This is a genomic window from Microbacterium sp. Root280D1, assembly GCF_001428975.1.
Classification (GTDB): Bacteria; Actinomycetota; Actinomycetes; order Actinomycetales; family Microbacteriaceae; genus Microbacterium.
This window is the reverse complement of record NZ_LMJK01000002.1, coordinates 1,182,251-1,278,833: the sequence shown is the minus strand read 5'-3', so window position 1 is coordinate 1,278,833 and position 96,583 is coordinate 1,182,251. Positions and strand designations below refer to the sequence as shown.

General features: G+C 67.0%; 89 protein-coding genes, 1 tRNA gene and 3 rRNA genes (1 of these 93 only partly in view). 72 read left to right on the top strand and 21 right to left on the bottom strand.

The genetic code is table 11. The features are described from left to right. Positions 1-256: 256 nt before the first annotated feature. The 20 genes from ASE34_RS12405 (at position 257) to ASE34_RS12310 (ending at position 23,517) form a co-directional block, all read left to right on the top strand. Positions 257-1,781: ribosomal RNA gene (locus ASE34_RS12405) — 16S ribosomal RNA — on the top strand. Between the two features lie 406 nt (positions 1,782-2,187). Continuing rightward, positions 2,188-5,292, top strand: a 23S ribosomal RNA gene (locus ASE34_RS12400). A gap of 109 nt (positions 5,293-5,401) precedes the next feature. Further along, positions 5,402-5,519: ribosomal RNA gene (gene rrf, locus ASE34_RS12395) — 5S ribosomal RNA — on the top strand. The 16S, 23S and 5S rRNA genes sit together here, the layout of an rRNA operon. A 1,357-nt stretch (positions 5,520-6,876) precedes the next feature. After that, positions 6,877-7,908, top strand: coding sequence for a hypothetical protein (locus ASE34_RS12385; protein ID WP_235567496.1), 1,032 nt, complete (start codon positions 6,877-6,879; stop codon positions 7,906-7,908). Next, positions 7,908-8,945, top strand: coding sequence for an HAD-IIA family hydrolase (locus ASE34_RS12380; RefSeq protein ID WP_056278997.1), 1,038 nt, complete (start codon positions 7,908-7,910; stop codon positions 8,943-8,945). The genes ASE34_RS12385 and ASE34_RS12380 overlap by 1 nt, the downstream gene beginning before the upstream one ends. A 63-nt stretch (positions 8,946-9,008) precedes the next feature. Then, on the top strand, positions 9,009-9,185 hold the full coding sequence (locus ASE34_RS18025) for a hypothetical protein (RefSeq protein ID WP_171821925.1): 177 nt from the start codon (positions 9,009-9,011) through the stop codon (positions 9,183-9,185). Continuing rightward, on the top strand, positions 9,182-9,979 hold the full coding sequence (locus tag ASE34_RS12375; protein WP_056278996.1) for a TlyA family RNA methyltransferase: 798 nt from the start codon (positions 9,182-9,184) through the stop codon (positions 9,977-9,979). The genes ASE34_RS18025 and ASE34_RS12375 overlap by 4 nt, the downstream gene beginning before the upstream one ends. Then, positions 9,976-10,890 carry an NAD kinase gene (locus ASE34_RS12370; RefSeq protein WP_053096854.1) on the top strand — a complete coding sequence of 305 codons (915 nt, stop codon included), beginning with the start codon at positions 9,976-9,978 and terminating at the stop codon, positions 10,888-10,890. The genes ASE34_RS12375 and ASE34_RS12370 overlap by 4 nt, the downstream gene beginning before the upstream one ends. Further along, entirely contained in the window at positions 10,887-12,578 is a 1,692-nt protein-coding gene (gene recN, locus ASE34_RS12365) for a DNA repair protein RecN (RefSeq protein ID WP_056279129.1), read from the top strand. The genes ASE34_RS12370 and recN overlap by 4 nt, the downstream gene beginning before the upstream one ends. 17 nt (positions 12,579-12,595) lie before the next feature. Then, complete coding sequence (locus tag ASE34_RS12360) at positions 12,596-14,314, top strand: CTP synthase (protein ID WP_053096852.1); 1,719 nt, start codon at positions 12,596-12,598, stop codon at positions 14,312-14,314. Positions 14,315-14,328: 14 nt separating this feature from the next. Next, positions 14,329-14,907 carry an NUDIX domain-containing protein gene (locus ASE34_RS12355; RefSeq protein ID WP_053099170.1) on the top strand — a complete coding sequence of 193 codons (579 nt, stop codon included), beginning with the start codon at positions 14,329-14,331 and terminating at the stop codon, positions 14,905-14,907. A gap of 2 nt (positions 14,908-14,909) precedes the next feature. After that, entirely contained in the window at positions 14,910-15,812 is a 903-nt protein-coding gene (gene xerD / locus ASE34_RS12350) for a site-specific tyrosine recombinase XerD (protein WP_056278995.1), read from the top strand. A 156-nt stretch (positions 15,813-15,968) separates the two neighbouring features. Continuing rightward, positions 15,969-16,802 (top strand): ParA family protein, encoded by an 834-nt coding sequence (locus tag ASE34_RS12345; protein WP_053099169.1) that lies wholly within the window; start codon positions 15,969-15,971, stop codon positions 16,800-16,802. Between the two features lie 58 nt (positions 16,803-16,860). Beyond that, the gene (locus ASE34_RS12340; RefSeq protein ID WP_056279127.1) at positions 16,861-17,679 is read left to right on the top strand and encodes a segregation and condensation protein A; all 819 of its coding nucleotides are present in this window, start codon (positions 16,861-16,863) and stop codon (positions 17,677-17,679) included. Next, complete coding sequence (gene scpB / locus ASE34_RS12335) at positions 17,669-18,283, top strand: SMC-Scp complex subunit ScpB (protein WP_056278994.1); 615 nt, start codon at positions 17,669-17,671, stop codon at positions 18,281-18,283. Before ASE34_RS12340 ends, scpB begins: the two co-directional genes overlap by 11 nt. A 76-nt stretch (positions 18,284-18,359) precedes the next feature. Beyond that, a complete protein-coding gene (locus tag ASE34_RS12330) occupies positions 18,360-19,148 on the top strand; it encodes a pseudouridine synthase (RefSeq protein ID WP_056278993.1) in 789 nt (262 codons plus the stop codon). Further along, positions 19,145-20,290: a prephenate dehydrogenase gene (locus ASE34_RS12325; protein WP_082297845.1), complete on the top strand. Its 1,146-nt coding sequence runs from the start codon at positions 19,145-19,147 to the stop codon at positions 20,288-20,290. Before ASE34_RS12330 ends, ASE34_RS12325 begins: the two co-directional genes overlap by 4 nt. Next, the gene (gene cmk, locus ASE34_RS12320; RefSeq protein ID WP_056278992.1) at positions 20,283-20,957 is read left to right on the top strand and encodes a (d)CMP kinase; all 675 of its coding nucleotides are present in this window, start codon (positions 20,283-20,285) and stop codon (positions 20,955-20,957) included. Before ASE34_RS12325 ends, cmk begins: the two co-directional genes overlap by 8 nt. Next, positions 20,950-22,470, top strand: coding sequence for a ribosome biogenesis GTPase Der (gene der, locus ASE34_RS12315; RefSeq protein ID WP_053096842.1), 1,521 nt, complete (start codon positions 20,950-20,952; stop codon positions 22,468-22,470). The genes cmk and der overlap by 8 nt, the downstream gene beginning before the upstream one ends. Before the next feature lie 108 nt (positions 22,471-22,578). After that, the gene (locus ASE34_RS12310) at positions 22,579-23,517 is read left to right on the top strand and encodes an NUDIX domain-containing protein (protein ID WP_056278991.1); all 939 of its coding nucleotides are present in this window, start codon (positions 22,579-22,581) and stop codon (positions 23,515-23,517) included. A gap of 221 nt (positions 23,518-23,738) precedes the next feature. Here the strand turns inward: ASE34_RS12310 and ASE34_RS12305 are convergent, their stop codons facing one another. Genes ASE34_RS12305 through ASE34_RS12280 form a run of 6 tightly spaced genes read right to left on the bottom strand, consistent with a single transcriptional unit; the run spans position 23,739 to position 27,581 of the window. After that, entirely contained in the window at positions 23,739-25,193 is a 1,455-nt protein-coding gene (locus tag ASE34_RS12305; protein ID WP_056278990.1) for an HNH endonuclease signature motif containing protein, read from the bottom strand. A 38-nt stretch (positions 25,194-25,231) separates the two neighbouring features. After that, entirely contained in the window at positions 25,232-25,618 is a 387-nt protein-coding gene (locus ASE34_RS12300) for an RNA-binding S4 domain-containing protein (protein WP_053096838.1), read from the bottom strand. Next, positions 25,618-26,286, bottom strand: a complete 669-nt coding sequence (locus tag ASE34_RS12295) for a lysoplasmalogenase family protein (protein ID WP_056278989.1) — start codon at positions 26,284-26,286, stop codon at positions 25,618-25,620. The genes ASE34_RS12300 and ASE34_RS12295 overlap by 1 nt, the downstream gene beginning before the upstream one ends. A gap of 40 nt (positions 26,287-26,326) precedes the next feature. After that, on the bottom strand, positions 26,327-26,782 hold the full coding sequence (locus ASE34_RS12290) for a hypothetical protein (protein WP_056278988.1): 456 nt from the start codon (positions 26,780-26,782) through the stop codon (positions 26,327-26,329). 20 nt (positions 26,783-26,802) lie between these two features. Next, entirely contained in the window at positions 26,803-27,000 is a 198-nt protein-coding gene (locus ASE34_RS12285) for a hypothetical protein (protein WP_056278987.1), read from the bottom strand. Next, the gene (locus ASE34_RS12280; protein WP_056278986.1) at positions 26,997-27,581 is read right to left on the bottom strand and encodes a GNAT family N-acetyltransferase; all 585 of its coding nucleotides are present in this window, start codon (positions 27,579-27,581) and stop codon (positions 26,997-26,999) included. Before ASE34_RS12280 ends, ASE34_RS12285 begins: the two co-directional genes overlap by 4 nt. A 118-nt stretch (positions 27,582-27,699) precedes the next feature. Here ASE34_RS12280 and ASE34_RS12275 point away from each other — a divergent pair. The 4 genes from ASE34_RS12275 (at position 27,700) to ASE34_RS18020 (ending at position 29,507) form a co-directional block, all read left to right on the top strand. Continuing rightward, positions 27,700-27,773, top strand: a tRNA-Pro gene (locus tag ASE34_RS12275). Between the two features lie 278 nt (positions 27,774-28,051). After that, positions 28,052-28,345 (top strand): hypothetical protein, encoded by a 294-nt coding sequence (locus ASE34_RS12270; protein WP_056278985.1) that lies wholly within the window; start codon positions 28,052-28,054, stop codon positions 28,343-28,345. Beyond that, the gene (locus ASE34_RS12265) at positions 28,323-28,538 is read left to right on the top strand and encodes a hypothetical protein (RefSeq protein ID WP_056278984.1); all 216 of its coding nucleotides are present in this window, start codon (positions 28,323-28,325) and stop codon (positions 28,536-28,538) included. Before ASE34_RS12270 ends, ASE34_RS12265 begins: the two co-directional genes overlap by 23 nt. A gap of 801 nt (positions 28,539-29,339) precedes the next feature. Further along, positions 29,340-29,507 (top strand): hypothetical protein, encoded by a 168-nt coding sequence (locus tag ASE34_RS18020; protein ID WP_171821924.1) that lies wholly within the window; start codon positions 29,340-29,342, stop codon positions 29,505-29,507. An 80-nt stretch (positions 29,508-29,587) separates the two neighbouring features. Here ASE34_RS18020 and ASE34_RS12260 read toward each other — a convergent pair whose 3' ends face one another. The 3 genes from ASE34_RS12260 to ASE34_RS12250 form a co-directional block, all read right to left on the bottom strand. After that, positions 29,588-29,863: a hypothetical protein gene (locus ASE34_RS12260; protein ID WP_053096828.1), complete on the bottom strand. Its 276-nt coding sequence runs from the start codon at positions 29,861-29,863 to the stop codon at positions 29,588-29,590. 55 nt (positions 29,864-29,918) lie between these two features. Next, positions 29,919-30,203, bottom strand: coding sequence for a hypothetical protein (locus ASE34_RS12255; RefSeq protein WP_230100701.1), 285 nt, complete (start codon positions 30,201-30,203; stop codon positions 29,919-29,921). A gap of 190 nt (positions 30,204-30,393) precedes the next feature. Continuing rightward, positions 30,394-30,834, bottom strand: a complete 441-nt coding sequence (locus ASE34_RS12250; RefSeq protein WP_056278982.1) for an amidohydrolase family protein — start codon at positions 30,832-30,834, stop codon at positions 30,394-30,396. Between ASE34_RS12250 and ASE34_RS12245 the strand changes: the two genes are divergently transcribed. Further along, the gene (locus tag ASE34_RS12245; RefSeq protein ID WP_056278981.1) at positions 30,833-31,153 is read left to right on the top strand and encodes a TetR/AcrR family transcriptional regulator C-terminal domain-containing protein; all 321 of its coding nucleotides are present in this window, start codon (positions 30,833-30,835) and stop codon (positions 31,151-31,153) included. The two genes, ASE34_RS12250 and ASE34_RS12245, sit on opposite strands and share 2 nt — an antisense overlap. A 30-nt stretch (positions 31,154-31,183) precedes the next feature. Here ASE34_RS12245 and ASE34_RS12240 read toward each other — a convergent pair whose 3' ends face one another. After that, positions 31,184-32,047 (bottom strand): DUF72 domain-containing protein, encoded by an 864-nt coding sequence (locus tag ASE34_RS12240; RefSeq protein WP_056278980.1) that lies wholly within the window; start codon positions 32,045-32,047, stop codon positions 31,184-31,186. Positions 32,048-32,471: 424 nt separating this feature from the next. Between ASE34_RS12240 and ASE34_RS12235 the strand changes: the two genes are divergently transcribed. Continuing rightward, on the top strand, positions 32,472-32,861 hold the full coding sequence (locus ASE34_RS12235; protein WP_053096818.1) for a hypothetical protein: 390 nt from the start codon (positions 32,472-32,474) through the stop codon (positions 32,859-32,861). A gap of 5 nt (positions 32,862-32,866) precedes the next feature. Here the strand turns inward: ASE34_RS12235 and ASE34_RS12230 are convergent, their stop codons facing one another. From ASE34_RS12230 to ASE34_RS12220, 3 genes are read right to left on the bottom strand one after another with little or no spacing between them, the layout of a single operon-like run. After that, positions 32,867-36,328 carry an error-prone DNA polymerase gene (locus tag ASE34_RS12230; RefSeq protein WP_056278979.1) on the bottom strand — a complete coding sequence of 1,154 codons (3,462 nt, stop codon included), beginning with the start codon at positions 36,326-36,328 and terminating at the stop codon, positions 32,867-32,869. Beyond that, positions 36,328-37,869, bottom strand: a complete 1,542-nt coding sequence (locus ASE34_RS12225) for a DNA polymerase Y family protein (RefSeq protein ID WP_056278978.1) — start codon at positions 37,867-37,869, stop codon at positions 36,328-36,330. The genes ASE34_RS12230 and ASE34_RS12225 overlap by 1 nt, the downstream gene beginning before the upstream one ends. Beyond that, entirely contained in the window at positions 37,866-38,663 is a 798-nt protein-coding gene (locus tag ASE34_RS12220; RefSeq protein ID WP_056278977.1) for a hypothetical protein, read from the bottom strand. The genes ASE34_RS12225 and ASE34_RS12220 overlap by 4 nt, the downstream gene beginning before the upstream one ends. Before the next feature lie 132 nt (positions 38,664-38,795). On the opposite strand from ASE34_RS12220, the gene ASE34_RS12215 reads away from it, so the two are divergent. The 5 genes from ASE34_RS12215 to ASE34_RS12195 are packed head-to-tail and all read left to right on the top strand — an operon-like array spanning position 38,796 to position 42,079. Beyond that, complete coding sequence (locus ASE34_RS12215; protein ID WP_056278976.1) at positions 38,796-39,266, top strand: prepilin peptidase; 471 nt, start codon at positions 38,796-38,798, stop codon at positions 39,264-39,266. Positions 39,267-39,304: 38 nt separating this feature from the next. Beyond that, positions 39,305-39,517, top strand: a complete 213-nt coding sequence (locus ASE34_RS12210; RefSeq protein ID WP_042538484.1) for a hypothetical protein — start codon at positions 39,305-39,307, stop codon at positions 39,515-39,517. Continuing rightward, entirely contained in the window at positions 39,510-40,154 is a 645-nt protein-coding gene (locus tag ASE34_RS12205) for a CYTH domain-containing protein (RefSeq protein WP_056278975.1), read from the top strand. Before ASE34_RS12210 ends, ASE34_RS12205 begins: the two co-directional genes overlap by 8 nt. 54 nt (positions 40,155-40,208) lie before the next feature. Next, entirely contained in the window at positions 40,209-41,363 is a 1,155-nt protein-coding gene (locus ASE34_RS12200; RefSeq protein ID WP_230100706.1) for a type III polyketide synthase, read from the top strand. Beyond that, positions 41,360-42,079 carry a methyltransferase domain-containing protein gene (locus ASE34_RS12195; RefSeq protein ID WP_056278974.1) on the top strand — a complete coding sequence of 240 codons (720 nt, stop codon included), beginning with the start codon at positions 41,360-41,362 and terminating at the stop codon, positions 42,077-42,079. The genes ASE34_RS12200 and ASE34_RS12195 overlap by 4 nt, the downstream gene beginning before the upstream one ends. A gap of 56 nt (positions 42,080-42,135) precedes the next feature. On the opposite strand, the gene lpdA is transcribed toward ASE34_RS12195, so the two are convergent. Further along, a complete protein-coding gene (gene lpdA, locus ASE34_RS12190) occupies positions 42,136-43,533 on the bottom strand; it encodes a dihydrolipoyl dehydrogenase (RefSeq protein WP_056278973.1) in 1,398 nt (465 codons plus the stop codon). A 9-nt stretch (positions 43,534-43,542) separates the two neighbouring features. Then, complete coding sequence (locus ASE34_RS12185) at positions 43,543-44,202, bottom strand: copper resistance protein CopC (protein ID WP_056278972.1); 660 nt, start codon at positions 44,200-44,202, stop codon at positions 43,543-43,545. A gap of 99 nt (positions 44,203-44,301) precedes the next feature. Here ASE34_RS12185 and ASE34_RS12180 point away from each other — a divergent pair, with 99 nt between their 5' ends. The 3 genes from ASE34_RS12180 (at position 44,302) to ASE34_RS12170 (ending at position 46,118) form a co-directional block, all read left to right on the top strand. Beyond that, positions 44,302-44,787: an FHA domain-containing protein gene (locus ASE34_RS12180; RefSeq protein WP_150115087.1), complete on the top strand. Its 486-nt coding sequence runs from the start codon at positions 44,302-44,304 to the stop codon at positions 44,785-44,787. After that, the gene (locus ASE34_RS12175; protein WP_056278971.1) at positions 44,787-45,473 is read left to right on the top strand and encodes a MerR family transcriptional regulator; all 687 of its coding nucleotides are present in this window, start codon (positions 44,787-44,789) and stop codon (positions 45,471-45,473) included. Before ASE34_RS12180 ends, ASE34_RS12175 begins: the two co-directional genes overlap by 1 nt. A 99-nt stretch (positions 45,474-45,572) precedes the next feature. Then, positions 45,573-46,118, top strand: a complete 546-nt coding sequence (locus ASE34_RS12170) for a MerR family transcriptional regulator (protein ID WP_053096796.1) — start codon at positions 45,573-45,575, stop codon at positions 46,116-46,118. A 93-nt stretch (positions 46,119-46,211) separates the two neighbouring features. Here ASE34_RS12170 and ASE34_RS12165 read toward each other — a convergent pair whose 3' ends face one another. Further along, the gene (locus tag ASE34_RS12165) at positions 46,212-47,024 is read right to left on the bottom strand and encodes a ParA family protein (protein WP_053099164.1); all 813 of its coding nucleotides are present in this window, start codon (positions 47,022-47,024) and stop codon (positions 46,212-46,214) included. A gap of 94 nt (positions 47,025-47,118) precedes the next feature. Between ASE34_RS12165 and ASE34_RS12160 the strand changes: the two genes are divergently transcribed. The 3 genes from ASE34_RS12160 (at position 47,119) to def (ending at position 52,982) form a co-directional block, all read left to right on the top strand. Next, entirely contained in the window at positions 47,119-50,526 is a 3,408-nt protein-coding gene (locus tag ASE34_RS12160; protein ID WP_056278970.1) for a pyruvate carboxylase, read from the top strand. Between the two features lie 66 nt (positions 50,527-50,592). Then, positions 50,593-52,491, top strand: coding sequence for a MinD/ParA family protein (locus ASE34_RS12155; RefSeq protein WP_056278969.1), 1,899 nt, complete (start codon positions 50,593-50,595; stop codon positions 52,489-52,491). Beyond that, positions 52,491-52,982, top strand: coding sequence for a peptide deformylase (gene def / locus ASE34_RS12150; protein WP_056278968.1), 492 nt, complete (start codon positions 52,491-52,493; stop codon positions 52,980-52,982). The genes ASE34_RS12155 and def overlap by 1 nt, the downstream gene beginning before the upstream one ends. Positions 52,983-53,040: 58 nt before the next feature. On the opposite strand, the gene ASE34_RS12145 is transcribed toward def, so the two are convergent. Beyond that, a complete protein-coding gene (locus ASE34_RS12145) occupies positions 53,041-54,873 on the bottom strand; it encodes an AMP-dependent synthetase/ligase (protein WP_056278967.1) in 1,833 nt (610 codons plus the stop codon). Between the two features lie 151 nt (positions 54,874-55,024). Here ASE34_RS12145 and ASE34_RS12140 point away from each other — a divergent pair, with 151 nt between their 5' ends. Beyond that, complete coding sequence (locus tag ASE34_RS12140; protein WP_053099163.1) at positions 55,025-55,723, top strand: lysophospholipid acyltransferase family protein; 699 nt, start codon at positions 55,025-55,027, stop codon at positions 55,721-55,723. Between the two features lie 37 nt (positions 55,724-55,760). Further along, positions 55,761-57,101, top strand: coding sequence for a class II 3-deoxy-7-phosphoheptulonate synthase (locus tag ASE34_RS12135; RefSeq protein WP_056278966.1), 1,341 nt, complete (start codon positions 55,761-55,763; stop codon positions 57,099-57,101). A gap of 123 nt (positions 57,102-57,224) precedes the next feature. Here the strand turns inward: ASE34_RS12135 and pknB are convergent, their stop codons facing one another. Beyond that, entirely contained in the window at positions 57,225-59,171 is a 1,947-nt protein-coding gene (pknB, locus tag ASE34_RS12130) for a Stk1 family PASTA domain-containing Ser/Thr kinase (RefSeq protein WP_056278965.1), read from the bottom strand. Between the two features lie 79 nt (positions 59,172-59,250). Continuing rightward, positions 59,251-60,447, bottom strand: a complete 1,197-nt coding sequence (locus tag ASE34_RS12125; RefSeq protein WP_056278964.1) for a muramidase family protein — start codon at positions 60,445-60,447, stop codon at positions 59,251-59,253. A 215-nt stretch (positions 60,448-60,662) separates the two neighbouring features. Between ASE34_RS12125 and ASE34_RS12120 the strand changes: the two genes are divergently transcribed. Then, a complete protein-coding gene (locus tag ASE34_RS12120; protein WP_332257703.1) occupies positions 60,663-61,007 on the top strand; it encodes an Rv2175c family DNA-binding protein in 345 nt (114 codons plus the stop codon). A gap of 26 nt (positions 61,008-61,033) precedes the next feature. Here ASE34_RS12120 and ASE34_RS12115 read toward each other — a convergent pair whose 3' ends face one another. After that, a complete protein-coding gene (locus tag ASE34_RS12115; protein WP_056278963.1) occupies positions 61,034-62,134 on the bottom strand; it encodes a polyprenyl synthetase family protein in 1,101 nt (366 codons plus the stop codon). Between the two features lie 86 nt (positions 62,135-62,220). Here ASE34_RS12115 and ASE34_RS12110 point away from each other — a divergent pair, with 86 nt between their 5' ends. The 27 genes from ASE34_RS12110 (at position 62,221) to ASE34_RS11980 (ending at position 91,020) form a co-directional block, all read left to right on the top strand. Next, on the top strand, positions 62,221-62,592 hold the full coding sequence (locus tag ASE34_RS12110; protein ID WP_053096778.1) for a DUF3040 domain-containing protein: 372 nt from the start codon (positions 62,221-62,223) through the stop codon (positions 62,590-62,592). A 279-nt stretch (positions 62,593-62,871) separates the two neighbouring features. Next, on the top strand, positions 62,872-63,303 hold the full coding sequence (gene mraZ, locus ASE34_RS12105; protein WP_053096776.1) for a division/cell wall cluster transcriptional repressor MraZ: 432 nt from the start codon (positions 62,872-62,874) through the stop codon (positions 63,301-63,303). A gap of 117 nt (positions 63,304-63,420) precedes the next feature. Beyond that, the gene (gene rsmH, locus ASE34_RS12100) at positions 63,421-64,359 is read left to right on the top strand and encodes a 16S rRNA (cytosine(1402)-N(4))-methyltransferase RsmH (RefSeq protein WP_053096775.1); all 939 of its coding nucleotides are present in this window, start codon (positions 63,421-63,423) and stop codon (positions 64,357-64,359) included. Beyond that, complete coding sequence (locus tag ASE34_RS12095) at positions 64,356-64,931, top strand: hypothetical protein (RefSeq protein WP_053096773.1); 576 nt, start codon at positions 64,356-64,358, stop codon at positions 64,929-64,931. Before rsmH ends, ASE34_RS12095 begins: the two co-directional genes overlap by 4 nt. A 39-nt stretch (positions 64,932-64,970) precedes the next feature. Further along, positions 64,971-66,752 carry a peptidoglycan D,D-transpeptidase FtsI family protein gene (locus tag ASE34_RS12090; protein WP_056278962.1) on the top strand — a complete coding sequence of 594 codons (1,782 nt, stop codon included), beginning with the start codon at positions 64,971-64,973 and terminating at the stop codon, positions 66,750-66,752. A 28-nt stretch (positions 66,753-66,780) separates the two neighbouring features. Further along, positions 66,781-68,193 (top strand): UDP-N-acetylmuramoyl-tripeptide--D-alanyl-D-alanine ligase, encoded by a 1,413-nt coding sequence (locus tag ASE34_RS12085; RefSeq protein ID WP_056278961.1) that lies wholly within the window; start codon positions 66,781-66,783, stop codon positions 68,191-68,193. After that, on the top strand, positions 68,190-69,302 hold the full coding sequence (gene mraY / locus ASE34_RS12080) for a phospho-N-acetylmuramoyl-pentapeptide-transferase (protein ID WP_053096767.1): 1,113 nt from the start codon (positions 68,190-68,192) through the stop codon (positions 69,300-69,302). The genes ASE34_RS12085 and mraY overlap by 4 nt, the downstream gene beginning before the upstream one ends. Further along, positions 69,292-70,830: a UDP-N-acetylmuramoyl-L-alanine--D-glutamate ligase gene (murD, locus tag ASE34_RS12075; protein ID WP_056278960.1), complete on the top strand. Its 1,539-nt coding sequence runs from the start codon at positions 69,292-69,294 to the stop codon at positions 70,828-70,830. The genes mraY and murD overlap by 11 nt, the downstream gene beginning before the upstream one ends. Then, on the top strand, positions 70,799-72,037 hold the full coding sequence (gene ftsW / locus ASE34_RS12070; RefSeq protein ID WP_056278959.1) for a putative lipid II flippase FtsW: 1,239 nt from the start codon (positions 70,799-70,801) through the stop codon (positions 72,035-72,037). The genes murD and ftsW overlap by 32 nt, the downstream gene beginning before the upstream one ends. Then, positions 72,034-73,110, top strand: coding sequence for a UDP-N-acetylglucosamine--N-acetylmuramyl-(pentapeptide) pyrophosphoryl-undecaprenol N-acetylglucosamine transferase (locus ASE34_RS12065; RefSeq protein WP_056278958.1), 1,077 nt, complete (start codon positions 72,034-72,036; stop codon positions 73,108-73,110). Before ftsW ends, ASE34_RS12065 begins: the two co-directional genes overlap by 4 nt. 64 nt (positions 73,111-73,174) lie before the next feature. Then, the gene (gene murC, locus ASE34_RS12060; protein WP_053096759.1) at positions 73,175-74,572 is read left to right on the top strand and encodes a UDP-N-acetylmuramate--L-alanine ligase; all 1,398 of its coding nucleotides are present in this window, start codon (positions 73,175-73,177) and stop codon (positions 74,570-74,572) included. A 3-nt stretch (positions 74,573-74,575) separates the two neighbouring features. After that, positions 74,576-75,523, top strand: a complete 948-nt coding sequence (locus ASE34_RS12055; RefSeq protein ID WP_056278957.1) for an FtsQ-type POTRA domain-containing protein — start codon at positions 74,576-74,578, stop codon at positions 75,521-75,523. A gap of 175 nt (positions 75,524-75,698) precedes the next feature. Then, complete coding sequence (gene ftsZ, locus ASE34_RS12050) at positions 75,699-76,850, top strand: cell division protein FtsZ (protein ID WP_056278956.1); 1,152 nt, start codon at positions 75,699-75,701, stop codon at positions 76,848-76,850. Next, positions 76,847-77,551: a YggS family pyridoxal phosphate-dependent enzyme gene (locus ASE34_RS12045; RefSeq protein WP_056278955.1), complete on the top strand. Its 705-nt coding sequence runs from the start codon at positions 76,847-76,849 to the stop codon at positions 77,549-77,551. The genes ftsZ and ASE34_RS12045 overlap by 4 nt, the downstream gene beginning before the upstream one ends. Positions 77,552-77,594: 43 nt before the next feature. Then, positions 77,595-78,059, top strand: a complete 465-nt coding sequence (locus tag ASE34_RS12040) for a cell division protein SepF (RefSeq protein ID WP_053096751.1) — start codon at positions 77,595-77,597, stop codon at positions 78,057-78,059. A 3-nt stretch (positions 78,060-78,062) separates the two neighbouring features. After that, positions 78,063-78,362 carry a YggT family protein gene (locus ASE34_RS12035; protein ID WP_053096749.1) on the top strand — a complete coding sequence of 100 codons (300 nt, stop codon included), beginning with the start codon at positions 78,063-78,065 and terminating at the stop codon, positions 78,360-78,362. Positions 78,363-78,514: 152 nt separating this feature from the next. Then, positions 78,515-79,123, top strand: coding sequence for a DivIVA domain-containing protein (locus ASE34_RS12030; RefSeq protein WP_053096747.1), 609 nt, complete (start codon positions 78,515-78,517; stop codon positions 79,121-79,123). Between the two features lie 51 nt (positions 79,124-79,174). Continuing rightward, positions 79,175-79,765, top strand: a complete 591-nt coding sequence (gene lspA, locus ASE34_RS12025) for a signal peptidase II (protein WP_072592313.1) — start codon at positions 79,175-79,177, stop codon at positions 79,763-79,765. Positions 79,766-79,767: 2 nt separating this feature from the next. Next, positions 79,768-80,688, top strand: coding sequence for an RluA family pseudouridine synthase (locus ASE34_RS12020; protein WP_053096743.1), 921 nt, complete (start codon positions 79,768-79,770; stop codon positions 80,686-80,688). Positions 80,689-80,730: 42 nt separating this feature from the next. Then, positions 80,731-81,330, top strand: a complete 600-nt coding sequence (locus ASE34_RS12015) for a GNAT family N-acetyltransferase (RefSeq protein WP_056278954.1) — start codon at positions 80,731-80,733, stop codon at positions 81,328-81,330. Then, positions 81,221-82,018 (top strand): sigma-70 family RNA polymerase sigma factor, encoded by a 798-nt coding sequence (locus ASE34_RS12010; protein ID WP_321163939.1) that lies wholly within the window; start codon positions 81,221-81,223, stop codon positions 82,016-82,018. Before ASE34_RS12015 ends, ASE34_RS12010 begins: the two co-directional genes overlap by 110 nt. Beyond that, positions 81,934-83,055 carry a hypothetical protein gene (locus ASE34_RS12005; RefSeq protein WP_082586609.1) on the top strand — a complete coding sequence of 374 codons (1,122 nt, stop codon included), beginning with the start codon at positions 81,934-81,936 and terminating at the stop codon, positions 83,053-83,055. The genes ASE34_RS12010 and ASE34_RS12005 overlap by 85 nt, the downstream gene beginning before the upstream one ends. A 69-nt stretch (positions 83,056-83,124) precedes the next feature. Further along, on the top strand, positions 83,125-86,643 hold the full coding sequence (gene dnaE, locus ASE34_RS12000) for a DNA polymerase III subunit alpha (RefSeq protein ID WP_053096735.1): 3,519 nt from the start codon (positions 83,125-83,127) through the stop codon (positions 86,641-86,643). 113 nt (positions 86,644-86,756) lie between these two features. Next, the gene (locus ASE34_RS11995; protein ID WP_235567493.1) at positions 86,757-88,199 is read left to right on the top strand and encodes a hypothetical protein; all 1,443 of its coding nucleotides are present in this window, start codon (positions 86,757-86,759) and stop codon (positions 88,197-88,199) included. Continuing rightward, positions 88,199-89,506: a histidinol dehydrogenase gene (gene hisD / locus ASE34_RS11990; RefSeq protein WP_053099161.1), complete on the top strand. Its 1,308-nt coding sequence runs from the start codon at positions 88,199-88,201 to the stop codon at positions 89,504-89,506. The genes ASE34_RS11995 and hisD overlap by 1 nt, the downstream gene beginning before the upstream one ends. A 10-nt stretch (positions 89,507-89,516) precedes the next feature. Continuing rightward, positions 89,517-89,987, top strand: coding sequence for a transcriptional regulator NrdR (nrdR, locus tag ASE34_RS11985; protein ID WP_053096729.1), 471 nt, complete (start codon positions 89,517-89,519; stop codon positions 89,985-89,987). Between the two features lie 10 nt (positions 89,988-89,997). Next, entirely contained in the window at positions 89,998-91,020 is a 1,023-nt protein-coding gene (locus tag ASE34_RS11980; RefSeq protein ID WP_056278951.1) for a quinone-dependent dihydroorotate dehydrogenase, read from the top strand. Between the two features lie 75 nt (positions 91,021-91,095). On the opposite strand, the gene ASE34_RS11975 is transcribed toward ASE34_RS11980, so the two are convergent. Next, positions 91,096-91,683, bottom strand: a complete 588-nt coding sequence (locus ASE34_RS11975; RefSeq protein WP_053096724.1) for a DUF3043 domain-containing protein — start codon at positions 91,681-91,683, stop codon at positions 91,096-91,098. Between the two features lie 46 nt (positions 91,684-91,729). Here ASE34_RS11975 and ASE34_RS11970 point away from each other — a divergent pair, with 46 nt between their 5' ends. From ASE34_RS11970 to ASE34_RS11950, 5 genes are all read left to right on the top strand, one after another. After that, positions 91,730-93,151, top strand: a complete 1,422-nt coding sequence (locus ASE34_RS11970) for a dipeptidase (RefSeq protein WP_056278950.1) — start codon at positions 91,730-91,732, stop codon at positions 93,149-93,151. A 71-nt stretch (positions 93,152-93,222) separates the two neighbouring features. Continuing rightward, complete coding sequence (gene erpA, locus ASE34_RS11965) at positions 93,223-93,588, top strand: iron-sulfur cluster insertion protein ErpA (protein WP_053096720.1); 366 nt, start codon at positions 93,223-93,225, stop codon at positions 93,586-93,588. A gap of 96 nt (positions 93,589-93,684) precedes the next feature. Next, on the top strand, positions 93,685-94,584 hold the full coding sequence (gene coxB / locus ASE34_RS11960; RefSeq protein WP_053096718.1) for a cytochrome c oxidase subunit II: 900 nt from the start codon (positions 93,685-93,687) through the stop codon (positions 94,582-94,584). A 3-nt stretch (positions 94,585-94,587) separates the two neighbouring features. Further along, positions 94,588-96,321: a cytochrome c oxidase subunit I gene (ctaD, locus tag ASE34_RS11955; protein ID WP_053096716.1), complete on the top strand. Its 1,734-nt coding sequence runs from the start codon at positions 94,588-94,590 to the stop codon at positions 96,319-96,321. A 3-nt stretch (positions 96,322-96,324) separates the two neighbouring features. Beyond that, positions 96,325-96,583: the 5' portion of a cytochrome c oxidase subunit 4 gene (locus ASE34_RS11950; RefSeq protein WP_053096714.1), read on the top strand. 176 nt of this gene lie beyond the right edge of the window; the window shows 259 of its 435 coding nt (coding positions 1-259); the start codon lies at positions 96,325-96,327; the stop codon falls past the right edge of the window.

Sequence of the window (96,583 nt, the reverse complement as noted above, 5' to 3'; positions counted from 1 at the left end):
TAAGATAGAGAAGTTGCCCTTCGGGCCTGGTTGTGATGACTGGGTCGTGGGAGCATCCGATCCTTGAGAACTCAACAGCGTGCACTTGTCAAATGCCAAATAACCTCGATTCAGCTTCGGCTGGATGAGATTCCTTTGGATCAAAGACCAACCTCYTTGTGGGGTTGGCAACGGATAAAGTCAGCAATGATTTGTCTCTTTGGTCAGCATCAAACTCGCTGCGTCACCGTTTTCCCGGTGTCGTATGCATTTCTTTTTTACGGAGAGTTTGATCCTGGCTCAGGATGAACGCTGGCGGCGTGCTTAACACATGCAAGTCGAACGGTGAACACGGAGCTTGCTCTGTGGGATCAGTGGCGAACGGGTGAGTAACACGTGAGCAACCTGCCCCTGACTCTGGGATAAGCGCTGGAAACGGCGTCTAATACTGGATACGAGTAGCGACCGCATGGTCAGTTACTGGAAAGATTTATTGGTTGGGGATGGGCTCGCGGCCTATCAGCTTGTTGGTGAGGTAATGGCTCACCAAGGCGTCGACGGGTAGCCGGCCTGAGAGGGTGACCGGCCACACTGGGACTGAGACACGGCCCAGACTCCTACGGGAGGCAGCAGTGGGGAATATTGCACAATGGGCGCAAGCCTGATGCAGCAACGCCGCGTGAGGGATGACGGCCTTCGGGTTGTAAACCTCTTTTAGCAGGGAAGAAGCGAAAGTGACGGTACCTGCAGAAAAAGCGCCGGCTAACTACGTGCCAGCAGCCGCGGTAATACGTAGGGCGCAAGCGTTATCCGGAATTATTGGGCGTAAAGAGCTCGTAGGCGGTTTGTCGCGTCTGCTGTGAAATCCGGAGGCTCAACCTCCGGCCTGCAGTGGGTACGGGCAGACTAGAGTGCGGTAGGGGAGATTGGAATTCCTGGTGTAGCGGTGGAATGCGCAGATATCAGGAGGAACACCGATGGCGAAGGCAGATCTCTGGGCCGTAACTGACGCTGAGGAGCGAAAGGGTGGGGAGCAAACAGGCTTAGATACCCTGGTAGTCCACCCCGTAAACGTTGGGAACTAGTTGTGGGGTCCATTCCACGGATTCCGTGACGCAGCTAACGCATTAAGTTCCCCGCCTGGGGAGTACGGCCGCAAGGCTAAAACTCAAAGGAATTGACGGGGACCCGCACAAGCGGCGGAGCATGCGGATTAATTCGATGCAACGCGAAGAACCTTACCAAGGCTTGACATATACGAGAACGGGCCAGAAATGGTCAACTCTTTGGACACTCGTAAACAGGTGGTGCATGGTTGTCGTCAGCTCGTGTCGTGAGATGTTGGGTTAAGTCCCGCAACGAGCGCAACCCTCGTTCTATGTTGCCAGCACGTAATGGTGGGAACTCATGGGATACTGCCGGGGTCAACTCGGAGGAAGGTGGGGATGACGTCAAATCATCATGCCCCTTATGTCTTGGGCTTCACGCATGCTACAATGGCCGGTACAAAGGGCTGCAATACCGCGAGGTGGAGCGAATCCCAAAAAGCCGGTCCCAGTTCGGATTGAGGTCTGCAACTCGACCTCATGAAGTCGGAGTCGCTAGTAATCGCAGATCAGCAACGCTGCGGTGAATACGTTCCCGGGTCTTGTACACACCGCCCGTCAAGTCATGAAAGTCGGTAACACCTGAAGCCGGTGGCCTAACCCTTGTGGAGGGAGCCGTCGAAGGTGGGATCGGTAATTAGGACTAAGTCGTAACAAGGTAGCCGTACCGGAAGGTGCGGCTGGATCACCTCCTTTCTAAGGAGCATCTGACTCTTCGGAGTCCAGAACCCAGATCGAAGACGTTCGTTCTTCGCTGGGAGCTCATGGGTGGAACATTTGACATGGTGCGAAGGAAGAAGCTCTCGCTTAGTACACCGCTTGCGGTGGGAACGGGGAGGGTTTCGGATGTCGCACCTGCACGCTGTTGGGTCCTGAGGGACCGGATGCGATCTTCGGATCGTTTCTGTACCTCTGGGCCTCTTGTTGTTTCCCCTGTGGGGGTGGCGAGAAGGGGTACCGCCCGTACTTTGAGAACTACACAGTGGACGCGAGCATCTTGCAGCCGGCTTCGGTCGGTTGCACAAGATGATCTTAAAGATCATTAGTCAATTTCATGCCAGGCCTTCGTGCCTGGTGTCGATTCTGATTCAAACTCATGTGATTTCAAGTCTTTAAGAGCAAACGGTGGATGCCTTGGCATCTGGAGCCGAAGAAGGACGTAGCAATCTGCGATAAGCCTCGGGGAACTGATAAGCAAGTTTTGATCCGAGGGTGTCCGAATGGGGAAACCCCGCTGGGCGGCGTGCCGACCTAGTGACTCCCGCCTGAATATATAGGGCGGGTAGAGGGAACGTGGGGAAGTGAAACATCTCAGTACCCACAGGAAGAGAAAGCAACCGCGATTCCGTTAGTAGTGGCGAGCGAAACCGGAACAGGCTAAACCTAGCGTGTGTGATAGCCGGCAGGCGTTGCACGTTGGGGGTTGTGGGACTTTTCAGTCATCTCTGCCGAGATGGCGGCGTTACACGATGGTATAGACGAACGGTCTTGAAAGGCCGGTCATAGAGGGTGCCAACCCCGTAGTCGAAATGCCAACCGTGGCGCGAAGAGTATCCCAAGTAGCACGGGGCCCGTGAAATCCCGTGTGAATCTGTCAGGACCACCTGATAAGCCTAAATACTCCCAGATGACCGATAGCGGACAAGTACCGTGAGGGAAAGGTGAAAAGTACCCCGGGAGGGGAGTGAAATAGTACCTGAAACCGTTTGCTTACAAACCGTTGGAGCAGCCTTAGTAGCTGTGACAGCGTGCCTTTTGAAGAATGAGCCTGCGAGTTAGCGATATGTGGCGAGGTTAACCCGTTGAGGGGTAGCCGTAGCGAAAGCGAGTCTGAATAGGGCGATTCAGTCGCATGTCCTAGACCCGAAGCGAAGTGATCTATCCATGGCCAGGTTGAAGCGACGGTAAGACGTCGTGGAGGACCGAACCCACTTAGGTTGAAAACTGAGGGGATGAGCTGTGGATAGGGGTGAAAGGCCAATCAAACTTCGTGATAGCTGGTTCTCTCCGAAATGCATTTAGGTGCAGCGTTGCGTGTTTCTTGCCGGAGGTAGAGCTACTGGATGGCCGATGGGCCCTACAAGGTTACTGACGTCAGCCAAACTCCGAATGCCGGTAAGTGAGAGCGCAGCAGTGAGACTGTGGGGGATAAGCTTCATAGTCGAGAGGGAAACAACCCAGACCACCAACTAAGGTCCCAAAGCGCGTGCTAAGTGGGAAAGGATGTGGAGTTGCCTTGACAACCAGGAGGTTGGCTTAGAAGCAGCCACCCTTGAAAGAGTGCGTAATAGCTCACTGGTCAAGTGATTCCGCGCCGACAATGTAACGGGGCTCAAGCACGCCACCGAAGTTGTGGCATTGACATTATTGGTAGGCCTTCGTGGTCCAGCCGTGTYGATGGGTAGGAGAGCGTCGTGTGGCCAGCGAAGCGGCGGTGTAAACCAGCCGTGGAGGCTACACGAGTGAGAATGCAGGCATGAGTAGCGAAAGACGTGTGAGAAACACGTCCTCCGAAAGACCAAGGGTTCCAGGGTCAAGCTAATCTTCCCTGGGTAAGTCGGGACCTAAGGCGAGGCCGACAGGCGTAGTCGATGGACAACGGGTTGATATTCCCGTACCGGCGAAGAACCGCCCAAGCTAATCCAGTAGTGCTAAGTGTCTGAATCCCAGTGACTGATCCCTTCGGGGTGACGCGTTGGGCCTAGCGCACGACCCCATTCTGGTGCGGTTAGCGTATTAACAGGTGTGACGCAGGAAGGTAGTCCAAGCCAGGCGATGGTTGTCCTGGTGCAAGTGCGTAGGCCGAGAGATAGGCAAATCCGTCTCTCACATAGGCTGAGACACGATGCGGATAAAAAGTGGATGATCCTATGCTGCCAAGAAAAGCATCGACGCGAGGTTCTAGCCGCCCGTACCCCAAACCGACTCAGGTGGTCAGGTAGAGAATACCAAGGAGATCGAGAGAATCGTGGTTAAGGAACTCGGCAAAATGCCCCCGTAACTTCGGGAGAAGGGGGGCCTTCGACGTATTAGGACTTGCTCCGAAAGCGTTTGGAGGCCGCAGAGACTAGTGGGTAGCGACTGTTTACTAAAAACACAGGTCCGTGCCAAGTCGCAAGACGATGTATACGGACTGACGCCTGCCCGGTGCTGGAAGGTTAAGAGGACCGGTTAGCCGCAAGGCGAAGCTGAGAATTTAAGCCCCAGTAAACGGCGGTGGTAACTATAACCATCCTAAGGTAGCGAAATTCCTTGTCGGGTAAGTTCCGACCTGCACGAATGGCGTAACGACTTCCCAACTGTCTCAACCGCGAACTCGGCGAAATTGCATTACGAGTAAAGATGCTCGTTACGCGCAGCAGGACGGAAAGACCCCGTGACCTTTACTACAGCTTGGTATTGGTGTTCGGTGTGGCTTGTGTAGGATAGGTGGGAGACTGTGAAGCATGGACGCCAGTTCATGTGGAGTCATTGTTGAAATACCACTCTGGTCACTCTGGATATCTAACTTCGAACCGTAATCCGGTTCAGGGACAGTGCCTGGTGGGTAGTTTAACTGGGGCGGTTGCCTCCCAAAAAGTAACGGAGGCGCCCAAAGGTTCCCTCAACCTGGTTGGCAATCAGGTGTCGAGTGTAAGTGCACAAGGGAGCTTGACTGTGAGACTGACAGGTCGAGCAGGGACGAAAGTCGGGACTAGTGATCCGGCAGTGGCTTGTGGAAGCGCTGTCGCTCAACGGATAAAAGGTACCTCGGGGATAACAGGCTGATCTTGCCCAAGAGTCCATATCGACGGCATGGTTTGGCACCTCGATGTCGGCTCGTCGCATCCTGGGGCTGGAGTAGGTCCCAAGGGTTGGGCTGTTCGCCCATTAAAGCGGTACGCGAGCTGGGTTTAGAACGTCGTGAGACAGTTCGGTCCCTATCCGCTGCGCGCGTAGGAAATTTGAGAGGATCTGACCCTAGTACGAGAGGACCGGGTTGGACGAACCTCTGGTGTGTCAGTTGTTCCGCCAGGAGCACCGCTGATTAGCTACGTTCGGGATGGATAACCGCTGAAAGCATCTAAGCGGGAAGCCGGCCTCAAGATGAGATTTCCATACCTTCGGGTGAGAGGCTCCCAGCCAGACTACTGGGTTGATAGGCCAGATGTGGAAGTGCAGTAATGCATGCAGCTGACTGGTACTAATAAGCCGATGACTTGATAACACACCGTTTGTTGGTGCTACGCGTCCACTGAGTGGTTCTCGATGTACGGTCGAGAACCCTACAGACAACAATGATTTGTCTATAGGTTTGATTGAAACATCAATAGTGTTTCGGCGGCCATAGCGTGAGGGAAACGCCCGGTTTACATTCCGAACCCGGAAGCTAAGCCTCACAGCGCCGATGGTACTGCAGGGGGGACCCTGTGGGAGAGTAGGACACCGCCGGACTTCTTTTACCCCGGTTTACATTCCGAACCCGGAAGCTAAGCCTCACAGCGCCGATGGTACTGCAGGGGGGACCCTGTGGGAGAGTAGGACACCGCCGGACTTCTTTTAAGCAAATGGCCACCCATCGTTGGGTGGCCATTTTGCGTTAACAACATCTAGAACAGGGAGCATCATGCCGGAAGAGGAAGAGCGCCGTCCGCGTCGCAACAACGACCAGGGATCGCGCAGTAACCGACCTTCCGGAGGACGCTCGGAACAGAATCGCAGCAGCGGTCCGCGTCGCGACGACGCACCCCGCCGCGAGGGCGGTTACAGTCGTGACGGAGGAGCCCCCCGTTCTGGTGGGTACAACCGCGATGGTGGTGCCCCCCGTTCTGGTGGGTACAACCGCGATAACCGTGATGGTGGCGCTTCTCGTTCGGGCGGCTACAACCGCGACAACCGTGATGGTGGCGCTCCCCGTTCGGGCGGCTATARCCGCGATGGTGGTGCTCCGCGCACTGGCGGTTACAACCGCGATGGTGGTGCCCCGCGCACTGGCGGTTACAACCGCGACGGTGGGGCTCCCCGTTCGGGTGGGTACAACCGTGACAGCCGTGATGGTGGTGCTCCGCGTTCTGGTGGGTACAACCGCGACAATCGCGATGGTGGTGCTCCTCGCACTGGTGGGTACAACCGTGACAGCCGTGACGGTGGTGCTCCTCGCACTGGTGGGTACAACCGTGACAGCCGTGACGGTGGCGCTCCGCGTTCGGGCGGTTACAACCGTGACAGCCGTGACGGTGGCGCTCCTCGTACGGGCGGTTACAACCGTGACAGCCGTGACGGTGGCGCACCTCGTACCGGTGGCTACAACCGTGAAGGTGGCGCACCTCGTACCGGTGGCTACAACCGTGAAGGTGGCGCACCTCGTACCGGTGGCTACAACCGTGACGGTGGCGCACCTCGTACCGGTGGCTACAACCGTGAAGGTGGCGCACCTCGTACCGGTGGCTACAACCGTGACGGTGGTGCTCCCCGTACCGGTGGGTACAACCGCGACAACCGTGATGGTGGCGCTCCGCGTTCGGGCGGTTACAACCGTGACAGTCGCGACGGTGGCGCACCTCGTACCGGTGGCTACAACCGTGAAGGTGGCGCTCCCCGTACCGGTGGGTACAACCGCGACAGTCGCGACGGTGGCGCCCCCCGTACCGGCGGCTACAACCGCGACAACCGTGACGGTGGCGCACCGCGCTCGGGCGGCTACAACCGCGACAACCGCGATGGCGGGCCCCGCACGGGTGGCTACAACCGCGATGACCGCGCGCCGCGGCAGGACCGCGACTCGTCGCGCTCGTACCCGCAGCGTGGGGGAGTGGACCGTGAGCGTCCGGTGCAGGCATCGGGCGATCGTCCTCGCTTCAACGACCCGCACATCCCCGATGACGTCACGGCCCGTGACCTACACACGTCGGCGCGCAATGAGCTGAAGACCCTGAGCAAGGAGAACGCCGACCTCGTCGCTCGTCACCTCGCGATGGCGTCGCGTCTCATCGACGAGGATCCCGCTCTCGCTCATGAGCACGCTCTCGCAGCATCCCGCCGTGCCGGCCGCATCGCGATCGTCCGCGAGACCCTCGGGATCACCGCCTATGCGACCGAGGACTTCGCTCTTGCGCTGCGTGAGCTGCGCACGTACCGCCGCATCTCCGGCAAGGACGATCAGATCGCCCTGATGGTCGACAGCGAGCGGGGCATCGGCCGCCCCGACCGTGCGCTCGAGACCGGTCGCGCTGTCGACCGGACCGCTCTGACCACGCCCGTCCGTGTCTCGCTGGCGATCGCCATGTCGGGTGCACGTCTGGATCAGGGCGACCTCGAACTCGCGCTCGGCGAACTCGAGATCCCTGAGCTCGACCCCGACCGCGCATTCGAGTGGAGCCCCGCGCTCTTCGCTGCGCGCGCCGCCGTGCTCGAGGACCTGGGGCGCACCGACGAGGCAGAGTTCTGGGCGCATCGCGCCGAGGTCGCTGCGGAAGCGCTGGGCGTCGACGAAGCCGGTGATGAGGAGATCATCATCGAAGACGGTCTCATCGAAGGTGACTTCGATGACGACCATGCTGAAGACGGCCGGTCCGATTCTGAGTCCGACGATTCTGAGTCCGACGACTCGGAGTCCGACGATTCCGGGTCAGACGATTCTGAGTCCGAACTGGAGCCCGCCGAGTCCGACGAGACCATCGCGGCTGCAGGTGCTGAAGAGGCGGACACCGAGTCCGATATCGAGCCGGAACCGTCGATCGACGATGAGGTACGTGAGCTTCTCGGCGAGGACGAGGACGAGGACGGCGACCTCGCCGACATCGACGCGAAGCGCACAGCATCCGAGCCCTCTGAGGAGGCGTAGTGGGGCTGTTCTCCAAGAAGTCCGCACTGCGCACGCCGCTCGACGGCGTCGACGCCGTGCTCGCTGACCTGGATGGCGTCGTCTATGCGGGCCCTGGCGCGCTGCCCTACGCGGTGGAGAGCCTCAACGCGGCCGGTGAGACCGCGAGACTCGGTTACATCACGAACAACGCGTCGCGCACCGACGCGTCGGTCGCCGAGCACCTCAGCAGCCTGGGTCTCGACGTCGCCCCGGCTGATGTCATCACCAGCCCGCAGGCCGCCATGCGGCTGCTCGCCGGGATCGTGCCCCCTCCGGCGACGTTGCTGATCGTCGGGGGAGCCGGGCTCGTGGACGAGGCCGAGAAGGCCGGTTACACGGTGACTCGCAGTGCTGAGGATGCTCCGGATGCGGTCGTGCAGGGCTTCGCCCCTGAGGTCGCCTGGACGGACCTCGCAGAAGCGGCATTCGCCCTGAAGCTCCCCGAAGATGAGGGCGGCATCCCGTGGATCGCCACCAACACCGACTGGACGATCCCGCGCGAACGCGGCGTCGCCCCGGGCAACGGGACGCTCGTGTCCGCCGTGCACACGGCGATCGGTCGGCTCGCGACAGTGGCAGGCAAACCGGAGACTCCGATCTTCGAGGAGGCCACGTCGCGCTTCGGCGCGACGAAGCCGCTGTTCATCGGCGACCGTCTCGACACCGACATTCTCGGGGCGGTGAGGGCGGGTATCGACTCCGCGCTGGTGCTCACGGGCATCGACCGGCCGAAGCATGTGCTCGCGGCACCGGAAGGATCCCGTCCGACGTACATCCTGAGCGATCTGCGGGAACTGCACCAGCCGTACCCGGAGCTCACGTCCAAGGACGGCGTCTATTCGGTCAACGGCGCGTCTGTCCGCGTCAGCGGTGCGGATGTCGAGATCATCGCCGAGGGCGAGGCGCAGATCGATCTGCTGCGCGCCGGGGCAGCCGCGATCTGGGCTTCCGGGACACCGGTGTTCGTGCTTCGCGTCCCTGAGCGCCTCTACGACGACCCCTTCCACCGGCCCTGACGGGCAGCCGGGCCCTCGCCGTGGCTCCGACGACGTGTCGGCCCTGCCGCGTACAGTAGAAGCGTGAGCGAAGAGACGACGAACGCACCGACCGATGGTCTGTGGAGTCGCCTGCGCCTGATCGAGGGGCAGCCTCTCGCTGCCAGAGCAGACGCCTACTCCGGGCTGCATGACGAGCTGTCCCGCCGCCTCGACAGCGGCGCGAGACTCGATCAGCGCGATGCGCCGGGCGCCCGATGACGCGACTCGACGCTGCCCTCGCCGCGCGAGGACTCGCCCGCTCACGCACCCACGCCGCAACCCTGATCGCTGACGGTCTGGTGAGCATCGACGGCCGACCGGTCGTGAAGGCGTCGACGCCTGTCAGCGATGAGGCCGAGATCTCCGTCGCGGGTGCCGACCACTATGTCGGTCGCGGCGCGCACAAGCTGGTCGCCGCGCTCGACGGCTTCGGCATCTCTGCCGAAGGGCGCCTGGCGCTCGACATGGGTGCCTCCACCGGTGGCTTCACCCAGGTGCTGCGTGAGCGCGGAGCGCGTCGTGTGCTGGCCGTCGACGTCGGACACGATCAGATGGCCGCTGCCGTCGCGTCCGATCCCGGTGTGGTGCGCGTCGAGGGGTACAACGTCCGATACATGACCCCAGAGAACCTGAGGGAGGTGACCGGGGAGGACGCAGCCCCCGACCTCATCGTGGGCGACCTCTCGTTCATCTCGCTCGAGCATGTCCTGCCGGCCGTCGCGAGCGTGGCAGCGGCGGGATCCGACATCGTGCTGCTGGTCAAACCCCAGTTCGAGGTCGGTCGAACGGCCGTGCGCGGGGGACTGGTGACAGACCCCGCCACGCGCGCCGACGCCGTCGCGCGGACGGCCTGGAGCGCTTGGGACGCGGGGCTCGGCATGCTCGGCATCCTGTCCTCCCCGATTCTCGGGACCCACGGGAACACGGAATACCTTCTGCACCTCGCACCGGGCCGCGGCAGTGATCCGTCAGAATGGTCGGACCGCATCAACGAACTGACAGGGAGACGATGAACGAGCGCAACATCCTGGTCGTCGCCCATGCCGGCAGGGAAGACACGGTCGAAGCGGCCCTCCGCGTGGTCGATGCGCTGCGTGGCGCGGGGGCGCGCCCCGTGCTCGCCGCCGACGACAGCCTCGACCTGCGTGCCGTCGATGCCCGCTTCGCGGATGTCGACGTGCTCGGCGAGACGGTGCAGCAGGAGCAGCTCGAGCTCGCGATCGTCCTGGGCGGCGACGGCACGATCCTGCGAGCCGCCGAGCTGGTGCGCGGCTGCGCGGCTCCCGTGCTCGGGATCAACATGGGCCACGTCGGATTCCTCGCGGAGATCGACCGCGATGACATGGATGCCGCCATGCGCCGCGTCATCGACCGCGACTACGAGGTCGAAGAGCGTCTCGCGCTGTCGGTCCGGGTCAAGGACGTCGACGGCGAGGTGGTCTACGAGACGTTCGCCCTCAACGAGGCGACTGTCGAGAAGGCGAGTCGGGAGCGCATGATCGAGGTCGTGCTCGAGATCGACGGACGCCCCCTCTCGAGCTTCGGATGCGACGGAATGGTCGTGTCCACTCCGACCGGGTCCACGGCCTACAACTTCTCCGCGGGCGGTCCGGTCATCTGGCCGAGCGTCGAAGCCATCGCGGTGGTGCCGCTCTCGGCGCACGCGCTCTTCGCCAAGCCGCTGGTGGTCAGCCCCGATGCCGCCGTGGCCATCGAGATGCTCGAAGGCACGTCCGGCGCCGGCATCCTCTGGTGCGACGGGCGACGATCCCACGACCTGCCGCCGGGGGCCCGAGTCGTCGTGCGGCGATCATCGCGCCCCGTGCGCCTCGCGCGTCTGCACCCGACCGCGTTCACCGATCGTCTGGTGCGCAAGTTCCAGTTGCCGGTCGCGGGATGGCGCGGGCAGGGGGCAGCGTCATGATCGAGGAGATGCGGATGCAGGGACTCGGCGTGATCGCCGACGCCGTGCTGCCTCTCGGGCCTGGATTCACCGCGATCACAGGTGAGACCGGTGCAGGCAAGACGATGGTCGTGACCGGCCTCGGGCTGCTGCTCGGTCAGCGCGCCGATTCCGGAGCGGTGCGTGCCGGTGCCACCCAGGCCTCGGTCGCGGGTGTGTGGATCGTCCCCGAGACCGGCGACGTCGCGGACATCGTGGCAGACGCCGGGGGCGAGCTGGAACCCGCCGGTTCCGGTGCCGCAGAGCTGTACGTCTCACGCACGCTGAGCGCCGAGGGACGCAGCCGTGCGAGCGTCGGAGGACGCGCGGCGCCGGCGGGTGTGCTATCGGCCCTGGCCGAGGAGCTGGTCGTCGTGCACGGTCAGTCCGAGCAGCTCAGGCTGCGCTCTGCCGCTGCGCAGCGCGATGCGCTCGATCGCTTCGGAGGAGCGCCGATCGCCCGGGCGCTCGACGCCTACGCATCGTCGTTCACCCGGTGGCGCGAACTGGATTCCGAAATCGCGGACATCACCGAGAACCGTGATCGCCGAGCCGACGAGGCCTCCCGGCTTCGGGAGGCACTTGCTCTCATCGAGGCTGCCGCCCCCGAACCGGGCGAGGACGTCGAGCTGTCGGCACGGGCCGAGCGCCTGGCGAACGCCGAGGAGCTGCGCCTCGCGGCCTCGCTCGCCCACGGCGCGCTCTCGAACGAAGAGGGCGAGCCCGACGCATCCGCGTTGATCGCCGAGGCGCGTCGCGCGCTCGAACGGGTCTCCGACGCCGCGCTCACCGAGATATCCGCAGGCCTCGCCGACATCGGCTACCGGATCGCCGACATCGCCGGACAGCTCTCCGCCTACCTCGCCGATCTCGACGAATCGGGACCGCACGAGCTCGCGGCGGTGGAAGAGCGGCGCGCGGCACTGAGCACGCTCATCCGTGCGCACGGTTCGCTGGACGAGGCTCTCGAGCTGTGGCAGACCGGATCGACCCGGCTCGCCGAACTCGAAGACGACGGCGAGCGGCTCGCACGCCTCGAGGCCGAACGGGACGCCGCTCGTGCAGAGCTGGATTCCCGGGCCGAGGCACTGACCGCGGAGCGCACCGCAGCCGCAGCACGACTGGGCGTCGCCGTGAGCGATGAGCTGCACGAGCTCGCCATGCCGGACGCGACTCTCGAGGTCGCGGTCACGCCCGGGGCGGAGAGCGCTCACGGCCGCGACGACGTCGCCATCCTGCTCGCGCCCCACCCCGGTGCCGAACCTCGATCCGTCTCGAAGGGGGCATCCGGCGGTGAGCTGTCGCGCGTGATGCTCGCCATCGAGGTCGTGATCGCCGGCACCGACCCCGTGCCGACCTTCGTCTTCGACGAGGTCGATGCCGGCATCGGCGGTGCGGCGGCGATCGAGGTCGGCCGACGACTCGCCCGACTCGCAGAGAAGTCGCAGGTGATCGCCGTGACTCATCTGGCTCAGGTCGCCGCGTTCGCCAACAACCACCTGTCCGTCGTGAAATCCCACGACGGAGCAGTCACCGCATCGAGTGTCCGCCGTCTCGAAGGCCAGGAGCGCGAGGCCGAGATGGCCCGACTGCTGTCCGGATTGACCGATTCGGATGCCGCGATCACCCACGCCCGAGAACTTCTCAGCCTCGGCGCCCTCACCTCCTGATAGGATCGAAGCCCGTGATGAACTCTTCTTCTGCGGGGCCCAAGAACGACACGACCAAGCACATCTTTGTGACGGGTGGTGTCGTTTCGTCTTTGGGTAAGGGGCTCACTGCCGCAAGCCTCGGCAACCTCCTCACCGCACGCGGACTCCGCGTCGTGATGCAGAAGCTCGACCCGTATCTCAACGTCGATCCGGGCACGATGAACCCGTTCCAGCACGGTGAGGTCTTCGTCACGGATGACGGTGCCGAGACCGACCTCGACATCGGCCACTACGAGCGCTTCCTCGACATCAACCTGTCGCAGGCGGCGAACGTCACGACCGGTCAGATCTACTCGCAGGTCATCGCCCGCGAGCGTCGCGGCGAGTACCTCGGCGACACCGTGCAGGTCATCCCGCACATCACCGATGAGATCAAGCGCCGCATGCGTCTGCAGGCGACCGAGGATCCTCGCCCCGACGTGATCATCACCGAGGTCGGCGGAACGGTCGGCGACATCGAGTCGCAGCCGTTCCTCGAGGCCGCTCGTCAGCTGCGTCACGAGCTCGGACGCGACAGCGTGTTCTTCGTGCACGTCTCGCTGGTTCCGTTCATGGGCGCATCCGGTGAGCAGAAGACGAAGCCGACCCAGCACTCGGTGGCGGCCCTCCGTCAGGTCGGCATCCAGCCCGATGCCCTCGTGCTCCGCAGCGACCGGCCTGTGAGCGAGAGCAACCGCAACAAGATCGCACTCATGTGCGACGTCGACGCCGAGGGCGTCATCAACACGGTCGATCTGCCGAGCATCTACGACATCCCCTCGACGCTCAACGACCAGGGGCTCGACTCGTACATCGTGCGCCGCCTCGGACTCGACCAGAAGGCTGCCGATGAGGTGGACTGGTCGCGCTGGAGCAAGGTCCTCCACGCCGTGCACAACCCGAAGCACGAGGTCACCATCGGCCTGGTCGGCAAGTACATCGACCTGCCGGACGCCTACCTCTCGGTGACCGAAGCGCTGAAGGCCGGCGGTTTCGCACAGGAGACCAAGGTCAACATCCGCTGGATCCCGTCGGACCGCTGCGAGACCCCCGAGGGCGCCCGCGAGCAGCTCGCCGCACTCGACGGCATCTGCGTTCCCGGTGGCTTCGGCATCCGTGGGATCGAGGGCAAGCTCGGTGCGCTGAAGTTCGCGCGCGAGCAGGGAATTCCGACCCTCGGCCTCTGCCTCGGCCTCCAGTGCATGGTCATCGAATACGCCCGTGATGTCGCCGGCATCGAGGGCGCGTCGTCGAGCGAGTTCGACCCCGAGACGACCGAGCCGGTCATCGCCACGATGGCGGAGCAGATCGAGATCCTCGACGGTGGAGACCTGGGTGGCACGATGCGGCTCGGCCTCTACAAGGCGGCGCTGGCGGAGGGCTCCCTGGCGAGCGAGCTGTACGGCGGCCCCGAGGCGTCGGAGCGTCACCGCCACCGCTACGAGGTCAACAACGCCTACCGTGCGCGTCTCTCCGAGGCCGGTCTGGTCTTCTCGGGTCTCAACCCCGAGCTCGACCTGGTCGAGTACGTCGAGCTCCCGCGGGACGTCCACCCGTACTACATCGCCACCCAGGCGCACCCGGAGCTCCGCTCGCGCCCGACCGACCCGCACCCGCTGTTCCGTGGCCTGGTCGGGGCTGCGATCGAGCGTCACCGCTCGAGCGAGCTCTTCGACGTCGAGGCCGATGCCGAGTTCGGCGAAGCAGTCGCCTGAGCGTGGCGAAGCCCATGTCTGAGTTCGATGAGCTGAGAGACGAGCCCTTCCAGCCGGAGGTTCTGCAGAGCGACCTCGTCTACGAGGGTGCCGTCTGGAATGTGCGCGACGACCGTGTGCGTTACGGCGACGGGGAGATCCGCCGTCAGTATGTCGCGCACACCGGCGCCGTAGCGATCCTCGCGCTCGATGACCAGGGTCGCGTACTGCTGATCCAGCAGTACCGGCACCCGATCCGTCACCGCGACTGGGAGCTGCCGGCAGGTCTGCTCGACATGCCGGGGGAGGAGCCCCTCGCGGCAGCTCAGCGCGAGCTGGCGGAGGAGGCCGATCTCGTCGCCGCGCACTGGGAGCCGCTCGTATCGTCGTGGACGACCCCGGGTGGCAACGACGAGGTCATCCACGTCTTCCTCGCGAGTGGTGTGTCGACGGCGAACGAAGCGCACGCGCGCGTGGACGAAGAGGCTGACATCCGCGTGGAGTGGGTGCCGCTCGATGCCGCGGTCGCCGCGGTGCTCGATGGGCGGATGCGCAACGGCATCCTCAGCATCGGCGTCCTCGCGGCCGCCCAGAGGCTGCGCGACCGGAGCTGAGCATGCAGCTCGACCGAGCGTTGGACACGTATCTGCGCCACGTCACGATCGAGCGCGGCCTCAGCGAGCACACCATCTCGGCGTATCGACGCGACCTCGACACGTATCTGGAGTGGCTCGTGTCCGAGGGGGTGACGGACACCGCTGAGATCAGCGCTGCGGTCGTCGGACGCTTCATCGCCGATCGCTCCGGGGCCGATCCGGCTCCTGCGGCGACGAGCCTCGCCCGTCTGCAGTCGTCGGTGCGCGGATGGCACCGGTTCCTGGCGCGTGAAGGGATCGAACCGGATGACCCGAGCGGCCGTCTCCGTCCGCCCAAGGCCCCGCGGCGTCTGCCGAAGGCCCTGACGATCGACCAGGTCGAGAGCCTCCTCGGCGCCCCCAGCGCGGAGGATCCGCTGGGCATCCGTGACCGGGCCCTGCTCGAGCTGCTCTACGCGACCGGCGCTCGTGTGTCGGAGGCCGTCGGGCTCGACGTCGACGACCTCGCTCATGGCGATGTCCTGCGCCTCCGCGGCAAGGGGTCGAAGGAACGTATCGTGCCGATCGGCTCGTTCGCCCGCGCAGCGGTGGACGCGTACCTCACCCGGGTCCGTCCCGGGCTCGCAGTGAAGGGTCGGGCGTCGGCGCGGCTGTTCCTCGGCGCGCGCGGTGCGCCCCTGTCGCGCCAGAGCGCCTGGCTGGTCATCCGCGCGGCCGCGGAGAACGCGCACATCACCGCCGAGGTCTCACCGCACACGCTGCGGCACTCGTTCGCCACGCACCTGCTGCAGGGCGGCGCAGACGTGCGCGTCGTGCAGGAGCTGCTCGGACACGCCTCGGTCGCGACGACCCAGATCTACACGCACGTGTCTGTCGACACGCTGCGCGACATCTACGCGACGTCGCACCCTCGCGCCCGGTGAGCCGAGCTGCGGCCAAAACGCGGGATCGCCGCGGGCGAGGCGTGGAACCCTCCGGGCGATCGGTAGACTCGATCAAGCACGAAACGAGCAGGAGAATCGGTGGCTGAGAACGCGGCGAAGTCCAGGGCGAAGACGTCGAAGACCGACGACACCCCCATGGGACCCACCGGGCGTCCCTATCACGGCTTCGCGACCCCTGCTCCGCTCGCCTCGCATGGTCCCGCCCGCATCATCGCCCTCTGCAATCAGAAGGGCGGCGTCGGCAAGACGACGACCTCGATCAACCTCGCTGCGGCTCTCGCCGAATATGGCCGGAAGGTCCTCGCGGTCGACTTCGACCCGCAGGGCGCACTGTCGGCAGGTCTCGGCATTCAGACGCACGATGTGCCCACGATCTACGATCTGCTGCTCGACACCAAGCGCGACGCACATGATGCGATCGTGCACTCGGGTGTGGAGGGCCTCGACGTCATGCCGGCGAACATCGACCTGTCGGCCGCTGAGGTGCACCTCGTGAACGAGGTCGCCCGCGAGACGATCCTCGCCCGTGTCCTCCGCCAGGTCGCGGGGGAGTACGACGTCATCCTCATCGACTGCCAGCCCTCGCTCGGTCTGCTGACGGTCAACGCGCTGACCGCCGCTCACGGCGTCATCATCCCGCTCGAGTGCGAGTTCTTCGCGCTTCGCGGTGTGGCGCTGCTGATCGAGACGATCGACAAGGTGCGCGACCGGCTGAACCCGTCGATCACCATGGACGGCCTCCTCGCCACCATGTACGACCCGCGCACCCTGCACTCGCGTGAGGTTCTCGAGCGTGTGGTCGAGGCGTTCGGGGACGACGTCCTGGAGACCGTGATCGGTCGAACCGTCAAGTTCCCCGATGCATCGGTGTCCGGTGTGCCGATCACCGAGTTCGCTCCGGAGCACGCTGCCGCGCAGGCGTACCTGCGACTGGCGCGGGAGCTGGTCGCCCGTGGCGCTGTCGCCTGAGCTCGAGCCGCCAGACACCCCGGCTCAGTCCGTCTCGCCCGTTCAGTCCGTCGCGGACATCGGCTCAGACATCGCTGACACCGCACCGCCGGCGGATGCCGGGTTCCGCGTCTCACTGTCGAACTTCGACGGCCCGTTCGACCTTCTGCTGAACCTCATCTCGAAGCACGAGATGGACATCACCGAGGTGTCGCTGAGCGCCGTCACGAACGAGTTCATCGCATACCTCAAGGAGCTCGACGACGACGAGGAGCTCGATCAGGCGTCCGAGTTCCTGGTGGTCGCAGCGACGCTGCTCGACATGAAGGTGGCGGGACTGCTGCCTCAGGGCGAGCTGGTGGATGCCGAAGCCGTCGCTCTCCTCGAAGCACGTGACCTCCTCTTCGCGCGACTCCTGCAGTACCGCGCCTTCAAAGAGGTCTCGGCGTGGTTCGCCCGATGCCTGCAGCGCGAGGACCGTCGGCACGTGCGTGCTGTCCGGCTGGATGAGAAGCACAGGCGAAAGACCCCCGAGCTCGTGTGGTCGCTCAGCGCGGATGACTTCGCCGCGCTCGCGCTCCTCGCGTTCGCGCCGAAGGAGATCCCGCATGTCGGCCTCGATCACCTGCACGCTCCGCTCGTCAGCATCCGCGAACAGGCCGCGATCGTGGTCACTCTGCTGCGCGCGGCGGAGTCCGTGAGCTTCCGCGAGCTGGTCGCAGGTGTGAGCGAGCCCGGGATCGTGGTCGCGCGGTTCATCTCCGTGCTGGAGCTCTACCGGCACGCCGCACTCTCCTTCGAGCAACTGGAACCGCTCGGCGAGCTCACGCTGCGCTGGGCAGCCGACTCCTGGTCGGACGAGACACTGGCATCCCTGGGAGCCGACTATGACCGATGACACCGTTGACGCAGCGACCGGAGCCGTGACCGAGCCGGCCGTGCGTGACACGCCCCTCTCCGAGCGCATCGAGGCGATCCTGCTGATCATCGACGAGCCGATCGGACTCGTCGCTCTCGCCGCTGCCGTCGGATCACCGGTCGCGGCCGTCCGACAGACGATCGAGACGCTGGTCGACGATTACGACGGCAAGGGTCACGGACCGCGACGGGGTTTCGAGCTGCGTGAGGTCGGCGGGGGGTGGCGCCTGTACGTCCGGGAGGATCACGACGACGTCGTCGCGGAGTTCGTCGGGGGACAAGCGCCGGCGCGACTCTCGCAGGCGGCGCTCGAGACGCTCGCGGTGATCGCCTACAAGCAGCCCGTCACGCGCAGCCAGGTGGCGTCGATCCGCGCGGTGAACGTCGACTCCGTCGTGCGGACGCTCCTCGCACGAGGTCTCATCACCGAGCTGTTCGCGGACTCCGAGACCGGCGCCATCAACTACGGCACGACCGACGCTCTGCTGCAGCACCTGGGCATCAACTCGCTCGACGAGCTGCCCCCCATCTCTCCTCTGCTCGACGACGGCGCGGACGGCTTCGACGAAGGGACCATCCGATGATCTCGGTCGTCCTGACGGCAGCGACCGGCCGCGACGGCGCGACGCGCAGAATCAGTTTCAACGAAGGGACCATCCGATGAGCGGCTTCGAGACACCAGAGGGCATCCGCCTGCAGAAGGTGCTGTCGGCGGCGGGCGTGGCCTCGCGACGCGTGATCGAGCAGTACATCGTCGAAGGGCGCATCCGTGTCAACGGCGTGACCGTCACCGAGCTCGGCCGTCGCGTCGACCCCGAGACCGATCTCATCGATGTGGACGGCACCGCTGTTCAGCTCGATGTGTCGAAGCGCTATGTGATGCTGAACAAGCCCACCGGGGTCGTCAGCAGCATGCGGGACGAGAACGATCGCCCGGATCTGCGCCGGTTCACCGAGGACTACGAGGAGCGGCTCTACAACGTCGGGCGGCTCGACGCGGAGACCAGCGGGCTGCTCGTGCTGACCAACGACGGAGACCTCGCTCACGTGCTCGCTCACCCGTCGTTCGGGGTGACCAAGGTCTACATCGCCAAGGTCGAAGGCGAAGTGACCGCGCAGACGATCTCGAAGCTCACCCGGGGCATCGAGCTCGACGACGGTCCGATCGCGGCAGACAAGGCGAGGCTGCTCGACACCTCTCGCGGGTCGAGTCTCGTCGAGCTGACACTGCACTCCGGGCGCAATCGCATCGTCCGACGGATGCTGGCAGCGGTCGGCCACCCGGTGACCGAACTCGTGCGCCGCCAGTTCGGCCCGCTGCACCTGGGAACCCTCCCGGTTGGGAAGACGCGCGAACTGACTAAAATCGAACTCGGCGCACTCTTGACTCTGTCGCGCCGTGATTCCGGTGTCGCCGAGGCGCCAGGCGAGCAACAGGAGAACGAGTGACCGATACGACGAGTGCGCCCACGGGGGCTCGGAGTTCTGTCGCGCCACGAATCGCGGCCAGACTCTCGGGAACCGTTCGCGTCGTCGGCGCCGGGCTGCTCGGCGCGAGCATCGGACATGCCCTTCGTGCGAAGGGTGTCGACGTGGTGCTCGCCGACACCTCGCCCGCCCAGCTGCGTCTCGCGATCGACTACGGGGCGGGCCGCTCGGCCGCCGAGGACGATTCGCCGGTGCTGATCGTGGTCGCCGTGCCGCCGGATGTCACCGCGGATGTCATCGAGTCGGAGCTGAGTCGTTTCCCTCACGCTGTCGTCACCGACGTGGCGAGTGTCAAGCTCGAGCCCCTGCACAGCCTGCAGCACCGTGGCGTCGACCTCACCCGCTACATCGGCTCGCACCCCCTCGCCGGACGCGAGCGCGGCGGAGCGATCTCTGCGCGCGCCGACCTCTTCGTGGGCCGCCCCTGGGTGGTGTGCCGGGATGCCGACACGACCGCCACCGATCTCGCGCTCGTCGAAGCGCTCGCCCTCGATGTCGGAGCGATGCCGCTCGAGATGACTCCCGAGGAGCACGACCGCTCGGTCGCTCTCACCTCCCACGTTCCTCAGGTCGTCGCGAGCCTGCTCGCCGGCCGTCTCGCCACCGCCGACGAGGGTGCGCTGCGCCTCTCCGGCCAGGGCGTCCGCGACACGACGCGTATCGCGGCATCCGCACCCGAACTCTGGGTGCAGATCCTCGGAGCGAACGCCGGGCCCGTGGTCGAGATCCTCGACGCTCTGGCATCCGATCTCCGCGAAGTGTCGGACGCTCTGCGCGCGCCCGAGGCCCCCGGGGCTCGGCGTGTGGTCGCCGAGACGATCCGGCAGGGCAACGACGGCGTCGAACGTCTTCCCGGAAAGCATGGGCAGAACCAGCGATTCGAGTCCCTGGTCGTGATGGTCGACGACACCGCCGGCCAGCTCGGTCGACTGTTCGGCGAACTCGGAGAGCTCGGCGTCAACGTCGAGGACCTCCGTCTCGAGCACTCGCCGGGCGCGCAGTTCGGCCTGGCCGAGATCAGCGTCGACCCTGCTGCGCTGCACGGGGCGATCACCGGACTTCAGGAACGCGGCTGGCGGATTGCAGGTACGACCAATGACTGATTTCATCGCGATCGACGGGCCCGCCGGCTCCGGCAAGTCCAGCGTGTCCAAGGCGGTCGCTCGGGCTCTGGGCTTCGGCTACCTCGACACCGGCTCCGCGTACCGCGCTCTCGCCTGGCATGTGCTGGATCGAGGCACCGACACGGCGGATGCCGCGGCGGTGCTCGACGCCGTCTCCGACTTCCCTGTGCGCCTCGGCCTCGACCCCGACGATCGCACCGTGCTCGTCGGAGAGGTCGACGTCACGGACGCGATCCGCGAACCATCGGTCTCGAGCGCGGTGAGCGGCGTCGCCCGTGTGCCCGAGGTGCGGGACCGGGTCAATCGTCTCTTCCGCACCCTCGTCGCCGAGGCGCCGTACCCGGCGGTCGTCGTCGAGGGGCGGGACATCACCACCGTGGTGGCTCCCGACGCCCCGGTGCGCATCCTCCTCACGGCTGCGCCCGAGGTGCGCGCCGCACGACGTGCCGGCGAGCTCGCCGGCGAGAACGCCGAGGCCGTCGCGGCCGCACTGCACAAGCGCGACGCATCAGACAGCGCCGTCGTCGACTTCCTGAACGCCGCAGACGGCGTCGAGGTCGTCGATTCGACGGAGCTCGATTTCACACAGACCATCGACGCCGTCCTCGCGGTGATCGAACGAATCCGAGGAGTACACCATGGCTGACGACGAATACGAAGGCGGCCCCGACCAGCTCGCCGAGAAGATGGAGTCGCTCGACGAGCAGCTCGCCGAGGCGCGCGCCGAGACCCTGCGCGCCGGCCTCGCCGACTACGACCTGGACGATGAAGATGCCGCCCTTCTCGCCGGCATCACGATGGGTGAGGACGGGATCCAATTCTTCCCGGCCCTGCCGGTCGTCGCGATCGTCGGTCGACCGAACGTCGGCAAGTCGGCTCTCGTCAACCGCATCCTCGGCCGTCGTGAGGCAGTCGTCGAGGACACCCCCGGCGTGACCCGCGACCGCGTGACGTACAAGGCCGAGTGGGCCGACCGTCGCTTCTCGCTCGTCGACACGGGCGGCTGGGAGCCCGACGCCCGCGGCATCGACCGCTCGGTCGCCGCGCAGGCGGAGGTCGCGATCGACCTCGCCGACATCGTGCTGTTCGTCGTCGACGCCATGGTCGGCGCCACGTCGACCGATGAGCACGTCGTGAAGCTGCTGCGCAAGAGCGGCAAGCCGGTCTTCCTCGTCGCCAACAAGATCGACGACGCTCGTCAGGAGCCTGAGGCTGCGGCTCTCTGGAACCTCGGCCTCGGCGAGCCCTACCCGGTGTCGGCGATCCACGGTCGTGGCGTCGCCGATCTGCTCGACCAGCTGCTGAAGAAGCTGCCGGATGTCTCCGCGGTCGCGAAGGCCGAGATCGGCGGGCCGCGGCGCGTCGCGATCCTCGGTCGCCCGAACGTCGGCAAGTCCTCGCTGCTCAACAAGGCGGCCGGCGAAGAGCGCGTGGTCGTGAACGACCTCGCGGGAACCACCCGTGACCCGGTCGATGAGATTGTCGAGCTCGGTGGCAAGCTCTGGCGCCTCGTCGACACCGCCGGCATCCGCCGCCGGGTGCACATGGCGCAGGGTGCTGACTTCTACGCGTCGCTGCGCACGTCCGCTGCTCTCGAGAAGGCGGAGGTCGCGGTCGTCGTCCTCGATGTGTCCGAGACGATCAGCGAGCAGGACGTCCGCATCATCGATCTCGTGCTCGAGTCGGGCCGCTCTCTCGTGCTGGCATTCAACAAGTGGGATCGTCTGAACGATGACGACCTCGAGAACGCCGATCGACGTCGGTACCTCGAGCGTGAGATCGAGCAGGACCTGGCGCACGTCGCCTGGGCGCCCCGAGTGAACATCTCGGCCAAGACCGGTCGTCACCTCGACAAGCTCGTGCCGGCGCTCGAGACGGCGTTGGAGAACTGGGACCGTCGCATCCCGACGGGCAAGTTCAACGCCTTCCTCGCAGAGCTCGTCGCCGAGCACCCGCACCCGCTGCGTGGCGGAAAGCAGCCGCGCATCCTGTTCGGCACGCAGGCATCGACGCGTCCGCCGACGTTCGTGCTGTTCACGACGGGATTCCTCGACCCGGGCTACCGCCGCTTCATTCAGCGTCGTCTGCGCGAGCTCTACGAATTCGACGGAACTCCGATCGTCATCAACATGAGGGTCCGCGAGAAGCGCCAGCGCTGATCGCACCCGATTCGACAGCTGTGCCCGCGCGATTCCGCGCGGGCACAGCTGTTCCCGCGTATGACCCCGGCGGATGCCGACAGCCGGATGCTGTGACAGGCTGAAGGGGTGACTGTCGTACCTCCCGCCGCAGGTGAACCCCGCCGCCCAGATGGGCCGCGAAACCCGGGCGACGCCTGGGTGATCGCCCCCTCGGGGGAGAAGTACTGGGGGCGCTTCGGCGCGGCTGGACTGCTCGCCGTCGATCCGGAACGCGGGATCCTTCTTCAGCACCGGGTGTCCTGGTCGCACTTCGGTGGGACATGGGGGTTGCCTGGCGGCGCCATGCACGAGGGCGAGAGCGCGATCGTGGGCGCAGTGCGCGAGGCGCAGGAAGAGGCCGGGGTTCCGGATGCGGCCGTGCGACCCCGGTTCACCAGCGTGCTCGATCTGGACGTGTGGTCGTACACGACCGTCATCGCCGATGTGGTGCGTCCGTTCGACCCCGTGATCAGTGACCCCGAGAGCGTGGCTCTCGAGTGGGTGCCCGTCGATGAGGTGGACGCACGGCCGTTGCACCCCGGTTTCGGTAGCGCCTGGCCCGCTCTGCGCACCCTGCTCGATGTGCGCCTGTCGCTCGTCGTCGACGCCGCCAACGTGGTCGGCTCTGTGCCGAACGGATGGTGGAGAGATCGTGCCGGTGCGACGGCTCGTCTTGCCTCGCGCCTCGACGGACTCGCTGTGCCCGCGGCCGACCTCGGGGTCGGGGGAGCGACCTGGTTCCCGGAGATCGCTCTCGTCGTCGAGGGACAGGCGCGCGGGATCGTGACTCCGTCGTCGGACGCCGATGCGGAGGTGCCCGAGCTGCTTCCCGCAGGTGGCGTCTCGATCGTCCGCGCCGACGGGGGCGGAGACGATGCGATTGTGGCTGAGGTGGAGCGTCGGACGCATGCTGGGCAGCATGTCGTGGTCGTCTCGAGCGACCGCGAGCTGCAGAAACGCGTCGACGCAGCGGGCGCGGCGCAAGTGCGCTCGGCGGGCTGGCTGTTGAGCGTGCTCCCGCAATAGTCGGGGCCGCTTTCGTCTCAGTGCGTGCTCCGCTCCGTCTCAGCGCGCGCTCCGCTTCGTCTTGGCTGTGCGCCCCCTCGTCCGACGATGGCTGCGCTCAGCCTGAGGGGCGTTGCGCTCAGCGTGACGCGTGCTGCGCTCAGCGTGAGGATGCTGCGCTCAGCGTGACGTGTGATGCGCTCAGCGTGAGGGTGCCGCACTCAGCGTGACGTGTGCTGCGCTCAGACGAACATCACTCTTCGTCGCGGTGGGTCGACATACTCGCGGCCGAGCGGACTCGTCCACGTGAGCGACCCGTCAGAGGTCTGGCGCGCCGTCCACCGATGCCGCTCATGGATGTCCGGATGCTTGAGCGAGTGGTGCGTCGTGCAGAAGTGGCTGAGATTGTCGACGCGCGTGCGTCCACCACGGGCGTGGTCGTGGTTGTGGTCGATCTCGCAACGATGCACCGGCATCCTGCATCCGGGAAACCTGCAGTGCTGATCGCGCGCTCTGAGGAACCGCCGCATCTGCTCTGTCGGGGAGTAGGAGTCGGTCTCCGTGACCAGTCCCTGCGCGTCGAGGAACAGACGCGCCCACCCGGTGCGATGTCCTGCGAGTCCCCGCGCGACGTCGGGATCGAGCGGCCCGTGTCCGTCGAGTTCAGCGGGACGATCGTCCTCCCCGGCGAGAGTGCTTGCAGCGACGGTGACCTGGATGCGGGCGGAGATGTTCTCCAGCCCTGTGCCTGTCGCTTCGCTCGGATCGGCAGTGAGGAGCAGGTCAGCCAGCACATCGGCGCGCATCTGGTCGAATGTGCGAGCGTCGCCGGAGAGGTGCTCGATGTCAGGGCTCGAGGGGTCGGCCATCGGGTCGATCAGTCCGGCAAGCGGGTCGGTGACGAACGTGCCGTCGGCGGCGATCACCGCTGTGTCGAAGTAGGACTCGTATCGGGGATCATCGGGCGAGAGGTCGTCGAGGTAGAGCGAGCCCTCCGGTTCGTCCAGCGGCTCGAGGATAGGCTCCTGCTCGTTGCGGGTGCGAGTGATGTGCCGGGCCATCTGCGTGAGTCGATCGGAGATCGCCACCGCGACCCACTCGGGCAGGATCGCCGTGAGGGCAGCAAGCCCGTCGCCGACGGACTTGACGGTGACACACCGTTCCGCGGCCGCTCGGCGATGCTGCTCGACGACGGTCTCGCCGACGAGAGCTGCCGCCACCTGACGTGCATGGGTCTTCGTTCTCGGTGCCGTGTCGTTCTCAGCGACCACCAGAACGGCAGCCTCGTAGACGCTCATCGTCTCGGCGTCCACCCGCCCATCGCGGATGGCGTCGTCGACGATCTCGCTCGCTCGCACGATCTCACGGACATGACGCACGCCGATCGACCCGACAGAGAAGGCGGCCTGCACGGCCGGGAGCGTGCGCGTCAGAGTGCGTGCATCGGTGAAGGCGTACTCGACCGAACCTTTCGGGATGTGACCGGCCGCGGAGTACTCTGCGACCATCGAGCGGTAGATCGCCTCGCGATGGTGCGGGCTCTCCGAGACGTCGCTGTCGTGCATGCCGATCCGCTCGACCAGCAGCGCGTAGGACTCGGCCTCGAGCGCAGCGATCTGGCGGCGCGTGGCGACCCATTCGTCGAGCAGGCGGCAGCGCTCCTCGAGATCGAGGTCGAAGTCGGTACGCCGGGTCATAGGTCCACATTAGAACCTATGTTCGACCGCATCCAGGCTCAACCCTGGAATATGCCGTCATCCTCGTATCCTCGCCCGCGCAGCTTGTCGATGTCGCGACGCTCGCGTTTCGTGGGTCGCCCCGCCCCCCGATCACGCAGTCCGAGAGCCGCCTGCGGTTCGCGCTCCGGTGTGCGATCCTCATACGCCAGCGCAGCGAGAGGGGCACCGACGCGCTTGACGAGCAGCTGACGCACGATGAGAATCCGATCGAATCCGGCGATCCGGATGCGCAGTTCGTCGCCGACGCGGATGTGCTGAGCAGCCTTCACTTTGTCGCCGTTCACGCGCACATGCCCCGCACGGCATGCAGTGGTGGCGGCCGAGCGCGTCTTGTAGACGCGGATCGCCCAGAGCCAGCTGTCGACCCGTGCTGCATCCGCCATCAGATGTCTCGCTTTCTCAGTGCGATCAGGGTGCCGGCGATGATCAGACCCTGCCCGAGCGTGTAGGTGGCCATGATGGCGGGGCTGCTCCAGTCCGGCAGGGAACCGGGCAGGAAGAGCCGAAGAGCCAAGAGAGTGTCACTGGCGAGAAAGAAGGCGCCGCCGATCGACACGAGCGCAGAGCATCGAGTGGCGGCGGCCGCTGTGCTCGCGAGGACGAGACCGTAGACAGCCACCGCGATCAGCAGCCCGCCGGCGTGCGGACCGATGAACACCAGCATCACCACCCACCAAGCGGCGTAGACGAGCGCCCACCACGGCATCCGCCGCGCGGCGAGATGGCGCATGAAGAGCGCGATGTATGCCAGATGCGCGATGCCGAAGAACAGGAGCATCAGAGGCACTTCTGGCGCCGCCGGGAAGAACACCCCTGCGCTGTCGCCGAGCCACGAGAACAGGAGTGCCGCGATGGTCAACGCCAGCGCCGAGCGTTCCGCGGCGCGACCCACTGACACGAACACGGGCACGGCGAGCAAGGGCATGAGCAGGAGCTTCGTCGGCCCGGCTGCGGGGCTGCCGACGCTCAGCAGCGCCACGTGAGCCGCCGATGCCGCCGCATAGGGCAGAAAGGCCCAGAGAAGCGGGTCGGACGGACGGCGTCGCTGCATCTCACCATCGTAGGGCGGGATCGAACGCGCTCAGCCTCGCTCAGGATTCGACCGTCACCTGGGTGATCTGACCGTCGGCACCGAGGTGCACGGCGGGCCAGTAGCCCTCGGGGAAGTGCTGGCCGCAGGTGTCGATGAAATGGAGCACGACCGTGCCATCGGACGAGGCTTCGAGCGTCTCGAGGGTGAGGTCGGTCGCCGCGTCGTCGAGCTCGTGCTGCTCCGGGGCCGCATTGCTGAAGGCGGCGACGACTGCATCCGTCGCCAGTCGTCGTAGGACGCCGAGGGCGGCTATGGTCTGATGCACATGGGGGAGCAGTGCGGCAGCCTCACCGGCATCGGTGCCCTCGATCATGAGATCGAGAGGGGCGGCGGCGACGACCGTGCCGCCTGCATACCAGTCATGGGTCAGTACCGTTCCGTCGGACAGCTCGGTCGTGGCGCGCGTGAGGGTGCCCAGTTCGGGATCTTCGATGGTCGGGTTCTCGTCGCTCATGTCACCACGCTAGCGCTCGCTCACGGCCCGAGAGTCGAGCCGCGGGACTCGAGGTGCTCGCGCAGGATGCGAATGGCCTTCGGCCCGACTCCGTGGATGGCGAGCAGCGCCGCCTCGGACGCGTCGTCGAACCGGTCGAGACGTGTGAACCCGTGGAGCGCGAGCCCTCGTCGTGCGACCTTGCCCATGGACGCCGGTAGGTCCGTCTCTTCGTTCATGACGACAGATCCAGTGCGACCAGGGTTCGGCCGGGCTTCATCTCCGCGCGTTCTTCGAATCCCGCCGCCAGGAACGTGGTGAGCGTGCCGTGGAACAGATCATTGGTGCGCTTCTTCTCGCCACGGGTGTCGACGGGGTACCCCTCGACCAGTCTGGCGCCGGAGCGTCGAGCGAGATCGACGGCGGTGCGCAGCAGCTCGAGGGTGATGCCCGAGCCGCGGTGTTCGCGACGGACCACGAAACACGTCACAGCCCATACCGACTCGTCATCCAAGGGTTCGGTCGATGCCGCCGCGATCATGCGCGTGCGTGGCACCCGCTGCTGCAGAGTTCGCGGCCCGATCCTGATCCACCCCGCGGCCTCGCCGTCGATGTATGCGATCAGACCAGGCGGAGGGCCCGCCTGGATCTCATCGCGCAACATCTCTGTGCGTTGCGGCGTGGTCGTCTCATTCCACTCCTTGTTGCTCAGCATCGGCCAGATGCACTGGCAGCTGGCACCGTCGCCGCCGCCCGTCAGCGCATGCCGAACGTCATCCCATCGGGCGCTGGTCGCCACCTCGGTCGTGATCGTCACCATGGATGCGACCGTACGCCGGGGCTCCGACACCCCGCAACGCCCGGCGCTCACCCGGTTCGCGGAGATCCGTCGAGTGGGGCTAAGATAGGGGAGTTGCCTGCGCGAGAGTGCAGAACAACGGGCTGTGGCGCAGCTTGGTAGCGCACTTGACTGGGGGTCAAGGGGTCGCAGGTTCAAATCCTGTCAGCCCGACCGAGAAAGGCCCGGAAACTCGCAAGAGTCTCCGGGCCTTCTGCATGTCCGGGACAGTCCGAGGGCAGCAGGCATAAGGCCGTCACGCTGGGCGGCGTCGAGTGTGCCAGACACGCCCTCATCACGGAGGGTGGCGACGGCCTGCCGGGTCTGCGCCTTGGCTTAGGCCCGGCAGGCCCTCGGTCGAACATCGAGACCGAAGCCGTCCATGGAGTGAGTGGCGGTGCTGACACGGAGGTACAGCACGGCGTTCATCGCGATTCCGGCATACTGAGCACATGAACATCGCTGACCCTCACGGGCCCATGAGTCCGTACGGCAAGGTCGGCTCGATCGTGAATGTCGTCATGTCCGCAGTATTCGGCGGGATCGCCGTCGTGGTGGGCATCGTTATCGGTGAGCCAATGCCGTTCGTCGGGGGGCTCGGCTTCTGGGCGATGTGTGCCTTCGCCTTCGTGCCGATCATGCGTCGCGCGATCAAGTACGAGCGCGAGACGAACGCGCGCCGCGCTGGCGCGATAGCCTCCCCGCATGAGGACATACCCAACCGTGGAGATCGCACTCTGGACTGAGGACGCGATCGTGCTGATGGACTGGCTGGAGACGGTCGACTTCGACGAAGTTCCGTCAGAGCACAAGGCAGTCGAGCAGGCGCTGACGGACCTCGCGTCGCGGCTGGAGGAAGTTGTCCCGTATGAGTCGCCCATGACGCCCGAACGAGTCGCGACTGCGCAAGAGGCTGTCAGTCGGGGCATGGGCAGGTGACCAGAAGTGACGAATGTCGACGCGGGGGAGGCGGTCTCTCCGTTAACTGATGATTCCGGGCCTGCCGCCAATTCCGTAGAACTGGCGGTGACCGGAAGAATCGGCGTCGTCCGCCATGAACAGGAGACGCTCGATGCTGATGCCGAGTTCCCGGCGACGGCGGACCCGGTCGATTTTGTCTGCACTCATTCGCGCTGCCGATTGTGGGGCTCGCTCATCGTGGACCGGAATCCGGCGGCGTCAAGACTCCACGCACGACGAAGCGGCCACAGTCATCTGGGCGGGCAGTACGGTGCCCCGACCGGTTCTGGGGTACCTATCGGGACACCTAGCCGGCTTCGCTGGGGAACTCCACCGGCTCGGGGCCGCGTCTGTGTGGCCACGGCCAACGTAACCCCAATGCAGCGCTGTATCTAGTGGTTGCGGATGCGCCTCAGTCCGATCCTGTGAACGGCGATCGGCGGATCTCCGTTCATGCTCAGCGGCATCGAGATCCCGAGGCCCAGCCGCGTTTCGTGCAGAAGAGCGTACGCCCGCGCGCCGTCGTCCACCACGCCATGTGACGTGGCTCCTATCGGGCGTATCCTTCGCTCGAGAGCCTGCCCCGACCACGGTCTGGGGACCCCGGCGGGGCCGCTCCGGTCGAGGGACTCTTCCTTCACATGATCACTCGTGATCCGGAGAGAGAGTCCCTCCGCTGTGCGATCCGTCGTCCTTCCGTCCGATTCCTCCTCACGTCAACCCCCTCCTCGTGTGCGTGGTCGACCGCATACCGTCGCCTCAACCGACAGAGGAGATGCAATGAGCGATCTGCAGAACACGCACGGAACTCCCGGTGGCGACGAAGAGGCGGACACCGCCTCGGGCGGTGCGCCCGACGAGTCGTCGTCGAAGAGCACCGACGAGATCATCGAGGACGAGACCACCGACGAAGACGGTGCGCCCCTCGAGAACCCGTCCGGCGGCTGACCCCGACGACGTCCACACGGAGAAGACCCCCACCGGCGCTGAGTCCTGTGGGGGTCTTCGTCGTCGGCGGGTCGCTGCACCTAGGCCGTGCGCACCGTCAGCATGCGCCACCCCTCGGGCACCTTCGCCTCGAGCGACGCCATGTCGTCGGCCTCGATCTCGCGCACGCCGTCGACACGGGTGAACGTGCCCGTCGCCTCCATCTTCGCTTCGCCCTTCAGCATCCGCACGGGCGCCGACGTCAGATAGAAGCCCGGCTTGCGGTGCTGTTCGAGCTCGACGAGCACCTCGGCCAGCGTCGTGCCGATGACATCTGCAGTGCTGGTCTCGATGGGACGAATCAGAGCGATGAGCATCAGGCCAGCCTATGGCGCGGCCCTTGGGATTCGACGTACCGCTCCGCGCAGCGCATCAACTGACCGTCGTCGCGAGCGGAGGAAGGTGCGGGATCGTGACCGGCGACGTCGATCGGCTCGGCGGGTTGTGGAACCGCTGCAGGTCGCTGAGCACCTCTTCCGCCGACATGTACGAGCTCGCCAGCGGAAGGTTGCGCAGCCAGAGCACATCGACCTCGACGGCGTCGACCTGATAGATGCAGGCGACAGTCTGGCGCGCATCGTGCGCCTCGTATCTGTGGTCGACGATCAGCCACTCGGTCTCCGTGACCCTTCGGAGCTCGAACCTCGGATCGGGCATCGCGGACATCTCAACACTCCAATCAGTCGTTGTCACCATCGGCTGACAGAGGGAGCGCTCCGCGCCCGGGCGGGAAGACACCACCGCCTGGTCGACGGGCGCCCTCTGCCCGCCAGAGTTCACCAGAATTATAAGAACTCACCGGTATATCGCTCAAGTGAGCCGTGAGGGATGCGGCGGACAGCGCGCCTCAGGCTTCGTGCGCGGTCTTCCCGGCGATCACGGTGCGCAGGACTCGCGCTGTGAGCAGCGACGCGCTGCCCTCCGAGAACGGATCGACGTCGAGCACGGCGAAGTCTGCGACCTGGCCCACCGCGATCCGGCCCCGCCAGTCGCCATCGCCGATCGAGACCGCAGCGTCACGAGTCGCATGCACGACCGCGCGTTCGAGGGGAAGAGCGAACTGCGGATGCACCGCCGGCACATCCGGGTCGAGAGCGGACGCCCGCGTTGTGGCGACGTACATATTCGCGAGCGCCGCGTGCGGTGCGGTGGGGGCGTCGGTCGAGAAGGCGAGCAGCGCACCGGCATCCTCATACTCGGGCCACGCGAAGGCCCGATCCGCACGATCGTCGCCCAGCTGTGCTGCCCAGTTGGCGAAGATGGCGGGGTCGGCGTGGACCGGCTGCATGGAGGCCGTCACGCCGATCGGCAAGACGATCACTCATCCGGCGGTCATCGCCGCCTACGACGACCTGGCGACCGCTCTCGTCGACGGCGGTTTCCCCGAGGACGAGGTGCTCACGGTGATCGCGATCATCGACGCGTTCGCGATCGGTTTCGGCCTCGATCTGGCATCGCCGGACGAGGTCTGGGAGCCCGGGGAGGGGACGCGGACGCTCGGGCGCGTGATGGAGGGCGCCGAGCGCGGGACAGCCCGCGCGGATCGGACCTTCGAACTCGGCGTCGGTTTGCTGGTCGATTCGCTCCGTGCTCGCCTCACCCGATGACCCGGGAGCCGGTGGAGCGGCGGTGACTGCTCAGGATCCGGTGCGTGCGGCGACGAGCGCCTGGAGCGCTGCCGCATCGTGCGGTGCGTGCCCGCGCGCGTCGTTGTCGAAGTAGACGTACACGTCGCGCGGTCGGCCGTCGCCGGCGCCCGTGCCGTCCGACCAGGCGCAGAGCAGGTCGGCCCATTCGTCGAGCTCGGCGGCGGTGTAGGCGCTGTGATAGAGCATCTGTGCGCCATGAAGCCGGACATAGATGACCTCGCTCGTCAGGGCGTCGAAACGTGGCCATCTGCCGGCGGTGTCGGCGATGACGAGCGAAGCGCCGTGGTGACTGAGGATGCGCAGTGCCTCAGGATCGTCGAATGTCTGCGACCTCGGCTCGATCGCGTAACGGATCGGCTGGTCGCTCTCGAGCTCCGTCCAGGCTCGTCCGTCGAGACGCGAGTCGTGCGTCATCGCCAGCTTCTGAGCATCGCCCGTCGTGCGGGGGAGTGAATCGAGGAATCGTTCCAGGACCCCGGCGTCGAACTTCTCACGCTCCGGCAGCTGCCAGAGGATCGGTCCGAGTTGGGTTCCGAGGGCGAGGATGCCGGAGGCGAAGAAGTTGGCGAGTGCCTGTTCCGTGTCGCGGAGCCGCAGCATGTGCGTCACATAGCGGGATCCCTTGATGGCGAAGCTGAAGTCGTCAGGCACCTCGCTGCGCCAGCGACGGTAGCTATCCGGGCGTTGCAGCGAGTAGAACGATCCGTTGAGCTCGACGGTGGGGAAGTGCTGTCCGATGTGATCGAGCTCCCGGCGTTGAGGCAGACCCCGGGGATAGAAGTCACCGCGCCAGCTGGCGTACCGCCAGCCCGACACGCCTATCCTCACCTGCGCAGCGCGTGCGGCGGTCATCGACTAATCCTCCTCCGCTGCCGCCGTGATTCGGGCGGCGTGAGGCGACGATAGGTGCGATGCCGCAGATGGGGAGCGGGGTTGACGCCCGTGGGCCACGTTGGTCGCGACGTGCTCTCTCGCTCGGCTGTACGTGAAGGCGAGGATCGCGCGTGGTGCGAGGACTGGTTGCCCTCTCGAGTCGTCCAACCCCATTTGGATCACTCGAGAGGGCTCACCGTCCTTCCCGGACGGTAGGGGAGGCGGCGAAGATTTTCGCTGCTCTCTCGACTGATATCCCCAGATGTTCAGCCGGTAGCCCCCGCTACTCCTTGCAGAATATCGCTTAATAGCTCTGTCCGCCATTTGGGGGACAAAGAAATCTACGAATGTTTCTTCCAAGACTGGGGCTTGCCGCGGGAACGTGCACTCATAGAGTGGGTTCATGGACAGAAAGCTCGTGCTGAACGCGCACCTCGCCATCGCCCACGGGCACCGCGTCGAGGTGACGGAGCGCATCGACGAGCTGACCGGAGAGTCGCTGATCCTGTCGGTCAGAGACCTCGACACGGGCATCCGGTATCGCCGCGTCGAAGAGCCGCGGGGTGAGTTCCTCCGGTGGCTCGGCCGTGTCGTCGACTGTACCGTGACCATCGGCGGCCACTCCTCGCAGACGACACTCACCGTCGACGCCGATCGCGACGGATCAGGGGCGACGAGCGCCAGGGCTGCTCTGAACGGGGCGGATGCGGCGGTCGACGCCGCGAAGGCTGAAGCCGATCGCTGGGGCGGCGGAGACCGCGTCCCCGAGCCTGAGCCCGAACGCTTCTGGTGAGCCGGTCACCGGAAGTCCCTCGAACGATGCGTCACCCCCGTTCGGAGATCTTCGAACGCGTCGGCGAGGACGTTCACGACGCCCTCCGCTGAACGCTCGAGGATGCCGCGGATGATCAGCGCAGGAGAATCGCGCGCCACCCGGTGGTAACGACCCCACACCCCAGTCGAGCAGATGACGTTGACGAGACCGGTCTCATCCTCGAGGTTGAGGAAGGTGACACCGGCTGCGGTCGCCGGACGTTGACGGTGGGTCACAAGACCGGCGACCTCGATGCGTCGCCCCGTCTCGTGGCTCTGCAGATCTGCTGAGGTGAGCACGCCCCGTTCGCGCAGGAGCCCGCGGAAATGCGCCATCGGATGGTCGTCGGTCGAGACGCCGGTCGCCCAGAGATCTGCGGAGAGCCGCTCATAGCTGGACTGATCGCTGAACAGCGGCGGTTGCACGGCGATCGTCGTGCCGGGAAGGAACCGGGATCGGTTTTCAGCGGCTGCCCCGGACAGCCAGATCGCCTCTCTGCGCCGGAGGCCGAGGCACTCGAACGCGCCGGCGGTCGCCAGGGACTCCAGCTGCGCAGCGGTGGCATCCGTGCGCCTCACCAGATCGTTCAGATCGCGGAAAGGTCCGGCTGCCTCGCGCTCGGCGACGATCTTCTCCGCCAGTTGAGTGCCGATGCCGCGCACACCGCTGAGACCCATGCGCACCGCATAGGCGCCATCTCGACGGTGTGCCGCCGATTCGTCCGGAGAGGAGCGATCGAAGCGCGGCACCCGGGGCTGCAGAGGGTCGCTGCAGGTGTCCCGCCCCGTCGGCATCCGCAGCGGTGAGCCCTCGAGGGGTTCGAGAGTCTCGGTGGCCCCCGAGGCGTGCAGATCGGGTCGACGCACCTCGACCCCGTGTCGTCGTGCATCCGCGGTGAGTGTCGACGCGGAGTAGAAGCCCATCGGCTGCGACCGGAGGAGCCCCGCGAGGAACGCCGCGGGATAGTGCAGCTTGAGCCAGGAGCTCGCATAGACCAGGAGCGCGAAGGACAACGAGTGGGACTCTGCGAATCCGAAGTTCGCGAAGGCCTGGATCTGCGCGTAGATGCGATCCGACTGCTCGGCGGAGAGTCCGCGTCTGGTCATCCCCGCGTAGAGCTTGTCTCGCACCTTGTCGATCTTCTCGAGCCCGCGCTTGGACCCCATCGCGCGTCTGAGCAGATCGGCCTCGTCGGCGGTGCAGTCGCCGATGGCCGTCGCCATCTGGATCAGCTGCTCCTGGAAGATTGGGATGCCCAGTGTCCGCTCGAGGATCGGCTTGAGGTCATCGTGCGGATACGGGATCTCGAGCACCACGGGCTCTTCGCCACGGGCGGCTCTGGCGAGATTCTCCTCGTCGAGCGCATCCTTCGCCATCTTGCGGCGGACGAAGGGATGCACGGCCCCGCCCTGGATGGGCCCGGGGCGGATCAGCGCGATCTGGATGGCGAGGTCGTAGAAGGCCCGAGGCTGCAGGCGGGGGAGAAGGCCGATCTGCGCACGGGATTCGACCTGGAACACCCCGATCGAGTCGGCGCGGCAGAGCATGTCGAAGACGGCCGGCTCTTCTTTCGGAAGGGTCTCGAGCGTCCACCGCTCACCCGTGGCGTCGTGGATCAGGTCGAAGCAGTGCTGGAGCGCAGCCAGCATCCCGAGCCCGAGGAGATCGAACTTCACCAGCCCCATCCAGGCCGCGTCGTCTTTGTCCCACTGGATCACCGTGCGGTTCTCCATGCGTGCATGCTCGACGGGAACGACCTCGCCGACAGGACGCGCGGTGAGCACCATGCCGCCGGAGTGGATGCCGAGATGCCGGGGAGCCTTCAGCAGTTCGCCCGCGTAGTCGAGCACGTTCGCCGGGATGTCGTGCTCGTCGGCCACCTCGAGTCCGGCGCTCCACCCATCGACCTGCCGGGACCAGGCATCCTGCTGTCCCGGAGAGTAGCCGAGAGCTCTCGCCATGTCGCGCACCGCGTTCTTCGGACGGTACTGGATGACGTTCGCCACCTGTGCCGCACGTTCGCGTCCGTACTCGCGGTACACCCACTGGATGATCTCCTCGCGGCGATCGGAGTCGAAATCGACATCGATGTCCGGTTCTTCCTGTCGGGTCGTCGCGAGGAAGCGCTCGAAGGGCAGACGGTAGAGGATCGGGTCGACGGCGGTGATGCCGAGCAGATAGCAGACGGCGCTCGCCGCGGCCGAGCCGCGCCCCTGGCACAGGATGCCGCGACGGCGCGCTTCGGCGACGATGCCGTGCACGATGAGGAAGTAGCCGGGGAAGTCCTTCTCCTCGATCACATCGAGCTCGCGTCCGATCCTGCGACGGCCGTCGGCATCCAGGCGCGGATACTTCGTCGGCACGGCCTCCCACACCAGGTGGCGCAGCCAGCTCATCGGCGTGTGTCCGTCAGGGACCTCCTGCTTCGGGAGGGCAGGTCGTGCACGGCGGAGGGAGAAGGCCGACGCTGCGGCGAGTTCGAGGCCGTAGGAGATCGCACCGGGGTGGCGCCGGAAGCGCGCTGCCATCTCCGCGCCGCTGCGCAGATGCGCTCCTCCGTGAGTCGGAAGCCACCCGTCGAGCTCGTCCATGCTGCGCACGGCGCGCACGGCGGCGACCGCTTCGGCCAGTGATGCACGCTCGGGCGCTGCATAGTGCACGTTGTTCGTCGCCACCACCGGCAGTCGCATCCGTCTGGCGAGATCGGCGAGAGCGTCGTTGCGTCGTGTGTCCAGCGGGTCGCCGTGGTCAAAGAGCTCGACGGCGACGTGATCCTGGCCGAACAGATCCACCAGTCGGCGCAGCGGCGTCTGAGCATCTCCCGCCTCTAGGCCACGGCGGACCCCGCCCTTCCGGCATCCGGTGAGGATCGTCCAGTGCCCGTCTGAGGCGGCTGCCAGCTCCTCGAGGTCGTAGACGGGGCGGCCCTTCTCGCCACCGCGCAGGTGGGCGGCCGTCATCGCGCCGGAGAGACGGTGGTAGCCCTCCAGCCCGTCGGCGAGCACCAGCAGATGGTCGCCGACGGGATCGGGGGCGCCCCGCTGCGGTGCGTCGAGGCCGAGCGAGAGCTCTGCGCCGAACACGGTCTGGACGCTCACATCCATCAGCTCTGCGACCTCGGCGAAGCGGGCAGCACCGTAGAAGCCGTCGTGGTCGGTGAGCGCCAGTGCAGTGAGTCCGAGACGCTCGGCCTCGGCGAGCAGGTCCTCCGGTGAGGAGGCGCCGTCGAGGAAGGAATAGGACGAATGCGCATGCAGCTCGGCGTACGGGACGGCGTCCTCTGGCCTGCTGACGGACGTCGGTGGGTTCCGTGTGCGCTTGGTGCTGACGGGGCCGGGGTCGGGTCGGCTGCCGGGCGGGATGCCTCCCGTCGGGTAGGGCGATTCCTCGCCGCTGAGAGTGCGCTCCAGCTCGTTCCAGGACAGGGGAGGGTTGTGCCAGCCCATCAGCGGTACCTCCCCTCAGCCCACCACCGGCCTCCGGTGCAGAAGACGAGCCAGGCCCGATCATGATCGTCGACGATCTGCAGGCGGTGCCCTCTCTTGCCGCCGGAGTCCTCCCATCGGCGTTCATGGATCGGCCACGGACCGGCCCACGCCTGAACGTCGTCGCCGTCGATGCGAGCGGGCGCCGCCGAGAGCGCACCCCGTTCGTCGACGAGGACGGTCTCGCCGTCAGGGGAGAGCACTCCGATGGGGCGAGGAGGGCGGAACACCTCGGCGGGGAGAGGGTCGGGAAGGCTCCCCGGCCAGGGCTGCGCTGGGTCTCTGGGGGCGACGGAGCGTTCGCCCCACGGAGTGAGCACCTGACGATCGGCGAGCCAGCGCCCGCCGGAGAGGGCAGCGGTGACGACGCCCTCGTGGCCGAGCATCGTCTGCACGCGCGAGATGGCGTGATGCAGGCGTTCATCAGTGCCGGACCCGAAGAGGCCGGGCTGGTGATGGGCGGCATCGTCGACCGCCACGGGGACGATCCGCACCAGAGAGATTCCGCCGAAGGCACGAGCCTCATCGACCGGCTCCTTCGCGGATTCGGCTCCCAGTGCTTCGAGCTGCCAGCGCACCCGGTCGACGAGATCAGCGGCATCGAAGCAGGTGGGATGCAGCCAGGGGCGCGAGAACACCTTGCCGTCGTCGTCGGTGAGGTCGATGCGGACCTCGGTGCACACCACCGAGGCCTCACCGAGGGCGAGCATGACCGCATCGGCCGTCTGCCGCACGGCGAAGGCCACCTGATCGGCTCCGGCGAGTGGCGAGTCGAACTCGATGGAGCGAACGAGCTCGGGGTCAGGAGGTCGTGCCACCACCGCGCGGGAATCGGCGCCGGCGGCGAGGGCGTGCAGACGCGCGCCGCGCTCGCCGAAGCGATCGCGCACCTCGATCTCGTCGAGGGCCGCGAAGTCGCCGAGCGTGCGCACACCGAGCCGGACGAGCAGACCGGTGAGCTGCTCGTCTCTCAGAACGTTCACCGGGAGTGGGGCGAGGAAGTCCTTCGCGAGTCCTGCAGGTACGACGGTGCACGGTGCGCTCCCTCGCGCGGCGAGCTCGGCGGTGAAGGGACCGTCGGCGATGCCCACGCGCACCTCGGGGAACCCGGCGTCGGTGAGGATGTCGATCAGGGCACGCCCCGCCTCGGCCTCGCCGTCGTGATAGCGCGCGATGCCCCGTGCCCGCACCGCCGCCAGCCCTGGACGCAGCAGTGCCGCACCGGGCGCGTGCTTCTCGATGAGTTGCAGCACGGGGAGGAACGCTCTCTCATCGCGGGCGGGGTCGTGGGGCATCACGCGCAGTGACGAGATATGGCCCTGAGCGACGCGGCGACGTTGGCCGGCGCGCACGCCGTGCTCCCTCGCCGATGCGGTGCACGCCACGACGGTGTTCGCATGCACCAGAGCGGTCGGCGGATGAGGCGGTGGCCCGCCGAGAGCTGCTCTCAGCGGCCAATCGGGAAGCCACAGGACGAGGACGCGGAGTGGAGCGGCGGTCATCCGGCCACCGCCAGACGCGGGTACTCGAGCGGAGCGGCCTCGCCGCCGCGCAGGCCGGTCAGCCCTGTGATCTCGGCCATGGTCTCGGTGGCGACGTGCTCCGCCGGCAGCTCTTCCACTGCGCCGTGGGAGCCGGGAAGACGCACGCGCACGCTCGACGTCAGCGGACTGTGCCTCGTCCGCGCCGACACCGTCGCCGTGGAGCCTTCGATGAGCCCCCACCCCTCGCCGATGCCGAGCCAGTGCTGGTCGTGCAGCCGGATGGACCCCTCGCTCTGCGGCCAGGCGCCGGACTCCGCGGACTCGGTGACGAGCAGGGTGCTCCCGCGGTCGCGCAGCCGTGCGCTCAGTCGGGACACATCCGCATCGCGGGCCCTGCCTCCGGGCTGCACGGCGATCAGCGGAACCACCTCGGCGAGTGCAGAGGCCACGGCGAGCCAGCGGTCTCCTGGTTCGGGGACGAGGATCAGGCGAGGAAGCGCGATTCCGAACGCCGCTGCGGCTTCGACACCCAGTGTGGGCATGCCCACGACCGCGCACCAGTGGCCCTTGCCCGAGGCCGCGGCGAGCAGTGCGAGGACGAGACTGGGGGAGGGAGAGACGGTGTACGTCGCCCCCGTCTGCAGCCCCTCTTCGGGGAGCAGCGAGGAGAAGGCCGGATCGAGAGGGAGAAGCGGGTGCTCGCTGCGTCTGCGCTGCATGCGGCTGATCTCCCGGCGCAGCCGAAGAACCTCTCCGGCGCGGGAGTCGCCAGCCGGAGAGAGCGCGGTCACCGCATCGAGCCCGATCCCCATGAATCCATCCTCGAAGATATGTACTAATAAAGCAACTGGAGTAGATGACGATAGTTCGAACCTCCGACATCGCGGCGTGACGTTATCCACACGCGGTCATCGCCGCCGTCCGAGTTCTCCTAACCTGCGGGCATGGATCTCCGTACTGTGGCCGTCGTGACCGTTCATCTGGCCCTGTTCGCGATCGCCTGCCGACTCGTCGCCGTCGACATCCGCACGCATCGGCTGCCGAACCGGATCGTGCTCCCCACCCTCGCGGCGCTCATCGTGCTCGGAGTCGTCGACGCCATCACGGTCGGCCAGAGCGCCCCATTGGTCAGGGCCGTATCCGGGTTGCTGATCCTCGGCGGCTTCTACGCGGCGCTCCGTCTGCTCAGCCGGGACGGCATGGGCGGAGGCGATGTCAAGCTCGCCGCCGTCATCGGTCTGGTCCTCGGATGGCACAGCTGGCAGGCGCTCGCCGTGGGAGCAGCATCCGCCTTCGTGCTCGGCGCCGTGTTCTCCCTCTCGCTGATGATGCTCCGCAGGGCGGACGGCTCCACGCGGATCGCCTTCGGACCGTGGATGATCATCGGCGCGCTCCTCGGCATCCTGATGGAGTGAGGCGCCGTGCAGGGTGCCGTCGGCGATAGGGTGAGGACATGGCACTCGCACGACTTCACGGCGGCCCGCTCGACGGGCAGATCATTCCTCTCGGCGACGCGGACGACAAGCTGATCGTCCCCTACAGCGAGACCCAGGTGGTGTACAACCGGCGCGGTGACGCGCAGAACACCGGCGACACCGACGGTCCCACCGAGATCGACTACTGGTACGACGAATCCCTCGAGGACATCAGCCCGTCGGATGACTGAGCACCCCAGCGAGTCGCCGTCTGGCTCCGAGCCCTCCAGGGTCGTCGAGGTCGAGCGCAAGTACGACGTCGATGACTCCACGCCCCTTCCGGTGTGGGTGGGGATCCCCGGAGTGGATGCCGTGTCGTCCGGAGAGGTGCGCGAGCTCGACGCTCGCTACTTCGACACCGTCGATGCACGGCTCTCCCGTGCAGGGGTAGCCCTTCGTCGCCGCACCGGCGGCCCCGATGCCGGATGGCACATCAAGGGACCGCGAGAAGGTGACGGTCGCCTCGAGATCGGCTGGCCCCTGGGCGAAGACGACAGCATCCCGGATGCCGTGACCGAGACCATCTCGCGATGGGCGACGGCGCCGCTCACACCCCTCGCGCGGATCGAGAACACCCGCACGGCGTACCTGCTCACCGGGACGGCCGGAGTCGTCGCCGAGTTCGTCGATGACCGCGTTCGCGCGACCGATCTCCGACACGACGTGCAGCGGGAATGGCGGGAGTGGGAGTTCGAGCTCGGCCCCGCCGCGCCTGCCGATGCGGCGGGGCGAGCAGCCCTCTTCGACGCCGTGGAGCGGGTCGTCTCCGATGCCGGGGGTCGCGACGCGTCATCCGGCTCGAAGCTCGCGCGTGCTCTGGGTTTCTGACGCCCGATGCAAGCCCCTTCCGTGCTGGCGCGCGGTCATGCTTGAGTGACAGACATGACCCGCGCTGCCGTGCTCCGCTCATTGCGGACGATCGTTCCCGACACCGTCATCGAGCAGCACGAGGTGCGCGACATCTTCGCCTCGCAGCCCGATGTCGGACGCCTCGCCCAGCGGATCATCGGGGCGTCGTTCAACGGCTCGGGCATCGACACCCGCCACACCGTCATCCGAGAACTCTCGCCCGCGGCCGGCACGGACGACAAGATGTTCTTCGACCGTGAGACGGGCCGCCTGCAGTCGCCGGGCACCGCAGCCCGCAACGACCTCTATACGCGCGAGGCGTCGCGTCTCTTCGTGGAGGTGGCGCGCAGCGCCTTGGACGCAGACCCCGACATCGTCGCCGCAGACGTCACGCACGTCATCACCGCATCCTGCACGGGCTTCCACGCGCCGGGCCCCGAGTACGAGATCGTGCGCGGACTGGGGCTGTCCGACAGCGTGCAGCGCTATCACCTCGGATTCATGGGCTGCTACGCCTCGCTGCCGGCGCTCCGTGCGGCGAGCCAGTTCTGCGCAGCCGACCCCACGGCCGTGGTGCTCGTGGTCAGCGTCGAGCTGTGCACCGTGCACCTTCGCTCGTCGGAGGACCCGGATCTCATCGTCGCCAACTCGCTCTTCGCCGACGGGGCGGCCGCCGGCATCGTCACCGCACGCGACCTCGCCACTCCTGTTCCTGCGGTGCGTCTCGACGGCTTCCACACGGCGATAGCCGCGGAGGGCGAGAAGGACATGGCCTGGACCATCGGCGACCACGGCTTCGAGATGATCCTGTCGACGAAGGTGCCGCAGATCATCGGGGAGACCATCATCGGTGCGATCCGTCCGCTGTACGCGCGCGAGGGCGAGCTCGCAGCCGCGTTCGACGAGGGGCGTGTGGGGGAGCGGGTGGAGCACTGGGCCATCCACCCCGGTGGACGCAGCATCCTCGACCGCGTGCAGGAGCGACTGAATCTCAGCGACGATCAGCTCTTCCCGGCCCGGGAGACGCTGCGCGAGAACGGCAACATGTCGAGCGCCACTGTGCTCTTCGTCATCAAGCGGATCCTCGACGACGGCGCGGGGGACGGGTCGCGCGTCGCCGCGATGGCCTTCGGCCCTGGGCTGACCGCCGAGAGCGCACTGATGACGGTCACCACCGGCATCTCGTGAGACACGACCTCTCGACACGCGCCACCGAGGCGCGCGAGCTCATGGACGACCCGCATGCGGACATCGGGATGCTGGAGCGCACCTACCGGCGCTTCCGTCTCGTGAACGCGCTCGTCTCCCGACCCCGACTGCTCTATCGCCAGGACATCCTGCCGCGCGCCCGCCGCGGCCCGATCCGCATCCTCGACATCGGCGCGGGTGGCGGAGACGTATGCCGGATGATCGCGGCGCGGGCGCGGCGAGCGGGTCTCGAGGTGGAGATCACGGCGCTGGACGCCGACGAGCGGGCGATCCGCTGGGCGGCGGAGCACGATGGAGGAGCCGGCATCGCATATCGCTGCGCCTTCTCGTCAGACCTCGTGGCGGAGGGCGAGCAGTTCGACGTGGTCTTCTCGAATCACGTGCTGCACCACCTCACCGGGGCGGAGCTCGACGGCCTGCTGCGGGACTCCGAGGCGCTCGTCGGCAGCGGCGGTGTCGTGGTGCACCGCGACATCGCCCGCACTCGACTCGCCTACGTGCTGTACGACGTCGCGACGTGGATCCTCGCGGGCACGCTGTTCCGGGGCTCGTTCATCCGAGAGGACGGCCTCATCAGCATCCGTCGCTCGTACACGAGGGGAGAACTCGCCGCGCTCGCGCCGTCCGGATGGACCGTGCACTTCGGACTCCCCTCGCGGCTGGAGCTGCGCAGGCGAGCCGACGCGGTCTCATGACGCACGAAGGCCCGGCCACGCGTGAGCGTGCCGGGCCTTCGAGTCGATCGCGGTGATCAGAAGTTGATCATGTGACCTGCGAGGCCGTGGAAGCCCTCCTGCAGCGCCTCCGAGAGCGTCGGGTGCGTGTGCACGTTGCGAGCCAGCTCGAGGGCCGTGAGGTCCCACTTCTGGGCCAGCGTCAGCTCGGGCAGGAGTTCCGACACGTCGGGGCCGATCATGTGGGCGCCGATGAGCTCGAGGTGCTCGGCGTCGGCGATCAGCTTGACGAATCCGACGGGCTCGCCGAGTCCGTGCGCCTTGCCGTTGGCCATGAACGGGAACGTCGCGACCTTGATCTCGCGTCCCTCGTCCTTCGCCTGCTGCTCGGTGAGACCGAACGAGGCGACCTGCGGCGAGCAGAACGTCGCGCGCGGCATCATGCGGTAGTCGCCCAGCGTCTGGGTCTCCGCGCCGCCGATGGTCTCTGCGGCCACGACGCCCTGCGCCTCGGCCACATGGGCGAGCTGCAGCTTGGCGGTGACGTCGCCGATCGCGTAGATGCCCTCGACGTTCGTGCGCATGTGGTCGTCGATGTCGATCGCGCCGCGCTCGGTGAGCTTCACGCCGGTGGCCTCGAGACCGAAGCCCTCGATGTTGGGGGCGAAGCCGACCGACATGAGCACCTTGTCGGCCTCGATCGAACTCTGCTGACCGTCCTTGCCGGTGTAGGAGACGGTGACGGACGAGCCGTTGTCCACGACGGACTCGACCTTGGTGGAGGTCAGGATGTCGACGCCGTAGTTCTTGTACTGCTTGGCGATCTCCTTCGACACGTCGGCATCCTCGTTGGGGAGGGCACGGTCGAGGAACTCGATGATGGTGACCTTGACGCCGTAGTTCGTCATCACATACGCGAACTCCATGCCGATGGCGCCGGCGCCCACGATGACGATGGACTTCGGCAGCTCGCGCGAGAGGATCTGCTCTTCGTACGTCACGACGTTGTCGCTGAGCTGGACGCCCGGAAGAAGTCGGACCTTCGAGCCCGTGGCGATGATCGCGTTGTCGAAAGTGATTTCTTCGGTCGAGCCGTCGGACTTCGCGACCGAGATCGCCTTCGGGCCCGTGAAGGTGCCGCGACCGTCGTACTCGGTCACCTTGTTCTTCTTCATCAGGAAGTGGATGCCCTTGACGCGACCGTCGGCGACGACGCGGCTGCGGTCGAACGCCTTGCCGTAGTCGATCGTGAACTCACCCGAGATGCCGAAGAAGTCGGCCTTGTGGTTGAGCGTGTGCGCGAGCTCCGCGTTCTTCAGAAGAGCCTTGGAGGGGATGCAGCCCACGTTGAGGCACACACCGCCCCAGTACTTCTCTTCGATGATGGCGGTGGACAGACCGAGCTGCGCGCTGCGAACCGCAGCGACGTATCCGCCAGGACCTGCACCGAGGATGACGACATCGTAATGTGGCATGCCTTAAGCCTATCGCTCCGGGGAGAGGTCGGAATCGGCGGATGCCGGGTCGCGACGACCGCGGACGACGAGCCAGACGACGATGCCGACGATCACGAGGACGCCGACGATCGAGAGCACCCAGATCATCGTCATCGGCGCCGCTGAGTCGTCGCTCTCGGGGGCCGGGGTGGCGTCCGTCCCGGGGCCCGCGGTCGCAGCCGGCTCGGGTGCTGCGGTGGCGCTGGCAGTGGGCTCGGAGCTGGGCTCCGAGGTGGGCGCGGCCTCCGTGCTGTTCGTGACCGTGAAGTCGAACTCTCCCGAGGTCGGATGGCCGTCGCTCGACACGACCTTCCAGATCACGTGATAGCCGCCGGCTGGGGCCTCGGCGGCGAGCGGCTGAGTGACGATCGCCCCCTCGACCGTGGCGGCTCCGTCGGTGACCGAGTTGCCGGACGGATCCGTCACGACGACCTCGGTCGCGCCGGTCTCGTCGATGAGCTTCGCGCTGAAGGTGAGCGTCAATTCGGTGGGAAGCGTGTCGACCGTGCTGTCGGCCTCGGGGGAGGAGGCGAGCAGGCTGTCGTGGGCCGAGGCGGAGAGAGGTGCGAACAGCACGAGGAATGCGGTCAGGAGGGCGGCCGCAAGGGCGATCGGAGCTGCGGGGAGGCGACGGGCTGTGGTTTTCACGTGATCAGCCTATGAAGTGTCGGTATGCGGTGCCTGATAGTGACGCGAGCTCCCGCGAGCGCCGTCCGATCAGTTAGTCTGGACGACTAGGAGGGCATAGTGACAGACAGCCAGAATCGATCGGGCGGAGACGCCGCGATCCACCGTCCCGGCGAGCAGAGGCACGACGTGACGCAGACGTTCGGGCATGACTCGGACCTCTCCTTCGTGCCTTTCGGCGTGGAGCTCACCGACGTGGAGCAGGGCGCCATCGCGGCCCTTCCCTCCGGTTCCGCACTGCTTCTCGTGCGCTCCGGAGCTCTTGCGGGGGCCCGCTACCTTCTCGACACCGATGTGACGACTGTGGGGCGCCACCCCGAAGCCGACATCTTCTTCGACGACGTGACCGTCTCGCGCCGTCATGCGGAAGTGACTCGCAACGGATCGACGTTCGAGATCATCGACCAGCGTTCGCTCAACGGCACGTATGTGAACGGTGAGCGCGTCGACCGCAGTCCGCTGGTCGACGGCACCGAGCTTCGCGTCGGCAAGTTCCGGTTGAACTTCTTCGCCTCTCCCGTCGATCGCGTCGCGGCGATCGACTGATGGCGGCTTCCCCCGCCCGCGAACGCTCAGCGTCCGCGGGCCTTCTGAGCATCGGGCAGGTGCTGGCCCGGCTCACGCCCGAGTTTCCCGAGCTCACCTCCAGCAAGCTCCGTTTCCTCGAGGTGCAGGGGATCGTCAGCCCGTCGCGCACGGAGTCCGGCTACCGCAAGTTCTCGCAGGCCGACATCGAGCGGCTGCGTCTCGGTCTCACGCTGCAGCGCGACCACTACCTGCCGCTCAGCATCATCCGCGAGCAGCTCGACGAGGCAGAGGCGAACGGTGAATCCGCGACCCTGGCTCCGCCGCCCTCGATCGCGCCCACTCCCCGGCGCTACCGCCGAGGAGAGCTGCTGTCGGCAGCAGGCGCGGGCCCCCAGCTTCTCAACGACGCGATCAGCACCGGCGTGATCGTCGCGCAGGAGAGCTACCCCGAGTCGACCGTCACGCTGCTTCGCGGCCTGGTCGCCCTCGATCGCCACGGCATCGAGCCCCGCCACCTGCGCTCGCTGAGGCAGGGTGCCGAGCGAGAGGTCGCGCTGATCGAGTCTGCGATGTCGTCTCTGCTGCGTCGTACGGACGCCGCGTCGAGGGCGAAGGCGAGTGAGATGGCACCGAGCCTCGCCTCGAAGATCGACGAGGTGCGCTCGCTCTTCGTCAAGGACGCGCTCACCAGGTTGCTTTCGTAACGAACTGATTGCGACACACCTTCGGTGTCCCACGGATGTCATTGCCGGTGCCGGAGGCCTGCTCTAGCGTGGAGGTAACAGCTCCAGGGAGGATTTCAAATGAATGCGGATGAGCGTGCAGGCGACCCGCGGTTCGTGCCGGAACTCCTCTTCACCGACGGTCTGCCGGCGATGGACGACGAGGTCGGCTACCGCGGTGCGGTAGCGGCGCGGGCGGCCGGCATCACCTACCGGCAACTGGACTACTGGGCTCGCACCGAGCTGGTGGAGCCCACGGTGCGCGGCGCCAGCGGTTCCGGGTCGCAGCGTCTCTACGGCTTCCGCGACATCCTCGTGCTCAAGCTCGTGAAGAGCCTTCTCGACACCGGCATCTCGCTGCAGCAGATCCGCACGGCGGTCGATGAACTCCGCCGCGCCGGCATCCGCGATCTCGCAGGAACGACGCTGATGAGCGACGGAGCCTCCGTCTACCTGTGCACCTCGAACGACGAGGTCATCGACCTGGTCAGTCGCGGTCAGGGAGTGTTCGGCATCGCTGTGGGCAAGGTCCTCCGCGAGGTCGAGTCGACGCTCGTCGAGTTCGATGCGACAGTGCCCGACCCGGTCGACGAGCTGTCGGCACGGCGCTCGAAGCGTTCCGCCTGAGCATTCGCCACCGAAGTCCCGCGAGCAGAGTCGCGCGACACGAAGAAACGGCCACCCTCGCGAGAGGATGGCCGTTCTGCTGTCCGGGGTGAGTCAGGCCTGCACGCCCGAGTCGGCGACCTGGATCCGGCCGGTGCGGATGATCCGGTCGAGCAGCTGATCGAAGTCGGAAGCGAGCTCCTGGGCCGAGTCGCCCGGCCAGATGTGGAGCGGCTTGGCTGCTCCCTGAGCCTGCTGCAGCGAGGTGCGCTCGGGAAGCTGGGGGGAGAGCACGAGCGGACCGAACATGTCGCGCAGCTCCTTGATGCGGAACTGATGCTCGATCGACTGGGGGCGCACCCGGTTCACGACGATGCCGAGAGGCTGGAGTCGGGGGGAGAGGCCGCGACGGATCTCTTCGATCGCGCGCAGCGCGCGGTCGGCCGCAGCCACGGAGAAGAGCCCGGGCTCTGTGACGACCATCACCCGATCGCTCGCTGCCCACGCGGTGCGGGTGAGGGCGTTCAGCGACGGGGCGCAGTCGATGAGGACGAGGTCGTAATCGGCCTCGACGGCAGCGAGCGCCTCTTCGAGCTTCCAGACGTCGCGCACGCTCGGGTGCGGGCCGTCGAAGTTGATCGCGGACGGACTGCCGATCAGCACGTCGATGGTCCCGGGGTGCACCTTCGCCCAGCCGCTCGAGGTGATCGCCTGACGGACGACCTTCTCCTTCGGGTTCGCCAGGACATCGGCGATGTTGAGCCGACCTGCCACCTGGATGTCCATCCCGGTGGACACATCGGACTGTGGGTCGAGGTCGACGACGAGCGTTCGGACACCACGGGCGAAGGCTGCTGAGGCCAGGCCGAGTGTCACGGTCGTCTTGCCGACGCCTCCCTTGAGAGAGCTGACGCTGAGTACGTGCACGAACACCACGTTACCTTCCCCTAGGCTGGGTGCACACTCAGCCCCGCCCCATGCGCGCCGTATTCCGATGCGTATCGAGCTCCCAGAGGTGTGCATGTTCCAGAAGATCCTTGTGGCGAACCGCGGCGAGATCGCGATCCGTGCCTTCCGTGCGGCTTTCGAAGTCGGGGCCAGGACTGTGGCGGTGTTCCCGCACGAGGACCGTGGTTCGGTCCATCGGCTCAAAGCCGACGAGGCCTACGAGATCGGCGAACGCGGTCATCCGGTGCGCGCCTACCTCGACGTCGATGAGATCATCCGCGTCGCGAGGGATGCCGGAGCAGATGCGATCTACCCCGGATACGGCTTCCTCTCGGAGAACCCGGAGCTGGCCGAGAAGGCCGCCGCCAACGGCATCGTCTTCATCGGGCCCCCTGCGAAGGTCCTCGAGATGGCGGGCAACAAGGTCGAGGCCAAGCGTCATGCCATCGAGGCCGGCGTTCCGGTGCTCCGTTCGACGGAGGCGTCCGATGACATCGATGCACTCGTCGCCCAGGCCGCTGAGATCGGCTTCCCGCTGTTCGCGAAGGCCGTCGCCGGCGGTGGCGGACGCGGCATGCGACGCGTCGAGTCCGCAGGTGAGCTCGCTCCGGCACTCGCAGAGGCCATGCGCGAGGCCGCCAGCGCGTTCGGCGATCCGAGGATGTTCCTCGAGCAGGCTGTCCTTCGTCCTCGGCACATCGAAGTGCAGATCCTCGCCGACAAGACGGGCGAGACCGTGCACCTCTTCGAGCGGGACTGCTCCGTGCAGCGCCGTCACCAGAAGGTGGTGGAGATCGCCCCGGCACCGAACCTCGACGACGGCATCCGCACCGCGCTGCACGGCTACGCCGTCGCGTTCGCCCGTTCCATCGGATACGAGAACGCGGGAACGGTCGAGTTCCTGCTCGAGACCGCGGGGGAGCGCACCGGCGAGGTCGTCTTCATCGAGATGAATCCGCGCATCCAGGTCGAGCACACGGTCACCGAGGAGGTGACCGACGTCGATCTCGTGCAGAGTCAGATGCGCATCGCGGCCGGACAGACGCTCGCGGAGCTCGGTCTCGAGCAGAAGGATCTCCATGTGCGGGGAGCTGCGCTGCAGTGCCGCATCACGACGGAGGATCCCACTCAGGGGTTCCGTCCCGACACCGGCAAGATCACCACATACCGCTCACCGGGTGGCGCAGGGATCCGGCTCGACGGCGGCACCGTCCATCAGGGCGCGCAGATCAGTCCGCACTTCGACTCGATGCTCGCGAAGCTGACCTGCCGTGGTCGCGACTACCCTGCTGCCGTGGCGCGCGCGCGGCGCGCGCTGGCGGAATTCCGCATCCGCGGCGTCTCGACGAACATCCCGTTCCTGCAGGCGCTGCTCGAGGATGACGCGTTCATCGCCGGCGACGTGAGCACGTCCTTCATCGACGAGCGTCCCGACCTGCTGCGCGGACGCGAGTCGAAGGATCGCGGTACCCGGATCCTGAACTGGCTGGTGGACGTGACGGTCAACAAGCCCCACGGCATCCACCCCGGCTCGTTGGATCCGCGGGCCAAGCTTCCGGCCGTGGACCTGTCCGCCACCCCGGCATCCGGTTCACGGCAGCGCCTGCTCGAGTTGGGACCGGAGGGCTTCGCGAAGAGCCTCCGCGCGCAGAGTGCCCTCGCCATCACGGACACGACCTTCCGTGATGCGCACCAGTCGCTCCTGGCCACCCGGGTGCGCACGAGGGATCTCGTCGCGGTCGCACCGCACATCGCCAGGCTGACGCCGGAGCTGTTCTCGGTCGAGGCCTGGGGAGGTGCCACCTACGACGTCGCTCTGCGCTTCCTGGGCGAAGACCCCTGGGAGCGTCTCGACAAGCTGCGGGCCGCCCTTCCGAACGTCGCGATCCAGATGCTTCTCCGGGGACGCAACACCGTGGGCTACACGCCCTACCCGACGGCGGTCACCGAAGCGTTCGTGAAGGAGGCGGCGGCGAGCGGGGTCGACATCTTCCGGATCTTCGATGCCCTCAACGACATCGAGCAGATGCGCCCAGCGATCGACGCGGTGCGGAACACGGGTACGGCCATAGCCGAGGTGGCGCTCTGCTACACCGGCGACCTGCTGAACCCGGCCGAGGACCTGTACACCCTCGACTACTACCTGAATCTCGCCGAGCAGATCGTCGGGGCCGGCGCGCACATCCTGGCGATCAAGGACATGGCGGGCCTTCTGCGTCCTGCGGCGGCGGCGAAACTCGTCACCGCGCTGCGCGAGCGCTTCGATCTGCCCGTGCATCTGCACACGCACGACACCCCCGGCGGACAGCTCGCCACCCTGCTCGCCGCCAGCGCGGCGGGTGTGGATGCGGTCGACGCGGCATCCGCTCCGCTTTCCGGCACGACCAGCCAGCCCTCGCTCTCTTCTCTCGTCGCCGCGCTCGCGCACACGGATCGGGACAGCGGCATCTCTCTCGACAGCGTCTCGAACCTCGAGCCGTACTGGGAGGCGGTCCGCCGGATGTACGCGCCGTTCGAATCCGGACTTCCGGGCCCCACAGGCCGGGTCTACCACCACGAGATCCCGGGCGGCCAGCTGTCGAACCTGCGTCAGCAGGCGAAGGCGCTCGGCCTCGCAGAGGACTTCGAGCTGATCGAGGACATGTACGCCGCCGCCGATCGGATCCTCGGCCGGGTTCCCAAGGTGACCCCCTCGTCGAAGGTGGTCGGCGATCTCGCGCTGCACCTGGCAGCGGTGAAGGCGGACCCCGCCGATTTCGAGGCGAATCCCGAGAAGTACGACGTGCCCGACTCCGTCGTCGGGTTCATGGCGGGTGAACTCGGCGACCTCCCGGGCGGATGGCCCGAGCCCTTCCGCACCAAGGTTCTGGCGGGACGGTCGGTGCGCACAGGCATGACGGAGATCTCGGCCGACGATGAGGCGGCCCTCGCAGGTGACGGTGCGACCCGTCGGGCGAGACTGAACACGCTGCTGTTCCCCGCGCCGATGCGCGAGTTCACCGAGCGACGCGACGTGTTCGGCGATCTCTCGGTGCTCGACACGGCCGACTACCTCTACGGTCTCGTCCAGGGGCAGGAGCACGTCGTCGAGATCGATCGCGGCGTCCAGCTGTACGTGGGGCTCGAAGCCATCGGCGATGCGGACGACAAGGGCATGCGCACCGTCATGACGACGCTCAACGGTCAGCTGCGACCGGTGTTCGTGCGCGACAGATCGGTGGCAGTGGACGTGCACGAGATCGAGAAGGCCGACACCTCGGTGCCCGGTCAGGTGGCCGCACCGTTCTCGGGCGTCGTGACGCTCAAATCGGAAGTCGGTGACTCGGTGCGCGCCGGCGAACCGGTCGCATCCATCGAGGCGATGAAGATGGAGGCCGCCATCACGGCCCCCGTCGACGGTGTGGTCGAGCGGCTCGCGATCGGTGCGACGCAACAGGTCGAGGCCGGCGATCTTTTGGTCGTGATCCGCCCGGCGCACTAATCTTGTGCGGGCGAGGCCGCGTTCGACGAAACGCACCCGAGGCCCGCACAAGCTTGGAGTGACACAGTGACCCCGAAGAACGTGGCAGACAACCCGGACGATGAGTCCAGAGGGGTCCTCGACGACGCGACGTCGTTGGACACCTCGGCGATCGGGATCCTCGGCACCGCGCAGGTGAGCGTGGTGTTGCCGACGGACGATGACGACGACCTGGAAGACGACGGCGTCATCGAGGGCGAGGTCGTCGCGGATCTGATCGTCGACGAGCCCGTCGCCGCGGCGAAGGCTGCGGCGGAGATCGCACCGGCACCGCTCGGTGCGGCGCCGATGATCATCGAGCTGCCGCCGGAGCCCGCGAAGGAAGAGATCCAGCGCCCCGAAGTCGAGGCGGAAGCAGAGCCCCAGGCGGAGCCTGAGCCTGCGGTAGAGCCTGAGTCTGAGGTCGAGCCTGAGTCCGCAGTCGAGCTTGAGCCTGAGCCTGAGCTCGAAGTTGAGCCTGAGGTCGAGCCCGAGCCTGAGCCTGAGGTCGAGCCCGAGCCCGAGCCCGAGCCCGAGCCTGAGGTCGACTCCGAGCCTGAATCTGAGGTCGAGTCTGAGATCGAGCGTGAAATCGAGCCCGAGCCCGAGCCCGAGCCCGCGGTCGCTCCCGCGACCGAATCGCAGTCGGAGACCGAACAGGACGCTCAGCCCGAGCCCCGGCGCACGCGTGAAAGCACTCCGGTGACTGCATCAGCCACGGATGCCGGCGCCATTCCGTCCGCGAAGCCGGCTGCAGCGCCTGCTGATGCCGTCGCCGCGGAGGAGGCCGCTGCCGCCGCGGCGTTCATCGCCAAGGCGAAGGCGGACTTCGACGCCGCGCCGACCTCGAGGAGAGCGTCGGCGGCATCATCTCTCGCCAAGAAGGAGACTTCGGCAATGGACGCACAGAAGCCCAGGAACGCCGTGGCACCCGCGACTCGATCGACCCGGGCCGACGTGCAGCTCTCGTCGAAGCGTCTGGACGACCTCGGCGACTCCTCTCGCGAGAGCGCCGACCTCCTCACCGCCGACCGACTGCTCGATCCGCACCGTCTCACCAAGCCCGAACCCGAAGGGGCGTGGAGTCACTTCCTCTACGCCATCTCGGGGCGTCGGATCAACATCGGCGACGGACGCCGCGCCCGCGAGCGGAAGGCTCTGAGCGCGCGGATCGCCGCTCCGATCGTCGGGGGAGCCCGGTTCGTCCCCGTGCTGTCGCGGAAGGGCGGAGTCGGCAAGACGACGATCACCGCTCTGCTGGGCATGGCCCTCGCCGACGCCAGGGACGATCGCGTCATCGCGGTCGATGCCAACCCCGACCGCGGCACCCTCGCCGAGCGCGTGGTGCGGCCGCACCACAACAAGTCGGTGCGCGACCTCGTTCGCATCCATGACGAGGTCAGGGGGTATCACGACATCTCTGCGATCGTCGCGCGAGACGCCACCCGCCTCGACGTGCTCGCGTCCGACTCGGATCCTCGGATCGCCGAGGCGTTCAGCGACAGCGACTATCGCGACGTGGCAGGCGTCGCCGCGCACTACTACTCGCTCGTGCTCACGGACACCGGAACAGGCATCGTGCACTCGGTCATGTCGGCCACGCTCGATCTGGCCGATCAGATCGTGATCGTGTCGGGGCTGAGCGTCGATGAGGCGCGGCTGGCGTCGGAGACCCTGACGTGGCTCGAGAGCAACGGGTACGCCGAGCAGGCCCGCGAGGCGGTCGTGGTGCTGAACCAGTCGACGCCCGGCGCCCCGCTGGTGCGCCTCAACGAGCTCGAAGCGCATTTCGGCACGAGGGCGAAGCATGTGGTGCGGATGCCGTACGACTCGCAGATCGCCGGGGGCGGGACCATCGTCTTCGCCAATCTCCAGCCTGAGACACGGGTGGCGGCGCGGGAGCTGGCTGCGCTGCTCGTCGAAGGTCTGCGGGCGAAGGGCGCCTGATGGCGGTCCGTGAGATCCGGGTCTTCGGAGACCCCGTGCTTCGCTCTGTCTGCGCACCGATCGACCGTATCGACGAGGGGGTGCGCGCGCTCGTCGCCGATCTGATCGACACCGTCGAGCTGCCTGGCCGTGCCGGTGTCGCGGCTCCGCAGATCGGCGTCGCGCTCCGCGCCTTCAGCTACAACATCGACGGTGACATCGGCTACGTGCTCAATCCCGTCCTGACCGAGGTCCGGGGTGAGCCGGTGCCCACGGGGGAGGGGTGCCTGTCGGTCCCCGGCCTGTGGCACGACGCCCTGCGACACCCGTGGGCCCGCGTCGAGGGCATCGACCTCGACGGCGAGCCGGTGGTGCTCGAAGGAAGCGGTCTGCTGGCGCAGGCGCTCCAGCACGAGACCGATCACCTCGATGGGAAGCTCTACCTCACGAGGCTGGATGCCGAGACCCGCAAGCGTGCGATGCGCGAGGTCAGAGAGAGCGCCTGGTTCTGATCCCCGGACACTGAGAAAGGCCCCGCCGGAGCGGGGCCTTTCTGCTGTCTCGCGAGCCTCAGCCGCCGATCGCGACGTTGGTCGTCGAGACGGGTTCGTCGTAGATGGCAGCGATCTCGTCGGCGAAGTCGCTCATGATCACGTTGCGCTTGATCGACAGCTTCGGAGTGAGGTGACCGGAGGCCTCGGTCCATTCGCTGTCGAGAACGGTGAACTTGCGGATGGACTCCGCGCGCGACACGCGCGCGTTGGCGGCATCGACCGCCTTCTGGATCTCGGCACGGACGGCATCGTTCGTGGCGGCCTCGGCGAGCGACATCTCCTTCGGGAGGCCGGCGTTGCCGAGCCAAGTCGGCAGCATCTCGGGATCCAGCGTGATGAGCGCGGAGATGAACGGACGCTGGTCGCCGACGACGACGACCTGTCCGATGATCGGATTCGCGCGGATCGGGTCTTCCAGCGCGGCCGGCGCGACGTTCTTTCCGCCGGCCGTGACGATGATCTCCTTCTTGCGACCGGTGATGGTCAGGAAGCCCTCGGAGTCGAAGCTGCCGATGTCGCCCGTGTGGAACCAGCCGCCGTCGCTGAACGCCTCTGCGGTCGCCTCGGGGTTGTTCCAGTACTCCTTGAAGACGTTGATGCCGCGGACCTGGATCTCACCGTCGTCCGCGAGTCGCACACCCACACCGGGGAGCGCGGGGCCGACGGTGCCGATCTTCGACTTGTCGGCCAGGTTCACGGTCGCCGGAGCAGTCGTCTCGGTGAGACCGTATCCCTCGAGGATCACGACGCCGAGGCTGTGGAAGAAGTGGCCCAGACGCGAACCGAGGGGAGCGGAGCCCGACACCGCGTAGACGACTCTGCCGCCCATGGCTTCACGCAGCTTGCTGTAGACGAGCTTGTTGAAGAGTGCGAACTTGAGCTTCGTCCCGATCGGGATGCTCTTGCCCTCCTCGACGAGCTTCGAGTGCTGGATGGCGACGTCGGCGGCGGCGCGGAAGATCTTCCCCTTCCCACCGGCCTCGGCCTTCTGCTCGGCGGAGTTGTAGACCTTCTCGAAGACGCGCGGCACGGCGAGGAGGTAGGTCGGCTTGAACGACCCGAGCGCCGGCAGCAGCTGTCGAGTGTCGGGCTGGTGTCCGGTGCGCACGCCGGCGTGGATGTTGAGGATCGAGATGAAGCGCGCGAACACGTGTGCTGTCGTGATGAAGAGCAGCGTGGAGGAACCCGGTGTCTGAACCACTGCGTCGAGTGCCGTCGCGGAATTGCGGCACAGCTCGACGAAGTTGCTGTGCGTGAGGACGCAGCCCTTGGGGCGGCCGGTCGACCCCGAGGTGTAGATGAGGGTGGCGATGTCAGAACCGACGGCGATGTTGCGGAGACGCTCGATCTCGGCATCGGTGACGGATGCGCCCTGGGCGGTCAGCGAATCGATCGCTCCGAGGTGCAGCTGCCACACCTCGCGGAGCAGCGGGAGGTCGCCGCGCACCTCATCGAGCCGAGCGAAGTGCTCCGGTGACTCGACCACGAGGGCGATGGCACCGGAATCCTCGAGGATCCACTGGATCTGCGACGGAGAGCTGGTCTCGTAGATCGGGACCATCACGGCGCCGGCGTAGAACAGCGCGAAGTCGACGAGAGTCCACTCGTAGGTCGTGCGTGCGAGGAAGCCCACCTTCTCACCCGGCTGGATGCCCGCGGCGACGAAGCCCTTGGCCAGCGCGATGACCGCAGTCTCGAAGTCGGCTGCGGTGATGTCGCGCCATCCGTCGCCATCGGGCACTGCGAAGAGGGGGCGATCGGGAGTCGCCTGGACGCGCTTCGCCAGCAGGTCGGCGATGTTCGCGTCTGGGTCGGCGGGGACGACGGCGGGGACTTCAAACTGGACCACGGCAGCTCCTTCGGTACCGGTCGGGCACTGGGTTGCACACGAGTCTAGAGCATGACACTCGGTCGCATATCAGGTGACACTCAGTCGCCGATCGGGTCTCGCGAGACCGCGGCTGTGGCGGATGCCGAGCACGACGCTAGACTTCACCTCGATGTTCTACTGGCTGATGAAGTACGTGGCGATCGGTCCCGTGGTCAAAGCGATATTCCGACCATGGGTGGTCGGGCGCGCGAACATCCCGGCGAACGGCGCGGCGATCCTCGCCAGCAACCACCTCTCCTTCGCCGATTCCATCTTCCTGCCGCTGATGATCGACCGACCGATGTCGTTCCTCGCCAAGAGCGACTACTTCACCGGGCGCGGGATCAAGGGCTGGGCAACCAAGTTCTTCATGAAGGCGACGGGGCAGATCCCGATCGACCGCTCCGGCGGCAAGGCGTCCGAAGCCTCTCTCAACACCGGCCTGCAGGTCCTCGGACGCGGCGACCTGCTCGGCATCTATCCGGAGGGCACGCGGAGCCCCGACGGCCGGCTCTACCGTGGCCGCACGGGCATCGCCCGGATGGCGATGGAGGCGAAGGTCCCGGTGATCCCGGTGATCATGGTCGACACCGACACCGCGATGCCCATCGGGCAGCGCCTGCCGCGCGTGGTGCGGGTCGGGATCGTCATCGGAGAGCCCCTGGACTTCTCCCGCTACGCGGGCATGGAGAACGATCGCTACATCCTCCGCTCGGTCACTGACGAGATCATGGTCGCCCTCCAGCGACTGGGTGAACAGCAGTACGACGACGTGTACGCGTCGACCGTGAAGGACCGGCTCCCGGCCCGCGTCACACAGCGCTCCTGAGGCATCCCGGCTTCGTCACGAGCACTAGGCTGGACACATGCTCCAGCACCACATCGACGCGCTTGATGCGTGGCGCTCGCTCCCGATCAAACAGCAGCCTCAGTGGCTCGACGCAGAGCGTGTCTCCGAGGTCTCCACGCAGATCTCGACGCTCCCGCCCCTGGTGTTCGCCGGCGAGGTCGACAACCTCCGCGATCGTCTTGCGCGAGCAGCGTCCGGCAAGGCGTTCCTGCTGCAGGGCGGCGACTGCGCAGAGACCTTTGCGGGTGCCACCGCCGACCAGATCCGCAACAGGATCAAGACGGTCCTGCAGATGGCCGTGGTGCTGACGTACGGCGCATCGATGCCCGTGGTGAAGATGGGTCGCATGGCCGGGCAGTTCGCCAAGCCGCGGTCGAGCGACACCGAGACCCGTGGCGATGTCACGCTTCCCGCCTACCGCGGCGACATCGTGAACGGCTACGACTTCACCGAGGCGTCCCGCCGCGCCGATCCCGGCCGCCTGCTGCAGGGATACCACACGGCCGCGTCGACGCTGAACCTCATCCGCGCGTTCACGCAGGGTGGCTTCGCCGATCTGCGCGAGGTGCACTCGTGGAACAAGGGCTTCGCGCAGAACCCGGCGAACCAGCGCTACGAGCGCATGGCGGCCGAGATCGACCGGGCCATCAAGTTCATGGAGGCGGCCGGCGCCGACTTCGACGAGCTCACCCGCGTCGAGTTCTTCACCGGGCACGAGGGCCTGCTGATGGACTACGAGCGCCCGATGACCCGCATCGACTCCCGTACGGACACGCCGTTCAACACCTCGGCGCACTTCCTGTGGATCGGGGAGCGCACGCGTGAACTCGACGGTGCGCACGTCGACTACTTCTCGAAGATCCGCAACCCCATCGGCGTGAAGCTCGGTCCGACCACGTCACCCGAGACGGCGCTCGCGCTGATCGACAAGCTCGACCCCGACCGCGAGCCGGGCCGTCTGACGTTCATCACGCGCATGGGCGCGGGCAAGATCCGCGACGCGCTGCCGCCGCTGCTCGAGGCCGTCCGCGACTCGGGCGCGCAGCCGCTGTGGGTCACCGACCCCATGCACGGCAACGGCATCACGACGCCCACGGGGTACAAGACGCGTCGCTTCGATGATGTCGTCGACGAGGTCCGCGGCTTCTTCGAGGCACACCGGGCCGTGGGCACGTTCCCCGGCGGCATCCACGTCGAGCTCACCGGTGACGACGTCACCGAGTGTCTGGGCGGATCCGAGCACATCGACGAGGCCGCCCTCGCGACCCGCTACGAGAGCCTGTGCGACCCGCGTCTCAACCACATGCAGTCGCTCGAGCTCGCCTTCCTCGTGGCCGAAGAGCTCGAGAAGCGCTGACCACGATCCATCAGACAGAAAGGGTCCTCTCCGTAGTCGGAGAGGACCCTTTCTGTGTGGCGGCGGCGGCGACGGGCGGCCGGCGTGCGGCCGCGGGCGATAAGCGCGGGGACCGCCCGCCTCCTAGAACGCGCTGCTGCGGATCTGGAGGGTGATCTCGGTGCCCTTCGGGCGCTGCGCGCCGGCACCCGGATCGGACCCGCTGACCTCGGTGAAGTCGTTGGGGAACGCGTTCCAGATGCCGTTCCAGGTCGGTTCGAAACCGGCATTCCGGATCACCTGGGCGGCCTCGTCGCGGCTCATCCCCTCGACCTCGGGCACGGGGAACAGTTCGGGTCCTTTCGAGACGATCAGCTGAACAGTATCGCCGGGGCGCCGATTGCCCTCTTCGGCGCGGTCGGTGACGCCGATGACGACATCCTTCGCGATCGAGTCGCTGAAGACGAACTGCGAGTCCGGGTTGACCTCGACGCCCTTGTCGCGCAGCGTGTTCGTCGCCTGATCGACGCTCATTCCCGCGACATCGGGGAACGCGCCGGCGGAGACGTACAGCTCGACCGTGTCGTCCTCGCGCAGCTCGCAGCCCTCGGCGCACGCATAGACCTCGCCGCCGTCGCGAGGCGTCACGAAGGCGTTGATCACGCGCCCCGTCTCGGCGTCGGAGAAGAGCTGCAGGGAGGTCTCTGTGACGTTGATCCTGATGTCCGCGAGGTAGTCGCGAGCTTCCTGCTCGGTCTTGCCGTTGAGGGTCTCCACCGTGTGCGACGCCGGACCCGAGGACACGAAGACGGTGATCTCGGTGCCCTTGTCGAGGCGTTCGCCCTCGCCGGGGTCCGTACGGATCGTCTCACCGGCGGCGATGTCGATGGAGCTCTCCTCGCCGCGCACCGGCACGAAGCCCTCTGCAGTCAACGCCGATGCGGCGTCGTCGTACGACAGACCGGCCACCTCCGGGACGGCGACGAGCGAACCAGGACCGGACCCGAACCACCAGCCGACACCACCGGCGACGGTCGCGAGAAGCAGCACCAGCGTCAGAAGGAACGCTCCGCGCGCGCGACGTCGTGATGAGCGGCGACGCAGGAGCGTCGCGTTGTCGACGGCAGCCGTGACCGGGGCGGTCGGGTCGGCGATGACCATCGTGCTCGGCATGACCTTGGTGAGGTCCGCGGAGTCGGCCTGCGAGCGCTGCGACGTCGTCGCAGCGGCGACGGCGGGTGCGATCCCGAGCCCGCGCTCGATCTCGCGCAGTCGCTCCAGCATCTGCTGCGCATCGTCGGGACGCTCATCCGGCGATTTCTCCGTGGCCCAGAGCACGAGTTCGTCGAGCTCCTCCGGCACGCCGGGATTGCGCACGCTCGGGCGCGGCACGGACTCGGTGGCGTGCTGGAAGGCGATCTGCATGGGCTGCTCGCCCTTGTACGGCTGTTCGCCGACGAGCATCTCGTACAGCATGATGCCCAGCGCGTAGATGTCGCTTCTGGCGTCGGCAGTGCCGCGAGTGACGAGCTCGGGTGCGAGATAGGCGATGGTTCCGAGCAGCTGCTGTCCGGTGGCCGTGTTCGCGGTGGTCGCACGGGCGAGACCGAAGTCGCCGATCTTGATGCGTCCGTCTTCGGCCAGCAGCACGTTCTCGGGCTTCACGTCACGGTGCACGATCCCGGCGCGGTGCGCTGCGGAGAGGCCGGCGAGGACGGCATCCATGATGGTGATCGTCTGCGGGATCGTGAGCCGCTTCTGCTCGCGCAGCAGTTCGCGCAGCGTGATGCCGGGAAGGTACTCCATCACCAGGTATGCGAGTTCGCCGTCCTGGCCCTGGTCGAACACGTTGACGACGTGGGGATCGGCCAGCCGCGCGGCAGCACGTGCCTCTTGGATGAACCGGCTCTGGAAGGCGGAGTCGTCGCTCAGGTGCGCGTGCATGACCTTCAGAGCGATGCGCCGCTCGAGGCGGAGATCGGTGGCGACATAGACGGTCGCCATGCCTCCACGGGCGATTCGGGCGCGCACGCGGTACCGACCGTCGACAAGCCGCCCGATGAGGGGGTCGGCCTGCTGATTGGTCGTCACGTCAAGATTCTATGGAGAACTGCCTGAAAGCCCCGGGAGCGGCTCGCCCCTTGCACCTGCGGGTTTGCCCGGAAGCGCGTCACCCGTGGACACCGAGCCACTGGTGGGCCTGCGTCTCCCACTGGCCGTAACGATCGGGGTACGCCGAGATCTGGACGGCCTGCGCGGCATCCGTGAACGACATGCTCTCCCAGCCTGAGATGTCGAAGAGCCCCCGCGAGGCCTGCCCGTTCGGATCCGACGAGCCGCCGAAGAAGACGCGGGTGCTCCGGTCGGCGTCGACCGCCTGCTCGGGCGAACCCCAGCCCATGCTGGGGCGCTGCTGGAAGAGGCCGAGGGAGTCGCGGTCACCCCACGACAGATTGCGCATGCTGGATTCGACCATGGCGGTGGCGAGAGCGATCGCGATGGCGCGGTCGGGCGCGCCGAGCTCGCGTCCGACGCGGATGATGAGCGAGGCGTTCGCGGCCTGTTCGGCGTCGAGGTTCGCGAACAGCTGGGGAGGGGGCGTGGCCGCCGCCGGGGCGGGCGTCGGAGCCGGAGCCGGCGCCGGCGCGACGGTCAGCGACTGGCCGGGGTAGATGATGGCTCCGGAACCCAGGCCGTTCAGCGCGAGGAGCTGCGCGACGGTCGTGCCGTACTTCTTCGCGATGGCGAACAGGGTGTCTCCTGCGGCGACAGCGTGCGCCTGGCCACCGGTCGCGGTCGGAACGGGGGCGGCTGTCTGCGCGGGGGATGCCGGTGGTGCGGCCGACGGAGCTGACGCGCCGCTGAGCGCGAGCTGCTGGCCGGGGTAGATCACGGACGACCGGTCGAGGCCGTTCGCGGCGAGAACAGCGTCGACGCTCGTCCCGTGCTTCTGCGCGATGCCGAACACGGTCTCGCCGGCGACGACGGTGTGCGTCGCCGTCGGTGCCGCCTGAACCGGGGCCGGGGCCGGCGAGGGGGCACTCGCTCCTGCCAACGACAGCGTCTGCCCCGGGTAGATCACCGAACGCCAACTGAGTCCGTTCCAAGCGAGGACCTCGACGGTGCGCAGACCGAACCGGTTCGCGATCGACGAGATCGTGTCGCCCGGCCGCACCGTGTACACGGCAGGAGGCGCCTCGGTCGGCGCGATCCGCGTCGGCGTCGCCTGCAGTCGTTCGATCGGAGACGAGACCGCGTCGGCGGATGCGGGGGTGGCAGCGATCCCCGCAGACAGCGTGCCCAAGAGGGCGGCGGGCACCCCGAGCTGAAGAGTGCGCGTTCGTCGCGCGACGGCAGGCGTTCTCACGGGGATCCCCCTTGTTCGGCGTCCGCCCACGCTGACACGGATGTAAACGGATGTCAACAGGAGTGACGGATGGTGCGGATGGTGCCGATGTGAACCGAAGCCCCGATGCGGAAAGTGCGATCGGCGCTCAGAGGTGAGATAGTTGCAACGTGTCTGTGCCGTCTGAAAGCAACCCGTCTGAAACCTCGCAGCCCGAGGCTGCGTCCGCGAACGCTGTGAGCGCCGCCGGCGTCACCGCCACCGAGTGGCTCACGATGCCCGACCTCGTGGAGGTCCTCGACGAGGCCCTGGGACGTGTGCGCAGGCTCATCGACGAGCACTACCTCGTCGGCTCGCGCCGCTCCGGCGTGTTCGCGGTTCCGTCGGTGTTCATCGTCGACAACCACCCGCTGCCCTCGCTGCGCGGCACGATCATCGTGCTTCAGGATGCGGGCTTCTCGGACGACGAGGTCATCGACTGGCTCCTCGCTCCCGAGGAGGAACTGGGTCGCTCGCCGATCGATGCGCTCCTGGCCGGACACAAGAGTGCTGTCCGCAGGGTCGCCCGCACCCTCGCCTGAACCGAGCTCTCTGAAGCGGTTCGCGCTCAGGCCGAGCGCACCGTCGCAGCGCGTGCGAGGTCGCGCAGGTCTCCGACAGCGGTGGTGTCGAGCCGCGCTCCGGAGAGAGCGCGATCTGCTTCCCGCGCATAGTCGTCGATCATCCGCTCCACGCGCTCCCTGGCGCCGGAGGCCGTGATCGTCGCCTGGAGGAATGCGACCTGCTCGCTGGTGAGGTCGGGATCGCCCAGCATCTCATCGAACAGGGTGCGAGCGGACGCGTCGAGAGTCTGCCTCGTCAGAGCGACCAGCACGGTGCGCTTGCCCTCGCGCAGGTCGTCACCGGCAGGCTTGCCGGTCACGGCGGCGTCGCCGTAGACGCCGAGCAGGTCGTCGCGCAGCTGGAAGGCCATCCCGACCGGATGGCCGAACTCGCGAAGCGCCAGAAGCTGGTCCTCGTCGGCATCCGCGATCGCTGCACCGAGCACGAGGGGCTGCTCGATGCTGTACCTCGCGGATTTGAGGGAGACGACGCGAAGCGCACGCTCGACGTGCGAGTCCGTGGCGTGGACGCTCCAGGCGGACTCCTCCGCGATGTCGAGGAATTGGCCCACGGTGACGTCCCGGCGCATCCGTCCGTATTCGCGGCGGACCGCCGAGGCATGGGGGAGCGGCTCGATCGCATCCTCGAGGAGGTCGTCGCTCCAGGCCACCAGCAGGTCACCGAGCAGGATCGCCGACGAGCGGCCGAAGGCGGCGGGGTCGCCTCGCCATCCGGCTGCGACGTGCGCGCCTTCGAGCGCGCGGTGGGCCGCCGGACGCCCCCGCCTCGTGTCGGAGTTGTCGATCAGGTCGTCGTGCACCAGTGCGGCCGACTGGAAGATCTCCAGAGCCGCGCAGACGTCCCAGAGGCCCGTCGATTCTTCGGCGTCGCGGTCGCGGAAACGTGCGACCGACTGCCATCCCGCGTGGCAGAAACGGGCCCGCAGGCGCTTGCCACCCACGAGGGTGTCGGCTGCCGAGTCGATCAGGCCTTCGGCATCCGGGCCGTATTCGGCCGACTCGCCTCGCATCCGGTCGAGGAAGAGGCGCAGGCGTGCGGCGACGGCGTCGGAGACAAATGAGGGGGACGGCACGACTCCCAGCATACGTAAAGCCAACGGAGGCCCTTGAAGCTAGCCCGCAGCGGCATACCGCGCGTAGAATGGACGGACGAATACCCGAGGGGGACGAAATGCCACTCTCCGAACAGGAGCAGCGTCTGCTCGACGAGATGGAACGCCATCTCCTCCACAACGACGCCGATGTCGTTACTGCGCCGTCTGGTGACCGCGCTCTCAGCTATCGCAACCTCGTGTACGGAGCCCTTCTGCTCCTCGCCGGTGTGGGCGGGCTGATCGTCGGAGTCGTCCTCGGGGACGTCTGGGGAGTCGTGGTCGGAGTGATCGGATTCGCCGCCATGCTCGGCGGCGTCATGATCGCTGTGACCCCCGTCCGCAAGCCCCTCTCCGCTGCACCCCGCGAACGCGCGGCGAAGCAGCAGAGCTCAGCGTCCTTCATGGATCGCATGAACGATCGATGGGACCGCCGCCAAGACGGCAACTGACCCACACACCTTCACGAAGGCCCGGATGCTCTGAGCATCCGGGCCTTCGTGCGTTCGGGCCCGTATGCCGGCCCGGGTCTGCGTCGTGATGCCGGGCTCCGTCCTCCACTCGCGCTCCACCGTCCTCCACTGCCCTTGAGCCGCGGAAATCCGCGGCTCTTTGTCGTACACGCACTCACAGGAGCGGTCTGTACAGGGATTGACCGTAGGTTTGTGGAGGAAAGTGGAGTAAAGTGGGGCGCACCTCGAGTTGGCCGGACGGAGAGGGGGTGATGGCTGATGTTGCTGGGAACGCATTCTCCGAAGTTGGACGACAAAGGACGGGTCATCCTTCCTGCGAAGTTCCGCGAGGACCTCGGTGGCGGCATCGTCGTCACCCGAGGGCAGGAACGCTGCCTCTACGTCTTCAGCACGGCCGAGTTCGAGACGATGCACGAGCGGATCCGCCAGGCGCCGCTCGCGAACAAGCAGGCGCGTGACTTCATGCGCCTGTTCCTCTCCGGTGCGAGTGCGGAGATGCCCGACAGTCAGAACCGCATCACCATCCCCGTGCACCTCCGTCAATACGCGGGGCTGCAGAAGGAGCTCATCGTCACCGGAGTCGGCGCCCACGCCGAGATCTGGGATGCGGAGAGCTGGAACACCTACCTCGCAGCAGGCGAGGAAACCTACGCAGATCTCGAGCAGGAGGTGATTCCGGGCCTCTTCTGACCACGGCTGTGATGCCCCGCCGCTCCTGCCCCGACACACTTCCCCGGTGCCGGGTCGTGAAGCGGAGGGGGATCAGGGCCCTGGTCACCGAGATACAGAGATCACCCGAGAAAGATCATGAACCTCCGCGACATCCACACCCCCGTACTCCTCGAACGCTGCGTCGAGCTTCTCGCCCCTGCGCTGCAGGCGGACGGAGCGGTGCTCGTCGATGCCACCCTCGGCATGGGCGGTCACTCCGAAGCGCTGCTCGAGCGGTTCCCGAACATCCGCCTCGTCGGCCTCGATCGGGACACCGACGCTCTGCGCATCGCGGGGGAGCGTCTCGCTCGTTTCCGTGACCGGGTCACGCTGGTGCACACGGTCTATGACGAGATCGGACTGCACGCTCAGGGCGCATCGGGCATCCTCTTCGACCTGGGCGTCTCGTCCCTGCAGCTCGATGAAGCCGAACGCGGCTTCGCCTACTCGAAGGATGCGCCGCTGGACATGCGGATGGATCAGACGAAGGGCGTGACGGCCGCCGAGGTGATCGCGACCTACACCGAAGGCAACCTGCGTCGCATCTTCGAGCGCTATGGCGAGGAGAAGCTCGCGGGACGCTATGCGCGCTTCATCATCGCCGCACGCGAGAAGAAGCCGATCACGCGTTCCGGCGAACTCGTCGAGATCCTCCAGGCGGCGACGCCCGCAGCTGCTCAGCGGGCCGGGCACCCGGCCAAGCGCGTCTTCCAGGCTCTGCGGATCGAAGTGAACACCGAGCTCAACGTACTCGCGGATGCGATTCCCGCAGCCATGGATGCGCTCGCGGTCGGCGGACGCATCGTGGTGATGTCATACCAGTCTCTCGAGGACCGACTCGTGAAGCAGGCCTTCGCCGCCGGTGCAGCCTCCACCGCACCGCGGGGACTCCCCGTCGAGCTGCCGGAGCACGCGCCGCGGTTCCGCATCATCACCAAGGGTGCGGAGCTCGCCGACGACGCCGAACGGGCTCGCAACCCCCGCGCCATCCCCGTCCGACTGCGTGCCGCAGAGAAAGTGCGTGAGAGCTCATGAGTCTGAACGTCGCAGCGCCGAGGCCGAGGGCGCTCCCCGAGGCACCCGAACGCGCACCGCGTCGGCGTCTCGAGCCGGTGACGGGAACCCCCGTCCGCCGCAAGCCGAAGCTCGCCTACGCGCTGGTGGCGCTCGCAGGAGCCATGGCCATCGGAGGCGTGCAGATCGGCCTCTCGCTGGCGATCACCCAGGACTCCTTCGTGCTGGCAGGGCTCACGTCGCAGCAGCACGAACTGGATCTGCGGACGAACGCCCTGCAGGAGGATCTCACCGGGATGAGCTCGCCCCAGTCGCTCGCCGCCAGTGCCGCATCCCTGGGCATGGTCGTGGCAGGGGCCCCGTCCTACCTCCGCCTGAGCGATGGAGCCGTCTTCGGCCAGGGAACCGGCGCGACCGGCTCGTCGACCATCGATCCGAACGGCGCCGGTGCGGTGAGCAACTCCCTGCTGAACGACGTGCCGGTGAACGCCTCCACGGCAGACGACCCCGCGCCCGACGGAGCGGCCGGGCACTCTGCGCAGGAGCTTCCGCCGGCGATCACCGACGGACTCCCGAGCCCCAGCACTCGCTAGACGACCACACCCACCATCGAGACCTGACGGAGAGAGTCCATGACGACACGAGCCACCCGGACACCCCGGCGACGCACGGTCGTCGCTCTCGCGGTGATCCTGGCGATCCTGGCCGCCTTCGTCGTGCGGCTCGTCGACATCCAGGTGGTGAAGGCCGACGAGCACGTCGCACAGTCGCTCGAGTTCATCGCGCACCGCACCGCGATTCCCGGTGAACGCGGCTCGGTGGTCGACAGCGACGGATCCGTGCTGGCCGAGAGCGTCATGGTCTACGACGCGCAGCTCAGCCCCCAGGTCATCCGCCTCCTGGAGGAGGACGAGAAGAACCCGCCGCCACTGCCCTGGGCTGAGGCGTCGACGCGCATCGCCGAGATCATGGGGCTGGATGCGGACGAGCTGCGTGCCGATGTCGCCGCTGCCCTCGCCGAGAACCCCGATTCGCAGTACCTGCCGCTGGTCAAGGGCCTCAGCACCGAGAAGTACATCGAGCTGCGCGACCTCAAGGTCGGCTCGTATCTCGTGATGAAGCCGCGCGAGGTCAGGGTCTACCCGAACGGCGCCGTGGCGGGAAACCTGCTCGGATACCTCGACGGGACCGGCACTGCGCAGGCCGGCATCGAGAAGATGGACGAGAAGTGCCTCGCCCCCACGGACGGCGAGGAGTCGTACCGCACCGGCAAGAACTCGGTCGTCATCCCCGGCAGTGAGAGCAGGGTGGACGCGGTCGACGGCGGCACCGTGCAGCTCACGATCAACAGCGACCTGCAGTGGTACATGCAGCAGATGATCGCCGAAGAGGCGCAGGCCCAGGGCGCCAAGGGCGGCACCGTCACCGTCGTCGAGGTGGGCACCGGAAAGATCCGCGCCGCGGCCGAATGGCCGACCATGGACCCGAACGATCTCGACGCCTCAGCGCCCGAGACGTGGGTGAGCAAGCTCTTCACCTACCCGTTCGAACCGGGATCGACGTTCAAGGCCGTGACGGCCGCTGCGGTGATGGAGAACGGCGGTGTGACGATGACGAGTCCCACGGTGTCGGCCTCCTCGCACGAGAAGTTCGACAACGGCGCCGTGATCAACGACGCGTTCGTGCACCCGACCTTCCAGTACACCCTCGCCGGCGCGCTCATCGATTCATCGAACGTCGCGCTGTCGAAGTTCGGCACGATGGTGAGCCCGGATGTCCGTCACGACTACCTCGAGCGCTTCGGCGTCGGCGAGACGACGATCGGCTTCCCCAGTGAGACCTCGGGGGAGATCCACCCCACGAGCGAGTGGGACAACCAGTCGCTCTACACCACCACGTTCGGTCAGTACTTCACGGTCACGGCGCCGCAGCTCGCCGGCGCCTACCAGGCGATCGCCAACGGCGGCGAGAAGATCGGTCTCTCGCTGATCGAGTCCTGCACGGCCGCTGACGGCACGGTGGTCACGCCGGGTGCTCCCGAGTCCGAGCAGATCATCAAGCCCCAGACCGCGGCCGACCTCACGCGGATGCTCGAGAACGTGGCCGTCCAGGGCGGCAACGCCGACCGCATCCAGGTTCCCGGCTACCGGGTGACCAGCAAGACGGGTACCGCGCAGATCCCGGACGGCAAGGGCGGCTACAAGTCGGGCGTCTACTACACGAGCATGGTGGGCTTCGCGCCGGTCGACGATCCGCAGTACGTCGTGGTGGTGACTCTCGACGAGCCGACTAGAGTTACATCGTCTGCTGCTACCGCTTCTGCCTTCCAGAAGGCGATGACCCAGACCATGAAGACCTACCGCGTGATGCCGTCCTCCAGCCCGATGGACGCACTGCTTCCGAAGTTCGAATAGACGGCGCCCCGCCGCGCCTGGAGACGTCATGATCGCCCTGTCGCTTGCTGAGATCGCCGCCGTCCTCGGGGGTGATCTCCGCCTCGCCGGTTCTGCCACCGCCGACACCGTCATCGACGGTGTCGTGGACACGGACTCGCGCACCATGGCCCCCGGCTCCGTGTTCGTCGCGAAGCCGGGCGCGGAGACGGACGGACACCGGTTCGTCGGCGCTGCGCTCGCTGCGGGGGCAGCGCTCGCGATCGTCGAGCACCCGGTCGACGAGGAGATCACCCAGATCGTCGTCCCTGACGTCATCGTCGCCCTCGCCGATCTCGCCCGCGAGGTCGTCGCCCGCGTTCGCGCAGCCGGAGACCTCAAGATCGTCGGGATCACGGGGTCGAACGGCAAGACGACGACGAAGAACTTCCTCGCCCGCATCCTCTCCGACGAAGGCGAGACGATCGCCCCCATCAACTCGTACAACAACGAGGTGGGCGCGCCCGTCACCATGCTGCGCATCACGCACGGCACGCGGTTCCTCGTCAGCGAGTTCGGAGCCGACGGGCCCGGCAGCATCGCCCGCCTCGCCGGACTCGTCGAGCCGGACGTCGCTGTGGTGCTGATGGTCGGCATGGCGCACGCGGGCGGCTTCGGCGGTATCGAGGCGACGGCCAAGGCCAAGTCCGAGCTCGTCGCCGCCGCGAGGCCCACGGGAACGGCGGTGCTCAACGTCGACGACTCACGCGTCGCGGCGATGGGCGCGCTCGCGACGTCCCGCGGGATGCGGGTCGTCGGCTTCGGTCAGAGCGACGCGGCCGATGTCCAGGCGCACGACCTCGAGGTCACGGCATCCGGCACCTCGTGTGTCATCCAAGCGGCGGGGGAGCGTCTTCCGCTCCGCCTGCAGGTGCTCGGCGCCCACCACGTCGGCAACGCCCTGGCGGCCATCGCCGCCGCGGGCGTTCTCGGGGTGTCGACGGCCGACGCGATCGACCGTCTCGAGACGGTCGAGATCGCGGAGCGCTGGCGTATGCAGCCCATGGGCAGCGACCGCGTGCGCATCATCAACGACGCCTACAACGCCAGCCCGGACTCGATGGCCGCAGCCCTGCGGACTCTCGCGCAGATCACCGGTCCCGGCGAGCGGACGGTCGCCGTGCTCGGCGCCATGAGCGAGCTCGGCGAGACCGCGGGCGAGGAGCACGACCGGATCGGTCTGCTCGCCGTGCGTCTGAACATCCAGCGCATCGTCGTGGTCGGCCCCGAGGCCCGCCGCCTCTTCATCTCCGCGATCGGCGAAGGGTCCTGGGACAGCGAGGCCGTGTTCTTCGCTGACCAGGATGCCGCGTTCGAGTACCTGCGCTCCGAACTCCGCGACGGCGACCGGGTGCTCGTGAAGTCCTCCAATTCCGTAGGGCTCCGGCACCTCGGCGATCGTCTGGGAGAATTGTTCTCGTGAGATCTCTCATCATGGCGGCGGCCATATCGCTCGCCTTCACTCTTTTTCTTACTCCCGTCTTCCTCCGGCTCTTCCGGAAGTGGGGCTGGGGCCAGGTCATCCGCACCCCGGAGGCCATCGAGAACCCGAACCACGAAGCCAAACGCGGCACGCCGACCATGGGCGGCGTCATCTTCATCGTCGGCACGATGGTCGGCTACTTCACGGCCACGTACGTCGGAGGCGGGACTCCCGCGCTGTCCGCGCTTCTCGTGATCTGGCTCATGGTCGGTTTCGGCGCAGTGGGCTTCATCGACGACTACATGAAGGTGCGCAGTCAGCGCAGCCTCGGGCTCTCGGGGTGGCGCAAGATCATCGGGCAGCTCGTCGTGATGATCCCGTTCGGCATCGTCGCGCTGAACTTCCCGAACGCCTTCGATCAGACTCCGGCATCCGGCTCGATCTCGCTCTTCCGCGACATCCCGTGGTTGAACCTGTTCGCGTTCACCGCGATCCTCGGCTGGGCGCTCTATCTGCTGTGGATCTCGATCATCGGCGTCGCGACCTCGAACAGCGTCAACCTCACCGACGGGCTCGACGGTCTCGCAGCCGGCGCCGGGGTCATCGTCGTGGGGGCGTACAGCCTCATCGCGTTCTGGCAGTTCAAGCAGTCGTGCGTGGGCGAGGGTGTCGAGACCGCCGCGCTCGGCGGATGCTACGAGGTCCGCGACCCGTTCAGCCTGGCGATCATCGCGGCCTCCTTCGCCTCGAGCCTGATCGGCTTCCTGTGGTGGAACGCTCCCAAGGCGAAGGTCTTCATGGGCGATGTCGGCTCGATGGCGATCGGAGGCGTCATCACCGCGATGGCGATCCTCACCCGCACCGAGCTGCTGCTGTTCGTGATCGCCGGCGTCTTCGTCCTGGCCTCCGGATCGGTGATCCTGCAGCGCGCCTACTTCAAGATCACGCGCGGAAAGCGACTCTTCCTGATGAGTCCGTTCCACCATCATCTCGAGATGCGCGGATGGTCCGAGGTCACGATCGTGGTCCGCATGTGGATCATCGCGGGCCTGCTCGCGATCTCAGCAGTCGGACTCTTCTACGTGGAGTGGCTGACTCGTGTCGACTGACGAGAGGCTCGCGACTCTGACGAGCTGGAACGCCGACTGGTCGGGCCTGCGCGTCGCCGTTCTCGGGCTGTCCATGACCGGCTTCTCGGTGGCGGACACGCTCACCGAACTCGGTGCGGACGTCCTGGTGTTGACCGAGTCGGCGGAGGAGGAGTATGCCAAGCTCCTGCCCGTGATCGGTGCTCGTCTGGAGCTGGGAACGCTGGACCGGGTCCCTGAAGCTCTGACCGAGTTCGCGCCGGAGGTCATCATCGCCTCGCCAGGATTCCCTCCCTCGCACACCGTGATCCGCTGGGCGCAAGATGCCGGCATCGCGCTCTGGGGCGATGTCGAACTCGCCTGGCGTCTGCGCGACAAGGTGACCCGCGCCGACGGCTCCCCGGCCGACTGGGTGCTCATCACGGGCACCAACGGCAAGACGACGACGACGCAGCTGACCGCGTCGCTCCTCGTCGAGGGAGGTCTGCGTGCGGCGCCGTGCGGCAACATCGGCGTGCCCGTTCTCGACGCGGTCCGCGACCCCGCCGGTTTCGACGTGCTCGTCGTCGAGCTCTCCAGCCACCAGCTCTGGTACCTCGGACTCTCCGAGACCGAAGGCGAGCTGTATCCGCACGCCTCGGTGTGCCTGAACCTCGCGGACGACCACCTGGTGTGGCACGGCAGTGCGCAGGCGTACCGCGATGCGAAGGCCCTGGTGTACCGCAACACGAGAGTCGCCTGCGTCTACAACAAGGCCGACGAGGCGACCAGGCTCATGGTCGAGGACGCCGAGGTGGTCGAGGGTGCCCGCGCGATCGGATTCGATCTCGGCATCCCCGGCCCCAGCGATGTCGGCGTGGTGGAGGGGCTGCTCGTCGATCGTGCGTTCTTGGACGACCGGGCCAGCAGCGCACTCGAGCTCACGACCGTCGCCGACCTGCGAGAAGCCGGCCTGGCCGCCCCGCACATCGTGCAGAACATCCTGGCGGCGAGTGCGCTCGCTCGCTCTCTGGGCGTCGAGCCGCGCGCCATCCACTCGGCTCTGCAGTCGTTCCGTCTCGACGAGCATCGGATCCAGGTCATCGCCCGCCATCGCGGCATCACCTGGGTCGACGACTCCAAGGCCACCAACCCCCACGCTGCCGCGTCATCGCTCCGCGCATACCCTGGTGCGGTCTGGGTGGTCGGCGGCGACCTGAAGGGCGTCGACATCGGCGAGCTGGTCGCCACGGCCGGGACCACCGCCCGGGCGGCGGTCGTCATCGGAGTCCAGCGCTCAGCCGTCGTCGCCGCATTCGAGCGACACGCGCCGGGGGTTCCGGTGTTCGAGGTGGATGCTGGCGAGACTGGTCAGGTCATGAATCGCGTCGTGGAGATCGCCGCGGGAATCGTCGATGGCGAGGGAACAGTCCTGCTGGCCCCCGCCGCCGCGTCCTTCGATCAGTTCTCCGGTTACGCGGATCGAGGACACCGCTTCGCCGAAGCGGTGCGGGACTGGATAGACCGGGGGAGCACCGATGACGCAGGTCGAACGCCCCCCGCGCTCTGATCCCGGCAGCACCGGCTCCCGCGGTCTCGCGGCGAGAGTGTCGCTCGGGCGTCGTTTCACCCCCGTGTCGACCGAGTTCCTGATGATCGCATCGGCGGCGCTGATGCTGACGATCTTCGGCCTCGTGATGGTGCTCTCGGCGACGAGCGCGACCGCGGTCTCGAAGGGTGAGAATCCGATGGACGGCGCGCTTCGGCAGGGCATCTTCGCCGTGCTCGGCGTGCCGCTGATGTTCCTGATCTCCCGACTCCCGATCACGTTCCTCAAGCGCATGGCGTGGCCGGCACTGTTCGGATCCATCGCGCTCCAGCTGCTGGTCTTCACCCCGCTCGGCATCGAGGACGGCGGAAACCGCAACTGGATCATGATCGCCGGGTTCACCCTGCAGCCGTCGGAGTTCCTCAAGCTCGCCCTCGCGCTGTGGATCGGCTACGTCCTGATGCGCAAGCAGACCATGCTCGGCACCTGGCATCAGGTCTTCATCCCCGTGGTGCCCGTGGGAGCCCTGGCGATCGGGACGGTGATCGCAGGCAAGGACCTCGGCACCGCGATGGTGCTGGTCATCATCCTGCTCGGCTGCCTCTTCTTCTCGGGGGTGAAGCTCCGGCTGTTCATCCTGCCGGTGCTGCTCGGCGTCGTCGCCGTCATCGCGCTGGCCGTCACGAGCCCTGACCGCATGCGTCGCATCACGGCGACGTGCTCCGACATGTCGGCGTACACCGGCGACTGCTACCAGTCGATCCACGGGATCTGGGGAATGGCGTCGGGAGGAATCTTCGGCGTGGGTCTCGGCAACTCGCAGGAGAAGTACGGCTGGCTGCCCGCCGCCGGCAACGACTTCATCTTCGCCATCGTCGGCGAAGAGCTCGGCCTGATCGGCTGCATCGTCGTGCTGGCCCTCTTCACGCTGTTCACCATCGGTGCCTTCCACATCATCCGCAAGACCGCCGATCCGTTCATCCGGGTCGCGGCCGGCGGGATCACCGTCTGGATCACCGGTCAGGCCGTGTTCAACATCGGCGTCGTGATCGGACTGTTCCCCGTCATGGGAGTGCCGCTGCCGTTCATGTCGCAGGGAGGAACGGCTCTCCTCGCCGTCCTCATCGCGTGCGGAGTGCTGCTGTCGTTCGCGCGCACCATCCCCGTCGCCGAGGGTCGTTCGGTGGCACGGACTCCTTCAGCAGGGCGGGGTAAGGTCACACGGTGACCACGTACCTTCTCGCCGGCGGTGGAACCGCCGGTCACGTCAACCCCCTGCTCGCCGTCGCCGATGCGCTGCGCGCCAGGGACGCCGATGCCTCGATCCTGGTGCTCGGAACGGCCGAGGGACTCGAGTCCCGACTCGTGCCGGCTCGAGGGTATGAACTCCTCATCGTCGACAAGGTGCCGTTCCCGCGGCGGCCCGACAAGCAGGCAGCTTTGTTCCCCGCCAGGTTCCGCCGCGCCGTCGCCCAGGTGCGCGATCACATCCGCGCTCACCGCGTCGACGTCGTCGTGGGCTTCGGCGGCTATGCCTCCGCCCCGGCCTACGTGGCAGCAGGCCGCGAGCGCGTGCCGTTCGTCGTGCACGAGGCCAACGCGAAGCCGGGCCTCGCGAACGTGCTGGGTGCTCGACGTGCCGCCGCCACGGGAGTCGCATTCGCCGGAACCCCTCTGCGCGGCGGCGAGGTGGTCGGCATGCCGCTGCGTCGAGAGGTCATCGAGCTCGACCGTGCGGCCTCTCGCGATGAGGCCGCCGCGCACTTCGGGCTCGACCCGGCGCGCCCGGTTCTTCTCGTCTTCGGCGGGTCGCTGGGTGCCCAGAGGCTGAACGAGGCCATCGCAGACTCCTGGGGCGACATCCTGGCCGCCGACTGGCAGTTGCTGCACGTCACGGGCGAACGCAGTGATCTGGCCGACCCCGAGGTGCCGGGATACACCATGCGCCGATACGTCGACCGGATGGACCTCGCCTTCGCGCTCGCCGACCTCATCGTCTCCCGTTCCGGCGCAGCCACCGTGAGCGAGATCAGCGCCCTGGGGATCCCCGCGCTGTACGTGCCGTACTCCGTCGGCAACGGGGAGCAGCGGCTGAACGCGGCGTCCGCCGTGGCAGCCGGGGCCGCTCGTCTTCTCGACGACGCCACCTTCGACGGCGACGCGGTGCGCCGCCTCGTGATCCCCGTCATGAACGATTCGCAGCAGCTCACGGCCATGCAGTCCGCCGCCGAGCAGGTGGGCACCCGCACCGGCACGGAGAACGTCGTCGCACTCGTGGATCGCGCCCTCCGGTCCTCCTGATCTCACCGTCGACACGGCTCCTCGACGCCGAATCGTCCTCACCGAAAAGTAGACTGAAACCGACATGATCAGACCTGACCTCTCCCTCCCGATCCCCGAGTCGATCTCCTCCGCGCACTTCATCGGCATCGGCGGATCCGGCATGAGCGGCCTCGCCAAGATGTTCCTCGACGCGGGGATCCGCGTCTCGGGAAGCGATCGAGCCGACAGCGACAACCTGCGCGCACTCGCGGCCGCCGGAGCGGATGTGCACGTCGGGCACGACGCGGCGCATCTCGGCGATGCCGACACGGTCGTCCACACCGGAGCGATCTGGCCGGAGAACCCCGAGTTCGTCACGGCGAAGCAGCGCGGGCTGCACGTGATCCACCGCTCGCAGGCCTTGCACTGGCTGATCGGATCGCGTCGACTGGTCTCCGTGGCCGGCGCGCACGGCAAGACGACGTCGACGGGCATGATCGTGACCGCGCTGCAGCAGCTCGGAGCCGACCCGAACTTCGTCAACGGCGGCGTGATCGAGCAGCTTGGCGTCTCGAGCGCCACCGGATCGGGTGAGCTCTTCGTGATCGAGGCGGATGAGTCCGACGGCACGTTCCTGCTCTACGACACGGCTGTCGCGCTGATCACCAATGTCGACCCCGATCACCTCGACCACTACGGGTCCGACGACGCGTTCCACGACGCGTTCGTGCGGTTCGCCGACGCGGCCACGGAGGCGGTCGTGATCTCCAGCGACGACGCCGGCGCCCTGCGAGTGGGAGCGGGGCTCTCGCACCCGAACGTCGTGACGTTCGGGCAGGCGGAGGATGCCGATGTCAGGGTGACCGACATCGTGGCGGCCGGGCCCGTCTCGGCCACCGTCAGCTCCGGAGCCGAGAGCGTGCGCCTCCAGCTCGCCGTGCCCGGCGTGCACAACGCCATCAACGCGGCAGGCGCCATCGCGGTCCTCCTCTCGGTGGGTTTCGGCCTGACCGAGTCCGCCAAGGCCGTCGAGGGCTTCGCCGGCACGGTCCGCCGCCTCGAGCAGCACGGCGTCGAGCGCGGCGTCACCGTCTACGACGACTACTCCCACCACCCGACCGAGGTGCGGGCGGCTCTCGAGGCGATGCGATCGATCGCCGGCACGGGCAGGATCATCGCGATCCAGCAGCCCCACACCTACTCGCGAACGCAGCACATGTTCCGCGAGTTCGCGGACGTGCTGGAGACGTATGCAGACCACACGGTCGTGCTCGACGTCTACGGTGCTCGCGAGGATCCGGTCCCGGGCGTCACGGGAGAGCTCGTGAGCGGGGCGTTCCACGACCCGTCGCACGTCCACTTCGTCGCCGACTGGCAGCAGGCAGCCGATTACACGGCATCCGTCGCTCGCGACGGCGATTTCGTCGTCACGCTCGGCTGCGGCAACGTCTACCAGATCATCCCGCAGGTGCTCGAGTCTCTGCGGACCACCGAGGTCTGACGCATGCGTCGTCCGCCTCCGCTTCCCACGCCTCCCGCGGGCACCGCGGAGGACACGCCCAGGCGACGGGAGGGTCCGGCGACGCGAGGGCGCGCGCGGGACGTCGAGCAGGACGAACGCACAGGTCCGCAGGCCGCGGCGGTCGGCCTCGACTCCGACGTCCGTGCGGACATCGACGGGGATGCCGGGGTGCGGCCGACATCGACGCGGGACGTCTGGCGGGCGGCGCGAGCGAGACGCAAGGCGCTGCGGGCCGAGATCCGACGGTTCACGCAGCGCTCCCGACGGCGTCGCATCATCTGGCTGAGCGCGGTCGGTGCTGTCGTCCTGCTGATCGGTGGCACCACCGCCGCGGCGTACAGCCCGCTGTTCGCCGTGGAGAAGATCACGGTCGTGGGCGCGACGACGCTGGATGCCGCGGCGGTGGAGGCCGCCCTCGGCGAGCAGGTGGGCACCCCCTTGGCGCTGGTCGACTCGAGCGAGGTCAAGGCCGCGCTGCTGGGATTCCCGCTGATCGAGACCTATGCGCTCGAGGCGAAGCCGCCGCACGATCTCACGGTGCGGATCGTCGAGCGCACGCCGGTCGGCGTGATCCGCTCGGATGCGGGCTATACGCTCGTCGACGCCGCGGGCGTCGCGCTGGCGACGACCTCCGATCAGCCGGCGGGACAGCCGGTGCTCGACATCGACGGCGGCACCGACTCGGTCGCGTTCGAGAGTGCGGGTCTCGTGGTGCGCTCGGTCCCCGCTGATCTGCGCGCGCTGCTGACCGGAGTGCAGGCCACGACAGCTGATGACGTGACGTTGACGCTCAGCAGCGGGCTGACGGTCGTCTGGGGCAGCTCGGATGACTCCCCGATGAAGAGCGAAGTGCTCACGAAGACGCTGCTCAGCAATCCTGAGGCGTCGACGATCGATGTCACATCGCCGCATGCGGTGGTCGTGGGCTGAGGTTTCGACGGCAAACGGGCGACACGCCCGTGTCGCTGCGTGTGCGCGGGGACGTGACGCTTACCTTCGAACAAGAGAAACCAATACCGGGAAATACTTTACACCTCTAGTTGAGGTTTAAGGTTCGGCCCGCGGAATCTCACCCCAGACAGGCTCGACTATTCGGAGGCCGGCCATGAGCCAGAACCAGAACTACCTCGCCGTGATCAAGGTCGTCGGCGTCGGCGGTGGCGGCGTCAACGCCGTCAACCGCATGATCGATCTCGGGCTCCGCGGAGTCGAGTTCATCGCAGTGAACACCGACGCGCAGGCGCTGCTCATGAGCGATGCCGACGTCAAGCTCGATGTCGGTCGCGAGCTCACTCGCGGACTCGGCGCCGGCGCTGACCCCGAGGTCGGCCGTCGCGCCGCCGAGGATCACGCCGAGGAGATCGAGCAGGCGCTCACCGGTGCCGACATGGTCTTCGTGACCGCAGGCGAGGGCGGTGGAACGGGAACGGGTGGAGCCCCCGTCGTCGCGCGCATCGCGAAGTCGATCGGCGCACTGACCATCGGCGTCGTGACGAAGCCCTTCTCGTTCGAAGGCCGTCGTCGTCAGAGCCAGGCTGAAGCCGGTGTGGTGAAGCTGAAGGAAGAAGTCGACACCCTCATCGTGGTGCCGAACGACCGTCTGCTCGAGATCAGCGATCGCGGCATCTCGATGATCGAGGCCTTCGCGACCGCGGACCAGGTGCTCCTCGCCGGTGTCCAGGGCATCACCGACCTCATCACGACTCCCGGTCTCATCAACCTCGACTTCGCCGACGTCAAGTCGGTCATGCAGGGCGCCGGTTCGGCACTGATGGGAATCGGATCGGCACGCGGTGCCGACCGTGCCATCAAGGCCGCCGAACTCGCGGTCGAGTCGCCGCTCCTCGAGGCCAGCATCGAGGGTGCTCACGGAGTCCTGCTCTCGATCCAGGGTGGTTCGAACCTCGGCATCTTCGAGATCCACGACGCTGCGGATCTCGTGAAGGAAGCCGCGCACCCCGAGGCCAACATCATCTTCGGTACGGTCATCGACGACACGCTCGGCGACGAGGTGCGTGTCACCGTGATCGCGGCCGGCTTCGACAGCGGTGAGCCTTCGCTGCGCCTCGACCCCATGGTCGTCTCGCGGCCCGCCGCGGCCAGCACGCTGCCCGAGGTGGCGCTCTCGAACGGCGAGGAGAGCAAGCCCGCTGCCGAGGCGCCCGCGCCCGAGAAGCCGCAGCAGCGCGTCCCGGCGACGAGCATCGAGCCTGCTTTCGCGGACGACGACATCGACATCCCCGAATTCCTGAAGTGACGCAGGCGCAGGGCCAGGCCGGGTCCGGTCTGGCAGCGCGGCTGTCGGCGATCGATCATCGGATCGCCGACGCCGCGCGCCTGGCCGGCAGGGACCCGGCGGAGATCTCCCGCATCGTCGTGACCAAGTTCCACCCGTCGTCGCTCGTTCGCGAGCTGCACGCGCTGGGTGTGCGCGACGTGGGGGAGAACCGCCAGCAGGAGCTCTCGTCGAAGACCGCCGAGCTGACGGACCTCGACCTCCGGTGGCACTTCATCGGGCAGGCGCAGACCAATAAGGCCGGTGCGATCCGCCGCAGCGCGGATGCCGTGCACTCGGTAGACCGCGACCGGCTGGCCGACGCACTGCATCGGGCGGCCGACGGGGATGACCTTCTCGACGTGCTCGTGCAGGTCAATCTCACCGATGATCACGGACGCGGCGGCGTCGCGCCCGCCGAGGCGGCCTCTCTCGCCGAGCACATCATGACGCTGCCCTCGCTGCGGCTTCGCGGTGTGATGGCGGTCGCGCCGCTCGATGAGGAACCCGCTTCCGCGTTCGCGCGCCTGCACTCGATCGCAGAGAGCGTGCGCGCCGTCGAGCCGTCGGCGACCTGGATGTCCGCAGGGATGACGGGCGATTTCGTCGAGGCCATCGAGGCCGGCGCGACACACCTGCGGATCGGCTCCGCAATCACGGGACCCCGCCCCGACCGGGGTTAACCTGTGAACAGACCAACCCGACACGTTCGAACCGGAGGACACGATGGGTAACCCGCTGAAGAAGACCATGGTGTATCTCGGCCTCGCTGACGAGGAAGAGGTCTACGAGGAGGAGCCGACCCCGGCCCGCTCGCACCGCGAGCGCGAACGCGAGGAGCCCGCTCCCGCGCCCGTGACCCCGCTACGGCGCCCCGTCGCCGTGCGCCAGCCCGCAGGAGGGGCAGTGAACGAGATCCTCACCGTGCACCCGAAGCAGTATCGCGATGCTCAGCTCATCGCGGAGAGCTTCCGCGAAGGTGTGCCGGTCATCATCAATCTCTCGCAGATGAGCGACGCAGACGCCCGCCGTCTGATCGATTTCGCCTCCGGACTCTCGCTCGGCCTGTACGGCCGCATCGAGCGGGTCACGTCGAAGGTCTTCCTCCTGTCGCCGGAGAACATCGCGGTCTCGGGTCACGGGGGAATCGCGCACGCGGACGCCGAGTCCGCGGGCTTCGACCAGTCGTAGACCGTGGGGTTCGTCGTCTCCATCGTCGCCAGCATCGTACATCTGGCTCTGCTGCTGTACCTACTGGTGCTCTTCGCCCGACTCATTCTCAGCTACATCCCGATGTTCAATCGGGAGTGGCGACCGAAGGGCGCCGGACTCGTCGCGGCTGAGCTCGTCTACACGGTGACCGATCCGCCCGTCCGGTTCTTCCGGCGGATCATCCCTCCTCTGCGAATCGGCTCGCTCTCCCTGGATTTCGGCTTCTCGATCACCATCCTGATCGTGCTGATCCTGATGAGCGTCGTCCGAAGCTTCATCTGAGACCCCTGGGACTTCGGCGCTCTGGAGTGTCGCGGGATCGCGACTGACAGGCTCGGGGACTATGCTTGGCTCCCAGGTGCGCGCCCCGGGTTCGCGCCGAATCTCGACCACGCCATTCCAAACTGGCAACCGAACTCATCGAAGGAGCCACCATGGCACTTACCCCGGATGACGTCGTCACCAAGCAGTTCCAGCACGTCCGCTTCAAGGACGGCTTCGACCCGGACGAGGTCGACGACTTCCTCGACGAGATCGTCATCGAGTGGCGCAAGGCCCTCGAAGAGAACGTCGAACTCAAGGCCAAGCTGGCCGCGTACGAATCCGGCGATGCACCGGCCGCTCCCGCAGCCGCTGCAGAGGCACCCGCCGCCGTGGTCGAAGAGGCTCCTGCGCCTGCTGCTGCCGCTCCCGCGGAGCCCGCTCCGTCGGGTTCGGCGACTGCGACCGCCGGCATCATCGAGCTCGCTCAGCGCCTTCACGACGAGCACGTCGCCGAGGGTGAGGCCAAGCGCGCCCAGCTCATCGCCGAGGCCGAAGGCGAGGTCAACCGCATCCGCACGGAGGCCGAGGCCAAGCAGCGCGAAGAGTCGGCTCGTCTCGAGCGCGAGCGCAACGCCCTCGAGGCCCGGATCACCGAGCTCCGCAACTTCGAGCGCGATTACCGCTCGCAGCTGCGCGGCTACATCGAGGGTCAGCTCCGCGATCTCGACGAGAAGTCGGCGTCGACGGACTCGACTCCGGTTTCCGCGATCGGACTGTAGGTCGTCCTTTTGCCAGGACGCCGTCCCCTTCGTCGGTCGGCGGCCGGCGCGATAGTTGCGGTTCTCGCAGCGATCGTGCTGGCCGCCGATCAGTTTGTGAAGTACCTCACGACCGAGAACCTGCCGCTCCAGCAGCCGGTGCCGGTGCTCGGTGAGTTCCTTCAGCTGTACTACGTGCGCAACCCCGGCGCAGCGTTCTCGCTCGGATCCGATGTCACATGGATCTTCACCATCGCTCTGGCGGTGGTGGCCGGTGTGATCGTGTGGAAGGCCCTGGGTCTTCAGTCACGCCTCTGGGCCGTCGTCCTGGGCTGCCTGCTCGGTGGAGTGCTCGGAAACCTCACCGATCGTCTCTTCCGCGATCCTGGTTTCCCCATGGGGCACGTGGTCGACATGATCTCGATGCCGTGGATGATGCCGGCGATCTTCAACGTCGCCGACATCTTCATCGTCACCGGGATGATCTCGGTCGCGCTGCTCGTCGTGCTGGGACTCCGCTTCGACGGCACCCGGGAGCGTGACCACGCTCCTGTGGAGACCGATGACGAAGCCGAGGCTGCCGCGTTGGCCGAGGAGACCGGAGGCGAGACCTCTCGCCCGGGTACCGCCTCTCCGGATGCCGCCGCCGCGGACGGACGCTGAGCATGGAATTCCGCACCCTCCCCGTTCCTGACGGGCTGGACGGGACGCGCGTCGACGCGGCACTCGCGAAGATGCTGGGCTTCTCGCGCACCTTCGCCGCCGAGGTCGCCTCGGCGGGCGGCGTGCGCGTCGACGGGGTGACGCTCGACAAGTCCGATCGCCTGCGCGGCGGAGGGTGGCTCGAGGTGGAGTGGCAGCCGAAGGAGGAGCCGCGGATCATCCCGATCGCGGTTCCGGAACTCGGAATCGTCTACGACGACGACGACATCGTCGTGGTCGACAAGCCCACGGGCGTCGCCGCTCATCCCTCGCTCGGATGGGAGGGGCCGACCGTCGTCGGCGCTCTCGCAGCGGCGGGGTTCCGGGTCGCCACGAGTGGCGCTCCGGAGCGGCAGGGGATCGTGCATCGTCTGGATGTCGGCACCAGCGGGCTCATGGTCGTCGCCAAGAGCGAGACGGCGTACTCGTCGCTGAAGCACGCGTTCAAGGAGCGCACGGTGGAGAAGATCTATCACGCCGTCGTCCAGGGGCACCCCGACCCGCTGACGGGGACGATCGATGCTCCGATCGGCCGGCATCCGAATCACTCCTGGAAGTTCGCCGTCGTTCCCGACGGCAAACCGTCGGTGACGCACTATGAGACCCTCGAGGCCTTCCCGGGAGCCTCGCTGCTCGAGATCCATCTCGAGACCGGACGCACGCACCAGATCCGCGTGCACATGGCGGCCCTGCGGCACCCGTGCGCGGGCGACCCGCTCTACGGAGCAGATCCGACGCTGTCGGCACGGCTCGGACTCACCCGACAGTGGCTGCACGCGCACAAGCTCGCCTTCACCCACCCGGCGACGGGGGAGTGGGTGCAGTTCGAGTCGGGGTACCCCGCGGATTTCGAACGTGCCCTGGAGATCCTGCGCGGCGAGTGAATCGACGCCGTCGATGTCGGCGGTGTGGGTCAGACTGAGCCCATGAGCATCGAGGTGCGACCCGCTACCGACTTCGACGACGTGGCCGCTCTCGTCGGCCCCAAGAAGCCGACGTCGAACGTGTGCTTCTGCCTGAGCTACCGCATCGGCAGCGCCGAGAACAGGGCGCTGCGAGGCGATAAGCGAGCGGAGCGCGTGCGTGAGCTCTGCCACCAGGATCCGCCTCCAGGCGTGATCGCGTACCTCGACGACGAACCCGTGGGCTGGGCGGCGGTGCATCCGCGCAGGGAGACGAGCTTCGCGCGCAACAGACTGATCCCGCATGTCGACGATCTCGATGTGTGGTCGCTCTGGTGCATCCGCGTCCGTCCAGGCCATCGGAAACAGGGCATCTCGCACGCTCTGATCGACGGAGCGGTGGCTCATGCGAAGAAGAGCGGCGCGCCCGCGATCGAGGGGTATCCGGTCGACAACCGTGGCGAGACGGTGAATCTCACGATGGCCTACGTCGGCACGATGGGGCTCTTCGAGAGTGCCGGATTCGCGAAGGCGGCCGACACCGGCTCGACGCTCGACGGCTTCCCGCGGGTGCTCATGCGACTCGATCTGCGAGATCCGCGCAACGGATCGAAGAAAGCGTGAACCCGACTGCACGTCAGAGGCAATACATAGTGTGAGCACAGACAGTGAGATCATCCGGCGGTCGCTGAGTCGGCCTGAGGCGTTCGCCGAGCTGTTCGACCGACATGCACGTGCGGTGAACGCGTTCGCGACATATCGGGTGGGTGCCCATGCCGCCGAGGACGTGCTCAGCGAGACCTTTCTCGTCGCCTTCCGCCGTCGAGGGGACTTCGACCTGAGCAAGCACTCAGCCTCTCCCTGGCTGCTCGGAATCGCCTCGCGGCTCATCCGTCGGCACAGAGCCGTCGAGGCACGGCATTGGCGCTCGTTCGCCGCGGTCGTCGGGGAGGACCATACGTCGCTCGGTGGACTCGATGACGCGATGCGGCGCGTGGACGCCGAGCGCGAAGTGCGTGCCCTGCGGCAGAAGATCGCGGCGTTGTCGCCCAAGGATCGGGAGACGCTTCTGCTCTACGCCTGGCAGGGGCTGAGCTACGAAGACATCGCGGAGAGTCTCGGTGTGCCTGTGGGGCACCGTGCGCTCCCGGTTGAATCGCGTTCGCACGCGACTCGATCCGGCGCGAAAGGCCCGTTCGTTCGAGATGCAGCAGGAAGGAGAAGTCCGTGGACGTGTTTGAGAAGGTTCAGAAGACCAAGCCGGATGTCGATGGTGTGGACTCGCATCTCGACTCGGCCCGCGCTCGACTGATGAGCGAGATCGCCGCGGGGAAGACCTCGGTGTCCGCTCGCCCTGCCGCACCGAAGCGGCTCGTGGCCGGCGTGCTCGTGGGCGCCGCACTGGCGGCCACGGCGGGCGTGCTGGTGATCGCGGGACTCACCGAACAGCCGAAGCCCGCGATCGAGGCCGTTCCGACGCGGGAGCCAGGACAGACGCTGAAGCCGTCGCCGACGCCCGCGCCGACACAGGAGCCGATGACGGCTGCGGGGGCCTTCGGCGCCGCCGCGACTGCGGCTCGGTCGTTCACCGGCCTGACGTTGGCACCGGGACAGTACCTGCGCGTGCACACGCAGTCGGAGCAGATCGTCTATCACCAGCCCGATCCGAACGGCGGGCAGTATCAGGCGGATCGGTCGAACGCTCAGAACGCCTGGCGCGGAAGCTCCTCCTGGAACTCCTATGCGCCGGCCGACCCGACGCAGCAGTGGTTCTTCGCCACCGATCAGCCCTGGACAGTGAGCGACACCTTCGGGCCGGACGCCGCGGCGCTCGCCCAGGCGCACAAGGAGGCGATGGCCTCGGGCGGCGATCCGTACTTCTCGAACGGGCCATCAGCACCCTGGGCCACCCCGGACGGGTACGGGCTCGTGGCGTTCTTCTCGGCGATGCCCACGGACCCGGCGGCGCTCATCGCGTGGATCCGAGAGAATCAGGGGATCGTCGCGGGCGATCAGGACTACAAGGTCGGGTGGGTCCTCATCGAGCTTCTGTCGTACAACATGGGGTCGGGGGCTGAGCGGGCGACGATGTACGACGCCCTCAGCATGCTTTCCAGGTCTGAGATCGTGTCCGCCGATGCGACCTCGGCGACGCTGCGGTTCTCGGCGTCGACAGAGGCTCTGTCGGGTCAGCCAGCGGTTCAGCGGCGCTCGATCACGATCGACACGACCACGGGGCTCGTCACGGAGACGACCGCGGTGCTCGACGTCGCCTCTTCGCTGATCCCCGCCTCCCTGGCAGACGAGAGGCACGTCTTCACCGTGAGCATCGTGGACTCGCTCCCCTGAAGCGATGCGGGACCCCGGCGGCAGGTGCGGCGACGCTCGATGTCGGATGCCGAAAGTAGACTCGAAGGCATGGCATCCGACTCCTTCGTCCACCTGCACGTGCACAGCGAGTACTCGATGCTCGACGGGGCGGCGAAGATCGCGGCGATGACGCAGGCGGCGGCAGATTACGACATGCCGGCCATTGCCGTGACCGATCACGGCAACACCTTCGCGGCGTTCGAGTTCTACAAGGCGGCGAACGCCGCGGGCGTCAAGCCGATCATCGGTCTCGAGGCCTATGTGACTCCCGGCACGCATCGCAGCGACAAGACGCGTGTGCAATGGGGCTCCCCGGATCAGAAGAGCGACGATGTCTCCGGCTCCGGTGCCTACACCCACATGACGATGTGGAGCGAGAGCACGCAGGGGATGCACAACCTGTTCCGTCTCAGCTCGCTGTCGAGCATGGAGGGCTACTACTTCAAGCCCCGCATGGACCGGGAGCTCCTGCAGACATACGGCAAGGGCCTGATCGCCACCACAGGATGCCCCTCGGGTGAGATCCAGACGCGACTGCGCCTCGGCCAGTACGACGCCGCACGTGCGGCGGCCGCCGAGTTCCAGGACCTGTTCGGCAAGGAGAACTACTTCGCCGAGATCATGGATCACGGTCTCTCCATCGAGCGCAGGGTGATGACCGATCTGATCCGGCTCGCCAAGGATCTGAACATCCCGCTCGTCGGCACCAACGACTCGCACTACACGCACCAGCATGAGGCCGATGCCCATGAGGCGCTGCTGTGCGTGCAGTCCGGTTCGACGCTCGACGATCCCAACCGGTTCAAGTTCGACGGCGACGGGTACTACATCAAGACCGCCGCAGAGATGCGTCAGCTGTTCCGCGACCACCCCGAGGCCTGCGACAACACGCTGCTCATCGCCGAGCGGTGCGAAGTCGAATTCAACACCGCGGCCAACTACATGCCGCGCTTCCCCGTGCCGGACGGCGAGACGGAGGACAGCTGGCTCATCAAGGAGGTCGAAGCGGGCCTCCACTACCGATACCCGAGCGGCATCCCCGACAAGGTGCGCAAGCAGGCCGAGTACGAGACCGGCATCATCCTGCAGATGGGGTTCCCCGGCTACTTCCTCGTCGTCGCCGACTTCATCAACTGGGCGAAGGACAACGGAATCCGCGTCGGTCCGGGCCGTGGCTCGGGCGCCGGGTCGATGGTCGCCTACGCCATGAAGATCACCGACCTCGACCCGCTCGAGCACGGTCTCATCTTCGAGCGCTTCCTCAACCCCGACCGCGTCTCGATGCCCGACTTCGACGTCGACTTCGATGACCGTCGCCGCGGCGAGGTCATCGACTACGTGACGAGGAAGTACGGCTCCGAGCGCGTCGCTCAGATCGTCACCTACGGCACGATCAAGTCGAAGCAGGCTCTGAAGGATGCGGGGCGTGTGCTGGGATTCCCGTTCAGCATGGGCGAGCGGCTGACGAAGGCGATGCCGCCGCCCGTCATGGGCAAGGACATGCCTCTCGACGGCATGTTCGACTCGGCGCACCCCCGCTACAAGGAGGCGAGCGAGTTCCGTGCGCTCATCGAGACCGATCCCGAGGCGAAGACGGTCTTCGACCGCGCCCTCGGTCTCGAAGGTCTGAAGCGCCAGTGGGGCGTGCACGCCGCCGGTGTGATCATGTCGTCCGAGCCCCTGCTCGACATCATCCCGATCATGCGCCGCGAGCAGGACGGCCAGATCGTCACCCAGTTCGACTACCCGTCCTGCGAGTCGCTCGGGCTGATCAAGATGGACTTCCTGGGGCTCCGCAACCTCACGATCATCTCGGACGCTCTCGACAACATCCGCACCAACCGCGGGGAGGAGCTCGACCTCGAACACCTCGCCCTGGATGACCGCGGCGCCTACGAGCTGCTCGGTCGCGGCGAATCGCTCGGCGTCTTCCAGCTCGACGGCGGGCCGATGCGATCGCTGATGCGCCTGATGCGTCCGGACAACTTCGGCGACATCTCCGCGCTCATCGCGCTGTACCGCCCGGGTCCGATGGGTGCGAACTCGCACACGAACTATGCGCTGCGCAAGAACGGCCAGCAGCCGATCACACCGATCCACCCGGAGTTCACCGAATCGCTCGCCGACATCCTCGACGAGTCCTATGGCCTGATCATCTACCAGGAGCAGGTGATGGCCATCGCCCAGCGCGTGGCCGGGTTCTCGCTCGGCCAGGCCGACATCCTGCGCCGAGCGATGGGCAAGAAGAAGAAGTCCGAGCTCGACAAGCAGTTCGAGGGCTTCCAAGCCGGCATGCACGCGAACGGGTACTCCGACGGTGCCGTCAACGCGATCTGGGAGATCCTCCTCCCGTTCTCGGACTACGCCTTCAACAAAGCGCACTCGGCGGCATACGGGGTCGTCTCGTACTGGACCGCCTACCTCAAGGCGCACTATCCCGCCGAGTACATGGCCGCGCTGCTCACCAGCGTCGGCGACTCGAAAGACAAGATGGCGCTCTATCTCAACGAGTGCCGTCGAATGGGCATCAAGGTGCTCCCGCCCGATGTCTCAGAGTCGATCAAGTACTTCGCCGCTGTCGGCGACGACATCCGATTCGGGCTCGGTGCCGTCCGCAACGTCGGCAGCAACGTGGTCGAGGGCATCATCGCGGCCCGCAAGGATGAGCGATTCTCCTCGTTCCATCACTTCCTCGAGAAGGTCCCGCTGCACGTCTCGAACAAGCGCACGGTCGAGTCTCTGATCAAGGCCGGCGCGTTCGACTCGATGGGCGACTCGCGCCGTGCGCTGCTCGAAGTCCACGAGGATGCCGTCGAGGCGGCTGTGGATCGCAAGCGGAACGAAGCACAGGGTGCGATCGGCTTCGACTTCGACAGTCTGTACGACGGAATGGAAGAGGCGCCGCCTGCCAAGGTGCCCGCCCGCCCCGAATGGATCAAGAAGGACAAGCTCGCTTTCGAGCGCGAGATGCTCGGGCTCTACGTGTCGGACCACCCCCTGGCCGGGCTCGAGGTGCCTCTGGCGAAGCACGCGTCGATCTCGATCCACAACCTCATCAACTCGGAGGACATGCAGGACGGTGAGCAGGTCACCGTCGCCGGTCTCGTCACGAGCGTGCAGCATCGCGTCGCGAAGGCCAGTGGCAATCCGTACGGAATGATCACCGTCGAGGACTTCAACGGCGAGGTGACGGTCATGTTCATGGGCAAGACGTACACCGAGTTCCAGCACATCCTGCAGCAGGACTCGATCCTCGCCGTGCGCGGCCGGGTGTCGAAGCGTGATGACGGACTCAACCTGCATGCGCAGTCGGCGTTCGCGCCGGATGTCGGTTCCTTCGACGCCGCGGGTCCGCTCTCGCTCGTGCTCGCCGAGCAGAGGGCGACGGAGCGGGTGATGCACGAGCTCGCCGACGTGCTGCGCCGTCACAACGGGGACACCGAGGTCGTGCTGCGGGTGCACCGCGGCGGCACGGCGAAGGTCTTCGACGTGCCGATGCCGGTCAAGGTCTCGGCCGATCTGTTCGGAGATCTCAAATCGCTGCTCGGGCCGACCTGCCTGGGCTGAGCACCAGCGGACGCTGCCGCTCGATGGGTCCTCACGGACGCACCGGGTAGTATCGGGACGCGTTCGGGTGCACGACGACTAAGGCTCTGCACCGTGGCGAAAGGACCCTCCCCATGAGCACGGAATCACCCTTCCTGAACAGTGACGACTCAGCTGCAGACCGGTCGTCGGCGTCAGACGAGTCACCTCTCGACGAGGACTTCTCCGATGACGACGGCGTGCTCTATGACGATGAGGTGACGCCGGAGTACGGCATCCTCGGATTCACCTTGCGGGAGCTGCTCATCGTCGGCGTGTGGCTGATCGCCTTCATCGCGTCGTTCTTCCCGTACGTCGGAGACTCGTCCATCTGGGGTGCCGGAATCCAGTGGGTCCTCCCGATCGGCGTGCCGACGGTCGCCGTGTTCCTGCTGGTCCTCCGCCGTTTCTCACCCGACGGCATCCGCCGGGTCGGCTCGCTGGGGATCGACCAGTTCGCTTCCGTGGCGTTCTCCGTCTCAGCGGTCTTCTGGCTCGGCGCACTCTGGAACGCCGTCGCGTTCGCGATCGAGTTCGGTGTCTTCGGGCTGCCCTGGAACGGCGTCGTTCAGCTGCTCGCAGCGCTCGCGCTCGTCGTCCTCACGGTCTTCGCTCCGCTGGTGCCCGGCCTCAAGGAAGACTTCCAGGGCCGACTCGTCACGCTCGCGCACCGCAACGCCAATCCGGTCCGACCGGTTATCGCGCGTCCTCGCCCCGAGCCTGCCGCCCCGGGCGCCGACGCTCCCGTCGCCGTCGAGGCCGATACTTCGGCCGACACGGACCTGCGACCTGCGTCGTACGCATCGCCCGCCTCGTCGAGCGATGTCGCTCCTGAGGCCCACACCGCCGCGACGGATGCCGCGCCGACGGCCTACGCGACGGCCTACGCGACGGACGCTGCACCGACGGCCTACGTGACGGACGCCTACGGGACGGACGCCGCGCCGACGGCCTACGGGACGGACGCCGCACCGACGGCCTACGCGACGGACGCTGCCCCGACCGCCTACACGACACCCTCGGCGGAGGGGATCGACGTCGAACTGTCCCGTGAGCAGGCGACCGATGAGGTCGCCCGTCTCGATGTCGCCGAGCAGGTGCCGCTGTCCTCCCACGCGTCGGGCGGGGGGACCGGGACCGAGGAGACGACCTCCGATGAGGAGTACACCCCGGCGTACTCGCGCCGGTCGCGCGGCCAGGAACCCGAGATCGTGTCCGACACCGGAAGCATCGAGTCGCTTCTCGGTGCGACCGCGCGAGATGTCTCGTCGCCCGAGACGACCGCGTTCCCCGCCGTCGAACACGACTCGGACTTCGCCGCGACGAGCCCTCAGGACGCCTACTCGACCCCGCAGCCCTTCTGGATCCTCGCGCCGACCGAGCGGGACGTGCATGACGAACGCGGCGAGGTCATCTTCCGAATCGGACCGAATGCGTGGGCGCTCGTCATCGAGGACCGCGGTGGCGCCTATGTCATCCGACACGACGACGGTCGCATCGGCTACCTGCACGACATCTCAGACATCACGAAGGGCTGATCTTGCGCACGATCGATCTGCGAGGGCGCACGCTCTCGCCGGCTGACATGCTCGCGGCCGTGCCGCGAGCCACCCAGGCACGGGCCGAGGCTCTCGACACCGCCACGCGCATCGTCGAGGACGTGCGCGAGCGCGGCGAAGAGGCGCTGCGCGAGCAGGCTGAACGCTTCGATCGTGTCACGGGTCATGAGATCCGCGTGCCCGCGCAGCACATCGCCGATGCTCTCGAGACCCTCGCGCCTGCTGTCCGCGATGCCCTCGACGAGGCGATTCGCCGGGTGCGCATCGCCTCCGAAGCCCAGGTTCCCGAACGTCGGATCACCCGGATCGGCGCCGGCGCGACGATCACCCAACGCTGGCAGCCTGTGCACCGCGCGGGCGTGTACATCCCCGGCGGCAAGGCGGTGTATCCCTCCAGCGTCATCATGAACGTCGTCCCCGCCCAGGTCGCGGGCGTCGAGCAGATCGCGCTCGCTTCACCGCCCCAGGCGGATCAGGGAGGTCGCGTCCACCCCACGATCCTCGCCGCGGCAGGCCTCCTCGGCATCACGGAGGTGTACGCCATCGGCGGCGCCGGCGCCATCGGTTCCTTCGCGCACGGCGTCGCCGGCATCGGACTCGACCCGGTCGACGTGCTGTCAGGGCCCGGCAACAACTACGTCGCCTCCGCCAAGCGGGCGGTGGCCGGGGTCGTCGGCACGGACTCCGAGGCGGGGGCCACCGAGATCCTCGTCGTCGCAGATGCCGCCGCCGACCCGCGTCTCATCGCCGCCGACCTCGTCAGTCAGGCCGAGCACGACGAGCAGGCTTCGGCCGTCCTCGTCACCGACTCGCCTCAGCTCGCCGATCGTGTCGCCGAAGAGGTGGCGCGGCAGGCCGGCGCGACCCGTCACGCGACCCGGGTGGCCGCAGCTCTCGACGGACCGCAGTCCGCGATCGTGCTCGTCGACGACCGTGCCATGGCCACGGCGTTCAGCAATGCGTACGCTCCCGAGCACCTCGAACTTCACCTCGAGGATGCCGAGGACGCCGCCGACAGCTTCACGAGCGCAGGTGCGGTGTTCGTCGGCGACCACACGCCGGTGAGTCTGGGCGACTACATGGCGGGCAGCAACCACGTTCTGCCGACCGGGGGACAGGCGCGCTATGCGCCGGGACTCGGCGCCTACACGTTCCTTCGTCCGCAGCAGGTGATCTCCTACGATCGGGCCGCCCTGGCCGAGGTCCGTGAGGGGGTCGTCGCCCTCGCCGAGACCGAAGTGCTCCCCGCGCACGGCGAGGCGATCGAGGCGCGTTTCACCGCGTAGGATCGGTCAGATGCACTGCCCCTTCTGCCGTCACTCGGACTCTCGCGTCATCGATTCCCGCACCAGCGACGACGGTCTCTCGATCAGGCGCCGTCGTCAGTGCCCTGAGTGCGGCGGGCGTTTCACGACCACCGAGACGGCCAGCCTCAACGTCATCAAGCGTTCGGGCGTCATGGAGCCGTTCAGTCGCGAGAAGGTGATCTCCGGCGTGCGCAAGGCGTGTCAGGGGCGCCCCGTGACCGAGGCCGATCTGGCGGTCCTCGCTCAGCGTGTCGAGGAGGCCGTGCGGCAGACAGGTGTCTCGCAGCTCGATACGAACGAGATCGGCTTGGCCATCCTCGGACCCCTCCGCGACCTCGATGAGGTCGCATACCTGCGGTTCGCGAGCGTGTATCAGGCTTTCGATTCGCTCGAGGATTTCGAGAGCGCGATCACGGATCTGCGCGCCGACCACGTCAAGCCGGAGCCTGCCGACCGGTAATCTGGCAGTGATGTATCCGCTGCTCTTTCGCGCTGTCCTGTCGCGCTTCGACCCCGAGTTCGCCCACCACGCCGGTATGGCGGTGATCCGCGTGCTCGGAGTGCCTCCGCTCTCCTGGGCGACGCGGGCACTGACGAAGCCGGACCCGTCGCTGCGGGTGGACGCACTCGGACTGAGCTTCTCCTCGCCCTTCGGCATCGCCGCCGGGTTCGACAAGAACGCGATCGGTGTCCGCGGCCTTGCAGCGCTCGGCTTCGGCCACGTCGAGGTCGGCACCGTCACCGCGATCCCGCAGGAGGGCAACCCGAAGCCCCGACTGTTCCGGCTGATCGCCGATCGTGCGGTCATCAACCGCATGGGATTCAACAACGAGGGCGCGGATGCTGCGGCCCGGCGCCTCGCGCGGTTGCGTCGCGGCGCCCCTGACACGGTCATCGGAGTCAACATCGGCAAGAGCCGTGTCGTCGACGTCGAGGACGCCACCGCCGACTACGTCGCTTCGGCGACGCGGCTGGCCCCGCTGGCCGACTACCTGGCCGTCAACGTCTCGTCCCCGAACACCCCGGGTCTTCGGGGACTGCAGGCGGTGGAGACGCTGGCTCCGCTGCTCAGGGCGGTGCGCGCGGCATCCGGAAAGACTCCGCTGCTCGTCAAGATCGCCCCCGATCTGGCTGACGACGAGATCGCCGCGATCGCGAAGCTCGCCGTCGACGAGGGCCTCGCCGGCATCATCGCGCACAACACCACGATCAGCAGGGATGGACTCACGACGGACGCGGCGACGGTCGCGGCCATCGGAGCGGGCGGCCTCTCCGGCGCGCCCCTCAAGGAGCGCTCGCTTCAGGTGCTGCGTCTGGTTCGCTCGACCGTGCCCGCAGAGTTCTGCGTCGTCGCCGTCGGGGGAGTGGAGACGCCCGCGGACGTTCAGGAGCGACTCGAAGCGGGCGCGACGCTCGTGCAGGGCTACACGGCGTTCCTGTACCGCGGTCCGTTCTGGGGACGCGAGATCAACCGGGGCCTCGTCGCACGCTGAGAAGCTGCGCGTACGAACAAGAGAGGCGCCTCGTGCTCATAGAGCACGAGGCGCCTCTCTCGATGATTCAGGGGATCAGGCGGGGCGGTCGCCGCGCTTGACCTGCGGCTTGGGCAGACGCATGAACCGCATCTGCAGCGACCGCATCGCGGCGTACCAGCCGAGACCGCGCTCCATGCGGTCCTTGCCGAACTTCGCGGCGACCTTGCGCTTGACGCGCATCCCCAGCAGGATCATGCCGCCGATCGCGAGGATCAGGTACGCCATCATGACCAGGTACGCCCAGCCGGCGATCGCGAAGCCGCCGATGGCGAGGTTGGCCGGAAGGAGCGAGATGAGGATGACGAGCACCATGACGCCCATCACGAACTCGGCGGGGTGCCATCCGGCGTCCACGTAGTCGCGGACCCAGCGGCGCTGCGGGCCCTTGTCGCGAGCCGGGAGGTACTTCTCCTCGCCGGCCGCCAGACCGGCCTGCGCGCGGTTGCGTCGCTCGCTGAGCTCGGCGCGCGCTGCGGCCTTGGCCTCCTTGGTGTTCGCGACCAGAGGACGGCGGCGGGCCGCTTCCTGCTCGGCCCGGGTCGGCGTCGCGCGTCCCTTGCCCGACGCGGTCGTCTCGGCGGCGTCGTCGTTCGTCGAAGGGGGGACAGGGGTAGTGGCCACGAGGTTCCTCGGTTCAGTGAAGGCGGATCACCTTAAGATTACTCGCATGACATCTCCTGCCCAGCCCGGTGACCAGAATCTGTCCAGCGAACGCGAGCCGGCCGTCCTCGAGGCCGCAGCCACAGGGTTCCCGGCCGCGCTGAGCGACCTGGGCGCACTCGTCCGCATCCCCGGCATGGCCTGGCCCGCGTTCGACCAGACGCAACTCGAACGCAGCTCGGAGGCGGTCGCCGCGCTCGCGACGGCGACGGGGGTCTTCGACGACGTGCGGGTGCTGCGCGCCGCGATCCCGGGCACCGACGAGCACGGGCAGCCTGCCGTGCTCGCGACGCGTGCTGCGCGCAACGGCAAGCCGACGATCCTGCTCTACGCGCACCACGACGTGCAGCCTCCGGGAGACGACGCGCTGTGGGAGACGCCGCCGTTCGAACCAACGGTGCTCGACGGACGCCTGTACGGGCGCGGAGCCGCCGATGACAAAGCGGGCATCATGGTGCACATCGCCGCGATCCGCGCTGTGGCCGAGGTCGTGGGCGACGATCTCGAGCTCGGGATCGCGATGTTCATCGAGGGGGAGGAGGAGTACGGATCGCGCTCCTTCGCTCAATTCCTCGCGGACAACAAAAAAGCGCTCCGGGCGGATGCGATCGTGGTCGCCGACTCGGGCAACTGGGATTCGGTCACCCCCGGCCTCACCGTCTCGCTGCGTGGCAATGCGCGCTTCACCGTGCGCGTGCGCACCCTCGACCACGCGTCCCACTCGGGCATGTTCGGCGGAGCGGTTCCGGACGCCATGATGGCCACGGTGAGGATGCTCGCCACGCTCTGGAACGAGGACGGCTCCGTCGCCGTCGAGGGGATGACCGAGCGCGACGCGCCGACGCCGGAGTACACCGAGGACACGCTCCGCGATGAAGCGGGTCTTCTTCCTGGCACGTCTCCGGTCGGCGGCGGCAGCATTCTCAGCCGGATCTGGAACAAGCCGGCGGTCACGGTCATCGGGATCGATGCGACGAGCGTCGCCGCGGCGTCGAACACCCTCCTTCCCGAGGTGACGGTGGTCGTGAGCGCGCGCGTCGCGCCAGGTCAGACGGGGGAGGAGGCGTATGCCGCCCTCGAGGCGCATCTGCGCGCGAACGCGCCGTTCGGTGCGGAGCTGATCTTCACCGACGTCGACCTGGGAAACGGCTTCCTCGTCGACACCAGCGGCTGGGCGGTCGCCCTCACCCGCGATGCGATGCGCGACGGGTACGGTGTGCCGCCGGTCGACCTCGGCGTCGGCGGTTCGATCCCGTTCATCGCTGATCTGGTGCGGGAGTTCCCCGACGCGCAGATTCTCGTGACCGGCGTCGAGGACCCGCACTCGCGTGCCCACAGCCCGAATGAATCGCTGCACCTCGACACGTTCCGCCATGCGGTCGCGACCGAGGCTCTGCTGCTCTCGCGCATGAACGACATCATCATCTGAGCCGCATCCGCGAGCCTGAGGGTAAAATCGAGATACCAGCCGTGCGAGCGCGGCCCGTCACAAGGAGCGACATGAGCGACACCACACTGACTTCGGCAGAGACCACCCAGGCGCACGGCGTGAAGCTGACCGATGCCGCGGCCACGAAGGTCAAGAACCTTCTCGAGCAGGAGGGCCGCGATGACCTGCGTCTGCGCGTAGCCGTTCAGCCCGGCGGATGCTCCGGCCTGATCTACCAGCTGTACTTCGACGAGCGATTCCTCGAGGGCGACGAGACCGTCGACTTCGACGGCGTCGAGGTCATCATCGACAACATGAGCGTCCCGTACCTCGACGGCGCCTCCATCGACTTCAAGGACACGATCTCGGAGCAGGGCTTCACGATCGACAACCCCAACGCCGCAGGCAGCTGCGCCTGCGGAGACAGCTTCCACTGATCCGAACCCCTCCGCCAACCTGCGTGGTTGGCATGAATCAGGTGTGAGGTTGCCCTAGACTTGGGTGTGCCCTGTCCGCAATCTGAAAGGTGCATCGTGCCCTCGAAACGCCGCCTTCGTTGGGCCGCTCTCCCCCTGGGAGTAGCGGCAGCCGTGGCCCTGGCGGGATGTACTGCCACTGAGCTGAACGGTTACCTCCCGGGCTTCGTGGAGGGTGAGCCTGCGGCCACCAACCAGACCGAGCGCGTCTCGTCGCTCTGGGTCAACTCCTGGATCGTCCTCCTCGCCGTCGGCGTGATCACCTGGGGCCTGATGGCCTGGGCCGCGATCGCCTACCGTCGCCGGAAGGGTCAGACCGGACTGCCCGTGCAGATGCGGTACAACATGCCGATCGAGATCTTCTACACGGTCGTGCCGCTGATCCTCGTGCTGGGCATGTTCTTCTTCACCGCGCGTGACCAGTCGGCGATCGAGACGAAGTGGGACGAACCCGACGTCGAGATCACGGCCATCGCCAAGCAGTGGGCGTGGGACTTCCAGTACGACGGTGAAGAAGAGGACAACTCCGACGCCGTCTGGACGATGGGAATCCAGGCCCAGCCGGACGCGGACGGCACCATCGATCAGGCGCAGCTCCCGACGCTGGTGCTGCCGGTCGACCAGAAGGTCACGATCAACCTGCAGTCCCGCGATGTCATCCACTCGTTCTGGATCATCGACTTCCTGTACAAGAAGGACATGTACATCGGGAAGGACAACTCCTGGTCCTTCATCCCGACCCGAGTCGGCGAGTACGCCGGCAAGTGCGCCGAGCTCTGCGGCGAGTACCACTCGATGATGCTCTTCAACGTCAAGGTCGTCGAGCAGGACGAGTACGACGCCTACCTCCAGACTCTCGAGGAGGAAGGCAACACGGGAGACATCACGGACGCGTACGACCGTCTGTCGAACTACCCGGGGACCACCGCCCCGACCTCCGAGGAAGGAGAGGAGTAAGCCATGTCGACCACTGAAGCCCCCCGCACCGACGAGGCCCCTCGCTCTCGACCCACCACCCTGCCCGCACGTCAGGCTGCTCTCATGAGCTCGTCGCGTGTCGAGCAGAAGGGCAACATCGTCGTCAAGTGGATCACCTCCACCGACCACAAGACGATCGGGTACATGTACCTCATCGCCTCGGTGCTGTTCTTCCTCCTCGGCGGCGTGATGGCACTCGTCATCCGTGCTGAGCTCTTCGCTCCGGGAATGCAGATCATCCCGACCAAGGAGCAGTACAACCAGCTCTTCACGATGCACGGCACGATCATGCTGCTGATGTTCGCGACACCGCTGTTCGCCGGCTTCGCCAACGCGATCCTGCCGCTGCAGCTCGGCGCCCCGGACGTCGCCTTCCCGCGTCTGAACGCGTTCGCGTTCTGGCTGTTCCTCTTCGGCTCGACGATCGCCGTCGCCGGCTTCCTCACCCCGCAGGGTGCGGCCTCGTTCGGATGGTTCGCCTATCAGCCGCTCGCCAGTGCGTCCTTCTCTCCGGGTGCCGGTGGAAACCTCTGGATGCTGGGTCTCGGCATCTCGGGCTTCGGAACCATCCTCGGCGCCGTGAACTTCATCACCACGGTGATCACGATGCGCGCACCGGGTATGACGATGTGGCGCATGCCGATCTTCTCGTGGAACACGCTCATCACGAGCCTCCTCATCCTGATGGCCTTCCCGGTGCTCGCCGCCGCGATCTTCGCCGCAGGTGCGGACCGCGTGCTCGGCGCTCACATCTACGACCCGGCCAACGGCGGTGTCCTGCTCTGGCAGCACCTGTTCTGGTTCTTCGGTCACCCTGAGGTCTACATCATCGCTCTGCCGTTCTTCGGCATCGTCTCCGAGATCTTCCCGGTCTTCAGCCGCAAGCCGATCTTCGGATACAAGACGCTCGTGTACGCGACGATCGCGATCGCCGCACTGTCCGTCGCCGTGTGGGCTCACCACATGTACGTGACCGGCTCTGTGCTGCTGCCGTTCTTCGCCCTCATGACGATGCTCATCGCAGTGCCGACGGGTGTGAAGATCTTCAACTGGATCGGCACGCTGTGGCGTGGATCGGTGACCTTCGAGACCCCGATGGTGTTCGCACTCGGCTTCCTGGTGTCGTTCGTCTTCGGTGGCCTGACCGGTGTCATCCTCGCGGCTCCGCCGCTGGACTTCCACCTGTCCGACTCGTACTTCGTGGTCGCGCACTTCCACTACGTCGTCTTCGGCACCGTCGTGTTCGCCATGTTCGCCGGGTTCTACTTCTGGTGGCCGAAGTGGACCGGACGCATGCTCAACGAGCGCCTGGGCTACGTGCACTTCTGGATGCTGTTCATCGGCTTCCACATGACGTTCCTCATCCAGCACTGGCTGGGCGTCGACGGCATGGTGCGTCGCTACGCCGACTACTCGCCGGAAGACGGATGGACGTGGGGCAACCAGGTCTCGACGATCGGCGCGATCATCCTCGGTGCCTCGATGCTGCCCTTCTTCCTGAACGTGTGGATCACGGCTCGCAAGGCTCCGAAGGTCACGGTCAACGACCCGTGGGGCTACGGCGCTTCGCTCGAGTGGGCGACGTCCTGCCCGCCGCCGCGTCACAACTTCACGTCGATCCCGCGTATCCGCAGCGAGCGTCCCGCGTTCGACCTGAACCACCCCGAGGCTGCGGAGTTCACGCCCGCTGCGCCCGGCGAGCGAGAGGGCCACTGAGCCATGCGCGACAATGTCATCCTCTGGTGGGTCCTGACCGCCTTCTTCGCCCTGGTCGGCGTCGTCTACACCGGCTGGCACATCCTCGCCACGCCGTCGGACAACTTCGCCGCGCGGATCGAATGGGTCGGCACCGTGGCGCTGTTCTTCGCCGCGTTCATGGGCGCGATGATCGCGTTCTACCTCGACCGCACGCACAAGGCTCAGAACGGCGAATTGCCTGAGGACATCCTCACGAGCGACATCGACGACGGAGACCCCG

Coding starts and splice junctions, on each gene's coding strand:
- ASE34_RS12305 (WP_056278990.1), bottom strand. CDS start 25,193: ATGACCCGGCGTACCGACTTCGACCTCGATCTCGAGGAGCGCTGCCGC.
- ASE34_RS12015 (WP_056278954.1), top strand. CDS start 80,731: ATGAGCATCGAGGTGCGACCCGCTACCGACTTCGACGACGTGGCCGCT.
- ASE34_RS12375 (WP_056278996.1), top strand. CDS start 9,182: ATGACGCGACTCGACGCTGCCCTCGCCGCGCGAGGACTCGCCCGCTCA.
- ASE34_RS12205 (WP_056278975.1), top strand. CDS start 39,510: ATGACTGAGCACCCCAGCGAGTCGCCGTCTGGCTCCGAGCCCTCCAGG.
- erpA (WP_053096720.1), top strand. CDS start 93,223: ATGAGCGACACCACACTGACTTCGGCAGAGACCACCCAGGCGCACGGC.
- ASE34_RS12170 (WP_053096796.1), top strand. CDS start 45,573: ATGAATGCGGATGAGCGTGCAGGCGACCCGCGGTTCGTGCCGGAACTC.
- ASE34_RS12245 (WP_056278981.1), top strand. CDS start 30,833: ATGGAGGCCGTCACGCCGATCGGCAAGACGATCACTCATCCGGCGGTC.
- ASE34_RS12040 (WP_053096751.1), top strand. CDS start 77,595: ATGGGTAACCCGCTGAAGAAGACCATGGTGTATCTCGGCCTCGCTGAC.
- ASE34_RS12330 (WP_056278993.1), top strand. CDS start 18,360: ATGAGCGGCTTCGAGACACCAGAGGGCATCCGCCTGCAGAAGGTGCTG.
- cmk (WP_056278992.1), top strand. CDS start 20,283: ATGACTGATTTCATCGCGATCGACGGGCCCGCCGGCTCCGGCAAGTCC.
- der (WP_053096842.1), top strand. CDS start 20,950: ATGGCTGACGACGAATACGAAGGCGGCCCCGACCAGCTCGCCGAGAAG.
- ASE34_RS12230 (WP_056278979.1), bottom strand. CDS start 36,328: ATGGGCTGGCACAACCCTCCCCTGTCCTGGAACGAGCTGGAGCGCACT.
- ASE34_RS12225 (WP_056278978.1), bottom strand. CDS start 37,869: ATGACCGCCGCTCCACTCCGCGTCCTCGTCCTGTGGCTTCCCGATTGG.
- scpB (WP_056278994.1), top strand. CDS start 17,669: ATGACCGATGACACCGTTGACGCAGCGACCGGAGCCGTGACCGAGCCG.
- ctaD (WP_053096716.1), top strand. CDS start 94,588: ATGTCGACCACTGAAGCCCCCCGCACCGACGAGGCCCCTCGCTCTCGA.
- ASE34_RS12200 (WP_230100706.1), top strand. CDS start 40,209: ATGACCCGCGCTGCCGTGCTCCGCTCATTGCGGACGATCGTTCCCGAC.
- def (WP_056278968.1), top strand. CDS start 52,491: ATGGCGGTCCGTGAGATCCGGGTCTTCGGAGACCCCGTGCTTCGCTCT.
- recN (WP_056279129.1), top strand. CDS start 10,887: ATGATCGAGGAGATGCGGATGCAGGGACTCGGCGTGATCGCCGACGCC.
- ASE34_RS12295 (WP_056278989.1), bottom strand. CDS start 26,286: ATGCAGCGACGCCGTCCGTCCGACCCGCTTCTCTGGGCCTTTCTGCCC.
- ASE34_RS12210 (WP_042538484.1), top strand. CDS start 39,305: ATGGCACTCGCACGACTTCACGGCGGCCCGCTCGACGGGCAGATCATT.
- ASE34_RS18020 (WP_171821924.1), top strand. CDS start 29,340: ATGAGCGATCTGCAGAACACGCACGGAACTCCCGGTGGCGACGAAGAG.
- ASE34_RS12235 (WP_053096818.1), top strand. CDS start 32,472: ATGGACAGAAAGCTCGTGCTGAACGCGCACCTCGCCATCGCCCACGGG.
- ASE34_RS12370 (WP_053096854.1), top strand. CDS start 9,976: ATGAACGAGCGCAACATCCTGGTCGTCGCCCATGCCGGCAGGGAAGAC.
- ASE34_RS12285 (WP_056278987.1), bottom strand. CDS start 27,000: ATGAACGAAGAGACGGACCTACCGGCGTCCATGGGCAAGGTCGCACGA.
- ASE34_RS12135 (WP_056278966.1), top strand. CDS start 55,761: ATGCTCCAGCACCACATCGACGCGCTTGATGCGTGGCGCTCGCTCCCG.
- ASE34_RS11980 (WP_056278951.1), top strand. CDS start 89,998: ATGTATCCGCTGCTCTTTCGCGCTGTCCTGTCGCGCTTCGACCCCGAG.
- rsmH (WP_053096775.1), top strand. CDS start 63,421: ATGAACCTCCGCGACATCCACACCCCCGTACTCCTCGAACGCTGCGTC.
- mraZ (WP_053096776.1), top strand. CDS start 62,872: ATGTTGCTGGGAACGCATTCTCCGAAGTTGGACGACAAAGGACGGGTC.
- ASE34_RS12360 (WP_053096852.1), top strand. CDS start 12,596: ATGAACTCTTCTTCTGCGGGGCCCAAGAACGACACGACCAAGCACATC.
- ASE34_RS12115 (WP_056278963.1), bottom strand. CDS start 62,134: ATGCTGGGAGTCGTGCCGTCCCCCTCATTTGTCTCCGACGCCGTCGCC.
- ASE34_RS12215 (WP_056278976.1), top strand. CDS start 38,796: ATGGATCTCCGTACTGTGGCCGTCGTGACCGTTCATCTGGCCCTGTTC.
- ASE34_RS12160 (WP_056278970.1), top strand. CDS start 47,119: ATGTTCCAGAAGATCCTTGTGGCGAACCGCGGCGAGATCGCGATCCGT.
- ASE34_RS12090 (WP_056278962.1), top strand. CDS start 64,971: ATGACGACACGAGCCACCCGGACACCCCGGCGACGCACGGTCGTCGCT.
- ASE34_RS12345 (WP_053099169.1), top strand. CDS start 15,969: ATGGGACCCACCGGGCGTCCCTATCACGGCTTCGCGACCCCTGCTCCG.
- nrdR (WP_053096729.1), top strand. CDS start 89,517: ATGCACTGCCCCTTCTGCCGTCACTCGGACTCTCGCGTCATCGATTCC.
- lpdA (WP_056278973.1), bottom strand. CDS start 43,533: ATGCCACATTACGATGTCGTCATCCTCGGTGCAGGTCCTGGCGGATAC.
- ASE34_RS11995 (WP_235567493.1), top strand. CDS start 86,757: ATGAGCACGGAATCACCCTTCCTGAACAGTGACGACTCAGCTGCAGAC.
- ASE34_RS12220 (WP_056278977.1), bottom strand. CDS start 38,663: ATGGGGATCGGGCTCGATGCGGTGACCGCGCTCTCTCCGGCTGGCGAC.
- murC (WP_053096759.1), top strand. CDS start 73,175: ATGATCAGACCTGACCTCTCCCTCCCGATCCCCGAGTCGATCTCCTCC.
- ASE34_RS12300 (WP_053096838.1), bottom strand. CDS start 25,618: ATGGCGGATGCAGCACGGGTCGACAGCTGGCTCTGGGCGATCCGCGTC.
- dnaE (WP_053096735.1), top strand. CDS start 83,125: ATGGCATCCGACTCCTTCGTCCACCTGCACGTGCACAGCGAGTACTCG.
- ASE34_RS12175 (WP_056278971.1), top strand. CDS start 44,787: ATGGCGGCTTCCCCCGCCCGCGAACGCTCAGCGTCCGCGGGCCTTCTG.
- ftsW (WP_056278959.1), top strand. CDS start 70,799: ATGACGCAGGTCGAACGCCCCCCGCGCTCTGATCCCGGCAGCACCGGC.
- ASE34_RS12055 (WP_056278957.1), top strand. CDS start 74,576: ATGCGTCGTCCGCCTCCGCTTCCCACGCCTCCCGCGGGCACCGCGGAG.
- xerD (WP_056278995.1), top strand. CDS start 14,910: ATGCAGCTCGACCGAGCGTTGGACACGTATCTGCGCCACGTCACGATC.
- ASE34_RS12290 (WP_056278988.1), bottom strand. CDS start 26,782: ATGAGCGACGAGAACCCGACCATCGAAGATCCCGAACTGGGCACCCTC.
- ASE34_RS12085 (WP_056278961.1), top strand. CDS start 66,781: ATGATCGCCCTGTCGCTTGCTGAGATCGCCGCCGTCCTCGGGGGTGAT.
- ASE34_RS12255 (WP_230100701.1), bottom strand. CDS start 30,203: ATGCCCGATCCGAGGTTCGAGCTCCGAAGGGTCACGGAGACCGAGTGG.
- ASE34_RS12140 (WP_053099163.1), top strand. CDS start 55,025: ATGTTCTACTGGCTGATGAAGTACGTGGCGATCGGTCCCGTGGTCAAA.
- ASE34_RS12355 (WP_053099170.1), top strand. CDS start 14,329: ATGTCTGAGTTCGATGAGCTGAGAGACGAGCCCTTCCAGCCGGAGGTT.
- ASE34_RS11970 (WP_056278950.1), top strand. CDS start 91,730: ATGACATCTCCTGCCCAGCCCGGTGACCAGAATCTGTCCAGCGAACGC.
- ASE34_RS12030 (WP_053096747.1), top strand. CDS start 78,515: ATGGCACTTACCCCGGATGACGTCGTCACCAAGCAGTTCCAGCACGTC.
- ASE34_RS12240 (WP_056278980.1), bottom strand. CDS start 32,047: ATGACCGCCGCACGCGCTGCGCAGGTGAGGATAGGCGTGTCGGGCTGG.
- ASE34_RS12250 (WP_056278982.1), bottom strand. CDS start 30,834: ATGCAGCCGGTCCACGCCGACCCCGCCATCTTCGCCAACTGGGCAGCA.
- ftsZ (WP_056278956.1), top strand. CDS start 75,699: ATGAGCCAGAACCAGAACTACCTCGCCGTGATCAAGGTCGTCGGCGTC.
- ASE34_RS12260 (WP_053096828.1), bottom strand. CDS start 29,863: ATGCTCATCGCTCTGATTCGTCCCATCGAGACCAGCACTGCAGATGTC.
- ASE34_RS12020 (WP_053096743.1), top strand. CDS start 79,768: ATGGAATTCCGCACCCTCCCCGTTCCTGACGGGCTGGACGGGACGCGC.
- ASE34_RS12280 (WP_056278986.1), bottom strand. CDS start 27,581: ATGGTGACGATCACGACCGAGGTGGCGACCAGCGCCCGATGGGATGAC.
- ASE34_RS12270 (WP_056278985.1), top strand. CDS start 28,052: ATGAACATCGCTGACCCTCACGGGCCCATGAGTCCGTACGGCAAGGTC.
- ASE34_RS12110 (WP_053096778.1), top strand. CDS start 62,221: ATGCCACTCTCCGAACAGGAGCAGCGTCTGCTCGACGAGATGGAACGC.
- ASE34_RS12095 (WP_053096773.1), top strand. CDS start 64,356: ATGAGTCTGAACGTCGCAGCGCCGAGGCCGAGGGCGCTCCCCGAGGCA.